114 protein-coding genes (2 of these 114 cut by a window edge) are annotated in these 113,891 nt (G+C 62.2%); 58 read left to right on the top strand and 56 right to left on the bottom strand.

All coding sequences use genetic code 11. From position 1 onward, the window contains the following. On the bottom strand, nt 1-454 hold the 5' end (the start) of the coding sequence (gene recC, locus ABH939_RS11870) for an exodeoxyribonuclease V subunit gamma (RefSeq protein WP_404649646.1). It extends 2,828 nt beyond the left edge of the window; 454 of the gene's 3,282 nt are visible here — the first part of the coding sequence; the start codon lies at nt 452-454; its stop codon lies beyond the left edge, outside the window. A 97-nt stretch (nt 455-551) separates the two neighbouring features. Here recC and ABH939_RS11875 point away from each other — a divergent pair, with 97 nt between their 5' ends. The 4 genes from ABH939_RS11875 to ABH939_RS11890 all read left to right on the top strand — a co-directional run bounded on the left by ABH939_RS11875 (nt 552) and on the right by ABH939_RS11890 (nt 4,167). Further along, nucleotides 552-1,385, top strand: coding sequence for an ABC transporter ATP-binding protein (locus ABH939_RS11875; protein WP_003945415.1), 834 nt, complete (start codon nt 552-554; stop codon nt 1,383-1,385). Further along, complete coding sequence (locus ABH939_RS11880; protein ID WP_003945560.1) at nt 1,382-2,212, top strand: ABC transporter permease; 831 nt, start codon at nt 1,382-1,384, stop codon at nt 2,210-2,212. The genes ABH939_RS11875 and ABH939_RS11880 overlap by 4 nt, the downstream gene beginning before the upstream one ends. Then, nucleotides 2,209-3,006 carry an ABC transporter permease gene (locus tag ABH939_RS11885; protein WP_042449420.1) on the top strand — a complete coding sequence of 266 codons (798 nt, stop codon included), beginning with the start codon at nt 2,209-2,211 and terminating at the stop codon, nt 3,004-3,006. The genes ABH939_RS11880 and ABH939_RS11885 overlap by 4 nt, the downstream gene beginning before the upstream one ends. A 78-nt stretch (nt 3,007-3,084) precedes the next feature. Further along, a complete protein-coding gene (locus ABH939_RS11890; protein ID WP_042449795.1) occupies nt 3,085-4,167 on the top strand; it encodes an ABC transporter substrate-binding protein in 1,083 nt (360 codons plus the stop codon). A gap of 10 nt (nt 4,168-4,177) precedes the next feature. Here ABH939_RS11890 and ABH939_RS11895 read toward each other — a convergent pair whose 3' ends face one another. After that, nucleotides 4,178-4,777, bottom strand: a complete 600-nt coding sequence (locus ABH939_RS11895) for a TetR/AcrR family transcriptional regulator (protein ID WP_007734129.1) — start codon at nt 4,775-4,777, stop codon at nt 4,178-4,180. A gap of 118 nt (nt 4,778-4,895) precedes the next feature. Here ABH939_RS11895 and ABH939_RS11900 point away from each other — a divergent pair, with 118 nt between their 5' ends. After that, a complete protein-coding gene (locus ABH939_RS11900; protein ID WP_039973382.1) occupies nt 4,896-5,840 on the top strand; it encodes an alpha/beta fold hydrolase in 945 nt (314 codons plus the stop codon). Nucleotides 5,841-5,857: 17 nt separating this feature from the next. Here the strand turns inward: ABH939_RS11900 and ABH939_RS11905 are convergent, their stop codons facing one another. Then, nucleotides 5,858-6,214 carry a hypothetical protein gene (locus ABH939_RS11905; protein WP_039973407.1) on the bottom strand — a complete coding sequence of 119 codons (357 nt, stop codon included), beginning with the start codon at nt 6,212-6,214 and terminating at the stop codon, nt 5,858-5,860. Nucleotides 6,215-6,339: 125 nt separating this feature from the next. On the opposite strand from ABH939_RS11905, the gene ABH939_RS11910 reads away from it, so the two are divergent. Continuing rightward, nucleotides 6,340-6,774: a cupin gene (locus ABH939_RS11910; RefSeq protein ID WP_003945598.1), complete on the top strand. Its 435-nt coding sequence runs from the start codon at nt 6,340-6,342 to the stop codon at nt 6,772-6,774. On the opposite strand, the gene ABH939_RS11915 is transcribed toward ABH939_RS11910, so the two are convergent. Continuing rightward, the gene (locus tag ABH939_RS11915; protein ID WP_404649647.1) at nt 6,763-7,968 is read right to left on the bottom strand and encodes a cytochrome P450; all 1,206 of its coding nucleotides are present in this window, start codon (nt 7,966-7,968) and stop codon (nt 6,763-6,765) included. The two genes, ABH939_RS11910 and ABH939_RS11915, sit on opposite strands and share 12 nt — an antisense overlap. 139 nt (nt 7,969-8,107) lie before the next feature. Here ABH939_RS11915 and ABH939_RS11920 point away from each other — a divergent pair, with 139 nt between their 5' ends. The 3 genes from ABH939_RS11920 (at nt 8,108) to ABH939_RS11930 (ending at nt 11,846) form a co-directional block, all read left to right on the top strand. After that, a complete protein-coding gene (locus tag ABH939_RS11920) occupies nt 8,108-8,968 on the top strand; it encodes an SDR family oxidoreductase (protein ID WP_158170142.1) in 861 nt (286 codons plus the stop codon). Then, nucleotides 8,965-9,693, top strand: coding sequence for an acetoacetate decarboxylase family protein (locus ABH939_RS11925; protein ID WP_007734116.1), 729 nt, complete (start codon nt 8,965-8,967; stop codon nt 9,691-9,693). The genes ABH939_RS11920 and ABH939_RS11925 overlap by 4 nt, the downstream gene beginning before the upstream one ends. 95 nt (nt 9,694-9,788) lie before the next feature. Further along, on the top strand, nt 9,789-11,846 hold the full coding sequence (locus ABH939_RS11930) for a neutral/alkaline ceramidase (RefSeq protein ID WP_158170141.1): 2,058 nt from the start codon (nt 9,789-9,791) through the stop codon (nt 11,844-11,846). A gap of 81 nt (nt 11,847-11,927) precedes the next feature. On the opposite strand, the gene ABH939_RS11935 is transcribed toward ABH939_RS11930, so the two are convergent. Next, nucleotides 11,928-13,124, bottom strand: a complete 1,197-nt coding sequence (locus ABH939_RS11935) for an MFS transporter (protein ID WP_064075146.1) — start codon at nt 13,122-13,124, stop codon at nt 11,928-11,930. Nucleotides 13,125-13,267: 143 nt separating this feature from the next. Between ABH939_RS11935 and ABH939_RS11940 the strand changes: the two genes are divergently transcribed. Continuing rightward, complete coding sequence (locus ABH939_RS11940) at nt 13,268-13,714, top strand: MarR family winged helix-turn-helix transcriptional regulator (protein ID WP_003945852.1); 447 nt, start codon at nt 13,268-13,270, stop codon at nt 13,712-13,714. On the opposite strand, the gene thrS is transcribed toward ABH939_RS11940, so the two are convergent. After that, nucleotides 13,711-14,931 (bottom strand): threonine--tRNA ligase, encoded by a 1,221-nt coding sequence (gene thrS, locus ABH939_RS11945; protein ID WP_073512031.1) that lies wholly within the window; start codon nt 14,929-14,931, stop codon nt 13,711-13,713. The genes ABH939_RS11940 and thrS overlap by 4 nt on opposite strands. A gap of 330 nt (nt 14,932-15,261) precedes the next feature. On the opposite strand from thrS, the gene ABH939_RS11950 reads away from it, so the two are divergent. Beyond that, nucleotides 15,262-16,536 carry a DUF445 domain-containing protein gene (locus ABH939_RS11950; protein WP_007734105.1) on the top strand — a complete coding sequence of 425 codons (1,275 nt, stop codon included), beginning with the start codon at nt 15,262-15,264 and terminating at the stop codon, nt 16,534-16,536. Nucleotides 16,537-16,538: 2 nt separating this feature from the next. Further along, nucleotides 16,539-17,363 carry an Abi-alpha family protein gene (locus tag ABH939_RS11955; RefSeq protein ID WP_054188052.1) on the top strand — a complete coding sequence of 275 codons (825 nt, stop codon included), beginning with the start codon at nt 16,539-16,541 and terminating at the stop codon, nt 17,361-17,363. 67 nt (nt 17,364-17,430) lie between these two features. Here ABH939_RS11955 and hsaB read toward each other — a convergent pair whose 3' ends face one another. From hsaB to hsaA, 4 genes are read right to left on the bottom strand one after another with little or no spacing between them, the layout of a single operon-like run. Next, the gene (gene hsaB / locus ABH939_RS11960; RefSeq protein ID WP_003945677.1) at nt 17,431-18,015 is read right to left on the bottom strand and encodes a 3-hydroxy-9,10-secoandrosta-1,3,5(10)-triene-9,17-dione monooxygenase reductase subunit; all 585 of its coding nucleotides are present in this window, start codon (nt 18,013-18,015) and stop codon (nt 17,431-17,433) included. Further along, nucleotides 18,012-18,914, bottom strand: coding sequence for an iron-dependent extradiol dioxygenase HsaC (gene hsaC / locus ABH939_RS11965; protein WP_003945585.1), 903 nt, complete (start codon nt 18,912-18,914; stop codon nt 18,012-18,014). Before hsaC ends, hsaB begins: the two co-directional genes overlap by 4 nt. Further along, the gene (hsaD, locus tag ABH939_RS11970) at nt 18,914-19,792 is read right to left on the bottom strand and encodes a 4,5:9,10-diseco-3-hydroxy-5,9,17-trioxoandrosta-1(10),2-diene-4-oate hydrolase (RefSeq protein WP_003945808.1); all 879 of its coding nucleotides are present in this window, start codon (nt 19,790-19,792) and stop codon (nt 18,914-18,916) included. The genes hsaC and hsaD overlap by 1 nt, the downstream gene beginning before the upstream one ends. 10 nt (nt 19,793-19,802) lie before the next feature. Further along, nucleotides 19,803-20,978, bottom strand: a complete 1,176-nt coding sequence (gene hsaA, locus ABH939_RS11975; RefSeq protein ID WP_039973406.1) for a 3-hydroxy-9,10-secoandrosta-1,3,5(10)-triene-9,17-dione monooxygenase oxygenase subunit — start codon at nt 20,976-20,978, stop codon at nt 19,803-19,805. Nucleotides 20,979-21,173: 195 nt separating this feature from the next. Between hsaA and ABH939_RS11980 the strand changes: the two genes are divergently transcribed. Next, on the top strand, nt 21,174-22,334 hold the full coding sequence (locus tag ABH939_RS11980) for a Rieske 2Fe-2S domain-containing protein (protein ID WP_404649648.1): 1,161 nt from the start codon (nt 21,174-21,176) through the stop codon (nt 22,332-22,334). 2 nt (nt 22,335-22,336) lie between these two features. Continuing rightward, nucleotides 22,337-22,708, top strand: a complete 372-nt coding sequence (locus ABH939_RS11985; RefSeq protein WP_003945499.1) for a hypothetical protein — start codon at nt 22,337-22,339, stop codon at nt 22,706-22,708. Nucleotides 22,709-22,778: 70 nt separating this feature from the next. Here the strand turns inward: ABH939_RS11985 and ABH939_RS11990 are convergent, their stop codons facing one another. From ABH939_RS11990 to ABH939_RS12015, 6 genes are all read right to left on the bottom strand, one after another. Continuing rightward, nucleotides 22,779-23,612, bottom strand: a complete 834-nt coding sequence (locus ABH939_RS11990; protein ID WP_003945441.1) for a hypothetical protein — start codon at nt 23,610-23,612, stop codon at nt 22,779-22,781. 197 nt (nt 23,613-23,809) lie between these two features. Continuing rightward, entirely contained in the window at nt 23,810-24,436 is a 627-nt protein-coding gene (locus ABH939_RS11995; protein ID WP_007734097.1) for a TetR/AcrR family transcriptional regulator, read from the bottom strand. 74 nt (nt 24,437-24,510) lie between these two features. Further along, a complete protein-coding gene (locus ABH939_RS12000) occupies nt 24,511-25,767 on the bottom strand; it encodes an NAD(P)/FAD-dependent oxidoreductase (RefSeq protein ID WP_073512033.1) in 1,257 nt (418 codons plus the stop codon). Continuing rightward, a complete protein-coding gene (locus ABH939_RS12005; protein ID WP_007734094.1) occupies nt 25,767-25,958 on the bottom strand; it encodes a rubredoxin in 192 nt (63 codons plus the stop codon). Before ABH939_RS12005 ends, ABH939_RS12000 begins: the two co-directional genes overlap by 1 nt. 30 nt (nt 25,959-25,988) lie before the next feature. Further along, on the bottom strand, nt 25,989-26,159 hold the full coding sequence (locus ABH939_RS12010; protein ID WP_073512034.1) for a rubredoxin: 171 nt from the start codon (nt 26,157-26,159) through the stop codon (nt 25,989-25,991). Beyond that, complete coding sequence (locus ABH939_RS12015; RefSeq protein ID WP_042449407.1) at nt 26,156-27,331, bottom strand: alkane 1-monooxygenase; 1,176 nt, start codon at nt 27,329-27,331, stop codon at nt 26,156-26,158. The genes ABH939_RS12010 and ABH939_RS12015 overlap by 4 nt, the downstream gene beginning before the upstream one ends. A 392-nt stretch (nt 27,332-27,723) precedes the next feature. On the opposite strand from ABH939_RS12015, the gene ABH939_RS12020 reads away from it, so the two are divergent. Both ABH939_RS12020 and ABH939_RS12025 read left to right on the top strand, forming a co-directional pair. Further along, nucleotides 27,724-28,005, top strand: a complete 282-nt coding sequence (locus tag ABH939_RS12020; RefSeq protein WP_197523640.1) for a hypothetical protein — start codon at nt 27,724-27,726, stop codon at nt 28,003-28,005. Between the two features lie 139 nt (nt 28,006-28,144). Continuing rightward, on the top strand, nt 28,145-29,752 hold the full coding sequence (locus ABH939_RS12025; protein WP_218749242.1) for an FAD-dependent monooxygenase: 1,608 nt from the start codon (nt 28,145-28,147) through the stop codon (nt 29,750-29,752). On the opposite strand, the gene ABH939_RS12030 is transcribed toward ABH939_RS12025, so the two are convergent. Genes ABH939_RS12030 through ABH939_RS12055 form a run of 6 tightly spaced genes read right to left on the bottom strand, consistent with a single transcriptional unit; the run spans nt 29,739 to nt 35,318 of the window. Continuing rightward, a complete protein-coding gene (locus ABH939_RS12030) occupies nt 29,739-30,227 on the bottom strand; it encodes a VOC family protein (RefSeq protein ID WP_064688613.1) in 489 nt (162 codons plus the stop codon). The two genes, ABH939_RS12025 and ABH939_RS12030, sit on opposite strands and share 14 nt — an antisense overlap. Next, nucleotides 30,224-30,976 carry an SDR family NAD(P)-dependent oxidoreductase gene (locus ABH939_RS12035; RefSeq protein WP_064443103.1) on the bottom strand — a complete coding sequence of 251 codons (753 nt, stop codon included), beginning with the start codon at nt 30,974-30,976 and terminating at the stop codon, nt 30,224-30,226. Before ABH939_RS12035 ends, ABH939_RS12030 begins: the two co-directional genes overlap by 4 nt. 3 nt (nt 30,977-30,979) lie before the next feature. After that, nucleotides 30,980-32,023 carry a 4-hydroxy-2-oxovalerate aldolase gene (gene dmpG, locus ABH939_RS12040; RefSeq protein ID WP_007734084.1) on the bottom strand — a complete coding sequence of 348 codons (1,044 nt, stop codon included), beginning with the start codon at nt 32,021-32,023 and terminating at the stop codon, nt 30,980-30,982. Next, nucleotides 32,020-32,922, bottom strand: coding sequence for an acetaldehyde dehydrogenase (acetylating) (locus ABH939_RS12045; protein ID WP_003945771.1), 903 nt, complete (start codon nt 32,920-32,922; stop codon nt 32,020-32,022). Before ABH939_RS12045 ends, dmpG begins: the two co-directional genes overlap by 4 nt. A gap of 8 nt (nt 32,923-32,930) precedes the next feature. Next, complete coding sequence (locus ABH939_RS12050; protein WP_003945480.1) at nt 32,931-33,716, bottom strand: 2-keto-4-pentenoate hydratase; 786 nt, start codon at nt 33,714-33,716, stop codon at nt 32,931-32,933. A 3-nt stretch (nt 33,717-33,719) separates the two neighbouring features. Next, entirely contained in the window at nt 33,720-35,318 is a 1,599-nt protein-coding gene (locus tag ABH939_RS12055; protein ID WP_064443102.1) for an FAD-binding protein, read from the bottom strand. 115 nt (nt 35,319-35,433) lie between these two features. On the opposite strand from ABH939_RS12055, the gene kstD reads away from it, so the two are divergent. The 3 genes from kstD (at nt 35,434) to ABH939_RS12070 (ending at nt 39,838) form a co-directional block, all read left to right on the top strand. Further along, entirely contained in the window at nt 35,434-37,158 is a 1,725-nt protein-coding gene (gene kstD / locus ABH939_RS12060; RefSeq protein WP_007734077.1) for a 3-oxosteroid 1-dehydrogenase, read from the top strand. Then, nucleotides 37,148-38,005 (top strand): MaoC/PaaZ C-terminal domain-containing protein, encoded by an 858-nt coding sequence (locus ABH939_RS12065; RefSeq protein ID WP_003945880.1) that lies wholly within the window; start codon nt 37,148-37,150, stop codon nt 38,003-38,005. The genes kstD and ABH939_RS12065 overlap by 11 nt, the downstream gene beginning before the upstream one ends. 69 nt (nt 38,006-38,074) lie before the next feature. Continuing rightward, nucleotides 38,075-39,838, top strand: coding sequence for a cholesterol oxidase substrate-binding domain-containing protein (locus ABH939_RS12070; protein ID WP_007734073.1), 1,764 nt, complete (start codon nt 38,075-38,077; stop codon nt 39,836-39,838). Nucleotides 39,839-39,974: 136 nt separating this feature from the next. On the opposite strand, the gene ABH939_RS12075 is transcribed toward ABH939_RS12070, so the two are convergent. Then, nucleotides 39,975-40,211 carry a hypothetical protein gene (locus tag ABH939_RS12075; RefSeq protein ID WP_007734072.1) on the bottom strand — a complete coding sequence of 79 codons (237 nt, stop codon included), beginning with the start codon at nt 40,209-40,211 and terminating at the stop codon, nt 39,975-39,977. A gap of 484 nt (nt 40,212-40,695) precedes the next feature. On the opposite strand from ABH939_RS12075, the gene ABH939_RS12080 reads away from it, so the two are divergent. From ABH939_RS12080 to ABH939_RS12095, 4 genes are all read left to right on the top strand, one after another. After that, complete coding sequence (locus ABH939_RS12080; RefSeq protein ID WP_003945791.1) at nt 40,696-40,983, top strand: MerR family transcriptional regulator; 288 nt, start codon at nt 40,696-40,698, stop codon at nt 40,981-40,983. A 133-nt stretch (nt 40,984-41,116) separates the two neighbouring features. Next, nucleotides 41,117-42,304, top strand: coding sequence for a serine hydrolase (locus ABH939_RS12085; protein WP_064688701.1), 1,188 nt, complete (start codon nt 41,117-41,119; stop codon nt 42,302-42,304). A gap of 188 nt (nt 42,305-42,492) precedes the next feature. Then, nucleotides 42,493-43,302, top strand: a complete 810-nt coding sequence (locus ABH939_RS12090) for a PE-PPE domain-containing protein (RefSeq protein WP_003945630.1) — start codon at nt 42,493-42,495, stop codon at nt 43,300-43,302. 82 nt (nt 43,303-43,384) lie between these two features. Further along, a complete protein-coding gene (locus ABH939_RS12095) occupies nt 43,385-44,233 on the top strand; it encodes a sterol desaturase family protein (RefSeq protein WP_275231358.1) in 849 nt (282 codons plus the stop codon). A gap of 18 nt (nt 44,234-44,251) precedes the next feature. Here the strand turns inward: ABH939_RS12095 and ABH939_RS12100 are convergent, their stop codons facing one another. After that, complete coding sequence (locus tag ABH939_RS12100; protein ID WP_020906135.1) at nt 44,252-45,559, bottom strand: FtsX-like permease family protein; 1,308 nt, start codon at nt 45,557-45,559, stop codon at nt 44,252-44,254. Further along, complete coding sequence (locus ABH939_RS12105) at nt 45,556-46,401, bottom strand: ABC transporter ATP-binding protein (protein WP_275231356.1); 846 nt, start codon at nt 46,399-46,401, stop codon at nt 45,556-45,558. Before ABH939_RS12105 ends, ABH939_RS12100 begins: the two co-directional genes overlap by 4 nt. Here ABH939_RS12105 and ABH939_RS12110 point away from each other — a divergent pair. Next, complete coding sequence (locus tag ABH939_RS12110) at nt 46,376-47,125, top strand: AraC family transcriptional regulator (protein WP_275231355.1); 750 nt, start codon at nt 46,376-46,378, stop codon at nt 47,123-47,125. The genes ABH939_RS12105 and ABH939_RS12110 overlap by 26 nt on opposite strands. A 9-nt stretch (nt 47,126-47,134) precedes the next feature. Here the strand turns inward: ABH939_RS12110 and zapE are convergent, their stop codons facing one another. Beyond that, nucleotides 47,135-48,082: a cell division protein ZapE gene (zapE, locus tag ABH939_RS12115; RefSeq protein ID WP_054781070.1), complete on the bottom strand. Its 948-nt coding sequence runs from the start codon at nt 48,080-48,082 to the stop codon at nt 47,135-47,137. Nucleotides 48,083-48,225: 143 nt separating this feature from the next. Between zapE and ABH939_RS12120 the strand changes: the two genes are divergently transcribed. Continuing rightward, nucleotides 48,226-48,792, top strand: a complete 567-nt coding sequence (locus ABH939_RS12120) for a TetR/AcrR family transcriptional regulator (protein ID WP_404649649.1) — start codon at nt 48,226-48,228, stop codon at nt 48,790-48,792. A 10-nt stretch (nt 48,793-48,802) separates the two neighbouring features. Here the strand turns inward: ABH939_RS12120 and ABH939_RS12125 are convergent, their stop codons facing one another. Then, a complete protein-coding gene (locus ABH939_RS12125) occupies nt 48,803-49,963 on the bottom strand; it encodes a lipase family protein (RefSeq protein WP_047269627.1) in 1,161 nt (386 codons plus the stop codon). 207 nt (nt 49,964-50,170) lie between these two features. Here ABH939_RS12125 and ABH939_RS12130 point away from each other — a divergent pair, with 207 nt between their 5' ends. Beyond that, nucleotides 50,171-50,965 carry a putative protein N(5)-glutamine methyltransferase gene (locus ABH939_RS12130; RefSeq protein WP_007734053.1) on the top strand — a complete coding sequence of 265 codons (795 nt, stop codon included), beginning with the start codon at nt 50,171-50,173 and terminating at the stop codon, nt 50,963-50,965. Here ABH939_RS12130 and ABH939_RS12135 read toward each other — a convergent pair. The 3 genes from ABH939_RS12135 to ABH939_RS12145 are packed head-to-tail and all read right to left on the bottom strand — an operon-like array spanning nt 50,956 to nt 53,369. After that, complete coding sequence (locus ABH939_RS12135; RefSeq protein WP_007734052.1) at nt 50,956-51,585, bottom strand: TetR/AcrR family transcriptional regulator; 630 nt, start codon at nt 51,583-51,585, stop codon at nt 50,956-50,958. The two genes, ABH939_RS12130 and ABH939_RS12135, sit on opposite strands and share 10 nt — an antisense overlap. A gap of 30 nt (nt 51,586-51,615) precedes the next feature. Further along, nucleotides 51,616-52,416 (bottom strand): ABC transporter permease, encoded by an 801-nt coding sequence (locus ABH939_RS12140; protein WP_003945537.1) that lies wholly within the window; start codon nt 52,414-52,416, stop codon nt 51,616-51,618. Next, nucleotides 52,413-53,369, bottom strand: coding sequence for a daunorubicin resistance protein DrrA family ABC transporter ATP-binding protein (locus ABH939_RS12145; RefSeq protein WP_003945489.1), 957 nt, complete (start codon nt 53,367-53,369; stop codon nt 52,413-52,415). The genes ABH939_RS12140 and ABH939_RS12145 overlap by 4 nt, the downstream gene beginning before the upstream one ends. 440 nt (nt 53,370-53,809) lie before the next feature. Here ABH939_RS12145 and ABH939_RS12150 point away from each other — a divergent pair, with 440 nt between their 5' ends. Both ABH939_RS12150 and ABH939_RS12155 read left to right on the top strand, forming a co-directional pair. Beyond that, entirely contained in the window at nt 53,810-54,346 is a 537-nt protein-coding gene (locus tag ABH939_RS12150) for a hypothetical protein (RefSeq protein ID WP_404649650.1), read from the top strand. Beyond that, entirely contained in the window at nt 54,331-55,371 is a 1,041-nt protein-coding gene (locus tag ABH939_RS12155) for a glycoside hydrolase family 71 protein (protein ID WP_404649651.1), read from the top strand. Before ABH939_RS12150 ends, ABH939_RS12155 begins: the two co-directional genes overlap by 16 nt. A 30-nt stretch (nt 55,372-55,401) precedes the next feature. Here ABH939_RS12155 and ABH939_RS12160 read toward each other — a convergent pair whose 3' ends face one another. The 6 genes from ABH939_RS12160 to ABH939_RS12185 all read right to left on the bottom strand — a co-directional run bounded on the left by ABH939_RS12160 (nt 55,402) and on the right by ABH939_RS12185 (nt 61,275). Then, nucleotides 55,402-56,862: an MFS transporter gene (locus ABH939_RS12160; protein WP_047269629.1), complete on the bottom strand. Its 1,461-nt coding sequence runs from the start codon at nt 56,860-56,862 to the stop codon at nt 55,402-55,404. Beyond that, nucleotides 56,859-57,707 carry a mycofactocin-coupled SDR family oxidoreductase gene (locus ABH939_RS12165; protein WP_003945658.1) on the bottom strand — a complete coding sequence of 283 codons (849 nt, stop codon included), beginning with the start codon at nt 57,705-57,707 and terminating at the stop codon, nt 56,859-56,861. Before ABH939_RS12165 ends, ABH939_RS12160 begins: the two co-directional genes overlap by 4 nt. A 103-nt stretch (nt 57,708-57,810) precedes the next feature. Continuing rightward, nucleotides 57,811-58,950 carry a serine hydrolase domain-containing protein gene (locus ABH939_RS12170; protein WP_312638277.1) on the bottom strand — a complete coding sequence of 380 codons (1,140 nt, stop codon included), beginning with the start codon at nt 58,948-58,950 and terminating at the stop codon, nt 57,811-57,813. 180 nt (nt 58,951-59,130) lie between these two features. Beyond that, a complete protein-coding gene (locus ABH939_RS12175) occupies nt 59,131-59,541 on the bottom strand; it encodes a VOC family protein (protein WP_312638269.1) in 411 nt (136 codons plus the stop codon). A gap of 134 nt (nt 59,542-59,675) precedes the next feature. Further along, a complete protein-coding gene (locus ABH939_RS12180) occupies nt 59,676-60,677 on the bottom strand; it encodes an AraC family transcriptional regulator (RefSeq protein WP_007734026.1) in 1,002 nt (333 codons plus the stop codon). Nucleotides 60,678-60,708: 31 nt separating this feature from the next. Further along, entirely contained in the window at nt 60,709-61,275 is a 567-nt protein-coding gene (locus ABH939_RS12185) for a GNAT family N-acetyltransferase (protein WP_050655865.1), read from the bottom strand. An 85-nt stretch (nt 61,276-61,360) separates the two neighbouring features. Here ABH939_RS12185 and ABH939_RS12190 point away from each other — a divergent pair, with 85 nt between their 5' ends. After that, a complete protein-coding gene (locus ABH939_RS12190; protein ID WP_404649652.1) occupies nt 61,361-62,665 on the top strand; it encodes a DUF222 domain-containing protein in 1,305 nt (434 codons plus the stop codon). A gap of 111 nt (nt 62,666-62,776) precedes the next feature. Here ABH939_RS12190 and ABH939_RS12195 read toward each other — a convergent pair whose 3' ends face one another. The 6 genes from ABH939_RS12195 to ABH939_RS12220 form a co-directional block, all read right to left on the bottom strand. Next, nucleotides 62,777-63,946, bottom strand: coding sequence for a lipid-transfer protein (locus tag ABH939_RS12195; protein WP_404649653.1), 1,170 nt, complete (start codon nt 63,944-63,946; stop codon nt 62,777-62,779). Continuing rightward, on the bottom strand, nt 63,943-64,383 hold the full coding sequence (locus ABH939_RS12200) for a MaoC family dehydratase (RefSeq protein ID WP_007734018.1): 441 nt from the start codon (nt 64,381-64,383) through the stop codon (nt 63,943-63,945). Before ABH939_RS12200 ends, ABH939_RS12195 begins: the two co-directional genes overlap by 4 nt. Nucleotides 64,384-64,385: 2 nt before the next feature. Then, the gene (locus tag ABH939_RS12205; RefSeq protein ID WP_058227267.1) at nt 64,386-65,387 is read right to left on the bottom strand and encodes a bifunctional MaoC family dehydratase N-terminal/OB-fold nucleic acid binding domain-containing protein; all 1,002 of its coding nucleotides are present in this window, start codon (nt 65,385-65,387) and stop codon (nt 64,386-64,388) included. 7 nt (nt 65,388-65,394) lie between these two features. Next, the gene (locus tag ABH939_RS12210; RefSeq protein ID WP_007734012.1) at nt 65,395-66,546 is read right to left on the bottom strand and encodes an acyl-CoA dehydrogenase family protein; all 1,152 of its coding nucleotides are present in this window, start codon (nt 66,544-66,546) and stop codon (nt 65,395-65,397) included. Continuing rightward, entirely contained in the window at nt 66,531-67,571 is a 1,041-nt protein-coding gene (locus tag ABH939_RS12215) for an acyl-CoA dehydrogenase family protein (protein WP_328599856.1), read from the bottom strand. Before ABH939_RS12215 ends, ABH939_RS12210 begins: the two co-directional genes overlap by 16 nt. Nucleotides 67,572-67,654: 83 nt before the next feature. Continuing rightward, complete coding sequence (locus tag ABH939_RS12220; RefSeq protein ID WP_404649654.1) at nt 67,655-69,817, bottom strand: acyl-CoA dehydrogenase; 2,163 nt, start codon at nt 69,815-69,817, stop codon at nt 67,655-67,657. 94 nt (nt 69,818-69,911) lie between these two features. On the opposite strand from ABH939_RS12220, the gene kstR reads away from it, so the two are divergent. Together kstR and otsB are read left to right on the top strand one after the other, a co-directional pair. After that, nucleotides 69,912-70,550 carry a cholesterol catabolism transcriptional regulator KstR gene (gene kstR / locus ABH939_RS12225; protein ID WP_003945752.1) on the top strand — a complete coding sequence of 213 codons (639 nt, stop codon included), beginning with the start codon at nt 69,912-69,914 and terminating at the stop codon, nt 70,548-70,550. A gap of 87 nt (nt 70,551-70,637) precedes the next feature. After that, nucleotides 70,638-73,178 (top strand): trehalose-phosphatase, encoded by a 2,541-nt coding sequence (gene otsB, locus ABH939_RS12230; protein ID WP_003945932.1) that lies wholly within the window; start codon nt 70,638-70,640, stop codon nt 73,176-73,178. A gap of 3 nt (nt 73,179-73,181) precedes the next feature. On the opposite strand, the gene ABH939_RS12235 is transcribed toward otsB, so the two are convergent. Continuing rightward, complete coding sequence (locus ABH939_RS12235) at nt 73,182-74,270, bottom strand: LacI family DNA-binding transcriptional regulator (RefSeq protein WP_007733995.1); 1,089 nt, start codon at nt 74,268-74,270, stop codon at nt 73,182-73,184. Nucleotides 74,271-74,409: 139 nt separating this feature from the next. Here ABH939_RS12235 and ABH939_RS12240 point away from each other — a divergent pair, with 139 nt between their 5' ends. From ABH939_RS12240 to ABH939_RS12270, 7 genes are all read left to right on the top strand, one after another. Beyond that, entirely contained in the window at nt 74,410-75,360 is a 951-nt protein-coding gene (locus tag ABH939_RS12240; RefSeq protein WP_333829648.1) for a metal ABC transporter solute-binding protein, Zn/Mn family, read from the top strand. An 84-nt stretch (nt 75,361-75,444) separates the two neighbouring features. Further along, nucleotides 75,445-76,323 carry a metal ABC transporter ATP-binding protein gene (locus ABH939_RS12245; protein ID WP_047269722.1) on the top strand — a complete coding sequence of 293 codons (879 nt, stop codon included), beginning with the start codon at nt 75,445-75,447 and terminating at the stop codon, nt 76,321-76,323. Further along, on the top strand, nt 76,320-77,201 hold the full coding sequence (locus ABH939_RS12250; protein ID WP_003945811.1) for a metal ABC transporter permease: 882 nt from the start codon (nt 76,320-76,322) through the stop codon (nt 77,199-77,201). Before ABH939_RS12245 ends, ABH939_RS12250 begins: the two co-directional genes overlap by 4 nt. A 34-nt stretch (nt 77,202-77,235) precedes the next feature. Then, complete coding sequence (locus ABH939_RS12255) at nt 77,236-77,997, top strand: LamB/YcsF family protein (RefSeq protein WP_083056017.1); 762 nt, start codon at nt 77,236-77,238, stop codon at nt 77,995-77,997. Continuing rightward, nucleotides 77,994-78,611: a 5-oxoprolinase subunit PxpB gene (pxpB, locus tag ABH939_RS12260; RefSeq protein WP_333829642.1), complete on the top strand. Its 618-nt coding sequence runs from the start codon at nt 77,994-77,996 to the stop codon at nt 78,609-78,611. The genes ABH939_RS12255 and pxpB overlap by 4 nt, the downstream gene beginning before the upstream one ends. Nucleotides 78,612-78,668: 57 nt before the next feature. Further along, entirely contained in the window at nt 78,669-79,541 is an 873-nt protein-coding gene (locus ABH939_RS12265) for a biotin-dependent carboxyltransferase family protein (RefSeq protein ID WP_054826809.1), read from the top strand. A gap of 77 nt (nt 79,542-79,618) precedes the next feature. Next, nucleotides 79,619-80,311: an LpqN/LpqT family lipoprotein gene (locus ABH939_RS12270; protein ID WP_039973380.1), complete on the top strand. Its 693-nt coding sequence runs from the start codon at nt 79,619-79,621 to the stop codon at nt 80,309-80,311. Between the two features lie 88 nt (nt 80,312-80,399). Here the strand turns inward: ABH939_RS12270 and ABH939_RS12275 are convergent, their stop codons facing one another. Continuing rightward, nucleotides 80,400-81,041 carry a hypothetical protein gene (locus ABH939_RS12275; RefSeq protein WP_047269642.1) on the bottom strand — a complete coding sequence of 214 codons (642 nt, stop codon included), beginning with the start codon at nt 81,039-81,041 and terminating at the stop codon, nt 80,400-80,402. 365 nt (nt 81,042-81,406) lie between these two features. Between ABH939_RS12275 and ABH939_RS12280 the strand changes: the two genes are divergently transcribed. Both ABH939_RS12280 and ABH939_RS12285 read left to right on the top strand, forming a co-directional pair. Next, nucleotides 81,407-82,126 carry a hypothetical protein gene (locus tag ABH939_RS12280; protein ID WP_238588034.1) on the top strand — a complete coding sequence of 240 codons (720 nt, stop codon included), beginning with the start codon at nt 81,407-81,409 and terminating at the stop codon, nt 82,124-82,126. Between the two features lie 180 nt (nt 82,127-82,306). Next, entirely contained in the window at nt 82,307-83,104 is a 798-nt protein-coding gene (locus ABH939_RS12285; protein WP_031332820.1) for an AraC family transcriptional regulator, read from the top strand. Between the two features lie 4 nt (nt 83,105-83,108). Here ABH939_RS12285 and ABH939_RS12290 read toward each other — a convergent pair whose 3' ends face one another. Then, on the bottom strand, nt 83,109-84,098 hold the full coding sequence (locus ABH939_RS12290; RefSeq protein WP_234550914.1) for an iron-siderophore ABC transporter substrate-binding protein: 990 nt from the start codon (nt 84,096-84,098) through the stop codon (nt 83,109-83,111). 200 nt (nt 84,099-84,298) lie between these two features. Here ABH939_RS12290 and ABH939_RS12295 point away from each other — a divergent pair, with 200 nt between their 5' ends. After that, nucleotides 84,299-85,927 carry an ABC transporter ATP-binding protein gene (locus tag ABH939_RS12295; protein WP_007726874.1) on the top strand — a complete coding sequence of 543 codons (1,629 nt, stop codon included), beginning with the start codon at nt 84,299-84,301 and terminating at the stop codon, nt 85,925-85,927. Beyond that, nucleotides 85,924-87,705: an ABC transporter ATP-binding protein gene (locus ABH939_RS12300; protein ID WP_404649655.1), complete on the top strand. Its 1,782-nt coding sequence runs from the start codon at nt 85,924-85,926 to the stop codon at nt 87,703-87,705. Before ABH939_RS12295 ends, ABH939_RS12300 begins: the two co-directional genes overlap by 4 nt. 34 nt (nt 87,706-87,739) lie before the next feature. Here the strand turns inward: ABH939_RS12300 and rlmB are convergent, their stop codons facing one another. The 5 genes from rlmB to carD are packed head-to-tail and all read right to left on the bottom strand — an operon-like array spanning nt 87,740 to nt 91,806. Further along, nucleotides 87,740-88,711 carry a 23S rRNA (guanosine(2251)-2'-O)-methyltransferase RlmB gene (gene rlmB, locus ABH939_RS12305; protein ID WP_003945749.1) on the bottom strand — a complete coding sequence of 324 codons (972 nt, stop codon included), beginning with the start codon at nt 88,709-88,711 and terminating at the stop codon, nt 87,740-87,742. A 2-nt stretch (nt 88,712-88,713) separates the two neighbouring features. Beyond that, nucleotides 88,714-90,108: a cysteine--tRNA ligase gene (gene cysS / locus ABH939_RS12310; RefSeq protein ID WP_003945830.1), complete on the bottom strand. Its 1,395-nt coding sequence runs from the start codon at nt 90,106-90,108 to the stop codon at nt 88,714-88,716. An 11-nt stretch (nt 90,109-90,119) separates the two neighbouring features. After that, on the bottom strand, nt 90,120-90,596 hold the full coding sequence (gene ispF, locus ABH939_RS12315; protein ID WP_003945901.1) for a 2-C-methyl-D-erythritol 2,4-cyclodiphosphate synthase: 477 nt from the start codon (nt 90,594-90,596) through the stop codon (nt 90,120-90,122). Beyond that, nucleotides 90,597-91,295: a 2-C-methyl-D-erythritol 4-phosphate cytidylyltransferase gene (ispD, locus tag ABH939_RS12320; protein WP_039972758.1), complete on the bottom strand. Its 699-nt coding sequence runs from the start codon at nt 91,293-91,295 to the stop codon at nt 90,597-90,599. A 22-nt stretch (nt 91,296-91,317) separates the two neighbouring features. Then, nucleotides 91,318-91,806, bottom strand: coding sequence for an RNA polymerase-binding transcription factor CarD (gene carD / locus ABH939_RS12325; protein WP_003945666.1), 489 nt, complete (start codon nt 91,804-91,806; stop codon nt 91,318-91,320). Between the two features lie 265 nt (nt 91,807-92,071). On the opposite strand from carD, the gene ABH939_RS12330 reads away from it, so the two are divergent. Then, nucleotides 92,072-92,707, top strand: a complete 636-nt coding sequence (locus ABH939_RS12330; protein WP_007726888.1) for a lipoprotein — start codon at nt 92,072-92,074, stop codon at nt 92,705-92,707. 98 nt (nt 92,708-92,805) lie between these two features. Next, a complete protein-coding gene (gene radA / locus ABH939_RS12335) occupies nt 92,806-94,239 on the top strand; it encodes a DNA repair protein RadA (RefSeq protein ID WP_003945739.1) in 1,434 nt (477 codons plus the stop codon). Nucleotides 94,240-94,262: 23 nt separating this feature from the next. On the opposite strand, the gene ABH939_RS12340 is transcribed toward radA, so the two are convergent. Beyond that, complete coding sequence (locus ABH939_RS12340; RefSeq protein ID WP_003945494.1) at nt 94,263-94,823, bottom strand: PaaI family thioesterase; 561 nt, start codon at nt 94,821-94,823, stop codon at nt 94,263-94,265. 96 nt (nt 94,824-94,919) lie between these two features. Here ABH939_RS12340 and disA point away from each other — a divergent pair, with 96 nt between their 5' ends. Next, complete coding sequence (gene disA / locus ABH939_RS12345) at nt 94,920-96,005, top strand: DNA integrity scanning diadenylate cyclase DisA (RefSeq protein ID WP_024487741.1); 1,086 nt, start codon at nt 94,920-94,922, stop codon at nt 96,003-96,005. Between the two features lie 25 nt (nt 96,006-96,030). On the opposite strand, the gene ABH939_RS12350 is transcribed toward disA, so the two are convergent. Both ABH939_RS12350 and ABH939_RS12355 read right to left on the bottom strand, forming a co-directional pair. Next, complete coding sequence (locus ABH939_RS12350; RefSeq protein ID WP_209448336.1) at nt 96,031-96,780, bottom strand: DUF4232 domain-containing protein; 750 nt, start codon at nt 96,778-96,780, stop codon at nt 96,031-96,033. Between the two features lie 97 nt (nt 96,781-96,877). Next, entirely contained in the window at nt 96,878-97,516 is a 639-nt protein-coding gene (locus tag ABH939_RS12355) for a carbonic anhydrase (RefSeq protein WP_003945421.1), read from the bottom strand. Nucleotides 97,517-97,744: 228 nt separating this feature from the next. Here ABH939_RS12355 and ABH939_RS12360 point away from each other — a divergent pair, with 228 nt between their 5' ends. The 10 genes from ABH939_RS12360 to ABH939_RS12405 all read left to right on the top strand — a co-directional run bounded on the left by ABH939_RS12360 (nt 97,745) and on the right by ABH939_RS12405 (nt 107,524). Further along, a complete protein-coding gene (locus tag ABH939_RS12360) occupies nt 97,745-98,599 on the top strand; it encodes an ABC transporter permease (RefSeq protein WP_003945667.1) in 855 nt (284 codons plus the stop codon). Beyond that, entirely contained in the window at nt 98,599-99,444 is an 846-nt protein-coding gene (locus ABH939_RS12365) for an ABC transporter permease (protein ID WP_003945610.1), read from the top strand. Before ABH939_RS12360 ends, ABH939_RS12365 begins: the two co-directional genes overlap by 1 nt. Beyond that, a complete protein-coding gene (locus tag ABH939_RS12370; RefSeq protein WP_404649656.1) occupies nt 99,405-100,625 on the top strand; it encodes an MCE family protein in 1,221 nt (406 codons plus the stop codon). The genes ABH939_RS12365 and ABH939_RS12370 overlap by 40 nt, the downstream gene beginning before the upstream one ends. Further along, on the top strand, nt 100,622-101,632 hold the full coding sequence (locus ABH939_RS12375; RefSeq protein WP_404649657.1) for an MCE family protein: 1,011 nt from the start codon (nt 100,622-100,624) through the stop codon (nt 101,630-101,632). The genes ABH939_RS12370 and ABH939_RS12375 overlap by 4 nt, the downstream gene beginning before the upstream one ends. Further along, the gene (locus ABH939_RS12380) at nt 101,629-102,621 is read left to right on the top strand and encodes an MCE family protein (protein ID WP_235867817.1); all 993 of its coding nucleotides are present in this window, start codon (nt 101,629-101,631) and stop codon (nt 102,619-102,621) included. The genes ABH939_RS12375 and ABH939_RS12380 overlap by 4 nt, the downstream gene beginning before the upstream one ends. Continuing rightward, a complete protein-coding gene (locus ABH939_RS12385) occupies nt 102,618-103,697 on the top strand; it encodes an MCE family protein (protein ID WP_064688634.1) in 1,080 nt (359 codons plus the stop codon). Before ABH939_RS12380 ends, ABH939_RS12385 begins: the two co-directional genes overlap by 4 nt. Then, on the top strand, nt 103,697-104,770 hold the full coding sequence (locus ABH939_RS12390; protein WP_042451872.1) for an MCE family protein: 1,074 nt from the start codon (nt 103,697-103,699) through the stop codon (nt 104,768-104,770). Before ABH939_RS12385 ends, ABH939_RS12390 begins: the two co-directional genes overlap by 1 nt. Then, the gene (locus ABH939_RS12395) at nt 104,767-106,005 is read left to right on the top strand and encodes an MlaD family protein (RefSeq protein WP_218695556.1); all 1,239 of its coding nucleotides are present in this window, start codon (nt 104,767-104,769) and stop codon (nt 106,003-106,005) included. Before ABH939_RS12390 ends, ABH939_RS12395 begins: the two co-directional genes overlap by 4 nt. After that, a complete protein-coding gene (locus ABH939_RS12400; protein ID WP_003945512.1) occupies nt 106,002-106,526 on the top strand; it encodes a hypothetical protein in 525 nt (174 codons plus the stop codon). Before ABH939_RS12395 ends, ABH939_RS12400 begins: the two co-directional genes overlap by 4 nt. Nucleotides 106,527-106,642: 116 nt before the next feature. Then, nucleotides 106,643-107,524: an A/G-specific adenine glycosylase gene (locus ABH939_RS12405; RefSeq protein WP_404649658.1), complete on the top strand. Its 882-nt coding sequence runs from the start codon at nt 106,643-106,645 to the stop codon at nt 107,522-107,524. Here ABH939_RS12405 and ABH939_RS12410 read toward each other — a convergent pair. Both ABH939_RS12410 and ABH939_RS12415 read right to left on the bottom strand, forming a co-directional pair. After that, entirely contained in the window at nt 107,521-108,546 is a 1,026-nt protein-coding gene (locus ABH939_RS12410) for a hypothetical protein (protein ID WP_372026251.1), read from the bottom strand. The genes ABH939_RS12405 and ABH939_RS12410 overlap by 4 nt on opposite strands. 59 nt (nt 108,547-108,605) lie before the next feature. Further along, the gene (locus ABH939_RS12415) at nt 108,606-109,517 is read right to left on the bottom strand and encodes a hypothetical protein (protein WP_404649659.1); all 912 of its coding nucleotides are present in this window, start codon (nt 109,515-109,517) and stop codon (nt 108,606-108,608) included. A 224-nt stretch (nt 109,518-109,741) separates the two neighbouring features. On the opposite strand from ABH939_RS12415, the gene ABH939_RS12420 reads away from it, so the two are divergent. Further along, nucleotides 109,742-112,429: a LuxR C-terminal-related transcriptional regulator gene (locus ABH939_RS12420; protein WP_404649660.1), complete on the top strand. Its 2,688-nt coding sequence runs from the start codon at nt 109,742-109,744 to the stop codon at nt 112,427-112,429. A 39-nt stretch (nt 112,430-112,468) separates the two neighbouring features. Then, complete coding sequence (locus ABH939_RS12425) at nt 112,469-112,894, top strand: HIT family protein (RefSeq protein WP_003945905.1); 426 nt, start codon at nt 112,469-112,471, stop codon at nt 112,892-112,894. Here the strand turns inward: ABH939_RS12425 and ABH939_RS12430 are convergent. Further along, complete coding sequence (locus ABH939_RS12430; protein ID WP_081558744.1) at nt 112,879-113,616, bottom strand: alpha/beta fold hydrolase; 738 nt, start codon at nt 113,614-113,616, stop codon at nt 112,879-112,881. The two genes, ABH939_RS12425 and ABH939_RS12430, sit on opposite strands and share 16 nt — an antisense overlap. Nucleotides 113,617-113,661: 45 nt before the next feature. Here ABH939_RS12430 and mhuD point away from each other — a divergent pair, with 45 nt between their 5' ends. Then, nucleotides 113,662-113,891 carry the 5' portion of a mycobilin-forming heme oxygenase MhuD gene (gene mhuD / locus ABH939_RS12435; protein WP_007726927.1) on the top strand. The gene runs 79 nt beyond the window's last position, so 230 of the gene's 309 nt are visible here — the first part of the coding sequence; it begins with the start codon at nt 113,662-113,664; the stop codon falls past the right edge of the window.

Raw genomic sequence — 113,891 nt, forward strand, 5'->3', positions numbered from 1 at the left:
TCTGCGGGCGTTGCGCGGCATAACTGCGGAAGAGTTCGGTGACATGTGTGGCGGAGGCAAACCGTCGACCTTCACGATGGCCTTCGAGATGTTTCGCCAGGACTCCGCACCAGGGCTCGCCGAGGGACTCGTCGATCACATCGAGAACCGTCCACACCAATCGCGTCGGCGACCATGGGTCGTCGTCAGCCGTGATTCCACTGACCGCGGCCACGGACTCCGCGACCAGGCGCGCGGGTGAAGGAAACGCGATGTTCGCAGAAATTCCGTCCACTGCTGACGGTCCGGACGTGCCTAGCTGGGAGGACAGCCGCTGATTGAGCCAACGCTCGACGCCCTTGGCCGGCACCGCAACAGTTTCCCTGGCGAATGGATCCGACAGCGGGGTACGGAGGAGCGTGGCCAACGCCGAGACTAAGGTGTCCGAACGCTCGGCCCGGTACAACTTCAGCAATCTTCGCTCCCCTCACTCCGTCCAGACGTCCATCTCACCACGGCGCTGTGACAGGAGACGCCGAACCAGCCTCACGCAGCGGTGACGCGCAGGCAACATGACCGCAACCGGACGTTCGTACTGTGCGGGAATGACCAGTCCCGTCACCACACCTCGCCCCGCTGGAACCGGTCTCGACATCTCCGGCCTCGGCAAGACCTTCGAGATGGGTCGTCGGTCGGTGACCGCGCTGACCGACGTGTCCCTTCAAACCAGCGAAGGCTCTTTCCTGTCTCTGCTCGGGCCGTCCGGATGCGGGAAGTCCACCGTTCTCCGTATCCTTGCGGGCCTCGATAGTCCGACGTCGGGAACGGCCCTTGTCAACGGGCAGTCGCCCGCCGAGTTACGCAAGCGCCGCGAACTCGGAATCGCCTTCCAGGATTCGGCTTTGCTGCCGTGGCGAACAGTGGCCTCCAACATCAAACTGCCCCTTCAGGTTGCCGGCATCGATCCCGACCCCGACCTGATAGCCGACCTGATCGCGCTCGTCGGCCTCGAAGGATTCGAGAAGGCCAAGCCCGCCCAATTGTCCGGCGGTATGCGTCAGCGTGTGTCGATCGCACGATCGCTCGTGGTCAAGCCGAGTGTCCTCCTACTCGACGAACCCTTCGGCGCGCTGGACGACATGACCCGTCAACGGCTCAACATCGAATTGCTCAGGATCTGGACCGAGAAACCGGCGACCACGTTGATGGTGACTCACGGAATCGCCGAAGCCGTGTTCCTCTCCGACGTCGTCGCCGTCATGACGCCGCGGCCCGGACGCGTCCTCGAAGTCGTGCCGATCGACCTGCCGCGCCCGCGTACACCCGAGATGATGCGTACACCCGAGTTCCACGAGATCCACGACTACCTCTCCGGACTGCTCTTCGGAAAAGCAGGCGTCGCATGACAATTACCGATATCGAGAACGTCGCGACCGCGGCGGCGCAGCCATCTGTGCCGCGCCGGATCCGATTGAAGCGTCCAACGTGGTTCGGCGGTGCAGTCGGCATCTGCGGACTGATCGCTCTCTGGTGGATTCTGGCGGCGGCCGGTGTTGCGGGAGGCACGATTCCGACGCCGTGGGTGGTTGTCTCGACGATGTTCGACGACGGTTGGTCGCTGTACGGACCCAATTTCACCGTCACGGCTTCCGGTGCGCTGCAGGGCTTTCTCTGGGGAAACCTGCTGGCGATCACGCTTGCCGTGCTTGTCGTTCTCATTCCGCCCATCGAGGGATTGGCCACACAACTGGCGATCCTGAGCTACTGCACACCGCTGTTGGCGCTTGGCCCAATCATCCTGGTCGTCTTCGGCGGCCGGACCCCCACAATCTTTCTCGCCGCAATGTACTGCTTCTTCACCACGATGGTCGGCACACTCGCCGGCCTGAGATCGGCCGACAAGACGAGCCTCGATCTCGTCGCCGCCTACGGCGGTGGGCGTTGGCAGAAGTTCACCAAAGTTCAACTTGTGAGCGCACTTCCGAGCACCTTTGCTGCCCTCAAGATTGCTGCACCTTCGGCCGTACTGGGTGCAATTCTCGGTGAGTATCTCGGCGGGGTGGACAGCGGGATCGGCGTCGCACTCACAGCCGCTCAGACGTCGTACAACGTCCCGCGAACGTGGGGAATGGCTATCGCCGCCGCCTTGCTCGCCGGTCTGGGGTACGCCGTCGTCGCAGCGATCGCCCGGCTCGTCACGCCGTGGACCAGCGCTCCGGGAGCACAGAAATGACCTCGGTACGAGGAACATTGAGATTCCTCGCCCCGATTGCCATCGCCTCGGCGCTGTTGCTTGTCATCTGGGTGGTCTTCCTCAACGCCTTCCCCCAGGTCGGCCCGCGTGTGGGAAAGACGCCGGCCGACGTCTGGGAGTACCTGTTCTCCGGCCCAAAATCCGCCGACGCTCGTTCGGGCATCATCGACAACCTGTTCATCACTCTGCGCGACGCCGGTGTCGGCTTTGCCGTCGGAATGACTGCCGCGCTCGTGGTGGCATCGATCTTCGTCGTTTCCCGCACTGTCGAACAGACTTTCATGCCCGTTGCAATGCTTCTACGATCTGTTCCTCTCGTTGCGATGACCCCGATCATCGTCCTGATATTCGGCCGCGGAATCGTGGGTGTGACAGTCATGGTTGCGATAGTGGTGTTCTTCCCAGCCCTCGTCATGATCATGGTCGGTCTACGTGCCGCTCCGGCTCAGGCACAAGACCTCATCGCTGCCTACGGCGGGAGTCGTTGGACCGCATTGCGAATGGTGTCCGTGCCGTCCGCACTTCCGGCTGTGTTCGCCGCTGCACGAGTATCCGTACCCGGCGCCTTGATCGGAGCACTGATCGGCGAATGGCTCGGTAGCGGCCAAGGCTTGGGTTCGAGCATGATCAAAGCCATTCCGCGCTACCAGTACAACGAATTGTGGGCATCTATCGTGGTGATCACCGTGGTGTCGATCGTCCTCTACGCCGTGGTCGGGATCTTCGAAAGCATCGCTCTGTCTCGTTTCGGTCCTTCGGCGGGCAAGTCGTGACATCTGTTAACACGACCTCAACAAACTCTCTCTCCCAAGCAAACTGAACGAAACCGACTGGCCCTAGTGTTCCGATTCATGACGCCATTCAAGCCCGTCCGCCAGCTGGACCGCAGGGCCTTCTTCCGCTACTCCGCGCTGACCGGCATCGCAGTCGCCGGTAGTGCGTCATTGCTCGCGTGTAGCAGTGACTCCAGCAGTTCGAGTGGCGGAACCACGGACGACGGTTCCGAATTCGGAACAGTTGCAGTGCAGTTGTCCTGGATCAAGAACATCGAGTTCGCCGGTGAGTACTTCGCTCTCGACAAGGGGTACTACAAGGATGCAGGGTTCGGGAGTGTAGACCTGGTGGCAGGTGGCGCAGCCGGCACCGGCGTCGAAGCCGGCCTGGACACCGGCAAGGTGTGGATCGGAATGTCCGCACCGCAGCTCACAGCCCCCGCCGTACTCGACGGACTGGAGGCAAAGATCGTCGGTGCGACATTCCAGAAGAATCCGTTTGCGATTGTCAGTTCCGCTGCGGCACCGATCAACTCACCACAGGACATGATCGGCAAGAAGATCGGCGTCCAGGATTCCAATCAGCTCGTCTTCGGAGCTCTCCTGGCAGCAAACGGCCTGACCGAAAGCCAGATGACGATCGTGCCCGCGCAGTTCGATCCGAGCCCCTTGGCGAACGGCGAGGTGGACGGCTGGGTCTCCTACGTGACCAACGAGCCGATCACACTGGCCGCCAAAGGTTTCCCCAACGCCCACTTCCTCTTCGCGGACTACAACCTGCCGTTGGTCGCCGAATCGTTCACGGTTCTCCAGTCCACCATCGACAACGAGAGGGACAAACTCAAGGCATTCCTGAAGGCCGAGATCCAAGGATGGAAGGATGCGGTCGCCGATCCGGCAGAGTCGGCACGGCTTGCCGTCGAGGTCTACGGCAAGGACCAGAACCTCGAACTCGAAGAGCAGATCAAGGAAGCCACCGCACAGAACGATCTGGTGGTGTCGGCAGATACCAAAGCCAACGGGTTGTTCACGATGACACCACAACTGATCGAACAGAACATCGCGGCACTGTCGAAAGCTGGGCTGGAGATTACAGCGGACCAACTGTTCGACATGTCGATCCTCGAAGAGGTGTACGCGGAGAATCCGGAGCTGATCTGACTGCCGAGCGTCAGCGAACCTCCCGCGCGAGTACGCCCGAGATGAATAGCTGTACAAGGACCTCGGCCTTGTACCGGTCATCGGACCCAGCACCGATACAAAGGTTCCCGATGCCTTTGAGCACGTTGTACGCATCGACCCGCGAAGCAGTGCCAACGGACTCGAGCGCTGCCGCGAGGAGGGAGTCACATACCGGAACGAGGCGGTCGACGAAGTAGATATGCAGAGCGTCGGACCCGGCGCTGTCTCCTTGCAGTGCACCGGCGAGCCCATGCTTGGTTACCAGGAACTCCACGAACAAAGCCACCCATGCCCGCAAAGCCGCCTCGGGCGTTGCACTCTCCGCGAGCATCTGTGGGCCCGCGTCCGCACACGCCTCGACTTGGTGTCGGTATACGGCGACCACCAACTCGGGACGCGTCGGGAAGTGGCGGTAGATCGTCCCCATGCCGACGCCGGCCTTCGCCGCAATCTCCCGCACCGGAGCGTCGACTCCGGACTCCACGAACACTGCTGCCGCCGCGTCGAGCAGCGCCTGCTCGCTTCGACGTGGGCGACCGACTTGCTTGGGAGAGGCGACGCGCGACTGCTCGTCCTGGGCATCAGCCATGTGCACTCCTCGCTGACTCACAACATATGTTTGCATTACGGAACAACGCTCCGTAATGTTGCGGAGCGACGCTCCGATAAACAGTATCGCAGGGTGCAGCCTCAGCAAGGAACTTGCCATGACCTCATCAATGATCGACACTCTGAACGGCATCATCGGCGCCGGCGCCCCGGTCGTCTCCGTTGCCCCCGTCGAGTTGTTCGCCCCCGATCGACCTGTCCCGCTGGAAGTACGTGTGTCTGCTCCGGCAGCAGGCACGAACCTCCCCGTTGTGGTGTTCTCCCACGGCAACGGCTGGAACCTCGATGGATACTCGCCACTCACGGCATTCTGGGCATCCCACGGATTCGTGGTGATCCAGCCGACACATCTGGACTCGCGCCGGAACGGTTTCGGGTTCGACCACCCGGTTTTCCCGACGATCTGGACCGAGAGGATCGCGGATCTCACACGCATCCTTGATCAGCTCGACACCATCGAATTTGCCGTGCCCGGGCTTGCCGGCCGCATCGACCGCAGTCGAGTTGCCGCCACTGGTCACTCCTGGGGCGGGCAAACCGCTCAGTCGCTCCTCGGAGCAAGGATCTTCGACGAGGCCGGCCAGGTCGGCCAGGACATGTCCGACAGTCGCGTCACCGCGGGAATCCTGTTCGCGGCAACCGGTCTCGGCGGCGAGAACCTGCATCCGTTCGCGCAGGCGAACTTCCCGTTCATGCGCCCCTCGTTCCAGGAACTGACGACGCCGACACTCGTCGTCGCGGGCGACCACGACCAGTCCAAGATGTCCAGCCGCGGACCCGACTGGTTCACCGACGCCTACACGCACAGCCCCGGAGCCACCGACCTCCTGACCTTCTACGGTGCCGAGCACGCACTCGGTGGAATCGTCGGATACGAAGTCGCCGAGACCACTGACGAGAACCCAGAGCGGGTCGCCGCCATCCAACGGATGAGTACTGCCTACCTTCGGACCGCGTTGCGCATCGATGAGACCAGCTGGCCAGCGGCCCGGGCCGCATTCAGCGACAACGCCGACCCGATCGGCCGAGTCGACACCAAGTAATGCGGCAGTGATCCAACTTATTGGCCGAAGTTGAACCTGAGATTCGCATTTATCAAGGTGTTGAGCCGCTTTCGCATGCTGACAACCTCTGCCTCGGGCGGTATCGGATCGTCCAAGAAGAGCGTCCAACGCAGCATCGTGCTGTTTCCGACCGCCTCGATGTCGAATCGGATGACGGCGTCGGGTCGGTCCGGCCAGATCGACGACCAGATCACCAACTCCGGTTCTTCAGCCCTGACGATCTCCGGTGCGATCTCGCTCTCGAGAAGTTCCAGCCAGTGCCGGGCGGGCTGGCGGTACGGATCGATCAATGCCTCGAACATGAAGCGCGCAGGCGGCGGCTGGCTCCGGCGCCTCGTCGCGACTTGCTGCATGACACGAGCGTAACCGCCTCTCAAGGGCATACCTCTGCCGTCACCCTGCAAGATCCACGAAAACCGGGATAAATCGGACACTGTCGGAGGACACTCAGGAGTACATCCGTCTGGGAGGGCCGCTCATGCGTAAACGCCATCAGGTTCTGCTTGCAGTGTCCGCAGCGATCGGACTGTCGCTGACGCCGATCAATGCGTCGGCAACACCGAGCACGGGAGTACACGGAGAAATCCTCGGGCAGGTGACTTTCGACGGCAAGGACTACATCCTGCGCCAGATCACCATCGACCCCGGCGGTTCCACCGGTTGGCACTTCCACGACGGGACGCTCTACGCGCTGATCGCGCAGGGCACGTTGAGCCACTACCGATCCGATTGCTCCGTCGACGGGATCTACAGCGCCGGAAATACTTTGATCGAACCGAGCGGTTCAGATCATGTGCACATCGGAAACAACTCGCAGACAACACCATTGGTGCTCGAGGTCGTCTACGTCAATCCGGCGGGCAGCCCCCTCTCCGAAGATGCTGCGCCTCCTAACTGCCAACTACCCGGCTGACGGGGCAGAAGAGTTAAACCGCACCGGCATCGATTCGAGCCCGGACACGAAGTTGGCCGCACGCCGCTGCAACGGCGCGTCGGTGGCAAGTTCCATGTCCGGCAGCCTGGCGAAGAGTTGCTCGAACATGATCCGTCCCTCCAACCTGGCCAGCTGATTGCCCAGACAGAAATGAGTTCCGAAGCCGAAGGCCACGTGCGGATTCGGTGTGCGGCCGACATCGAACCGTTCGGCGTTCAGGAACACGGACTCGTCGAAATTTGCCGATTCGAAGAGCAGCAGCATCTTCTCACCTGCCTTCAGCTGCGCGCCGAAGAAATCGGTGTCACGGGTCAGGGTTCGAGCCATGTTCTTGATCGGCGAGGACCACCGCAGCATCTCCTCCATTGCCAAGGGAATGGCATCGGGATCGTCGACTAGCTCCCGGCGCTGGTCCGGATGGCGCAGTAGCTGTTCCATGCCGCCGCTGAGCACGTGCCGTGTGGTCTCGTCACCGCCGATCAGGATCAGCAGGGATTCGTTGACGATTTCCTGATCGGAGAGGGATTCGCCGTCGACCGCACTGTGAATCAACGTGCTCACCAAATCGTCGGCCGGGTCGCTCCTCCGCTCGGCGATGGTTCGCATCATGTACGCGGTGAAATCGACGTACGCAACCATCATGGCCTGCAGTTGATCCTGGGAAGCGTTGCTTCCCAATGCCTTCACCAGATCATCCGACCACCGCAGAAACAACGCGCGTTCCTCGGGACGGACACCCAACATGTCGCCGATGACGGCCATGGGAAGTGGTGCCGCCAGGTCTGCGACGAAGTCGGCTTCTCCTTTCTCACAGACGGCGTCGATCAGTTGATCGCAGATCTCCCGGATACGGCCGGCCTTGGCTTCGACCTTCTTACGTGTGAAACCCGCGTTGACCAAGCGTCGACGCGTGAGGTGCTGCGGGTCGTCCATGTCGATCATCTGCGGCAATGGACCCGTTTCGGGACGGATGCCGCCGGCGTTGGAGAACAGTTCGGGATCCCGCTCGGCTGCGACGACGGCGTCGTAGCTCGCGGCCGCGGTGATTCCGTTGGCGTCGTCTCGGTACACGGGCTCGTGATCACGCATCCAGGCGTACGCGTCGCGCACATTCCCGAGGTCTCCGCTGTAGAAGCGTCCGTCGATCAAATCGAAGGTCGGTCTGGTAGCCATCACTCCACCTCTCGCACAACCCTTGCCTCAATAAGTAGAACCTGTTCCTATATAGCGTGGGGCGTTTTCACCGAAGCCGAACCGGAAAACCTCCAGAATCAGCACGCGAGCCCGCCGGAGCAACGACCAGGAGACACGCATGGACGACGACACCGCCTCAGCGGGCATACCCACTTTCGCCGGCACATCGATACTGGTGACCGGCGGCGGTAGTGGCATCGGCCTGGGCATCGCTCGTTCGCTGGTTGGGTCCGGCGCTCACGTCACGATCTGCGGACGCAACAAGGAGAAACTCGATGCTGCCGCCGAATCGATCCGGCAGTCGAGTCCGGAAGGATCGGTCAGCGCCTCTCCTGCCGACGTCACGATCGAGGCAGACGTCGTCGCTGCTGTCGCCGCGGCGGTCTCCGTCACCGGAAAGCTCGACGGAGTGGTGGCCTGCGCGGGCGGGAACGAAACCATCGCCCCGGTCACGCAACTCGACGTCGACGCGTGGCGCCGCACCGTCGACCTCAACGTCACGGGGACCATGCTGACGATCAAGCACGGCGCGCGGGCACTGGTGGCAGGAGGCGGTGGATCCATCGTCGCGATCTCGTCGATCGCCAGCAGCAACACACATCGCTGGTTCGGCGCGTACGGAGTCTCGAAGTCCGGCGTCGACCACCTGGTGCGGTTGACGGCAGACGAACTGGGCGCCAGCAACATTCGTGTCAACGCGATTCGGCCGGGGTTGACCCGAACGGATCTGGTCGCGCTCATCACCGACGGTGGCCCCATCCTCGACGACTACCTGGCCAACACTCCACTCGAACGCGTCGGTGAAGTCGAGGACGTCGCCGGCCTCGCTTCCTTCCTCCTCGGACCGCAATCCACCTGGATCACCGGGCAGATCATCAACGTCGACGGAGGCCAAATGCTGCGCCGCGGACCGGATTTCCGCTCGATGCTCGAACCCGTCTACGGCTCCGACGGACTCCGCGGGGTGGTCGCGCCATGAGCTACACGATTCTGGGCAAGAAGGTCGAGATGCCGGTCGAGGTTCGCACCGCGTCGGCCTTCATGGCGCTGTATTCGGTACCCAGCGCAACCGCGCAGTCGATCATCGACTACACCGGCTTGACGGTGCTCCAGTACCGTCCCGGTCGGGCGCTGTGCGGCCTGGTTTTTGTCGACTACATCGACGGGGATCTGGGGCCGTACAACGAATTCGGAGTGACGTACATGGTGCGCAGCCACACTGCGCCTCCCGAAACCTCGGTGCTGGGAGATCTACGTTCGCTCGCTGCCGGAACTGCAGGGGCACTCATTCACGAGTTGCCGGTGGACGGCGAGTTCACCAAGGCCGCCGGCCGGGAAATCTGGGGATTCCCGAAGGTGCTCGCCGAGTTCGACACCGAGCACGTCGGCTCGGTCAAGCGCGGATCGGTCTCTCGCGACGGCAAACTCATCACACAGTTGAGTGTGAAATCCGGCGTCAGCGTGCCGGGCGGCGGAGCCAACATGTCGTTGGCCGCGTACTCACATCTCGACGGCGCCACCAGGTGCACGTCGTGGGACATGGCACCGACCGGCGTCAAATCGCGCCCTGGTGGAGCCGAGGTTCAACTGGGCAGTCACCCGATGGCGGCGGAGCTTCGGAAACTGGGACTCCCCCGCCGGGCCCTGATGACCACGACCATCAAGAACCTGGCGATGACGTTCGGGGAGGCCACAACAATCTGAGTGTCGGCCGACGGCACCCCTTTCGGTCACGTGTGACTCGGGCTACACTCCTGGACGGTTGACCAACTCGCGTCAGACCGCCCGAAAGGACACTCGTGCAGATCACCCGACGCACCGTACTGGCAGGCGCTGCCGCCGCACCTGCGCTCGCCGCTCTGTCGACGAACCAGGCCGTCGCAGCTTCGCCGGCACGCACCGTTTCACCCGCACGCACCGACAAGTCGTCGGCGTCACTGCAGGTGGGCGTCGGAATTTCCGACGTGACCGGACCGGTCGCCGAAGTCGGCATGATGGGCTACTCGAGCTTCGATCAACGCGCCGAAGGCCTGCACCAGCGAATGCGCGCACGCGCCTTCATCTTCGAGTCCGGCGGGTCGCGGGTCGCCTACGTGTGCGTCGACAACTGCATGATCTTCCAGTCCGTTCATGACGAGGTCCTGCGCCGACTGGCCGGGAGGTTCGGTGACATCTACACCGAACGCAACGTCATGTTGACGGCCATCCATTCACACGCGGCATGTGGTGGGGCCTCGCACAACTACGCGTACAACCTCGCAGTTCTCGGCTTCGAACTGCAGGTGTTCGAAGCCGAGGTCAACGGCATGGTCGAGGCGATCAGCGCTGCGCACGAGAACCTGGCGCCAGGCACGGTCCGTTTCGGGCGGTCCGATCTCACCGATGCCAGCGTCAACCGATCGCGAGTGGCGTTCGACCTCAATCCCGAAGAGGACAAGGCCTACTACCCCGGTGGCAACGACCACCACATGCGTGTCATGCGGATCAGTCGGGGCAGCAAGGACATCGGAGCGATCAACTGGTTCGCCACCCACTGCGCCTCGCTCACGAACGAGAACCATCTCATCTCCGGGGACAACAAGGGCGCCGCGGCGTACTTCTGGGAGCACGACGACCAGGGCGTGCGCTACCTCGACGGCGACACCAGCTTCATTGCTGCGTTTCCGCAGACCAACAGCGGCGACATGTCACCCAACCTCTTCCTCGAGCCCGGACGCGGACCGACCGAAGACGAATTCGAGAACGCACGCATCATCGGGCTGCGCCAGGTTGCGGCGGCTCGAACTGCCTTCGACGCGGCGTCCGACACCGTCACCGGTGGCGTCGACAGTCGGATCATGTACCTGGACATGGCAAATCAGGTGGTGAGCGGAAGATTCACCCCCGACGGACGCGAGCACCGCACCGCTCCGGCCGCGATCGGCGCGGCAATGAGCGCCGGAAGCGTCGAGGACGGACCGGCAATCCCGATCTTCCCCGAGGGCACCCGAAACCCCATGATCGACGCCCTGGGCGGTATGGATGCTCCTGTGCCTCAATGGCTTCAGGACGCACAGGCGCCCAAACTCGTAGTCGTTCCGGTCGGCCTGCTGCCACCGGGAGGATGGGTGCCGAACGTACTCAAGATCCAGATCCTGCGGATCGGTCAGTTCTACATCGTCGGTGGCCCTGCGGAATTCACCATCGTCTCCGGATTACGAGTGCGTCGAACCGTCGCCGAGGAGCTTGGGGTTCCCCTCGAGAACGTCATCTTCCAGGGATACGCGAACTCGTACTCGAGCTACTGCACCACACCACAGGAATACGATTCGCAGCAGTACGAGGGCGGTTCGACGATGTTCGGTCGTTACACACTGCCGGCCTATCAGCAGGGGTATGCCGCCCTTGCAGCCGCGATGCGCGACGGCACCGAACCTCCTCGCGGCCCCGCTCCGGCCGACCTGTCCGGGTTCCAACCCAGCTTCGGACCTGGCGTCGACTTCGACGAGCCCTTGCCGGGAACACAATTTGGCGACGCAACCGTCCAACCCGGCGACACCTCACCGGGTGGGCAGGTTGCCGTCGAGTTCGTCACCGGCCACCCCAAGAACGACACTCACCGAAACGGGACCTTCTACGAGATCCAGCGCAATACCGGCGGATCCTGGACACGGGTCGCCGACGACAACGACTGGTCCACCAAACTGCACTGGCGCCGGGTCGGGAGCAACGGTTCCGTCGTGCGCATCACGTGGGATGTTCCGGCCGATACTCCGGCGGGTACGTATCGAGTCCAACACTTCGGTGCGTCGAAGGCTCGGGGTAGCGGCGCGATTTCGCCGTTCTCCGGGGTGACCGCCGAATTCCGCCTCACCTGACCCGCGTGAACGTATCGCTCCCCTTGTTGGACAAGGGGAGCGATACGTTCACGCGATGGGGTCAGAGCGCAGTGGACAGGTTCAGGCGGCGGTCGGGTGCAGCGAGGTGCTCGGCGTCGACGGCTCTGACGCTGCCGGGCGGTCGATTTTCGCCGCGACGAGCAAGACCAGCAGACCGGCGACAGTGACTGCCGCTCCCATCCAGATCGGGGAGGTGAAGCCGAGTCCCGCGGCGATGGTGATTCCGCCCAGCCATGCCCCGAGTGCGTTGCCGACGTTGAAGGCGGCGATGTTGGCACCCGATGCCATGGTCGGTGCTGCCGACGCGTAGTTCATGATCCGCATCTGCAACCCGGGTACCGTCGCAAAACCGAAGGCGCCCATGAAGAACAGTGAGATCACTGTCATGACCTTGCTCTCCGCGGTGGCGGCGAACACGATCAGAACGACGGTCAGGATCGCGAGAATCCAGACCAGCGCCTTCGTGAGCGAACGGTCGGCCGCCTTGGCGCCGAGGAAGTTACCGACGAACAGGCCCGAGCCGAAGAGGATGAGCAGCCACGGAACGCTGGACGTCGCGAAGCCGGTGACCTCGGTGAGGGTGAAGGCGATGTAGGTGAAGGCTCCGAACATTCCGCCGTAGCCGAGGATGGTGATGGCGATCGAGAGCCATACCTGCTTGTTGCGGAATGCCCCCAACTCTCCGCGCAATCCGCCACCGGTCGTGCTGGCGGGCGTCGTCGGGACGAGTGCTGCAATTCCGATCAGGGCGATGACGCCGATGACGGTGATGGCCCAGAACGTCGAGCGCCATCCGAGTTGCTGGCCCAGCAGCGTGCCGAACGGAACGCCGAGAACGTTGGCGATGGTCAGGCCCGCGAACATCATCGCGATGGCGCCGGCGCGCTTGTTGGGCGCGACCATGTCGGCGGCAACCACCGAGCCGATTCCGAAGAACGCACCGTGGCACAGCGCCGCGACGATGCGTCCGCCCATCATGACCTCGTAGGAGGGAGCGAGCGCGGACATCAGGTTGCCGATGATGAACAGCACCATGAGCGAGAGAAGGACCTTCTTGCGCTCGAAGCGGGTGACGGCAGCGGTCAGGAGGATCGCGCCGATCGCCACCGACAGTGCGTAGCCCGAGATCAGGTAGCCCGCGACGGACTCGGTGACCTCGAAATCAGCCGAGACCTCGGGCAGGAGGCCCATGATGACAAATTCGGTGAGGCCGATCCCGAACCCGCCCATAGCGAGGGCAATGAGACCCAATGGCATCTCGATGTTCCTTTCACAGATTTACGCGTAAGCCGTTAGCGGGCGTGTGCATTAGTTGCAGGCGCGCTATAAATAGTTGCACGCGCGCGCTACATGCGCAAGCTGGTAACCTGGAGTCGCAGGAAACGGACAAGGAGAATCACATGGGGATCGCCGACGACGCCGTCGAAATCCGTTCGCAAGGGTGGCGCACGCTCGCAGCACTGCACGGCGCCCTCGACACCGAACTGGAACGCGCGCTCCAGCGTGAGCACAAACTGTCCGTCGTCGAATACACCGTGCTCGACGCACTGAGCCGCCAGGATGGCTGGCACATGCGGATGGCTCAGTTGGCTCGCGCTGCCGCACTGAGCAGCAGCGCCACGACGCGCTTGGTCAATCGACTCGAAGATCGAGGACTATTGACGCGCATCCTGTGCGCCGACGACCGTCGAGGCATCTACACCGAGCTGACGCCGGCCGGCCGCGAGCTTCTCGAAAGCGCACGGCCGACGCACGACGCCACCCTCGAAGCCGCACTCGACGAGGCATGCAAGACACCCGAACTCGCGCCACTGGTGCGCGCCCTCCACGAGCTTCCCGTCGGCTAGAAGTCTGCCGGAAGCAGGGCACGCTCTTTGATGCCCGAGACCACCTGAGCGACAAACACACTCGCATCGACGACCACCCGCCCACCACGCGCGGGGACCAGAACGTCGACGGTGCCGCCGTGCACCTCGTTGTCTCCGATCACCGCGATGTACGGGTCACGGTGAGTGCGTGCCTCGCGGATGCGACGTCCCAACGATCCGTCAGGCGCGATCGCCACTCGAACATCGCGAGCCTCGAGATCGGCCCGCAAACGCTCGGCCTCAACCTGGTGCCGGTCGCCGACGGGCAGAATCGAGACTTGGTTGGGTGCCAGCCACGGCGGCATCCGCCCTTCGAACCTTTCGATCAAAAGCGCAGTCATGCGTTCCATCGATCCGAGCAAGCCCCGATGGATCATGACGGGGCGAGCCTTGGATCCGTCCTCAGCGGTGTACTCGAGGTCGAACCGCTCCGGTTGATTGAAGTCGAGTTGCACGGTCGAGAGTGTTTCCTCGCGGCCGTGCGCGTCTCGCACCTGGACGTCGATCTTGGGACCGTAGAACGCTGCCTCCCCCTTCGCTTCCACGTACTCGATCGAGCGTGCATTCAGCGCCCCGCGAAGGTGATCCTCGGCGTCCGCCCACTGCTCGTCGGTGCCGAGGTACTGCCCCTCTCCCCCTCTGATCGAGAGGCGGTACTTCCGTTCGGCAATCCCCAGAGTCGAGTAGCAGCGCTCGATCGCGTCGAGCGCGACGATCACTTCCGCTTGCACTTGTTCGCGACTACAGAAGACATGTGCGTCGTCGAGATTGATCTGTCTGACTCGACTCAATCCGCTGAGAACTCCGGAGAGTTCGCTACGGAACATCGAGCCGAGTTCACGAACCCGGAAAGGTAGCTCGCGATAACTACGACCGCGAGCGGCGAATACCTGAGCGTGATGGGGACAGTTAGCCGGACGAAGGAGAAATGACTCTCCGCCTATCTTCATTTCGGGAAACATGTCGTCCGAGAACTTGGACCAATGCCCAGATCTCTCGTACAACTCTTTCTTCGCCATAACGGGGGTATAGACACCCCGGCATCCGGATCGCGCTGCTTGTTCGGCGGCGAACTTTTCGAGTTCGTTCCTGATGATCGCGCCGTCCGGTAACCAGAGTGGGAGGCCCGCCCCGACGATGGGGGTGGTGGCGAAAAACTCCAGGTCGCGCCCGAGTTCGCGGTGGTCAACGCTCATGAGAGGTCTCCAAATCGTTCAAGGGGAGACGCACACGGAGCGACGAAACAGGAAAGCCCCGGGGCGATAACTCCCGGGGCTGAAAGGGTTCGGTCAGCAGTTGCTAAACGATGCGCCGGAAGAGAACCGGCGTCGTCGTGTTGTGCGCAATACTGACCATGTACGTGAGGTTACATCAACTTCCTACCCACCTACAGCCCGAATTGTCGGGCCTCTATGCTGACGCAACTGGGAAGGCGCAGCAGTAGCCAACGAAACACCCACGAAGAGCGAAGTTTCGGCAATCATGTCCGAACGTGAGGTTCTCGGATATGAGGAGGATGTGCGACGGTGCCGGACCACTTGCTCGAACAGTTGATCACCATTCCTTTGTTCACGGGAATCATCGGGTACATCACCAATTGGTCGGGCGTCCTGATGCTTTTTGCGCCGATCAACTTCCACGGGATCAAAGTGCCCGGACTCAAACTGCTCTTCCCGTTCCTCCCCCGGCGCGTTCAGGTGATCCCCGCGATCACCAGCGACGGCAGATTCGGTTGGCAAGGCATCGTCCCCTCGCGGGCGGAGAAGATGGCGTCGATCGCCGTCGACAAATCCCTCGCGAAAGTCGGCAGCATCGCCGATTTCTATCGCGTCCTGGACCCGGACAGCATCGCCGAGCACTTGGTGAACATTTCTCGCAGTGAAGTGCGCGGCGTGGTCACCAGAATCATGACGGCCGAGAATCCTCAGCTCTGGCACAACCTTCCGACGTCGGTGAAGGAGGCCGTCTTCCGCAAGGTGGAGGACGATCTGCCGGCCAGCGTGCGCATGATCACCGACCGCATCGAAGAGGACATCGACGAGTTCATCGACGCGAAGCTGATGGTGATCCGCTACCTCTCTTCGCACCCCAAACTGCTCAACGACATCTTCCGCACGATGGGCAACAAAGAGCTCAGGTTCATGCAGAACTTCGGCTTCTACTTCGGGTTCCCGATGGGCTTCGTGCTCGTCGGAATCCTCCATCTGGTTCCGCAGTGGTGGGTGCTTCCCATCGGTGGCGTGATCATCGGGTACATCGTGAACTACCTCGGAATCACGATGATCTTCGAACCGATCACCCCCAGCCGTTGGGTGCCGTGGCGGCAGGGACTGTTCCTGAAACGCCGCACCGAGATCATCGCCGGGTACGCAAAAACCCTCGCCGATCACGTCGTGACGCTCGAGAACATCGGCACCGAACTCCTCGAAGGTCCCCGCTCGGACCGAACGCGGCGGATGCTCGATCAGGTACTGCGCGAATCCGTCGACGACGCAGCCGGCTGGGCAAAGTCGGTGGTCAAGATGACCGTTGGTTCGCAGAGTTACAAGCGTCTGCCCGGCCTGGCCACCACCGAAGTGCTCGACCTGTACCCAAGGGTCTTCGAGGACGCGGAGTTCGCCGAGAACCAGTCGGAGAAGATTCGTGTCTTCGTCACCGAACGCATGAGCATCCTTTCACCGGAAGATTTCAGCGAACTACTACGCTCAGCCGTCAAGCAGGACGAGTGGCTGTTGTTCGTACACGGGGCCGTGCTGGGCTCGTTTGCCGGTTTCCTACACCTCGCAATATTCGGAGTATGAGCATGAGTGAGCACGACCATCGCATGATCGTCGAAGCGGAATCGTACGACTGGGCTGCGGACATCACGCCGGTCGAATCCGTCGAAAAGCGTCTGATCCGTAGCCTTGTCGGGCTGACCGCCACGACGACGCTCACGTCGATCAAGCTGACGGGTTGGGCCTTCGGAACGGCGAAGGAGGCGACACGGCAAATCGTTCAGGCTGCCGCCGAAGCCGCGGCAGAGGCCGCTGAATCGGCCAATGTTCAATCCGAACGTCGGGCCGAGAACACCAACGGAGACGGCTCGCGGACCGAGAACCTGCGGGCGGCAATGGCTACTCGTACCAATCGCAAGCAGAGCGTCGAGGCTACTCTCGCGGCGCTGCGGGCACGCGGCGACAGGTTGCTGGACCGTTCCGCGGACGTGACCGATCGCGACGATCTGCACCCGGCCTACGACCGAATCCTCGACGAGATCGCACCCGACGAAGCCCGAATTCTTCGGCTGTTGGCCACCTCCGGTGCGCAACCGAGCGTGGACGTACGCACGGCGCGGCCGTTCGGTGTCGGCTCGGAGATGATCGACGAGGGTCTGTCGATGATCGGAGAACTGGCAGGCTGTCGTCATCTGGACCGCATCAGCGCGTACCTGAACAACCTGCATCGGCTCGGTTTGGTGGCGTTCTCACGCGAGCCCGTCGAGGCCGACCGGTACCAGGTGGTCGAGGTACAGCCGTCGGTGATCGAGGCGGTCAAGCGAGCCGGACGATCCAACAAGATAGTGCGTCGTAGCATCCTGCTGACGCCGTTCGGTGACGACTTCTGTCATACCTGTTTTTCTCTGTAGGGCCTCCGGCCCTGTGCGCCTTTTTGGTAGTTACCACTACCAAAAAGGCGCACAGGGGGCTTGCCCCCTACAGCCAGGTATCTTCTGTCGTGGTCGTCAGGAACGCTTCCAGATCGTCACGCCAGGTAGCCGGAACAGTCTTGTCCGGCTCGATGCCCGTGTACTGCCCGCGATAGAAGAGCAGCGGGCGTTCGGTCTTGATCTCACTCATCGACGAAACCCGACCGAAGACGACGTAGTGATCGCCGCCGTCGTGGACGGTTTCCACCGTGCAGTCGATGTGTGCAAGGGACTTGTCGATGATCGGCGAGCCCAGAGGCGATGGCGTCCAATCGATGCCGGCGAACTTGTCCGGCTCACGTGACCCGAAACGAGCACACACCGCCTGCTGTTCCTCCGCCAACACGTTGACGGCGAACTTACCGGTCCGCTCGATTGCCGCCCACGACCGAGAACCCTTGGTGGGGCAGAACAACACCAAAGGCGGGTCGAGTGACAGGGCCGCGAAAGACTGACATGCGAACCCGACAGGCTCACCGTCGTCGACTGTCGTGATGATGGTGATACCCGTGCAGAATTGCCCGAGAACCGTGCGGAACTGGCGTGGATCGATCGCCTGCTCCGCACTCACCGACGCGTCGGGCGAACTCACGGCTTCATTCCCACCGTGAAGTCGTGACCCCACAGGCTCACGGCCGTGCTTTCCCTCGCGATCCAGTTTTCGTCCTCGACCTCTAGCCCCTCACAACCGAATTCGATGTCGAACCCGCCTGGAGTCTTCATGTAGAACGAGAGCATCTCGTCGTTGACGTGGCGACCGAGAGTCGCCGACATCTTGACCTTCTTGCGCAGTGCCCGGTCGAGGCACAGTCCGACGTCGTCGGAGTTCTCCACTTCGAGCATCAGGTGCACGATGCCCGTCGGGTTGGGCAACGGCAGGAACGCCAAGCTGTGGTGACGCGGGTTGCAGCCGAGGAACCTCAGCCACGCCGGGTCGCCGTCCGCGGGCCGGCCGACCATCTGCGGAGGCAGACGCATCGAGTCGCGAAGCTTGAATCCGAGTACGTCGCGGTAGAACCGCAGCGAAGCATCGTCGTCATCGGTGGTGAGCACGACGTGGCCGAGGCCCTGCTCACCCGTCACGAACCTGTGCCCGTACGGGCTCACGATCCGGCGGTGTTCGAGAGCAGCTCCGTGGAACACCTCGAGGGAGTTGCCCGAGGTGTCCTCGAACGCGATCATCTCGACGACGCGACGGTCCTTGAGCTGCTCCGCCGTGCCTTCCTTGAACGGAACACCGGCTGCCGACAACCTGTCACGGATATCCTGCAGCTCAGCGGCATTCGCGGTTTCCCAACCCGAGACGAGCAGACGGTCCGTGTCGTTCGGAACGATGACAAGACGCGCCGGGAAGTCGTCCATACGCAGATACAGCGATTCCGCGTCGACGCCCTTGCCCTCGATCATTCCGAGGATCTTGAGTCCGTATTCGCGCCACGCAGCCATGTCGGTGGCCCCGATGCGCATGTACGCCAGAGATCGAATACCCATCATTTACCTCCGTCGAGCAGGAAGTCGGTTGCGAGCCGGTTGAATTCGTCGAACTTCTCGAGCTGCGCCCAGTGACCGCAACCGCCGAAGACGTGGAGCTGCGCGCGCGGGATCATCTTGAGCGCGACCAGTGCGCCGTCGAGAGGGTTGACCCGATCCTCACGGCCCCAGATCAGCAACACACGCTGACGAAGCTTGTACGCCTCGCGCCAGAGCATGCCGAGCTCGAAGTCACCGCTGGAGAAGGACTTACCCATCGCCTTGGCCGCAGCCAGCGACTCGGGAGTGCTGGCGGCAGCAAAACGTTCGTCGACGAGTTCCGGCGTGATCAGCTTCTGATCGAAGACCATGATCCGCAGGAATGCTTCGAGGTTTTCTCGGGTGGGCTGGTAGCTGAACTTTCCGAGGTTCTTGACGCCCTCGGTGGGGTCCGGCGCAAACAGGTTGACACTCAGACCGCCGGGGCCCATCAGAACGAGGCGACCCGCACGGTCCGGGTAGTCGAGCGCAAAGCGAACAGCAGCGCCACCACCGAGCGAATTGCCCAGCAGATCAACGCGACCGGTGATCTCGAGCGTGTCCAGGAGATCATTGAGCGCCGACGCACTGTGCACGAAGTACTGCGGATGCTCCGTCGGCTTGTCGGACTGCCCGTAACCGGGCTGATCGACCGCGATGACGTGAAAGCTCTTCGCCAACACCGGAATGTTGCGGGCGAAGTTAGACCACGACGACGCGCCTGGGCCACCGCCGTGCAGCAGCACGATGGTCTTGTCGTTTCCGACGCCCGCCTCGTGGAAGTGCAGTTTCAGATCGGGGCGCACTTGCGCGAACCGTGAAGTGGACTCGTAGGTGAGGGCTTCTTCGGTGGTTGTCACTGAGCCTCCTCTAGACCATCGTGTCGGTGATCGGCAGACCGAATTCGCCGGTTCCGAACATGACGTAGGCGCGTTCGGGATCGTTGGCGGCGTGGACGCGACCAGCGTGAGCATCGCGCCAGAAACGCTGAATAGGAGTGCCGTTCTGCAGCGCCGTGGCGCCGGAGTTCTCGAAGAGCTTGTCGATCGAGGCGATCGCGCGGCCCGTGGCGCGCACCTGGTCACGTCGAGCGCGCAGCCGCAGTTCCATCGGAACCTCTTCGCCCGCAAGGATCAACGCGTACTCGTCGGCGACGTTGCCGGAGAGCTGACGCCACGCGGCGTCGATGTCGCTGGACGCCTCGGCGATGCGCACCTTGGCAAACGGATCGTCCTTCGACTTCTCGCCGGCGAACGCAGCGCGCACACGCTTGCCCTGGTGCTCGACGTGCGCTTCGTAAGCTCCGTAAGCCATTCCGACGATCGGTGCCGAGATCGTCGTGGGGTGAATGGTTCCCCACGGCATCTTGTAGACCGGCGCGGTGTTGTTCTCGAGGCCCGGGGCGGTCAGTTCGCTCATCGCCCGGAAGCTCAGAACGCGATGCTTGGGAACAAAAACATCCTTGACCACAACGGTATTGGAGCCGGTTCCACGCAGACCGACCACATTCCACACGTCGTCGATCTGGTAGTCCTCGCGAGGAATCAGGTAGCTCACGAAATCGACTGCGCGGCCGTCCTTGAACACCGGACCACCGAGAACGGCCCAGCTGGCGTGGTCACAACCCGAAGACCACGCCCACGCACCGTTGACCTTGTATCCGCCCTCGACTACTTCACCCATACCCATCGGGGCGTAAGAGGACGAGATGCGAACGTCAGTGTCGTTGCCCCACACGTCTTCCTGCGCCTGCTGAGAGAAGAGGGCGAGGTGCCAGTTGTGTACCCCGATGATCGAGGAGACCCACCCTGTGGAACCACACGCGCTGGCGATCTTCTTGACCGCGGAGTAGAACAGCACCGGATCGGCTTCGTATCCGCCCCACTGCTTTGGCTGCAGCAAGCGGAAGAAGCCTGTTTCCTGAAGAGCCTTGATGGACTCGTCGGGGATACGACGCAGATCCTCGGTCTCCTGTGCGCGCTCGCGCAGTGCCGGCAGTAGTGCGTCGAGCCTCTGCATCACCTCGTGGCTGTCATGGTTACCCACTTCGACGCTCCCGTCTTCCTCGATCGGTTGGTTCACTTACACTTGAGACTAGAACACGTTCTCTTTTCTGTCGAGACGCTGACAAAGGTCCCGTTTGTGGCCGCAATGCTGTAACAAGTGCCCCCAAAATCTGGCGGAACCGGATCGAGTTCTATAACGTGTTCTACTAACAGCTAGAAGGGATGTGAGGTCACAATGGCGCAGATTCGCGAGATCGACGTCGGAACGGTGCAAACTCGTTTCGCCCGCGGTTGGCACTGCCTGGGTCTACTGAAGACCTTCAAGGACGGCAAACCGCACGCGATCGAGGCTTTCGGTACGAAGCTCGTGGTGTTCGCCGACAGCAAGGGCGACATCAAAGTTCTCGACGGATACTGCCGTCATATGGGTGGTGACCTCACACAAGGCGAGGTCAAGGGCGATTCCATCGCCTGCCCCTTCCACGACTGGCGCTGGGGCGGCAACGGCAAGTGCACCGGCATTCCTTATGCCCACCGCGTGCCTCCGCTCGCACGCACCCGCGCGTGGACGACCCTCGAGCAGAACGGTCAGCTCTTCGTCTGGAACGACCCCGAGGGCAATCCGCCGCCCGAAGAGATCGTGATTCCTCGTATCGAGGGCGCGTACAGCGACGAATGGACCGACTGGACCTGGAACTCCATGGTCATCGAGGGGTCCAACTGCCGCGAGATCATCGACAACGTGGTCGACATGGCGCACTTCTACTACATCCACTACGCCTTCCCGACGTACTTCAAGAACGTCTTCGAAGGTGAGATCGCCACTCAGTACCTCAACACCACGGGCCGTCCCGACATCGGAATGGCCTCCCAGTACGGCGGCGACACGCTGCTTCGCTCCGAAGCTGCGTATTACGGACCGTCGTACATGGTCAATCCCCTGTGGAACAGCTACAGCGGATACGAGGTCGAGAGTGTTCTGATCAACTGCCACTACCCGATCAGCCCGGACTCGTTCGTGCTGCAGTGGGGCGTGACGGTGAAGAAGCCGACGGGTGTCTCCGACGAGATGGCCGACAAGTTGGCCGGCAAGTTCACCGAGGGCATCAGCGAGGGATTCCTGCAGGACGTCGCGATCTGGAAGAACAAGACCAAGATCGAGAATCCCCTTCTCTGCGAAGAAGACGGCCCCGTCTACCAGCTACGACGCTGGTACGAGCAGTTCTACGTGGACAAGGCCGACGTCACCGAGAAGATGACGCAGCGCTTCGAGTTCGAGGTGGACACCACCAAGGCAAACGAAGCCTGGCACGCCGAGGTCGAGGAAAACCTCGCACGCCAGAAGGCCGAGAAGGAAGCTGCAGCAGAAGCGGCAAAGAAGGAAGCAGAGGTCTAGTCGTGAGCGCCTCGATCGGAACCGACGCACGGTGGGCTCGTTGGGCCAAGGCACCGGACTTTGCCGGGCAAACGGAACGGCTCGAGGCGATCGCGGCCCAGACGATCGAGGACAAGCACGAATACCTCGACTCGGGTCTGCAGGAAGTCGACTGCAAGGCATGCGGCGCGTGCGTACTGGTTCGCAAGAACACGTACAAACACACCAGCGTTCAGTGGACTTCCGACCCGGCGCTGCGTTGCCACACCTTCAAAGAGGCAATTGCTTCCGGGCAGTCGTCGGCATTGAAAGACGGATGCCCGAAACTGCACGACAGCATCGCCGACGCGGTTAGGGACGGCACCATCACGGTGCGTGATCCCGAGGTCAGCTGACCTGATTGTGTAGAACGAGGGCCGACCCACGGGTCGGCCCTCGTTTTACGTTCCAGCGCCCGCGTGTCCGTCAGGCAGGCGGTCGTACCTTTCGTGCAGCCACCGCGTAGACGTCGCTCGACGTGGTGAGAGAGTTCTTTCCGCTGGCCGCCGGCACTCCCCCGCGTAGATTCACGGCCCAGTTGAGCGCACCCAGCGGTCCACACCCGCTGGCTCCCGGCGCCGCAAACACCGCATCCGAATGTGGGACTGCCGGGAACACTGCACCGGGGAACTCACCGATAGGTTCCGACGGAGGGTTTCCGGTTGTGGTCAGGTGAAGGTTGATCGGATTCGAAACCGAACCGATGTAGCAATCGTCACCGAGCAAGGGATTAGACAGCTTCAATCGAACAGGCATGGTGAGTTCCTGCTCGAGAACCTTCAGATCCGGGACTCCCACCGATTCCACCGTCGCGCTGATCTGAGTCAGTCCCAGCGGAGTATCGATCCCGAGAGCACCTCCGGGTACCGAAATCGGATTGGAATAGACCCCGTTGGACCCGTCCTGCTTGGCGACGAACGTCTCGATGAAACTGTTGTCCGGCTGGGTCGCGTATTTCACTCCGCCCGCAACCTTGAGGCTTCCGTCCGGGATCGGCACCGAAAGTGCGCCCAATTTCATGGTCCCTCCGCGAACTACGACGCTGGCGCACGTCGTCACCTCGAGATCCTCGATCGGGCACGTGCCCCAACCGTCGAAGGTCAACGGATCAACCGCTGCCGCACCGGAGGAACCGAGCGATCCGCTGCCGGAAGACCCTGACGATGATTCGTCGGCAATTGCCACACCTGCACCGGCCATGACAAATGTTGCAACTAGCGCGACTGTCGACATCACTCGAGATTTGTTGCGGCTCTTCATCTTCGAATTCCTCCACCGTTGACGGAAATTCACGAGAGCCACCCCCTGCGGATCGCACCTCGATCTACGCCCGGCACGCTACCGAGAAGTGAGACGCGGATTCACACATAACGACGATATTTCCCACCAAAGAACTACGGCGATCACGCTCGATCGAACTTCCGTCCTAGCCCGGAAACCGTATCGATCCTGTCGGCTCAGTTCGGTTCGACTGTGCCCGAACCGATGACCTGATCGAGGAACGGCCCGAACATCTCCCCCAGGTTCTCGGCGATCTGATCGGGGGTACCGAAAGACAACGTCACGTGACTGATCGCCAGACGCACTATCGTGCTGCCGAACATCTCGGCATGGATGCGGTCGACGTTCGCCCAACTGGTCATGAAGATCTCGGCCAACCTCGCGCTCGCATGTTCGAGCAGCGGAGTCCCGTCAGTGGTGACCAAGCTCAGCAGGTCGTGCTGCGGCCGGGGACCGACAATGCTGACCACCATCGGATCCCGGGCACCGGCGTCGAAGAAGGCACGGAAGGCTGCCGAGACCGCGCCCCGCGGATCCGAATGATGGAGCGTTACTTCGCGTTCCACCTCTTCGAGGAACTCGTCAACGAAACGGATGAGGTATCCGGACGCCAATCCCTGGCGGGACGTGAACTCCTTGTACAACGTCTGCCGGCTCATGCCCGCAGCTTCCGCGATATGCGCCATCGTGATGTCGTTCCACGATTTCTCGGTCAAGAGTTCGCGTGTGGCGTCGAGCGCTGACGCACGGAGGAGTTGACGAGCTGCCTCGTGGTACGGGACACGGGCACGAGCGGTGGACATATCGGGAAGATTTCCATCGCCCGTGCTCGGTGTCAAAACGGTGGACACGCAAGCCACAGAAGTCACGAGTGCACTCAGAGCACCGGTGAGGCGACAAGACCCGCCGCAAGTTCGGTCAGATCCCTGTTTGTATCGGCGAGTACGTCGGCGCTGATGTCCGGGGAGCGTTCGATAAGGGTTCGCACGGCACGAATGTCCTTCGGCCGGCCCACGCTCACAGCACCGACGATATTTCCGTCGCGCATGCAGATCGCAGTGAAGTCATAGGAGTCCAAGTCTCCTCGAACTATTACGGTGTCGTCCGCGCCTGGCCAACCAGCTACTTGAATGTTGCGGCCGAATTGGTTCGACCAACTCCAAGGGACGGATTCGAAGGGTTCTTCCTTCCCGACGATGGTCTTGGCAACTGCAACTGCGTGGTCCTGCGCAGTGTTCCAGTGCTCACCACGGTGCATGCCGCCGAGAAAACCGTTGGGCACGTTGGCCACATCGCCGATCGCGTACACATTATCGACAGACGTCCTGAGGTATCCGTCTACCGAAATCCCGTTGTCCACCGCAATACCCGCAGCAGCAGCCACATCGGTATCGGGCAAGGATCCGATTGCGACGACGGCCAACTCCGCTGTCCACTCGCGTCCGTCACGCGCACGTGCGGTGACGCCGTCGGCACCCGTCGTGAGCGTCTCGAGGTCGACTCCCGTCTGCAAGGCGACGTCCGCCGAGGCGTGCAGCGCGGCGATCTTCTCCGCTATCGACGGTGGAAGCAGCCTGGACAGGGGCACCGGTTGCGCTTCGAGAACCTGCACACTGCAACCCAAGTCGCGTGCCGTTGACGCCACCTCCGATCCGATCAAGCCACCGCCGACCACCAGTAGCGAGGATCCTTCGATCAGCTGGGATTGCAAGCGTCGCATGTCTGCGATATCCCGAAGATAGTGAACGCGCTCGGAATCTTCGTTCTCCAACCGTCGGGACCGTCCACCCGTGGCAAGAATCAGAACGTCGTAGTCGATGCTGTCACCGTCGGCTAAAAGTACTGTGCGGGAATCTGTGTCGATACTCGTGACAGTTGCGCCGATCCGAAGATCGATACTCTGCTCGGTCCAGAAAGTCGACGGCCGCAACCGAGCCCGATCGATCGACGCTTTCCCGGACAGTAGCTCCTTCGACAGCGCTGGGCGGCGGTACGGCTCCTCAGGTTCGCTGCCGATCAGGATGATGCTGCCGCCGAACCCTTCCTTGCGCAGGGCCTGCGCCGCACCGGCACCGGCGATGCCCGTGCCCACGATCACCACGGTGCGTGTGTCGGACTCGCGGACCGCTGTCATCAGCGGTCCACCTCCACCATTTCGAAATCGACTTTGGCAGCACCACAATCAGGGCAAGACCAGTCTTCGGGAATCTCGTCCCAGCGAGTACCCGGCTCGATACCGTCGTCGGGCCAGCCGATCGCTTCGTCGTACTCGAACCCGCACTGGAGGCAGCGGAACAATTTGTAAGCAGTGGCAGTCTCGGACATCGGTTTTCCTTTCGCCTGTGAATAGTTCGATCAGGATTGCGCGACGAGCGTGAAGTCGACCTTCTCGCGGACGCCGCAGTCGGGGCAGCACCAGTCGTCCGGGATACTCGACCACGGCGTACCTGGCGGAAAGCCCTCTCGCGCAGCGCCTGTCGATTCGGTGTACGTGTAGTCGCAGATCGGGCAGATGTAGGAGTTCATGCATTCACCCCGTAGGACGCGAGGATCTTGGCGCGCTTCTTCGGCGCGATGTTGACCTGGGTGATGTCACCTCGGTAGTGCTCGAGGACGCGGTGGTCCATCACCTTGCGCCACAGGGGTGGAACGGTGGCGAGCATGATCATGCTGGCGTAGCCGCTCGGGAGCTGAGGGGCCTCTTCCATACTGCGAAGCGCCTGGTAACGACGTGTCGGATTCGCATGGTGATCGCTGTGCCGCTGCAGGTGATAGAGAAAGACGTTGGTGCAGATGCGATCACTGTTCCAGCTGTGTGCCGGCGTGCATCGCTCGTACCGTCCGCTTGCGGTTTTCTGACGTAGGAGTCCGTAGTGCTCGAGGTAGTTGATCGCTTCGAGCAGCGAAAACCCGATGAACGCCTGGATCACGAGGTACGGCGCGATGCCGATCCCGAACACTGCAAGCGCGACACCGAACAGAACAACCGACATGAGCCAGGCGTTGAGCACGTCGTTCTTGATGCTCCAGTGCGTGGTGCCCAAACGCTCGAAGCGGGTCTTCTCGAGATGCCACGCCGACTTCAATCCCCCGCCGACGCTGCGCGGCCAGAAACCGTAGAGGGTCTCACCGAAGCGCGAGGTCGCCGGATCTTCCGGAGTCGACACTCGCACATGGTGGCCACGGTTGTGCTCGAGGTAGAAGTGACCGTAAGCACTCTGTGCGAGAACGATTTTGGACAACCAGCGCTCGACGCTCTCCTTCTTGTGCCCGAGTTCATGGGCTGTGTTGATGCCGATTCCGGCCGTCACACCGATCGTCACTGCGAGTCCGATATTGGAGAGAACGCTCAAATCCCAACGCGCCCAGATGTAGCAGGACAGGAAGAAGGCCGTGTACTGCAGCGGCAGATAGGCGTAGGTGCACCACCGGTAGAAGCGGTCGTTCTCGAGTTCGTCGATCACCTCGTCGGGCGGATTCTTCCCGTCCTCACCCGCCAGGATGTCGATGACGGGAATGAGAGCAAACGCGATCAGTGGGCCGGTCCACCAGAAGACATTCCATCCGGTGGCGGTAACAAGCCCCACGGCGATGAAAGTTGCCGATGACGGAATCAGCGCCAACAGCCACAAGTAGCGTTTCCGGTCTCTCCAAGTTGCGAGCCGACCATCTGGCTCGGTGTACACCAACGCCGCCATCGAATTCTCCAGTTCTCGTTCGGATCAGTGAGTGCGTCCTGCGCGGTAATCCGCGACACGAACAACATCTATGTATAGAGAGTGGACAAATGATGGCGTTTTGTCAACGATTTTCAAGGTAAAACTTTTACAAACATGTCAATTTGTACATCTAGATGAACCCTCCGTTCGGGCTGATCGCAAATCTTCCGCCACCGCGCCACCCTCGCTACAAAAGTGGAATGGGGACGTCAACGTGCGCAATATGCGCCAAACACCGAGGAACAGGCCCGCTCGTCAGCCCTCGAATATTCGAGGACGACTTCGTCGTTGTCTCCCATCGGCCCCCTCCACCACACGGACGTTCGGTTCCTGGATATGTGTTCGTCGAGACCCGTCGACACGTGTCCGGGTTGCCTTCACTATCCGAACCTGAAGCACTCGCCATCGCACACGCGGTCTGGTGCGTCTCACGTGCCCTCGACTCGGAATTGACTCCGGAATTCGTGTTCTCCGCGATCGCTGGGCTAAGCGTCCCCCACTTTCATCAGCACGTTTTCGTCAGGCCTTTCGGCGCTCCGAGTTCAGTGAGTTGGAACGACGTCGATTCATGGGACGACGCGCCACGCGTCGACGAGGTCGAGCTCACGCTTCTGTGCAGGAGAATCGCGCTCGGCTTCGAAGACGAGCAATAGCGCAAAACAGTCGGTGCGCGGACGGACAGTCGGCGCGAGACACAACCTCTCGATGTCCGATTTGCGCGAATTTCCCCAAAACGAAAGTTCGCTTACCCATACTGAAATGACCGACTGTCCCCGACGTGAGTGGGTCCTCATGGATACCGACGTATTGGTAGCGGGCGCCGGCCCGATCGGCTTGACCACCGCGATCGAGCTGCGCAGACGCGGTATCTCCTGTCGAATAGTCGACCCCCTCGACGAACCGCGGCAATACGCGAAAGCCGTCGGGATTCAGCCACGCACTCTCGAACTCTTCGAGAACATGGGGGTGCTCCGCCAGGCACTCGACGCCTCGACATTGATGCGCGGTCAGATCATGTACACGAACGGCGTCGAGGTCGGCCGCGTCGACCTCACCCTCCCCGAGGACGTTCCTTACTGGTTTCTCTGCCTGCCTCAGTACTCGACGGAGCGCATCCTCACCGAGCGCCTCACCGAGTTGGGAACAACCGTCGAACGCGGAGTCGGCCTCACTGCATTCGAACAATCCGACGACGCCGTCACCTGCACCCTCAGCGACGGCAGCACCGTGAACGTCCAGTATCTGGTGGGTTCCGACGGCGCTCACAGCGTGGTCCGCAAAGGGCTTGGCCTGAGCTTCGAGGGCGGCGCGTTTGCGGAAAGCTACATGCTCGGTGACGTCGAAGTCGACTGGTCGATCCCCAGCGGCTACTCCGTCCGCGCCAACCACACCACCGACGACGGAACCACCGACGACCTACTCGTCTGCATCCCACTTCCCGGACACAAGCGGTACCGCATGTCGATGCTCGTTCCGGACGATTTGATGCCGGACGAATCGTCGAACAAAGCCTCTGTACAACACGGTTTTTCAACCGGCAAGACACCGGAACTCCATCACATCCAGGCCGTGCTCGACAGACTGTCCCCAGAACCGACAACCGCCTCGATGCTGCGATGGTCCTCGGTCTTCCGCATCAGCCACCGCATCGTCGACGCTTACGGTCGCGGACGGGTTTTTGTCGCCGGCGACGCCGCGCACATCCATCCCCCGACTGGCGCGCAGGGCATGAACACCGGGATCCAGGACGCCCACAATCTTGCGTGGAAGATAGCGCTCGCCGTCAAAGGCGTTGCAACAGCAGATCTTCTCGAGACCTACGATGCCGAAAGACGGCCGGTCGGTGAAGAAGTCGTCGGGATGACCGTCCGAAATGCTCGAGAAGGAATCGGTTCGGGAGAGTCTTCCATCGACACGGCAATGCGGCGCCAGGCTCAATTGTTGATCGACTACTCGGAGAGTCCGCTGAACACCGGGCGTAATTCTTCGAGTCCACACGTTCAACCGGGCGAGCGTGCACCCGATGCACGCGGAATGCGCCGAGACGGTGTGCAGTATCCAATTCGGTTGTTCGACTTGCTGTCAGGAGTCGACCACACGTTACTGCTGACTTCGGACGGATCCGCGGAGAGCATCAACAGCTTGGAGAAGGTCGCCGACGCCGCAATTCGATCAGCGCACGGCTTGCTGGACGTCTACGCGATAGTGCCACCGGGAACCGTGACCGTCGACTCGCTGGTGCCGATCATCGAGGACAACGCCTCGCAACTGTGCGCCGCGTATGGGGTCGAAGGTACGGCGGCGCTGGTCATTCGCCCCGACGGCTACCTCGGATTCCGTGGTCACCCGGAGAACGTTTCCGATTACTTCACGAAAGTGTTTGCCGTCAATCAGGAATGAGCGAAGCGAACATCAACCGAATCTCGGGCGAGAGCTTCATCAACTCGACGTATCCACCCAACGGCCCGGCATCGAGGTAGGAGAACTCCATGCCGGCGCCCTCTACCCGACCTTGTTGCACCACCGACATTCCGCGACGCTCGGCCTCGAGCAACGTCGCCTCGTAATCGCCTGGAACCCAGGCCATGTGATGAACTCCGACGCCGTGAGTCTCCAGGAACTCCGTGTACAGGTTGCGTCCGGACACTGGTTGGATCAACTCGAGCTGTTGGCTGCCCGCATATCCGATCGACACGTGAACGACATAGTCCGCGGGCTCACCTCGATACGTTGTGGTCTCGGGACCAAAGGCGATGTCTGGCATACGTAGCCATCGCTCCACTCCCCACTGCCGAGTGAACTCCTGTTCGGCGGCCTCGATCTCCTCGACCACCCAGCAGATCTGGAAGATCGGTCCCGAGACCAACGGGGTCATGCCATTTTTCCGTTGTCCACCGAGTAGACGGCCCCGTGTATCGCCGAGGCGTCGTCGGAGGCAACGAAAGCCACCATCTTCGCAACGTCCTCGGCTTCCATCAAGCCACGCGGCGAGGCAACCTTCATGACGAGGTCGAAGTCGACTCCGTCGGGGAAGGTGAATCCGGTAACTTGAGGAGTCATCATGCCGCCGGGGCAGATTGCGTTGACACGCAGAGACTTTCCGGTGAACTCCATCGCCATCGCTCGGGTCAGTCCGATGAGTCCGTGCTTGGCAGCGCAGTATCCAGCCGAGTACGCCTGCCCTTCCAGCCCCGCGATCGAGGAGACGTTGACTATGTTGCCGCCCCGCTCCAGCAAGTGCGGCAGTGCTGCTCGGGAAACGAAGAACGGTCCGTTCAGATTGACCGCAAGGTCATGTGCCCATTCGGAATCCGCAATATCCGCCGTATGACGAAGCGAGTGCGATCCCGCCACGTTGACGAGGATGTCGATACCACCGAGTTCGTCGACACACGCTTGCACGGCCGCATCACACTGAGCGGAATCCGAGACGTCCGTCGCCGCGAAACGACGCTCTCCATCCGCGCCAACCACCTCGACCATCGACTGTCGCAGCTTTTCCTTGTCGCGGGCGATACCGAAAACCTGTGCGCCCCTGCGGTGGAGAATCTCGGTGACGGCGCGCCCCAACCCTGAGGACGCGCCGGTCACCAAGGCCACTTTTCCGGCCAGTACGTCTGCCATGACCTAGGAAGCCGCTGCTTCGCGCTGGAGTTCCAGCGCGATGTCGATCAACTGATCTTCCTGTCCGCCGACCAACTTGCGCTTACCTGCGCGCACCAACAGCTCCGCGGACGACACTCCGTACCGCTCGGCCTGACGCTCGGCATGCTTGAGGAAGCTCGAGTACACGCCGGCGTAGCCCATCATCAGTGCTTGACGATCGAGCAGGCATTCCTGCGGCATTGCCGGGCGCACAACATCTTCGGCTGCATCGGCGATGGCGAAGAAGTCGATACCGGTCTTGACGCCGATCTTGTCGCAAACACCGACGAAGGCCTCGACCGGGGCGTTGCCGGCGCCGGCACCGAACCGACGGGTACTACCGTCGATCTGCTTGGCTCCCGCACGAACTGCCGCAATGGAATTGGCGACGCCCAGGCCCAGGTTCTCGTGGCCGTGGAAGCCGACCTGAGCGTCGTTGCCGAGTTCCTGAACCAGCGCCTCGACGCGATCGGATACCTGCTCGAGTACCAGCGCGCCGGCCGAGTCGACCACGTACACACACTGGCAACCCGCGTCGGCCATGATGCGAGCCTGCTTGGCCAGCTTCTCCGGCGGAATCGAGTGAGCCATCATGAGGAATCCGACTGTTTCGAGTCCACGCTCACGCGCGAGGCCGAAGTGCTGGATGGATACGTCGGCCTCGGTGCAGTGAGTTGCGATGCGGCAGATGGACGCACCGTTGTCCTGTGCGATGACGATGTCGTCCTTGATGCCCAATCCGGGCAGCATCAGGAAGGCGATCTTCGCGTTGGTCGCCGTCTCGACTGCAGCTTTGATCAGTTCCTGCTCGGGAGTCTTCGAGAAGCCGTAATTGAAGGAGGACCCGCCGAGGCCGTCGCCGTGAGTGACCTCGATGACCGGCACTCCGGCTCCGTCGAGGGCACCGACGATGGCTCGTACTTCGTCGACGGTGAACTGATGACGCTTGTGGTGGGAGCCGTCGCGCAGCGACGTGTCGGTGACGCGGATGTCCCAGCTCGAATCGAAATGAATCATGTCGCTCATGCCTTCACACTCAGAAGCTTCTGGGCGATTTCCTCGCCCACCTTGGTGGCTGCTGCCGTCATGATGTCGAGGTTGCCCGCGTACGGCGGTAGGAAATCGCCTGCGCCTTCGACCTCGACGAACGTGGTGACCGTTGCATAGCCACCGGAAACGACGCTCGGTTTGTCGAACTGCGGTTCGTTGAGCAACCGGTAGCCGGGCACGTACTGCTGGATGTCCTTGACGACGCGGTGAATGGAGTCGGTGATCGCGGCCTGGTCGGCGTCTTCGGGGATAGCGCAGAAGATTGTGTCGCGCATGATCATCGGCGGGTCCGCGGGGTTGAGGATGATGATCGCCTTGCCGCGCTGTGCGCCGCCGATGGTCTCGATACCGCGGCTGGTGGTCTTGGTGAACTCATCGATGTTCGCGCGAGTTCCCGGGCCGGCGGACAATGATGCAACGGAGGCGACGATCTCGGCGTACGCCACGTCGACGACACGCGACACCGCGTAGACGATCGGAATGGTTGCCTGCCCACCGCAAGTGATCATGTTGACGTTGGGTGCGTCCAGGTGCTCACGCAGGTTCGCGGGCGGAACCACAGCCGGGCCGACCGCGGCCGGAGTCAGGTCGACGGCACGGATACCGGCGGCCTCGTAGCGTGGTGCTGCCTCGCGGTGCACGTATGCCGACGTCGCCTCGAAGACCAGGTCCGGTTTCTCCGCCTGGTTCAGCAACCAGTCGACGCCCTCGGCGGAGGTCTCGAGTCCCATCTTGCGGGCGCGCGCCAATCCTTCACTCTCGGGATCGATTCCGATCATCCATCGCGGTTCGAGCCACTCGGAACGCTGCAGTTTGTACAACAGATCGGTACTGATGTTTCCCGATCCGACGATCGCCACACTTGCCTTGGTCATGACTACTCCTACGTGAACTGAAGAGAGACGGAACCGAGGCCGCTGAACTCGGCTCGGAAGTTGTCGCCTGGATGAGCGTCGATCGCTCGCGTGCACGAACCCGGCAGAACGATGTCGCCGGCCTTGAGCCGAACTCCGAACGTGTCGACCTTCTGCGCCAACCACGCGACGGCGGTGACCGGGTTACCGAGAACCGCATCGCTGCGCCCCTCCGCAATGCGCTCGCCGTTGCAGGTCAGCACCGCGTCGATCGCCTTGATGTCGATGTCCGACGGGCGAACTCGTTCCTTGCCGAGAATGAACCCGGCGGAGGACGCGTTGTCCGCGATGGTGTCCGAGAGGCCGATCTTCCAGTCCTTGATCCGGCTGTCGATCAACTCGATGGACGGCGCATAGGCGACAGTGGCGTCGATGACGTCTTGTTCGGTGCACCCGGCGCCCGGCAGATCTGCTCCCAGAATGAAGGCGACCTCCACCTCGACGCGTGGGAAGCAGAAGCGCGACGTGTCGACCGGACGGTCCTCGAACTCTTCCATCTCGGCGAGCAGGTGACCGTAATCTGGCTCGTCGACGCCCATCATCTGCTGCATCGCCAGTGACGAGAGCCCGACCTTGTGCCCGACCACCTTTGCGCCACCGGCAACACGACGCCGGATGTTGATGAGCTGGATCTCGTAGGCGTCGACGACGTCGATGTCCGGATACGTGGCGATCAGCGGGCTGATCGGAGCGCGATCCCGTTCCGCCGAATCAAGATGGTCGGCAAGTTCGCCGCGGATCTGCGTCGAGAGCATCGTTCAGGCCTTTCCGACTGTGGAGAATGCGGCTGCGTGCTGACCGGCTCGTCGTCCGGAGAATACGCAGTCGGCGAGCGACAAGCCGCTCACATACGAGTTGGAACAGATACCGACCGCGGTACGGCCGGCGGCGTACAGACCAGGGATACCCTCCCCGGCCTCGTTTTTCACCATGCCGGACGATTCGTCGACCACCAATCCACCGAGCGTGAGCATCGGGCACGGATTCATCATGTTGGGCTTGATCGAGACGTCGTACATCGTGAACGGCGCAGACAGTATCGGCCTGACGAAGTCCGACGGTTTACCCATCGGATCAGGTTGTCCGGCAGCGGCAGCGGAGTTGTGCGCGTCGACGGTGGCTTGAAGGCCGGCGACGTCTATCCCCGCTTTGCGGGCGACCTCGGCAATGGTGTTGCCACGCAATGCAGTACGCATCATTCCGGTGGTCTGTACCCGCTGGAACCACATCGACTGGTCACTTATCTGCGATTTCGCTTCGCGAACGAGTTCGGAATCTGCCAGCAGCCAACCGATTCCGCTGCTCTTCTCCGCCATCGCCTGACCGAGAGCGGCACCGTAACGGGACTCGTCGACGATTCGCGCACCGGATTCACCCACCAAAATGGAACCGAGAAAAGCACTCGGCGGGACGATGAATCGCCAGGCGGACACATTGCCGAGCTTGTCGGTGGCTCCCCCGGCTTCGACACCGAGGTTGATGCCTTTGCCATCGTCCCCGGAGGTGCCGAGCGGGATACCGCCCTTGTAGGCGGGAGCATGGGTACGCATCATCTCGCGATTGGACACGAAGCCGCCGGCGCTGAGGATCACGCCGCCGCGTGCCTGGATACGAATCCGCTTGGCGTGCTTCTTCTCGATCTTCGCGATCAGTGCGTCGAGAATCGTGCGCAACTGCGGTGCGTAGACGCCGGGCTTGGAGGACAAGGACCCGAGCGTCGCGTGACGGCGACGAACTCCGGCCGGTGCGTCACGCAGCGTCAGTGCTTCGACGCCGATCACCCGGCCGTCCTCGATGATCAGCCGGTCCGCTCGCGTCTGGCCGAGCAACTGGACGCCCTTCGCCTCCGCGGACTTCGCGAGCGGGCCGTACAGCATCTTTCCCGACGTGCCACGCCCCTTGGCGCGATGACCACGCGGAGCAGGTTTTGCGATGTCACGGAACCCGCCGGCCGATTCGCTACCCGAGAAGTAGAGGTAGTGCTTGTTGCTCGGGTACGACGTCTTGTACGGACAGAGTGAGGCCTCGAACGGCACGCCGTGACTGCGCAGCCAGTCGATCGACGCCGGGCTCTCGTCGACGAACCGGCGCAGAGTCTGCGGCGTCACAGCGTCACCGACCTCGCGGTTCAGGTAGGCGAGCATGGCTTCGGGACTGTCCTCGACACCGGCTTCCTTTTGAATCACGGTGCCGCCGCCGGCGTAGTAGATTCCTCCGGAAATCGTGCTGGCCCCACCGCCGAGCGCTCGGTCGATCGCCAAAACCGACGAACCGGCCGCTACAGCTTCGAGCGCCGCACTGGCGCCCGCCACACCGAACCCGACCACAAGGACGTCAACCGAAGTATCCCAGGTCACACCGCACCATCCTCAATCTCACTGCAACGTGTTTCGTTATCAATGACAACGTCCGGAAATACTTCCTGGCAGAAAGCATGGACTGACACCCCCATCATTCTATAACGTGTTCTACATGAGCAAGCAGGAATACGACATCGTCGTCGTCGGCAGTGGTGCCGCAGGTATGACAGCGGCCTTGACCGCAGCCCACCAGGGCTTGAGTGTGGTCATCGTGGAGAAAGCCGCCCACTACGGCGGATCGACCGCCCGTTCCGGTGGTGGGGTCTGGATCCCCAACAACGAGGCACTTCAAGCGGACGGTGTCACCGATACACCGGAGGCCGCACGTTCCTACCTGCACAGCATCATCGGCGACGTTGTCGCTCCCGAACGCATCGACACCTATCTCGAGCGCGGTCCCGAGATGCTCTCGTTCGTGTTGAAGAACAGCCCGCTCGAGCTGCAGTGGGTTCCCGGCTACTCCGACTACTACCCGGAAGCACCCGGCGGACGCCTCGGTGGCCGCAGTGTCGAGCCCACCCCGTTCGACGGCAACAAGTTGGGCGCCGACCGCAAGAACCTCGAGCCCGACTACGTCAAGGCCCCCAAGAACTTCGTCATCACCCAGGCCGACTACAAGTGGCTCAACCTGCTGATGCGCAATCCTCGCGGACCCCTGCGCGCCATGAAGGTCGGCATGCGATTCCTCGCAGCGAAGGCCACCAAGAAGGATCTACTGGTTCGCGGCCAGGCACTGGTCGCCGGTATTCGACTCGGACTTCAGTCCGCCGGAGTACCCATCCTGCTGAACACCCCGCTGACCTCCCTGTACACCGAAGACGGCGCTGTTCGCGGCGTCAACGTCATCGTCGACGGCGAGGAGCAGGTCATCCGCGCTCGCCACGGAGTCGTGTTGGGATCCGGCGGATTCGAGCACAACAAGGAAATGCGTGAGAAGTACCAGCGCGCACCTATCGGCACCGAATGGACCGTCGGCGCGAAGGCAAACACCGGCGACGGTATCCGCGCAGGCCAAGAAGTGGGCGCTGCAGTCGATTTCATGGACGACGCCTGGTGGGGCCCGTCCATTCCGCTGACCGGCGGACCGTGGTTCGCTCTCTCCGAGCGCACCCTCCCGGGCTGCATGATGGTCAACATGTCGGGCAAGCGCTTCGGCAACGAGGCTGCTCCGTACGTCGAGGCGACCCATGCGATGTACGGCGGTGAGTACGGTCAGGGCGAGGGCCCCGGCGAGAACATCCCGACGTGGATGATTCTCGATCAGCGCTACCGCAACCGCTACACGTTTGCCGGTATCACTCCCCGCTCCCCCTTTCCCGGCCGCTGGCTCAAGGCCGGCATCGTGGTCAAGGCGGGAACCATCGCCGAATTGGCAGAGAAGACAGGGCTTCCCGTCGCATCGCTGACCGAAACCGTCGATCGGTTCAACGGCTTCGCGCGCAACGGCAAGGACGAGGACTTCGGACGCGGTGACAGTGGTTACGACGCGTACTACGGCGATCCCCGACTGAAGAACCCCAGCCTCGCCGAAATCAGCAAGGCTCCGTTCTACGCCATCAAGATGGTTCCGGGTGACCTCGGCACCAAGGGTGGTATCTGCACCGACGTCAACGGCCGAGCACTACGCGAAGACGGAAGCGTCATCGACGGCCTCTACGCGGCTGGCAACGCGAGCGCTCCGGTCATGGGCCACACCTACGCCGGACCAGGCGCGACCATCGGTCCCGCAATGACTTTCGGTTACTTGGCCGTACTCGACATCGTCGAGCGTGCGAAGAAGGCCGAGACAACCGAAGCACCTGCAGCTGAAAAGACGGCGGTCGACCATGCCAATTGATCCGAAGATCGCACTCGGCGCCGAGCTTGCGCCACAAGAGTTCTCGTGGACCCCGTCGGACGTGCAGCACTACCACTTGGCCCTGGGGGCAGGTGCTCGTCCGCTTGATCCGAACGAGCTTCGATACCTCGACGACGAAAAGCCTCAGGTACTACCCACCTTTGCCACCGTCGCCGCCAACTTCCACGCCACCGAAGCACCGAAGGTGTCGTTCCCCGGCGTCGAAATCGATCTGGCGAAGGTAGTCCACGGGAGCCAGGAAGTCACTGTCCATCAGCCGATCCCGGCAAGTGGAAGTGGCCGCACCACAACTCGAATCGCCGAGGTCTGGGACAAGGGCAAGGCCGCGGTGATCGTGCAGGAATCCGTCACGGTCGACGCCGAGGGCAACCCGCTGTGGACAGCTCGCTCGTCCATTTTCGCCCGCGGCGAGGGTGGTTTCGGGGGTGAACGTGGTCCGTCGGAGTCGATTACGCTTCCGGATCGCGAAGCAGATGAGACAGTGGTGACGCCTGTGCTTCCACAGCAGGCTTTGCTGTACCGGATGTGTGGTGATCGGAATCCGTTGCACTCGGATCCGCAATTCGCCTCCGCGGCAGGCTTTCCAGCGCCTATCCTGCATGGACTGTGTACTTACGGAATGGTCTGCAAGACCGCAGTGGATACCATGCTCGACGGCGACAGCAGTCGGGTAGCCGGATTTCGGGCCCGCTTTGCCGGGGTCGTATTTCCCGGCGAGAACTTGAGTATCCAGATCTGGAAAGACAATGGGCGACTCCTGATCTCAGCTTCTGTACTGGAGCGCGAAGCTCCTGCCCTGGCTGACGTAGTTCTCACTCTTGTCTGATACCAACCTGTCTGATACCCACCTGTTAGAACTCACCGTAGTTCTCGAACCCGATGGAGTAGCCCGAAGATGACGGCACAAGACGAAAAGTTCCGACTGTCCCGACGAGGTTTCATGGCCGCTGGAGCCGGCGCCGTGGCAGCGACCGCATTCGCCGGCTGGACGCCGGCCTACGCCGTCCCCGCCGGCTCTTCCGGCTCCGCGGGTGGTCCCGTGTCCACCCTCACGCCGCCGCCTGCCTTCCCCGAAGGCATCGCGCTGTACCAGCAGGCATATCAGAACTGGTCCAAGGAGATCATGCTCGACGCGATCTGGACCTGTTCGCCCAAGACGCCCGAAGACGTAGTCCGCCTCGCTAACTGGGGTCATGCCAACGGCTACACCATTCGTCCCCGCGGCGCCATGCACGGCTGGACGCCGCTGACCATCGTCAACGGTGCGCCGGTCGACAAGGTCATCCTCGCCGACACCACGGTCCACCTCACCGGAGTCTCCGTCAACGCCGGTGGCAGCCCAGCCACCGTCACCGCAGGACCCGGCGCGACCCTCGACGCCATCACGACCGCACTGCAGGCACAGGGCCTCGGGTTCGCGAACCTGCCGGCGCCGGGTGTGTTGACCATTGCCGGCTGCCTCGCCGTCGACGCTCACGGCGCAGCTCTTCCCGCCGAAGGCGAAGCACACGTTCCCGGACAGACTTTCGGCTCACTCTCCAACCTCGTCACGTCCCTGACCGCAGTGGTCTGGAACGGCAGCGAGTACGCGCTGAAGACGTATGCACGTAGCGACGCGGCGATCAAGCCGCTGCTGACTCACCTCGGACGCACCTTCCTCACCTCCGTCACCTTGCAGGCCGCCCCCAATTACCGCATGCGCTGCGTCAGCCACACCGACATCGGTTGGCAGGAACTCTTCGGCGCCCGCGGAGCGTCCGGACGCACCTTCGAGAAGTTCGTCCGCGAAAACGGTCGCGCAGAAGCAATCTGGTACCCCTTCACCGAACGCCCGTGGATGAAGGTGTGGTCACTTGCCCCCACCAAGCCGCCGTTCTCGCGTGAGGTGACCGGACCGTACAACTACATCTTCTCCGACAACCTCCCGGAGCCGGTCACCGACATGATCGGCCAGATCAACTCCGGAAACCCGGGCATCGCACCGGCATTCGGGCAGATCATGTACGCCACCACCGTTGCCGGACTCGCCGCGACGTTCTCCAACGACCTGTGGGGATGGTCCAAGGACGTCCAGTTCTACATCCGGGCCACCACCCTTCGTCTGACCGAGGGCGGCGGAGCCGTCATCACCTCGCGCGCCAACATCGGCCAGGTCATCCACGACTTCACCCAGTGGTTCAACGGTCGCATGGAGTACTACCGCTCTATCGGACAGTTCCCCCTCAACGGCCCCGTCGAAATCCGTTGCTGCGGCCTCGATCAACCGTCGGATGTCGAGGTCGACTCGGCAGGCGCCCCCACCATCTCGGCCATGCGCCCGCGCCCCGACCATCCGGAATGGGACACCGCCATCTGGCTCAACGTCCTCGGCGTCCCCGGAACCCCCGGCATGTTCGCGTTCTACCGCGAAATGGAACAGTGGATGCGTAATCACTACAACAACAACGACGCCACCTTCCGCCCCGAGTGGTCCAAGGGCTGGGCGTTCGGCCCCGACAAGCCGTACACCGACACCCCGATCATCACCCAGGGCCTCCCCCAGACCTACCGCGACGGCGTCCCATCGAGCGACAACTGGGACACCGCCAACGCCGCATTCAACGCGTTGGATCCGCACAAGGTCTTCAGCAACACCTTCCTGGACCAGTTGCTGCCTTGAGGTTCAAGTACTGAGCGCACACTCTGACAACTCGACGGTCGTCGCCACTCCCCTTACTTTCGGGAGTGCGGCGGCCGTCGCGCGTTGCAGTGAGCGGGATGAAGGAGTCCCCCCGCATCCCGACGAGGCAGCTGCCTCAATCGCGATCAGGATGGATCGCCTCGTGCATACTTTCCACTGCCCTGGCGTGAGTTGAGAGCTCGGACCGAGCCGACCGAATCGTGGCGCTGTCGCTGCGTGCCCCCGGCTCGGACGACGACGAGTCCTCTCCGGGGTTCGGCGCGCCACCAGCTGGATGCTCGGAGGAGCCGGTGCGCTCTTCCCTCTCCGCGCGGGCGCGCAACAACGACTCGGACTTCGGGGTATTTCGCATCGGAGCATTGTCCCAGATCCATCTCCTATGACTCACATTGAGCGCTCTCACCCCCGGCGACCAGGCTGTTCCTGAATATCAACACCTAGAATGTTCGCAACAAAATATCTACAGCGGTCAGGGTAGACATTCTCGCGAGGCTGTTGTATCTTTTTTCTCGTAGCAAGGAACGAGTCAAGAGATGCGGGAGAGATGAACTACCCGCAAGCAGTACCGCAGGGCAGGGACGTGCCGGGGCCGAATTCGTGTGTGAGTGTGTAGTCGGACCCGGCACCCCCCTTCAAAGCGGCTACCGGATGTCTTGTGCGAGTCCGGAAGTTCGAAAGAATGCAGTTATGTAAGTAAGTTCAACCCCATCCGGCCCCCGGCGCTCCTCGCGCCGGGGGCCCCGTCCGTTCAGCGAAAGAAGCGAGCCATTCCGGCAGATACACCACCGGGGGACCCCTCCGGCAGATTCGACGACGAGAACTATCCTGCGTACAGCATGGGACATGCGGCCGAGATCCTCGGTGTCAGGCAAGCTTTCCTTCGTAGCCTCGATGCCGCGAAACTGCTTACCCCACAACGCTCTGAGGGCGGACATCGCCGCTACTCCCGCTACCAGCTGCGCATCGCAGCCCGCGCGCACGAACTCGTAGCCAACGGCACGGCGCTCGACGCGGCTTGCCGCATCATCATCCTCGAAGACCAACTCACCGAAGCCCGTCGCATCAACGCCGAGCTTCAGCAAGCGCAGGACCTGCGAGAGGAACCGGACGCGGCACCCGAATGAGGACTGCACTGGAACAGCAGTTGCGCCTATACGGTCGATCTGACCCCTCCTCCTTCCAACTGCGGTAAATTCGGCCAATTGGGACATTGCTCGGCGTCGGTTGCTCGATTTCCACATCGAAGGGATCGCAGGCATGACTTCCTCCCACCACCGCGCTCGGGTGCGGCTGTCTGCTCTGTCGATCGCCTTGACCGTTGCCATTGCAACCGCTGCGTGCAGTTCCGACGATGACTCCGCAACAAACACGGGCAGCGCCTCTCCCAGCACCTCGAGCAGTCGGGAATCCACCGAGATCACGGACATCGTCCGCCGCCAAGTGGCCGACTTGGGCCTCAGTGCCGCTGTGTTCGGGGTGTGGCGAGGCGACGACGAAGTTGCTCTCGGCGCCGTCGGAGAGTCCCCTGTCGGAGTTCCGGCGACAACCGACATGCAGTTGCGCGTCGGCCAACCGATGGAACCGATGCTCTCGACAGTCCTGCTGCAACTCGACGAAGAGGGAACGCTTCCCCTCGATCAACCGATCGCGAAGTGGGAACCGAACTTTCCACGCGCAGACACCATCACTCCGCGAATGCTGGCCAACAGCACGTCGGGCATCTCCGACTACGTGACCGATCCACAGTTCCTCAAACTCTTCACGGACAACCCGATGAAGGGCTGGACTTCTCGAGAGATCCTGGATCTTGCCAACTCCCGCCCGCCGTTGTTCGAACCCGGCACCGGTTGGGCGTACGCGCACAGCGACCTGACGCTGCTCGGCGACGTCATGGAGAAAGCGACTGGAAAACCGCTGGGCGAACTACTTCAGCAGCGCGTCTTCGATCCACTCGGGATGGATCACAGCAGCGTTGTACTCACGTCGCAGATGGACGAACCGATCCTGCACGGTTACACCAATGAACGTGGAGTATTCGAAGACTCCACTTTCTGGAATCCGACGGCGTTCCTGCACAGCGGAAACATGAACGCGCCTGTCGCCGACGTCGGAAAGTGGGTGCGCGCGCTGGGAACGGGAGAGTTACTCTCCGACAAGGCTTTCGAGCAGCAGATGGCGCCGACGACTGCGGGCTTGGGAAGTATGACGGCGGACAAGTTCTTTTCCTTCGGGACCGGGCACCTCGACGGCTGGCTGGTGATGAACCCGTCGTACGGCGGTTACAACGGTCTCGCGCTCTACTATCCCGACTCGAAGACGACGATCGTCGTCTACGCCACACTCGGGCCGACAACCAACGCGGACCTCAACAACGCCGTGTCGATGGGGAAGGAGATCGGAACCCTCCTCGAGCCGGATCACCCGCCGCAGGTACCGACGCCGTGACGCCCCACACACGCTGGTAGTAAACAGCGCCGGTCGGCAACTTCCTGTTTACGCACGGATTACCTCCAGGACTTATCGCCCCATCACCATTCTCTTCAGTACCGAACGAAACGCGTCGGACCGCGGGTTGTCTCGCCAGTGAACGAGAACGTAGATAGATGGGGACAGGCCCGATGAGGAAATACGCGATGTCAGTGGCATGCACGGTTGCAGTCACAGCGGGGGTGACTCTTGTGATGTCGGTACCTGCCGGAGCGGACCCGAATGACGGTGGGTCGTGCCCGGCCGGTGCGGTATTCGCGGTCGGCGGAACGTGGGATCCGACGGGACAAACGACGCAACCCGTCACCGACCGCTACGTCGCCCAGGGTTACGCCTCCAAGCCGGTGACCTACCCCGCCAGCTTCTGGCCGCTCGGCGAACAGACGTACGACCAGAGCGTTGCCGCCGGCGCCCAGACGCTTCGCACTGAAGTCAACGCTTTCCACGCTCAGTGCCCGGGCAGCGAGATCGTCGTCACCGGATACTCACAGGGAGCACGGATTGCCGGCGACGTTCTCGGTGACATCGCACGTGACGGATCCATTCCCCAATCGCAAGTCGAAGGCGTCCTCTACGCCGACCCTCGCAACTCGGCCGGGGGCATCGAAACCGTAGTGCCCAATGTCGTTCCGGGAGCGACGATGTCCGGAGCACGCGGCGGATTCGGAGACATCGCAGTGCAGGAAGTCTGCATCGAGGGTGACGGCATCTGCAACATGCCCAAGCCGCGTGATGCGCCCGAGGTGTTCGTGGATTCGGTCTTCGGCTACTTCACGAAGCACAACACCTACACGCCGATGATGTCCGAGCCCGCTCCGCCTGCTCCCCCGGCGCTGCCGCAGACACCGTCGGTGCCACTGCAACCGGCTGACGTCGCCACTGCGATCGTGACACGGGTCGTCGAGAACATCACTCCGTATCTGAGCGCTGCACTCGCCACCGTGCTGACGAAGTAACGCGACACCGCTTGTTCGGCTGACTGAAAGTCGACCGATTCGTACAAGTCGAGGACCACCCGCGCCGTGCACCATCGAATACATGCTCACCCTCATCGTCAGATACGGGTACGTCCCGTTCATGCTCTTGGGAATCAACGGAGCCGCAATCGCGCTGGCGGCATCCGGCGCGCCGAAATGGTCACTGGTGGCATTGATTCTCTTCGCAGTGGTCTGCTCTTTCGCGGCCGAACGGACGCTTCCCTACGAATCTTCGTGGAATGCCCCGGGACCGGACAGGTTTCGCGACGCTGTCCATGCGTTTGTCAACGAATCCCTCATCTTGGTCAGCGTCGCGGTCATCCCGTTGATGGCAGCGGTGATTCCGTTCGACGGGCTGTGGCCGATCGGTCTTCCGTTTGTCGTTCAGGTCGTCTTCGCAGTGTTGGTTGCCGATTTCGGCATCACCGTCGTGCATTTGATCAGCCACAAGGTTGGATGGTTGTGGCGTTTCCACGCGGTTCATCACAGCCTCGAACGGTTCTACGGTATGAACGGACTGATGAAGCACCCCGTGCATCAGACTTTCGAAACCGCCGGTGGCGTCCTGCCACTGATCCTCCTCGGGATGCCCGTTCCAGTTGCCTCGGCGCTCGCGGTTTGTGTCGCTGTCCAACTCCTGCTTCAGCATTCGAATTCCGACTACCGCATCGGCCCCCTGCGCCCGATACTCGCCCTCAACGCCGGCCACCGATTCCATCACCTGAAGTGGGCGGGAATCGGTGACGTCAATTTCGGTTTGTTCACTCTGATCTGGGATCACCTGTTCCGCACTTATTCTTTCGATCCGGAAAAGCGATTCAGCAGTGACGATCTCGGAATGGCGGCCAAGCCCGACTACCCGGACGACTACCTCGGCCAGTTGGCCGAACCGTTCCGGAGACAGAACTGACGGACGATCGGTGGAGATTCAGCCCGCGAGTACCCGTCGCATGACGGGCTTGGCTGCAAACGCACTGGCCAACACCAACGCGATCCCCACAGCCAGGGTGACGCCCAACTGAACCAGCGCCATCGGAGTGGTCAATACGGCTGCCCCTGCCAGCGGGAAGAGGAACAGCAGTGCAGCGCCGGCGCCGGCCAGTGCCATCACCACCACGGGAGTGCGAACGTGCCGCATGCGGGCGCTGTCCATCACCTCGACAGGTGTACCGGCCAGAGTCAGACTCCGATACAGCTCACGGTTGTCGAGGATCCCGGATACCTGGGTGAGCGCAGACGAGATTGCCGCCAAAGTGAATGTTGCTCCGAGAGTGAACAACACCCCGGTTCTCATGTCCGCGAACAGGAACTCCTGCCCTGGCTGCAAATCCTGCCCTTCCCCGTTGCCGATCGCGGCGAGGAGAGATGTGCCTGCGGCAACAAAGCTGGCCATCGTCACACCGCTGACCGTGCGCCACACAGCCTTCGGATTATCCAAGACCCGACGCGCCGCAATCAGCGAAGCACCGTCTTTGGCGCATTTGAGCATGATCCGTCCAAGCAGCGAAATGACGAACGGACCGACCAACGCAACAACGCCGAAGCAGAGACCAAGGCCCACCAGGATTGCCGCGATGCTTGCCGCGGAGCCCCCGAATGCACTCCATCCCACAAGAACCCCCACCCCAGCCACCGCGAAGATCATCTTCGGTGCGGCGCTGGGATTGCCCGCCGTGACGCCCAACGGGCTCACGAACACCTGGCGCATCCCGAGCATCGACGTCAAAGCAGCCAGGATGGTCATTCCGAATACGATGCCCACCAGCGGAAGTGCGCCTACCCAAAGCTCACTCCACTCGAATGTCCGACCTTGAAATCTCAAGAGAGCTACGAGCGGCAACGCGAGGAGGTATCCCACCACACCGATCAACGCACCGGCCAAGCCCTGGATACCCGATTCCGCAGCGCACAGCGCAACGATCTGGCGAGGGGTGGATCCGATGAGTCGCAGCGAGGCAAGTCGTTCGTCGCGACGGCGCGCGCCCAAGCGGGCCGCCGCCAGACCGAGAGTGACGGCTGGAACGATCATCAACACCGAAGCAACCCCTGCGAGCGCTAGGTACGCCTCGGCTTCGGGTTCGCTCGATCTGCCCGCAAATGCACCGTAGCCGCCGAGCACCGTCAGCAACAACGTCGTCGAGGCGGCAAATGCGGACACTGGGAGCGCGAAGGTACTCAAGGCCTTTCGGCCTTCACCTCGCACCGTCATCAATGCAACGCGCGCTGTGGCCTTCATGCCGCCACCTGTGTCCCGACGAGCGAACCGGCCTGCATCATCATCGTGCGATCACACCACCGAGCGACTTCGACATCGTGAGTGACGACGACCAACGCAGAACCGATCTGTTGAGCCGAATCACGCAACACCCTCATCACTTCCCAACTCGTCTGCGCGTCGAGGGCACCGGTCGGCTCGTCCGCGAAGAGAACGGCGGGTTTGGTCACCAACGCTCGCGCAATCGCCACACGTTGCGACTGCCCACCCGACATCTGACCCGGGCGACGGTCCTGCAGCCCGTCCAGTCCCAATGGCGCGAAGAAGCCGTGCGCCGTCCGCTTGGCTTCGGCGATGGACAACCCGTTGAGCACCAAGGGCAAAGCGACGTTCTCGATCGCCGGAAGCTCCGGCAACAGTTGGCCCGATTGAAAAACGAATCCGTACGACTCGCGTCGGAGGCGGCTGCGGTCGTTCTCACCGAGGTTCTCGATATGCCTGCCGCTCAGGAGGATTGCTCCCGAGTCGGGCTTGACGATTCCTGACATGCAATGCAGCAGAGTCGACTTGCCCGACCCTGAAGGACCCATGATGGCCGTAGCAGTACCGGCGCGCACTTCCAGCGATACACCTCGGAGCACTGGAACGTCGCCGTACGACTTACCCAGCGCGTGGACCGACAGGACTGCGGGTGCTTGTGCGTTGTTCATGATTCCACCTTCTCGTGAACCCCTCGCCAGCACATCGGCCCAGCGCACGATCTTCGAACCGAGTGCGGTCCTACCGGAGGATGACCGGACCCCGAGCTCTGTCAGGGTCGTCACTATGATTTCCGACATGACCTGGTCCGGCGCCGTCCACATGGAGCCCGGAATTCTCATGTTCACCGGCGCAGTGGGATCCGCGCACATGCATTCGCATGCCGCTGTTCAGATCATGATCGTCGACGACGGGGACGTCGCGGTCACCGACGGAAACGGCAACAGTGAAGTCGTAGCTGCCGTGGTCATCCCGTCCGGGGCGGTCCACGCGTTGTCCGCCTCCGAGGGCGCGCGGGGACGAGCGATTTACGTGGACTCCACCACGGGAATGGGCCGGCGCATCAGGCCGCCTGTATCCGAGCACGGTGGTGTGGCCGACTGGTCGGACCGTGGTCGGACCGCAGTAGCGATGACGGACCGTGGCGCTGATTCGGATCTGGAATACGCAGCGAGGCTGATCGATTCACTGTCCGAAAGCAAGCAGCCGTCGAGCGTACGCGCTCTTCACCCTGCACTCGAGCATGCTCTGACGATACTGCCCGAGCGACTTTCGGGGCCGATAACGGTGACGGACACCGCCGCGCTGGTCTCCATCTCGCCCGGCCGATTGGGAAGAATCTTCAACGATCAACTGCAGATGAGTTTTTCGACCTACATTCGTTGGTTGCGGCTACGACGCGCCATGGAAGTGATGAGCGGTGGCGCAACCCTGACAACCAGTGCACACGAGGCCGGTTTCACCGACAGCGCCCATCTCAACCGTATCTGCCACAGTATGTTCGGGCTCACGCCCAGCGCCGCGACCGGCGGCCTCACCTGGAATTGACGCTACTCCTCAACTGATGCTGCCCGCCGCCGACCTCGCCAGTAGCGACAGACGACTGTAGAGGCGCGCCAACCCCGGCACGTCCCGGAGGCTGCCTGCCACTTCTTCGACGTAAGCGTCGGCGTAGATCGTCAGCCGCGCATCGACGTCATAGAGAACATCGACGACATTCGCGAAACGGCGAAGGGCAAATTCCGACGCCTGGGCGAGCACCGGCACTCCGAAGATCACCCAGTCGTCGAAGCGTGCGGCGAGCGCGAGATAATCGGCAGCCGCGGTCGAACCAGCACACAGCACCTCGAAATCGAACCAGACGACACCGTCTCGAATCGCCGAGCACTCCAATGTGCGTGTGCCTATCGTCAATTCGACACTTTCGCCCGAAGGCCGCGTAATTCCCGAGCCGACGAGGAATTCCCCTGTCGCAAATCGGTAGTCCCCGGCACCTGGCTGTCCTGCCGTCCGATAGTCGACGGAGCCACCCAACTCGATCACCTCGAGAGTCCGCTCCATCAACTCGATCGACGGAACGAACTGCTCGTGAAAAAGCGGATTGGGAAGAAGATCGGTCGGCGGAACATTGGACGTGACGACAACAGTCACGCCTTTCGCGACGATTGTGTCGAGAACCCTTGCCATGAACATGGCGTCGGCGACGTCGTCGAGGTGGAACTCGTCGAAACAGAGCACACGGATTCCATCGACGACGTGATCCAGTGCCACGCCCATCGAGCCGAGTTCATGCGCCCGAGAGTGCAGATCTGCAAAGAACCGATGAAAGTGAATGCGCCGCTTGCCGACCGGGAGCCCGTCGTAGAACTCGTCCATGAGCATCGTCTTCCCGCGGCCGACGCTACCCCAGAGATAGATCCCACCCCCGACCTCACCGCCCGAGATCCGGGCCTGCAGTGCGTCGAGGGCTTCGCGTGCCGCCAACTGCTCTTCGTCCAGTAGCATAAGACTCCTCTACGTCTGTAGAGTCGAGGCTAGTGATCGAAGGCAAATCGAGTCAATGTGACCCTCACGACGCACCATCTGCAACATTCAACTCCGGCAACATTCAACTCCGGCAGCATGCAACATCGACAGCAAGGAACGGCATGAAGCCTGATCGCAGAGCCCTCATCGCGGCATCCGCCGTCACGATCATCGCCGAGCAGAGCCCGCGTGCACTCACCCATCGGGCGGTTGATCAGTCCCTGGAACTTCCTGCCGGTTCGACGTCGTACTATTTCCGCACTCGCGAGGCACTACTCGAAGCAACCGCATTGCACATCGTGCACCGGTCACGTTCGATATTCGACGAACTCCGCGAGAGGCCCAGCGATCCTGCTGCCCTGACGGCCGAGTATCTCGATGATCTTCTCTCGCACCGCAGACACGAATTGATCGCGAGATATGCACTGCTCTTGGAAACTCCCCGAGATTCGGCATTGCACCAACTCCTCGAAGACAGCCTGTTTTCACGGGAGAAGGCAAGGCCTGTCTTCGACATCATTGGCGTTGACGATCCTGACGTCGCCGCCGAAAATTTTCTGAGCCTTCTGGAGGGCTTGATCTTCGACTACTGCCTCGGAGCGCGTAGCCGAGATCCCCGCTCCTCCGAAACCGTTCGGCAACTTCGGATCCCGATCGACATCTATCTGCGCGGAGTTGGTGCCGCCTGAAAGATGTTGGTCAGCAGAGGCTTCCGGTGCATGGCCGTTGACCAGAGAACAGTGCCGCGACAAACGGGGTGCTGTCTGGAACCGAAGCCGGAACGGTTCCCAGATGATCAGTGGGATAGGTATGGAATGCAAAGTCGACACCGTTGGCAGTAAGGTCGGCCGCGAACTTCAGTGTCAGCGGTGCCGGAACATCGATGTCCGACAACCCCTGACCGATGAAGAACGGGCGGTCGTATCCTGCGGTCGGCACAGTGAGCAGGTCACGCGCAGCCTCCATGAATACTGGATTGTCCAGCGACTTCGTCAGCACCTGCCCGAGTGTGACGGTTCCGTACTTCGTGCGCGCCTCGGTGTAGCACATGTTGTTCTCGACGTCGTCGAGGATGGTCTTGCCGAGCGGGGTCAGATACGAGTCGATGTCGATATCCGGCCGCGAAGCACGCAGTCCGTCAAGAACGTTCGCGATGTAGACCGTCGTACCCTTGAGCGGAAGCGCCGGGAAAGCCGGACCACCGAGCGGTAGAAGATTCTCGATGTTCGAGGGGACACCAGTGGCGACAGCGCCGCGGTAGTCCAACTCCGGCGCGTAAGCAGTGGCAAGCGAAGCGGTGAACATAGTCGCCTGCCCGCCCTGCGACTGCCCCATCGCAACCCATGCGCTCGACAGGTCGTCGTCGACCGCACGAGCGGCACGCACCATGTCCACAACGCTGTGTGCAGCGGAACGACCGTCGAGATACGGGTGAACACCGGGTGTTCCGAGCCCCACGTAGTCGGTGGTCACGACCGCGTATCCCTGCTCCAGCCAGTGACCCAGATGCGTCGCGGTCCGTTCGAGTGGAACACTGCTGCTCGGCGCACACTGATCCGCGACACCCACCGTCCCGTGCGCGTAGGAGATGACCGGCCAACCACCCTCGGGCGGAGCTCCCTCTGGGCGATACACCACACCGGTACTCGTCATGGGCGCATCCTTCGGGCCCGTCGACCAGTACGTCACCTTCGTTGCGCTCACGGCACCCGGGATCACCCGGTCGGGACCGAGCAACTCCTGACTCACGACAGCACCCGGAGCATCGTTCGGTTCCGCTCCGGCCGGCGCCGCAACTGTCAACGCCACCAACGCACTCGCACTCAGTCCGACGAGCGTCCTACACAGTCGCTTACTCACGTACTTCTCCTACCGATTGCGGTGACGGTGCATATGTGGTGATCGGCCCCACATCAGCTGATCGAGTTCAGACCATAGAACAGCCTTACCATTTGGTCAACCTAAATTTCCGCTCCGCATCGACCGTCGTGACACGCCTGCTCGGGTAGGGTGGCGGTGTTCGATACGTGCAGGTCCCCCGCGAGATCAGGAGGCCGAAAGGCTCTCATGTCAGCACCTGATCTCCCGACCTTCCCTGCTTCGCAGCAGAAGTCGGTGGCCGCGATCCTCCGAGCAGCAGGTTGCGTCTTCGCCGAAGACGAGGCTCGCCTACTTCTTGACACCGCACGCTCTCGCGATGAACTCGACGCGATGATCGACCGACGAGTTGCCGGCGAACCACTCGAGCCCGTCCTCGGATGGGCCGAGTTCTGCGGCTTGCGCATTCACATCGACTCCGGAGTCTTCGTCCCACGCCGGCGCACCGAGTTCCTCGCCCGGCAGGCCTGCTCACTTGTCACCCCAGGAAGCGTCGTCGTCGACATGTGTTGCGGCTCAGGAGCTGTCGGTGTTGTCCTGCAGTCGACGCTCGACCCCGTCGATTTGTACGCGGTAGACGTGGAACCGGCCGCAGTGCGGTGCGCTCGCCGAAACATCACACCGCCCGAGCGCGTACTCGAAGGCGATTTATTCGAACCACTGCCGACGAAATTACTCGGTCGCGTGGATGTCGTCGTCGCCAATGCACCTTACGTCCCCACCGAATCGATCAGGCTGATGCCGCCCGAAGCCCGTCTTCACGAACCGCTGGTCTCGTTGGACGGCGGTACCGACGGACTGGACCTGCAGCGTCGCATCATCGCGGACGCCGCGCCGTGGCTACGACCGGGTGGCTGTCTTCTCGTCGAGACGAGTACGGAGCAGGTCGAAATGACTGTTGAAACATTCACTCGGGGAGGGTTTCTCACTCGGGTGGCAACCTACAGCGAGACCGCGTCGACCGTGGTAATCGGTCAGCGTTGAAGGCGATCGGATCCTGGCGTGGACCACTCCCGAGCGCGGGCGGCAAAGCCGTCGACAAAAAGCCCGAACGCGCGATCGACGCGGGCCCGGTCCCCGGTGGCCAGAAGATCCATCGACAGACCCCGCATTTGCGAGAGCAACAGAGTAGCGACAGAGGCAACATCGTCCTCGGGGCAACCCGCTTGTCGTAGACCGGCTTCCAGTGCCTCGATCCAATCGCCCACAAAACGGTCCAGGAACCGTCCGTAGCGGTCGCGGTCGCCGAGCGCGAGGGCGTAGATCTCGACCATCACCCGGAACCGCGGCAGGACCTCCGGCGTCGTACGTTCGGTCCACCACGCAGTCAGCACTGTCGCCGGATCGACCCCCGGTTTCATCGGCACCGCAATCGGAATGGACTCACCACGCATATTCTCGATGACCTCGGAGAGCAGATTCTCCTTGCTCTCGAAATGGTTGAGCAACGACGCATGCGACACACCCACGGCCTTGGCGAGCTGCCTCACCGTCAACTCCCCGACACCGTTGTCGATGACGTAGCGGGTCAGCGCGTCGAGCAACTCCTCACGTCGCCCGGCGTATCTCAGGCTGCGTTTGTCGATGCGTTCGGGCTCCGGCACACATCCACCCTACCGGCCGGAATCACCAGGTCAGCGGCTGACTGCCTTCTGATACCGACGAATAGCGAACGGCACGAAGACGATCAGCAAACCGAAAGTCCACAACAACGACGCGATGACCGGATTCTGCAGCGGCCACGCATCCGGAACCGTCATCGCAGGATTGGTATTGCCGAACAATTCACGCACCGCCTGAGTAACCGCCGACACCGGATTCCATTCGGCGATCACTTTGAGCGGGCCGGGAAGATTGGTGGTCTCGACAAAAGTGTTCGCGATGAACGACAGCGGAAAGATGACGATGAAGCTCGCGTTGTTGAATACCTCCGGTGTCCGGATCCAAAGCCCGACAACAGCCATGACCCACGACAACGCGTACGCGAAGAACAGAAGCAGCGCATAACCCGCCACCGCTTCGAGGAAACTGGAGTGAATCCGCCACCCGACCAGAAGACCGGTCAACGACATGACCACCAAACTGATGACGTTGATCAACACGTCACTCGACGTTCTGCCGGTCAGCACGGCAGACGGAGCCATGGGCAGCGATCGAAATCTGTCGATGATTCCTTTCTGAATGTCTTCGACCATCCCCAAACCAGTCCAGGTAGCACCGAATATGACCGTCTGCGTGAAGATTCCGGCGATCAGGAATTCTCGATACGACGTGCCCGGGACGGAGATCGCACTGCCGAACACATACGCGAACAAGAGCACGAACATGATCGGCGACAAAGTGGTGAACACCAGCAGATCCGGAACGCGCTTGATCTTGATCAAGTTTCGCCTGGCGATGGTCAAACCGTCTTCGAGCGCCATCTGCACGGTCATTTCTGATCCTCCAGTTCAGCCTGGTGCCCGGTCAGTGTGAGGAAGACATCGTCGAGAGTGGGTCTGCGCAGGCCGACGTCGAATACGCGGATACCTCGTGCCGACAGAAGATTCAGCGCCGCGACCAACGCGTCGGTGCCGTCGTCGACAGGAACAGTGACGCGACGGACATTCTCTTGAACCTGAATGTCCCCCACGGCAAGCGAGCGCAATTCCTCGCGGACGATGTCGAGATGTTCGACCTCGTGCACGCTCAATTCGATGCGCTCACCCCCGACCCGCGCCTTCAACTGGTCTGCAGTACCGCGCGCGATGACCGAGCCGCGGTCGATGACGGCGATCTGGTCGGCCAACCTCTCGGCTTCCTCCATGTATTGCGTCGTGAGCAACAGCGTGGTCCCCTGAGCCACCAACCCTTCGATGACGTCCCAGAGACCGAGTCGCGCCCGAGGATCGAGGCCCGTGGTCGGCTCGTCGAGAAACAACACCTGTGGCCGAGCAACCAATGCGCCGGCGAGATCGAGACGTCGCCGCATTCCGCCGGAATAGCCCTTGACCGGCCGATCTCCAGCCTCGACGAGATCGAACTGCTCGAGCAATTCACGCGCTCGGGCCTTACTGCTTCGGGCGCCGAGATGATACAGCCGCCCGACCATGTCCAGATTCTCGTAGCCCGTCAGGTACTCGTCGACCGCGGCGTACTGACCCGAAGCACCGATCTTGGATCGCAACGCCCGCGCATCCTCGACCACGTCCAGCCCGGCAACCTTGGCGCGTCCACCGTCGGGAATGAGCAGCGTCGTGAATATCCTTACCGCAGTGGTTTTTCCGGCGCCGTTGGGGCCCAACAGAGCCATCACCGAACCCTCGCGCACTTCCAGGTCGATGCCGTCCAATGCCGTGACGTCGCCGTACTTCTTGACCAGCCCCTCGGCCACAATCGCTTCGGTCATGAGCCCTCCCGCATCGGTAATCCGTCGGTAGTCCGTTCCCCAGTGTGACCCAGGAGGCCGACACATTCCAGGAAATTTCGTCAGTTGCCCGGCTGCAATCACCTCCCTGGTTTCGCCGGTGCCTTTCGGCCACGAGGTACGGAACAGACCACACGTCCCAGTCCTGTCCAATACAGCCGATAAATTTCACCGACCTTTCGACGGATATATATCGGAAAGAAAAACCCGAAATTCTTGAACAAAGACCGCTTTCAGGTATTCATGATGAACGCGGCAGCGTTACACTCGTTCAGCAAGTGACACTCGGGCCGGTGACGGTTGACTTATGGTGTCGAATCTCGAATTACAAATCAGACAGAGGCCGAAAAGAATTGAATCACCGATTCAGTGCACGCGGGGAAGACTCACACTTCGGGGGATCGAGAAAGGCTGACTGTGCCATGGGTATCAGAACTCGATACATCCGAACTCCGTGGATCCGAAAAACGGCGAAATATTCCTTCGAGACCATCTGCTTCACCCTGGCCGTGATTGTCGCGGCCGCACTGATCGCCGCGTACAACACACAACCACGCTCCGCGTCGACGTACACGCCGGCCTCGTTCTCGGCGAATCCTGAATCTGCAGCGCTGCCCTTCGACATTCCACCCAAGTCAGCACTGAACGGAAAGTTGGTTTTCGCTCACTACTTCCCGCCCTATCCGGTTTCGATCGACAATGCGAATCCGTCTGGCGATTACTATGCGACACAATATCTTACGTTCAACGGCGAGAACAACAAACACGTTCGCTACGGAGGATTCCTCCGCGATCGGCCGACACCGCGGCAACCCATCGCCGATACGCAGTGGCGCCAACGCGACCTCGAAAACGAAGTTCGTTCGGCAATCGCCGCGGGCATCGACGGATTCTCCGTCGACATCATCGCCAAGGCAACCGACACCAGTTGGTGGGTTCCACCGTGCCCACCGCCCTGATCAAAGCGGCCGCAGCAGTCGATCCGAATTTCAAGATCATGCTCATGCCTGATATGAACGGCGCGTTCAAAAACATGACCGCAGCTCAAATGGCAGCAGAGATGAAACCGTATTCGACCATGGCATCATCGTTCAAATTGAACGACGGACGGCTCGTGATATCTCCATTCCTTGCCGAAAACAAGACTGCGGGCTGGTGGTCGGAGTTCATCACTCTGATGAAGAATTCTTACGGCATAAATGTGGCATTTGTTCCGGTTTTCCTCGACGCTGCAGCCAACCGGAATTCTTTTGCATCGATCAGCTACGGGATGTCGAATTGGGGTAATCGAAATCCGGCAGGAAATCCGCTCTCGGGATCGAACCCGAACTCTCCGATGGGACTTGCCGCTGCCGCTCACTCCTTGGGAAAGATATGGATGCAACCAGTCGCCTTCCAAGATGTTCGTCCAAGTCAGTCGATCTACGACGAGGCACAGAATTCACAGAATCTGCAGAACATGTGGCAGATTGCGATTGCGTCCAACAGTGAATGGGTACAGCTCGTCACCTGGAACGACTACAGCGAGGGAACGTCGTTCGCACCCAGCGCCGGTCATGGGCGCGCGTTACTCGACATGAGTTCCTACGGGCTGTACAGCTTCCGCTCCGGCGCCTCACCCGCGATTGTTCGCGACACCGCGTATCTCGTCTATCGCAATCAGTCGGTCTCCGCGGTCCCCGTCAATCGCTCTGCTGCCCCTATGACACTGCGCCAATGGTCATCCCCCGCTCGCGATACCGTCGAGGTTCTCACCTTCTTGACCGCTCCCGCAGTCGTCAAAGTGACGGTGGGAACCACGATTACCACCTGCAATGCCCCGGCCGGGATGAGCAGCTGCATCGCCCCGTTGAAAGTAGGTTCCATCAAGGCCTCTGTCGTTCGCGGCACTACCGAGGTATCTCGGGTGAGTTCACACGCGGCGGTGACGGCCACACCGTACAACCAGAATCTCGAGTACCTGGTCGATTCCAGTCGGAGATAACGGTGACGAAGATCGGGTGAGTCCGTCGACTCACCCGATCTTCGTTGCGCCATCGGTTTCGGCTGCAATTGGTAACTCGGGCCGCGATACCGCCCCCGTCCGCTCCACCCTCACTGCCAAGGTCACCGCGGCCGCCAGTGCCGATACGCCCGCTCCGATCCAGTACAAAACCGCGAACGAATGCAGGGTCGGCACAGTGCTCGCACCGATCACCACCGTCGAACCGGCCAATACCGCTGCCGCAACGGCGCTTCCGGTGGAGGTACCGACCGAACGGAGCAGGCTGTTGAATCCGTTGGCCGAGGCAGTCTGATGGATCGGCGCAGATTCGGTGATCAGAGTCGGCATGGCTGCCAGGGAAAATGCCACACCGGCCGATACCACGGCAGCGCCGATCACGATATTGACCAGCGTCGGCGTCAACAGCACACGCAAGACGTATCCGATTGCGATGACGATCGCTCCTGAGGCCAACGTGGCCTTCGCTCCCCATCGCCTCGTCACCTTCGACGACACCGGCGCCAATCCGATCATCAGGACTCCGCCCGGCATCATCGCCAGTCCGGCTTCGGCAGCCGAGAGTCCGAGACCGTCCGCCGACGCCAGGGGCAACTGAAGTTCCTGCGTTGCCGCCAACGCGCTGATGAACATGGCAAAACCGAGTAATACTGCGCAGACGTTCGAAACCAGAATCGGAGCGCGAAGTGAAGTCCGCAGATCGACCAGCGGTGCCGGCGTGTGCAGTTCCCACGGAATCCATCCACAGAGCAAGACCACGCCGGACGCGATCAGAACCAGAACCTCGGGGCTTGCCCAGCCCCATTCGGTTCCTTTCGAAACGGCCAGCAGCAGTGCAGTCATAGCGAGTGTGAGGACCGTGGCCCCCAGAAAGTCGAAGCGTCCGCGACTCTTCACAGCCGATTCCGGCACCACCAGCGGCAAGACGACTATCAGTACTACCCCGAATCCACCGGTGACCCAGAAAAGCGCGGGTAGTCCCCAGTGCGCCGAGATCACCCCAGCCATCGGCATACCGAACATGCCACCGATCCCCAACGTCGCACTCATGAGAGCTACTGCACCACTGAGCTTTTCCGGAGGAAGGACATCGCGCATGATGCTGATTCCGACGGGCAGAAGTGCCGTCGCGAACCCCTGCAACGAGCGCCCGAGGATCAGTAACCAGAAACTCTGGCTGAGCGCCGCAACCATGCAGCCGACGATCATCACGGCAAGACAGACGAGCATCATCGCGCGCTTACCGAACATGTCGGCGAGTCTGCCGATGAGAGGGGTTGCGACGGCACCGGTCAGCAACGTCGAGGTCACCAGCCAGGAAGCGGTGGAGGACGATACTCCCGATGCCGTCGCGAACGCAGGCAGGACCGGCACCACCAAGGTCTGTTGCAGCGCGACCACCACACCGCTCAGACTCAGGACGCCGACGACCCACCCGGTCCGCGCTTTCGCGCGAACAGTCTTGTCCGTCAAGCGTTCGAGCGAGCGGCTACTCCGGCGTCGACAGGAACCACGATGCCACTCATGTGGGCACTCGCGTCGGCGGCGAGGAACAGGACTACTCGCGTGATCTCGAAGGGATCCAGCCAACCGACCGGCTGCGCATGCAGAGTCGCGTACACGGGTTCGACGTCGTCTGCCGTCGGCGATTCGAGGTCAGGCCGCATCATCGCGTACATCATGTCGTTGTGAATCATCGGCGTCGAGATATTCCCCGGTGCAATAGCATTCACGGTCACACCCGAGTTTGCCAGTTCGAGCGACACACTCTTCGTCAAACCGATGACGCCCCACTTGGAGGCGCCGTACGCAGCCATCTGGGTGCCACCGGAGCGACCCATCATCGAGGAAATCGTGATGATGCGACCGTAACCACGTTCCGCCATTCCACCTGACACGGCCGCAACGGTGTTGAACACACCGGTCAGGTTCGACGAGATGACTTCGTTCCACTGCGCCGACGTCATCGACGTGATCGGAGCGGGCACGGACACACCGGCATTCGCGACGGCGATATCGACACGGCCGAACTCGGCTTCAGCGCGGGCAACGAGCGCGTCCATTGCGTCGCGATCAGCAGTGTCTGCCTTGACGGCAATGCACCGACGACCGGTGGCTTCCACCAAACGAACGGTTTCCTTCAGATCCTCCTCGTTTGCGAGGGGGTAGGCGACGACATCACTGTTCTCGCACCGGTCGCAGATCACGATGTCCGCGCCACGCTCCGCGAATGCGACAGCGTGGGCGCGCCCCTGACCGCGTGCGGCGCCGGTGATCAGTGCAACTTTTCCTTCGAAGCTGCCTTCGAGGCTGTTCATGCCGTCTCCTAGTTCGTCGTATGCCAGCATGCGCTGTACTGCATGCGTACTCCGAACCCGCCCGAAAGAAACAGTCGATCCCGGACAGCGGGAATCCAGCCGGTTACTGGTAAACGGCGGTCTCGAATTCCAGGTATCCGTTGATGGATCCAGCGTCCGCGAACGGCAGAATCTGCGTTGCCCAGAACCCGCCGACGCCGGTCTGCCGGTCGATCCAGTAATAGAGGTTGGCCAGACCCGCCCAAGCCAGCGATCCGGCCGGCCTACCAGTGGGCGCCACCTCTTCATTCGTCATGAAGGAGTACGCCCATCCTTTGGGGACGCCGGGGAAGAATTCCGCATCGTTGGACAGCGTCGGGAGAACTCCGGGCAACAACCCCACGTGCTGGCCTTCGAGCCCGTTCTGAACGGCTGCAGCTACCGTCTCCGACGACAACACGCGACCCGAAGTGCCCGCGCCGTCGTTGAGCCACATACGAATGAACTTCATGTAGTCGCCGACAGTGCCGTGCAAACCGTGACCACCCATGTGCACCTCGGGTTCGGCCGGAAGCTCGAATCCGATGAGCGGAGTGAGGCTTCCGTCGCTCTCGCGCTGATGGATCGGTGCAAGTCGATCCTTCATCGACGGGCTCATCGTGAATGCCGTATCCGTCATCTCGAGAGGTTCGAAGATGCGCTCGCGCATGACATCGCCGAGTCGCTGACCTCGAATCGACTCGACGACCTGTCCGGCCCAGTCGATGTTGGTGCCGTACTCCCACTTCTCACCCGGGTCGAAGAGCAGCGGTGTCGTGAGCGCCGCTTTGCTACACGTGATCACGCTGGGCTGCCCATGTTCCTGTGAGAGCCGGTTGTACGACTCGTTGAAGAAGTCGTAGCCGAACCCTGCAGTGTGAAGGAGCAGCATGCGAGTGGTGATGTCACGCTTGGGTTCCCGAAGAACGGGGTTTCCGCCGGCGTCGAAACCGTCCAGGACCTTCAGCTCACCGATGTCGGGAACATAGGTCGCTGCAGGTGCATCGAGATCGAGCAATCCCTCCTCCACACATTGCAGGACAGCGGTACCGGTGATCGCCTTGGTGGTGGAGAAGAGCGCAAAGGTTGTATCGAGGGTCATCGGAACGCCGGAACCGAGAGTCCGCTCGCCCGCAGCACCCTCGTAGATGTTGCCTTCTCGATCCGTAATCATCGCGACCACACCCGGGACGCGATCAGCCCCCTGAGTTGCTCGCGCCAGCACGTCGTCGAGGCGCTGCTTCGAAAGGGGCTTCCGCGCAATATCTTCGATCGTCACTGCATTTCTCCATCCGACTTGCAACTTGTCTTGTCGAACAGAATGTAACGGCGATCACATACCCGGTTCTGCCTCGAAACGGCAGGAAAACTGTCTCGTTTCGGCAGAACCGGGCAGAGTCTGGAGTCAGCTCTGGGGCGCTCCGATATTCACCAGCCAGGAAATGCCGAATTTGTCTGTACAGGCGCCGAATTCGTCGCCCCACATCTGCTTCTCGAGTGGAACGCTCACCGTTCCCGTTCCCGACAACTGCTCCCAGTACCCGCGCAGCACATCGCCGTCGTCGCCGCTGAGGCTGACCGTGATGTTGTCGCCGGGGTTGTACGGCATGCCGGGCGGAGTGTCGGCACCCATCAGGGTGTATCCCCGATCGGTTTCGAGCATTCCGTGCATGATCTTGTCGCCGCCTTCACCGGGATTGCCGAACTCACCGAACGTGCTCAGCGCCAGCGTGCCACCAAAGATTTCTTTGTAGAACTCCAACGCCTCACGGGCATTGCCGTTGAAGCTGATGTACGGATTGAGTCGAGTTGCCATGACGTACTCCTAGCTCGTGGGATTGCTGTCACGTTCGATTTCAATCCTTGCAGAACGCTCCGACACGAAACAACGGATCACGGCAGTTCATCGAGTGCGTAAAACGATCGTCATGACCGTTCAAACAACTGTCCTCAGAGTCGATTCCGGGTCTCGGAAGGCAACTCTCCGAACCGTTTCCGGTATGTGGCCGCAAACATGCCCAGATTGACGTAGCCCCAGGCGTTGGCGATTTCGGAGACGGTTCTCCCGTCGGAACGCAACAGTTCGCCGCGTACACCCTCCAACCGACGCGCGCGCAATCGTTGCCCCGGCGTGGTGTCTCGGTACCGTCGAAATCCCGCAGTGAGCGCCCGGACACTGACACCCACCGCAGCCGCGATCTCCGATGCCGTCGGCACCGAGCGAGCAAACGTATCGATGTACTCCTCTGCCGATCGCACGTAGGCCGGTTCGGCGGAGGCGACGTCGACGCCGAGTTGCAGCCCGGCCTGCGTCGCCCACTCGTCGAGAAGCTGAGCCGCGATGAGTTCTTGAACCCTGGCACCCAGCCTTTCGCTCGACATCGCCTCAGGCGACTCTGCAATTGCACGAACGACGTAGTCCATCAATGCCAGCCAACTCGAGCCCCGCCCGCCAATGGTGCACTTGTGCCGCCACAGACGGTCGTCGGGAACCGACCCGAACCATTGCATGGCGTGATCGGCGACAAGCTGATGCGGCACAGTGAGATTCAGCTGCAGATGATCTTCGTCGAATTCGACGAAGTAGTCGGTCCGGCTACAGTCGGCGACAAAGGTCTCCCCCACGGCAGTATTCACCGCAGTTCCTCCGCCGAGGGCATGTCGACCGTTGCCTCTGATAGTCGTCAGAACCAGAATGTTTCCGGCCTCAGGCGAACATTCACCGACGGAGACCGGAATCCCGTAACAGAATCTGGTGACGTCGATCTTGCCGACTGCCGCGGAGTACATGTCCGAAGCCGGCTTCAACCGACTTCCGATCGGCGTGACCGTATACGGCATGTAGATGTTGTCGGACCACTCCTTGATGCGGTCCCAGTCCCGAGAAAAGGCCTGGTGATGCTGCATAGTGGGCCGGCCGGCCGCGTCGATGAGCAAGGCATCCTCGAACATGGTTCGAGTATCGCACCAGGGCCCGGGAAGGTCACGCGAAGTGAGCTGACGTGATCTCTGGCTGTACGGCGGCGGGTCGTGTTGCAGCAAAAAGCAGCGAATCCACCGCGGTCCCCCGGATCACCATGTGTGCCCTCATTCGCCCCTCCTCCTCCATTCCGATTTTGGTGAGCACCGACGCCGACGCCGAATTCTCCGGACGACACGTTGCCTGCACTCGCTGCGCTCCGAAGCGAGCAAAGGCGAATTCCAGAACCGCGCGCCCCGCCTCCGACGCATAGCCTCGCCCTTGGAACTTCGGGTTCACGACAAAACCGAGTTCCGCCCGCCGGTGCGCGGCGGATACTTCCCACACAGCTACCGAACCGATGACCGTTCCATCGGCCTTCGACGTGATGGCCAGGGTGAACGTGCGACGTTCGACGAGCGCAGCTTCGAGTGCCGCGTCAGCCAGGAATGCCCTGGTAACCGCAGGGGTGTTCGGCCCCCAATCAACATATCTACAGACGGCAGGGTCGGACGCGTACTGATGGACGGCACCTTCATCCGCGGCAGTGAAATCTCGAAGAACAAGGCGTTCCGTAGTCAACGTGAACATCCAGCGATCCTAGAGCGAGCCCAAAAGCACCTCTTGACTCGAACACCTGTTCGAGTATGATTTGGGGAGGGGATCGGGGGATTCAATGAGTGTCTTGTTGTCGGACGTGGTGTCGGGTTCTGCGGTGGGGTTACGTGGACGTCTGTGGCAGTTGTCGGCTGCTGAGTTACGTGCGGCTGCGGTGTCGGCGAGCGCGGAGATTCTGCGCCTGGAAGCCGTTCGAGTGGCCGTGGTCGACGAACTCTCGTTGCGTTCCGATGATCAGGTGATCGCCAGCCGCGGTGTCGGTTCGTGGTTGGCGGCGAACACCATGCTGCAGGTTCGGGACGGGAAGAAGATCGCCGCGTTGGGTGCAGCGTTGCGGCCGTTTCCGGCGGTGGCGGCTCGGTTCGATGGCGGGGATTGTTCGTTCGATCATGCTGTGTTGATCGTGGCGTTCTGTGAGTCACCGCCGAAGGGCATGCCGGAGGAGGCGCTCCCTCGTTGTATCGATTTGTTGCTCGCTGCTGCGTCGGGTGTGGAGGCGACGACGACGAAGGTGCGGAACGTGATCGCGACCTTGGAGCGGTTGTTCGAATCGGATGAGATCCCGCCCGCCGAGGATGTCGATCTCAATGAGTTGCGGATTGCTTCGACGCTCAACGGTCGGGTGGTGGTGCGTGGGGATTTCGATGCCCTGACCGGTGAAATGCTGTTGTCGGCGTTGTCGAATCTGACGATGCCGACCCCGGCACCGGACGGGACTCCCGATGCCCGGTCGGCGGCGAAACGCACGGCGGACGGGTTCACCGAACTGATCCGGCGTTATCTCGATTGCGCCAAGACTGGTACCGATGGTGGTCAGCGTCCGCATGTGAACGTGCACATCAACGCCCGTGATTTGGCGGAGTATCGAGACTGCGCCGCCACACCCTCGCCCGATGGTGGTGGAGTGGCTGTGTCGGATCTTGATGTCGGGCACATGCCGTGGCTGGGGCCGCTCTCGGTGTCGCAGACCAGACTCCTTGGGTGCGATTGTTTCCTGTCCACGGTGCTGCTCGATGATCACGGCGCGCCCTTGGATGCGCAACCAGGTAAACGATTGGTCACCGCCGAACAGCGAGTGGCGTTGATCGCCCGGGACAAAGGCTGCGCCTTCCCCGGCTGCACGTGTGTACCGCCGTGGACCGATGCGCACCACATTAAGCACTGGGCCAACGGTGGCCCGACGGTGATGAACAACCTGGTCCTGCTGTGCCGTTCACATCATCGGCTGATGCACCGCAAAGCCGCGTTCGTCGGGAAATGGGCGATTCGGATCGGTGTCGACAACAAACCGTGGTTCATTCCGCCGCCCTCGATCGACCCGCAGCAGCACCCGCGACCGGCGAACACCACCTTCAAAACCTGAGAGGTCAAACCTCTTTGGCGACAACAGAACACGGACCGAGCACCGCATCGAAGGAGACCTCGATGCGGTGCCAACCGGCCGTGACGCTTGATGAAGCTGTGCCCACGATAATCAGCGAGTCAGCACAAGCCCCGATGTCGGAACGCCCGTTCCCGCAGTCACCAGTACATTCTCGACGGAGTCGACCTGGTTGACCGAAGTACCGCGGATCTGCCGAACACCCTCGGCGATACCGTTCATCCCGTGAATGTATGCCTCGCCGAGCTGTCCACCATGGGTGTTGATCGGAAGCTTGCCGCCGAGTTCGATTGCGCCACCGGCGATGAAGTCCTTTGCCTCTCCCCTGCCACAGAAACCGAGTTCCTCGAGCTGCATCAGAACATAGGGCGTGAAGTGGTCGTAGAAGATCGCCGTCTGCATGTCCGACGGGCGCAGCCCACTTTGTGACCAGAGCTGATCGCCGACAAGGCCCATCTCCGGTAAGCCGGTCAAACCGTCGCGGTAATAGCTGGTCATGATGTATTGATCTGCCCCGCTGCCCTGTGCGGCCGCTGCGATAACGGCTGGGGTGTTCTTCAGATCTTTGGCTCGTTCTGCCGAGGTGACGACGATCGCGATGCCGCCGTCGGACTCCTGGCAGCAATCGAGAAGATGCAAAGGTTCGGCGATGAATCGCGAATTCTGATGGTCCTCGAGGGTAATCGGTTTTCCGTAGAAGAACGCCTTCGGATTGGTGGCTGCATGCTTACGGTCCGCGACGGCGATTCGACCGAAGTCCTCGCTGGACGCTCCGTATACGTGCATGTATCGCTGCGCGACCATCGCGACAAAGGATGCGGGAGTACCCAATCCGTGAGGATAGGAAAAAGCGTTATCCGTGCCCGACGAATTGACCTGCGCCACAAGGCCGGAGTTCACCTGCCCGAAACGGGCACCCGATCGCTCGTTGAACGCGCGGTAAGCGACGACGACGTCTGCGACGCCGGTGGCAACAGCCATGGCGGCCTGCTGAATCGTCGCCGCAGCGGCACCACCACCGTAGTGAATGCGGCTGAAGAACTTGAGGTTCGGGATACCCACCGAACGAGCCACTGCCACCTCGGTGTTGGTGTCCATGGTGAACGAGGTAAGACCGTCGACGTCGGCGGGTGTCAGACCGGCGTCGTCCAACGCGGCTTGAACAGCCTCGGCGGCCAGTCGCAGTTCACTGCGACCGGAGTCCTTCGAGAAATCCGTGGCTCCGATTCCGACGATCGTTGCCTTGCCGGACAATGCGCTCATTCAATGTCTCCGTTTTCAATGTCTCCATTCGAGCCCGACGCCGGAAATGCCAGTGTGACCTGTGCGGTGATGTGATCTCCCAGGCTGTTCTTGCCGACCACCGCGAGCGACACGAGATCCTCGTCGTAGGAGGTCACCGTTCCGGAGAGCGTCAAGGTGTCGTAGGCGTACCAGGGGACTCCGAGGCGGAGTTTGATCGACGTGAGTACAGCCCGCGGTCCGGCCCAATCGGTCACGAATCGCTGCACCAAGCCGGTGTCGGTGAGGATGTTGACGAAAATGTCTTTCGAGCCGCGTTTCTGTGCGAGATCGCGGTCGTGGTGAACATCTTGAAAATCGCGGGTAGCGAGCGCCGCCGAGACCACAAACGTCGGGTCGCCGTAAATCGAAAGCTGCGGAAGAACCTCTCCCACAGTGATATCCGTCGTCGAAGTCATCGTCACTCCTTCACCGCAGAAACCGCAGACACCGCAGACACAGAAACCGGCTGCCAGGCGTACAGGGTCCAGGGAGTTCCCCCGGTCTCGTCGTCTCCGGGGAAGTCGAGGTAGATCGCCTCCACCTCCATTCCGATCGACACACTCGACGGATCGATACCGCGCAATTCGCCGAGCATCCGCACACCCTCGGGCAGTTCGACCAGGGCCACGACGAACGGCAACGACCGACCAGGAACCTTGGGGGCGTGGTGAACGACAAAGCTGAAGACCGTTCCCCGACCTGACGCGACCACGTAGTCGGTCTGCTCCGACTTGTCTTTCCAGATCGCGGGCACCGGCGGGTGCTGTACCGAACCGTCCGCACGCAGTTGAATACGCAACTCGTGTGCGGCGACACCGTCCCAGAAGAACTGCGTGTCGAGGGATGCTGTCGGACGCAGCATTCGAGATGCGTCCAGGTCCGCAGGCAAGTCAGTGGAGGAACTCTCGCTGACTGGCGGCGCGAACTTCAAGATCCGGAACATCATCTCCGAGACCAGTTCTTCGCCGACCCGCCAGAAGCTGCGAGTAGTGAAGAACCATCCTTCACCAAGACCTGTCTTCTTGGGTCCCACAACGTCTTCCAACACCGAGGAGATGGTGACTTCTTCACCCGGCTTCAAGTAGCGGTGGTAGATCTGATCGCAGTTGGTCGCGACGACGGAGGTGAATCCGGCCTCGTCGAGGATGTCCGTCATCCGGCCCAACGGATCGTCGGCTTCTCGAATTGCCCCCAGACCGCGCATCGTCCATACCTGCGCCATCGCCGGCGGTGCGACTATTCCGTCGTGTCCGGCGGCGCGGGCGGCCGATTCGTCGACATAGATCGGGTTCTCGTCACCGATCGCCTCGACCCAGTTGCGGATCATCGGCAGGTTCACGGGGTCCCGGCCGGCGCGAGGAGCGCTTGGCCCGTCCTCTCGAACCCGCTCGGCAGCAGTGAGAATGGGATCTGACACGATTTGTTTCCTATCTCGGAACGCGAGGAAGCTTCAGGCCGGCGGTCGCAATCAGTTCGCGCATCACCTCGTTGACTCCACCGCCGAAGGTGATCACCAGGTTGCGCTTGATCTGCATGTCCAACCACTCCATGAGATCAGCAGTTTCGGGATCGATCGGATTTCCGTACCGCCCGACGATCTCTTCCGCCAGTCGACCGACCCGCTGGATACGCTCGGTCGCAAACACTTTGGTTGCCGAAGCGTCGGCGATATCCACCGAATCCGAATCACTCGACGCCACTTGCCAGTTGAGCAGCTCATTGAGGCGGTACGTCGCATGAATTTCGCCGAGCGCGCGCCGTACGTCAACGTGATCAAGCAGGTTTTCACGCTTGGCCCAATCGAAGACGTGGTCGTAAATCCCTGCGACACGACCTGCCGGACCGAGCATGACGCGTTCGTGGTTGAGCTGCGTCGTGATCAAGCGCCAGCCCTGATTCTCCTCACCCACAAGCATGTTCGCCGGAACGCGAACGTCCTCGTAGTAGGTGGCGTTGACATGATGCGCACCGTCGCAGGTGATGATCGGGGTCCAGGTGTAGCCGGGATCTTTGGTGTCCATGATCAGGATGGAGATGCCGCGGTGCCTTGAATCGGCAGACCCTGTCCGCACGGCGAGCCACACGTAATCGGCGTCATGCCCGCCGGTGGTGAAAATCTTCTGGCCGTTGACGACGTACTCGTCACCATTTCGTGCCGCCGAAGTGCGCAGTGCTGCAAGGTCGGTGCCGGCTTCCGGTTCGGTGTAGCCGATCGCGAAGTGCACTTCACCGGCGAGGATCGCGGGCAGGAATTTCTGCTTCTGCTCCTCGCTGCCGTACTTCTGCAGAGTCGGGCCGACGGTCTGCAACGTCACCGAAGGCAGTGGGACATCCGCCCGCACAGCCTCGTTGACAAAAATCTGCTGCTCGACTTCACCGAACCCACGTCCGCCGAACTCCACCGGCCAGCCGACGCCGAGCCAGCCGTCCTTGCCCATACGACGGATGACCTCGCGATAGGTAGGACCATGCCGCTCCACGCGCATGATCTTGGCCTCTTCGGGCGAGATCAGCGTCGAGAAGTAGCGTCGAAGTTCAGCTTGCAATGCGCGCTGACTGTCGGTCAGATCGATGAACACCGGGCCCCCACGAGGTCGAGTCGCTGCGAAGCACCGCCGAGCAGGCGTGCCAGGTCTTTTGCAGTCGAGTAGTAGCGATGAAGTGGATACGTGACGTCGACGCCCAGACCGCCGTGCAGGTGGTGAAGCACCTGCATCGTGGCAGGCACTTCTTGGGCGATCCAGTACGCCATGACGTCGAGGTCAGACTGGGCGTCCAGGCCCTCCGACACGCGCCAGGACGCCGACAACGCCGCGACATGAAGGGTCCGGGAGGTGACGTACGCGTCGGCTATCTGTTGTGAGACTGCCTGGAACGTGGCGAGCGGCTTACCGAATTGCTCACGCGAGCCGACATGTGCCGCAGTGAGATCGACGGCGCCGGACACCAAACCGTCTGCAACGGCTCCGATGCTTGCCGTGGCGATCCGGTACAGCGTCTGGACGGCTTCCTCGCCGGCACCGAGAAGTTCACCGACTGCCTCGTCCATGGTGACTGCGAACTCCGGACTGCCGGACGCACTGGGAGTCGGCGTCAATGCGACGCCGGCGGCGGTCGGATCGACGAGAACGACTCCGGCGTCGGTGGGCACAAGAATTCTGTGTGCGCTCGCCGCGAAGGGAACGGCAAGCACCGCCCCGCTGACGCGATACCAGTCGCCCGACTGATGCGCGGTGGTCGACGGCTGTGCCGGGAACTGCTGACCCGGCTCACCGAGCGCCGCGGTGAACACCCGTCCGGCGCCGACTCCGGTGAGCAATTCGTCCTGTTGAGCGTCGGTCCCCAGAGCGACTATGGGGAGTACACCGAAGCCGAGGGTTGCGAGAGCCGGAATTGGAGCGGCGGCCCGGCCGACCTCGACGAGGAGGGAACCGACGTCGGCGACGGAGAGTCCCTCGCCGCCCAGACGCTCGGGCAGGGCCAACGTGAGCAGGTCGGCATCGGCGAATGCCGCCCAGAGCGCGTCCGGCTCCAGTTCGCGGGCAAGGAGCGCGGTAGCCACCTCGGCTACCGCTTCCTGGGTTTCATCGGGAGTGAAGTCCACGCTGGCAATCCTGTCTCTGATGTAGAACGTGTTCTAGTTGTATCACCAACGTGGACATTTCTAAAGGCCTCTACTCACGCCGTCTAATCACGGGGCAGGCCCAGAATTCTCTCCGCGGCGACGGTCAACAGAATCTGCGTTGTTCCGCCGGCAATCGACAGGCATCGCGTGTTGAGGAACTCACGCGAGAGCAGACCCTCCACCCATCCGGCCGTACCACCCAATTCCATGGCGAACTCCGCGACATTCTGACGCTGGCGCACGCCCACCAGCTTGCGGACGCTCGACGCCGGACCCGGATCCTGACCGTCCAATTGCCGCAGTGTCGTGCGCAATTCCAGCAGTGAGCCCACCATGGCGGTTCCGATCAGCCCACCGAGCTTGTCTGCCACCACAGGATCGGGGTCGCCGGCCAGCTCGAGCAATTCCTCCATCGCACCGCCGAGCGAAGAGCCACCGCTCATTGCGACCCGCTCGTTGGCGAGGGTCGTTCGGGCCAGTTTCCAGCCTCCACCGAGCTGGCCGACGACGCACTCGTCCGGGACGAAGACGTCGTCGAGGAAGACTTCGTTGAACAGGGCATCTCCGGTGATCTCGCGCAGCGGCGAGATCCGAATCCCAGCCGTCTTCATGTCGAGAAGGAAGTACGTGATGCCCTTGTGTTTGGGAACCTCGCGATCGGTCCTGGCGAGGCAGATGGCCCAGTCAGCTTCACGCGCAAGCGAAGTCCAGACTTTCTGGCCGTTCAGCTTCCAACCGCCGTCGACCTTTTCCGCGGTCGTGCGCAGTGCCGCAAGATCCGAACCTGCGCCGGGTTCGCTGAAGAGCTGGCACCAGGTGATCTCGCCCTTGAGCGTCGGAGTCGCAAATCTTTCGATCTGCTCCGCACTGCCGTGCTCGAGGATGGTCGGCACTGCCCACCAGCCGATCACCAGATCGGGTCGGCCGATACCGACGGCCGCCAATTCCTCTTCGATCAGAATCTGTTGCGCGGCCTTGGCGCCCCGGCCGTACGGCTTGGGCCAGTGCGGCGCAAGGTAGCCCGATTCGGCCAATGCGTTGCGCTGCTCGGATTCGGGCAGCGCCACCAATTGCGCTACCTCTTCGCGAATTTCGGACCGGTCGGATTCGAGCTCACTCAAGTCGATCTGAAGGTGACGCCGTGCGCCGCCGATCGTCAATTCCGCGACGCGTGCGCGCCAATGAGACGATCCGCCCAGAATCTGCCGGAGCGACAGTGCTCGACGAAGGTAGAAGTGCGCCTCGTGCTCCCAGGTGAATCCGATGCCGCCGAGCACTTGAATGCAGTCCTTTGCCGTGTCGACAGCGGCATCCAGCGACACCGCGGCGGCCACTGCTGCGGCGATCGGAAGTTCGTCTCCCGACTCGGCAGCGACCGCACCATCCCAGGCGACGGCTCCGGCATTCTCTACGCGACACAGCATTTCGGCGCAGATATGTTTGATCGCCTGGAACGAGCCGATGGGCTTTCCGAATTGTTCGCGAATCTTCGCGTACTCCACCGCAGTACGCAGGCTCCACGCCGCGATTCCGGCAGCTTCGGCTGCCCCCAGTACCGCCGCTAGGTCGGAAACCGATCCTGGCGCAATGTCATCGAGGATTCGGTCGGCGTCGACCGTCACTCGATCGAAGGAGACTCGCGCCAGTGGTCGCGACTTGTCGATCGTGTCGACCGCTTCGTAGGTCACGCCTTCGCTGTCTCCGTCGACGAGGGCCCAGACGACACGCGAGCCTTCGTCTTCGGACACGACGCCCGCCGACACGAGTACCGATACGCCTGAATCGCCGCCCCAGGCGTAACCTCCTTCGCCATGAAGCTCGATGCCGCCGGACGCATTCGCCGTTGCCGCAACTGGACTTTCGTCCAATACGACGGCACACGGCAGCGCACCGTCGGCGAGCGTTTCGGACCATCGCTTGGCAGCGGGCGACGAACTACGCCCCACCACCAGAGCTGCGAGTGCAGTCGTGAGAACAGGACCCGGCACGAGTTCGATTGCCGCCTGCTCGAGCATTGCTGCGAGATCGACGATTTCGGCCCCGGCTCCGCCTACCGCTTCGGGAACGGCGACCGAAAATATCCCGAGAGACGCGAACTCGGACCATTTCTCCCGCCACGAAACTGCTGGTCCACGGCGTACCATGTCCATCGGCGTGGCCGAGCGAGCCCAGGCCTCTATCGATTCCTGGACCGCCCGCTGTTCATCGGTCGTGGCGATTGTCACAACTGGTTCCCGCCTCTCGATAAGTGACACAATTGTTTAGAACGTGTTCTAATATGACACCTGGCCAAGAGTCAAGGCGCGAAGGAATTTGTCGATGACCACAACATCCCGATCCCGCTCCAACGCGGTTGCTTCTGCAACGCTCGGGGACGACGATCTCAGCTCCAACGCGCAACGTGAACGCCGCAAGCGGATTCTCGACGCAACACTCGCCTTGGCGTCCAAGGGGGGCTACGAGGCTGTTCAGATGCGCGCCGTGGCCGAGCGTGCCGACGTCGCAGTCGGAACGCTCTATCGCTACTTCCCGTCCAAGGTTCACCTACTGGTGTCCGCCCTGGCACGCGAATTCGAGAAGATCGATTCCAAGGGCAAGATCCCGCCTGGAACCAGTCCGCTCGAGCGGATGCAGCTGATCCTCAGCCTCATCACCCGCGCGATGCAGCGCGATCCGCTCCTCACCGAAGCGATGACTCGCGCGTTCATGTTCGCCGACGCCTCCGCAGCGGCCGAGGTCGATCAGGTGGGCCAGTTGATGGACCGCCTCTTCGCACGAGCGATGACCGAAGAGGAGCCAACCGAAGAGCAGTTGGCGATCGCGCGCGTGATCTCCGATGTGTGGCTGTCCAATTTGGTGGCATGGCTCACGCGACGCTCTTCGGCTACCGATGTCGCCAATCGACTGGAATTGACGGTTGAACTGCTGCTCGGTGACGGAACTCGGAAACCCGAATAGACATCCTTTGTCGCATCTGTCATTTTTGCACTGATCGGCCGGAAACGTATCGAGCCAGGAGTCGCTGCATCACCTAGATTTGAAGAGGTGAGCGCACAAGATCTGTCCATTGAACTCCGCCGAGCGCTGTCAGGCGTGGCACGCACGCCGCGTCTGCTCGTAGCCTCCGACTACGACGGGACGATGGCACCCATCGTCGCCAACCCGGACAAGGCGTATCCCCGGGCGGAAACGGTGCGTGCGCTTCGCTCTCTCGCCAGCCTCGCGTCGACGACGGCTGCCGTGATCTCGGGCCGCGCCCTCAAGGATCTGGCTGCGCTGTCCCGACTTCCCGCCGAAGTGCAATTGGTCGGCAGCCACGGCTCCGAGTTCGACATCGGATTCGTTCACGCGATCGACGCCGACGCCAGGAAACTGCTCGACGAGATCGTCACCGAGTTGGGCCGAATCGCCGCCGACACCCCTGGGGCAACGGTGGAGAAGAAGCCCGCCAGCGTTGCACTGCACGTACGCAACACCAGTGCCGACGACGCCGAGAAGGCGCTCATCGCCGTCCGCACCGAATCGGCACTCTGGCCAGGCGTTCAGGTCACCGAGGGCAAATCGGTGGTCGAGTTGGCTGTCATCGCCACCGACAAGGGGCACGCACTCGACTTGATTCGCCATCAGGACGGCGCAACCGCTGCCGTCTTCATCGGCGACGACGTGACCGACGAAAAGGCGTTCAGCAGGCTTCAGGGGCCGGACATCGGAATCAAGGTCGGCAGCGGGGACACCGTCGCCGACTATCGCGTCGACAGCACCGAGGACGTCGCTGCTGCTCTGGCGTTCCTGCTCGACGAGCGTCGTACGTGGCTTTCCGGCGCCGACGCTCCGCCCATCGAGCGGCTCTCGATGCTCGCCAGTCCGCGCACCGTCGCTTTGGTGACCCCGGATGCGACGCTGACCTGGTTGTGTCACCCGGAACCGGATTCAGCGGCCGTCTTCGCACACCTTCTCGGCGGAACCGGGGCCGGCCACTTCTCGGTCGGGCCTCGACGCACAGCCTTACCGCTGAGCCAGAAGTACATCGACAGTACGATGACAGTTCAGACCCGCTGGGCGAGCCTGTCCGTCACCGACTACCTCCCCCACGACGTCCCACAGGGACGAACCGACCTGACCCGCATCATTTCCGGTCAGGCCGACGCGATCGTCTCGTTTGCACCCCGTCCCGAGTTCGGCCAGGGTCAGGTCACGCTCGAGGTCGTCGACGAGGGCATTCGGGTCCTCGGCACCAACGAGCCGTACGTACTCCGCTCCCCCGGTGTGCTGTGGAACATCGCCACCGACGGAAACCAGCAGACCGCCCACGCCATCGTCGAGCCGTCCAAGGGTGACGTCGTCCTCGAATTGCGCTGCGGAACAGAAGAAATCGGCCCTTCCGACGTTCCGGAGCTCGAGCGTCGAGCGACCTCGGAGGCCTACTGGTCCGATTGGGCCAAGACGCTCGAACTCCCGAAGCTGAAGCCGGACTTGATGAAACGCTCTGCACTGACCTTGCGCGGGCTGGTCCACGCCGATTCCGGTTCCATCATGGCTGCCGCGACGACGTCCCTGCCGGAAGAGATCGGCGGAGTCCGCAACTGGGACTACCGCTATTGCTGGTTGCGCGACGCCGCCCTCACCGCAACAGCTCTCGTGAGCGTCGGATCCACCGACGAGGCCGAGAACTACCTGGACTGGGTCCACCGCGTGCTCGAAACACTGCCGGGACCCGAGCGCCTGCACCCCCTCTACACGCTCTACGGGACTTCGCTACCGCCAGAGGCCGTCATCGATTCACTCCCCGGATACGCCGGCTCCCGGCCGGTCCGCGTCGGAAACGCCGCGAATCAGCAGGTTCAACTGGACGTGTTCGGCCCGATCGTCGAGCTCATCGTCGAACTGGCGAATGCACGCGAAAAGGCCGGTGATCCCGATCCTTTGAGCGACCGCGACTGGGAACTGGTGTGCGCCATGGTCGAAGCAGTACAGCGGCGCTGGTTCGAACCCGATCACGGCATCTGGGAAATTCGCGACAACCCGCGCCACCACGTCTATTCCAAGGTTATGGGCTGGGTCACCGTCGACCGCGCCGTCGATCTTGCGACCCGCTTTTCTCGCGAGGCCCTGCCCGAGTGGGCGGAACTGCGTGACCAGATCGCCGACGAAGTACGACACAAAGGCTGGAAGGACGACGTCCAGTCGTACACCGCGGCCTACGACGGTACCGATCTCGACGCGGCGACTCTGCACATCGGACTGTCGGGGCTGATCGATCCGACGGATCCGCGCTTTGCTGCAACCGTCGTAGCCACCGAGGCCGAACTACGCAGCGGCTCAACGGTATACCGCTACCATCACGACGACGGCCTGCCCGGCATAGAAGGTGGATTCCATCTCTGTGCCGCCTGGCTCGTCGAGGCATACCTACTGATCGGGCAACGCCTGCAAGCAGAGGCGCTGTTCGACCAGTTGGTCGCGGCAGCGGGTCCCACCGGACTGCTCGCGGAGGAGTACGACCCCATCGCGGAACGCTCACTGGGCAACCACCCCCAGGCGTACAGCCATCTGGGATTGTTGCGCTGCGCCCAACTCCTGGCGTGAGCGCTACCCCTTGATCCGACCTGATGTTCGCCCGGCCAGTAGTTCGGTGTCGAGCATCTCGACTATCGGAACGCCGGATCCGGACGGCGACATCAGGAGCGCACCGGCGCGCCGGCCCTTCTCTTCCTGGGGCTGGCGCACCGTTGTCAGTGATTCGCGCAGCGCCTCGTCGACGCCGTCGAATCCGGTGATCGACAGTTGGCCAGGTACATCTATGCCCTGCCAGCGCGCCCAGTCCAAGGCGCCGAGAGCCAGCACGTCGGTGGTGCAGACCAGTGCGGTGATCTCGGGGTTGGTCGCGAGAGCTTCCGCCGCCGCCGAGTGCCCGGACTGCGATGTGTGGACGTACCGCTCGATCACGGTGAGTGAGAGTGGGTCCATGTCGGACGCCACCATCGCGTCGCGCACTCCTTCGATCCGCTCACGCTGGACGTGGAAGTGCGGGGACTTGAGTCGTTCCTGGCTGACCACGCCGTCCATCCGGTCGCGCCCCAGCCTCATGCAGAGCACGCCGATGTCGCGGTGGCCGAGCCCGATGAGGTAATCGGCGACCTTGCGCATGGCAGCGCGGTCGTCGATGCCCACGAGGGATGCACCGGGAATCTCGCGGGGCTGGTCGCAGACGACGATCGGAATGTGACGCTCGAGCACGGCGGCAAGATACGGGTCGTCGTCGGCCACGGAGTAGACGACAAAGCCGTCGACGCCCGCCTGCTGGACCACGGCCGCAGCATCCACCTCGTCGCGCCCGGGCCCGGCCGGGATGAGCAGCAAGCCCTGGCCCGCGTCCTCACACGATTCCGAGAGACCGGCCAGGAAGCTCATGGCGGCCGGGTCACGGAACGAATAACTGAGTGCTTCGGTGAGCAGGAGACCGACGGCGCCGGCTTTGCGAGTTCGCAAAGAGCGGGCGACCGGATCAGGTCCGGGGTATCCGCGTCGCTTGGCCGCTTGGAGCACTCGATCCCGCAGCTCGACGGAGAGCTGATCGGGTCGGTTGTACGCGTTCGAGACTGTAGTTCTCGACACATTGAGCTCGGCGGCAAGCGACGCCAAAGTGGCTTGACGGCGTGGCTGACGGGACCGGGGCATAAACGGACGTTAGCCGTAGTGCCCGCAGACGGCGCGTTGGGGCTGAACCGAAGGTGAACTACCAGCGACTATGCGCTAATGTGTAACGGTAACGGTTTCCAATAGCATTTAGCCCAGCCTTTGTTCAGGAGAAAAGCACGTGCGTTCGTCGTCGAAATTCCGCACCGCCACCGCCCTCGCGGCCGTCTCGGTCGCCGCAGCATTCGCGCTCACCGCGTGCAGCTCAACCTCCTCGAAGGACGACGGCATCACCGTCGTCGCATCGACGAACGTGTGGGGCGACGTCGCGCAGGCCGTCGCCGGCGACAAGCTGACCGTGACGTCGATCATCAACGAGCCGTCCGCGGACCCGCACTCGTTCGAGGCGACTCCCGCCGATGCCGCCAAGATCACCGACGCATCGCTCGTCGTCTACAACGGTGGCGGCTACGACCAGTTCATCACCGACGTCCTCGACGCAGGCAAGGGCGAGCAGAAGACGGTCAACGCCTACAACCTGCTCGACGGCGGCATCCACGCCGGCGAAACCGCGGGCGAATCGCATGACGGTCACACCCACGGCGCAGTCAACGAACACGTCTGGTTCGACATCCCGACCGTCGACGCCGTCGCACATTCGGTGGCCGATCAGCTGAGCGCTCTCGATCCGGACAACGGGGCGACCTACGAGGACAACGCGAAGGCATACAGCCAGAAGCTCGCCGGCGTCACAGCGATCACCGATTCCATCGCCGCTGCCCACGCAGGCGCACCGGTGGCGCAGACCGAGCCGATCGCGCACTACCTCCTGGTCGCAGCTGAACTGAAGGACGCAACTCCCGAAGAGTTCACCAGTGCCATCGAAGACGGCAACGATCCTTCACCGGCCGCAATCGCCGCAACGCGCCAACTCCTCTCGGAGAAGCAGGCCCGCGCATTGGTCTACAACATCCAGACACAGGACAAAGTGACCCAGGATATGCGCACCACCGCCGAAACCGCCGGAGTGCCCGTCGTCGAGGTTACGGAGACTCTCCCCGAGGGCCTGGACTACATTCAGTGGCAGACGCAGACCGCGGAGTCGCTCGCAAACGCCCTCTCTGCCCAGTAATTATTTGCCCCACCATTTCCGAGAAGAACCGATCGGCTTGTGACAGAAACTTCCGCGAATACTCCTGTGCCCCCTGGTAACACCGTGCCTTCTGGTAACACCGCGCCTTCAGCGGCCTCCGTGCCCGCTGTGACGCTGAAGGACGCTCGATTGTCCTTCGGCGCCCGCACATTGTGGGACGGGCTCGATCTCGAGGTACAGCCAGGTGAGTTCATCGCCGTACTCGGGCCGAACGGGTCGGGCAAGACCTCGCTCCTGAAGATTCTGCTGGGCCAACTACAACTCAGCGGCGGCAGTGCACAGATCGTCGGCACGCCGGCACGGGCCGGGAACTCACACGTCGGGTACATCCCGCAGCAGAAATCCATCGACGACGGCCTCCCGCTCCGCGGCCGCGACCTGGTCGGCCTCGGCGTCGACGGTCACCAGTGGGGTACGGGGTTACTGCGTCGGGGTCGTCGCCGCAAGATCGTCGACGACGCCATCGCACAGGTCAGCGCCCAGTCGTTCGCCGACGCTCCCATCGGTTCCATGTCCGGCGGTGAGCAGCAGCGACTGCGGATCGCACAGGCTTTGGTCGGCGACCCGCGGATCCTGCTGTGCGATGAGCCGCTGCTCAGCCTCGACCTCGCCAACCAGCACCTGGTCTCGACGCTGATCGACAAGCGTCGGCGCAGCCATGACACCGCGGTGCTGTTCGTGACGCACGAGATCAATCCGATCCTGCCGTTGGTCGATCGAGTGCTCTATCTGGTGGACGGCAAATTCCGGATCGGTACGCCGGCCGAAGTGATGACGTCCGAGGTTCTCTCGGATCTGTACAACACCGACGTCGAAGTGTTGCAGGTTCGTGGCCGCCTCGTCGTGATCGGCACCGGCGACGCCATCGACGCGCTCGGCAGCGCCGGCGGACTACGCCCGGGAGAAGGCGTTCACCATTCTGATGAGGATCACCACCAGTGAGTAACAAGTTCACCGACGCGATGTCGCGGATGTTCGACGTGTCCGCCACCGTCGACCTACTGCAGTACGACTTCGTCCAACAGGCGTTGATTGCCGGTGCCATCCTCGGATTGTTGGCCGGCATCATCGGGCCGCTGATCGTGAGCCGTCAGATGTCGTTCTCGGTGCACGGAACGAGTGAGCTGTCACTGACGGGCGCATCCGCCGCACTTCTCGTCGGTGTGGGCGTCGGCTTCGGTGCCATCGTCGGATCCGTGGTCGCGGCAGTGCTGTTCGGACTGCTCGGAGCCAAAGCGCGCGACCGAGATTCGGTGATCGGCGTGATCATGGCTTTCGGTCTCGGCCTGTCGGTGTTGTTCCTCTGGGCGTACGACGGTCGCACGGGAACCAGCTTCTCGTTGTTGGTCGGACAGATCGTGGCGCCGGGAAACAGTGGTCTCGAACTTCTGCTGCTGTGCGCGGTCATCGTGATCGGCACACTCGGATTCATCTACCGCCCTTTGCTGTTCGCAAGCACCGACCCCGAAGTTGCTGCAGCTCGCGGTGTTCCGGTTCGGGCACTGTCGATCGTGTTCGCAGTGTTGGTCGGCATCACCGCAGCACTCGGCGTACAGATCGTCGGTGCTCTGCTGGTGATGTCGCTGCTGATCACCCCCGCAGCGGCCGCCGCGTACGTCACGGCAAGCCCACTCAAGGCCACGATCCTCTCCGTCGTGTTCGCCGAACTGGCAGCCGTCGGCGGCATCCTTCTCTCGCTGGCCCCCGGCGTTCCCGTCTCGAGTTTCGTCACCTCGGTCTCGTTCGTGATCTACCTGATATGCCGACTCTTCGGATCCGCACGTCGCAAGAATGCCGGACGGATTCCGGCGCACGCCTGAACACCGAGAGCCCATACCTACCTAGAATCGAGGTATGGGCTACAGCGTTGATCTGAACAGCGACCTCGGCGAGGGCTTCGGAGCCTGGACCCTGGGCGACGACGACGCCATGCTCGAACTTGTCACCAGCGCGAACATCGCCTGCGGATTCCATGCCGGCGACCCGACAACGCTGTTGGCGACTTGCGAATCCGCCGCCGCCCGCGGCGTCCGGATCGGCGCGCAGGTGGGGTACCGAGACCTCGCCGGTTTCGGCAGACGCTTCATCGACGTCTCCCCGAAGGACCTCACCGCCGACGTCATTTATCAAATAGGGGCACTCGACGGTTTGGCTCGTGTCGCCGGATCGCGGGTCACGTACGTCAAACCCCACGGCGCGCTCTACAACGCAATAGTCCATCACCGACGGCAGGCGCGGGCCGTGGTCGCCGCCGTCGTTGCCTATGACAGTTCGCTACCTGTTCTCGGACTACCGGGTTCGGTGTTTCTGGAAGAGGCGCGCGAGGCCGGTCTCGACGTGGTCGCCGAGGCTTTTGCCGATCGTGCGTACACGGCGGAAGGCACCCTGGTCCCCCGCACCGAGTCGGGCGCCGTTCTGCAGGACCCGACACTTGTTGCAGAGCGGGTTCGGCGAATGGTCGTCGACGGCGAGTTGGACGCAGTCGACGGGAGCACGTTGAAAGTCGCTGCCGCATCGGTGTGCGTGCACGGTGACAGTCCGGCAGCCGTCGACATGGCCGTGGCAATCCGCACTCTCCTCGAATCTTCCGACGTCGAGATCACGCCGTTCACATGATCACGATCCTGCCCGCCGGTGAATCCGCAGTCCTCGTCGAGTACGACGAACTGCCGAGTGTGCTGGGCAACTTCAGGGCTCTCGACGCCAGTCGGATCCCCGGCGTGATCGACCTGATTCCCGCGGCGCGAACCATCTTGATCGAGTACGACAACACGATCACCGCGCACCAACTGGTGGAGAAATGGGTACGTGGGGCCGTACCGATCGAACTCACAGCTGACGAGAGTGGGCGGCCTGCCGTCGAGATTCCGGTCCGCTACGACGGCACCGATCTCGTAGAGGTGGGCAAGCTGACCGGCCTCGGGGTCGACGGTGTGATCGACGCTCACACGTCTGCGTCGTGGACCGTCGCGTTCATCGGTTTCGCCCCCGGCTTCGCGTATCTGACCAGCAACGAGAGAAAGCTCGAAGTTCCACGTCGATCGGACCCGCGCAGGCAGGTCCCGGCCGGTGCAGTCGGGTTGGCCGGACCGTTCTCGGGCGTCTACCCGCGTAGCTCCCCGGGCGGCTGGCAGTTGATCGGAACGACGGAACTGTCGGTGTGGGATGCCGAGCGCCGCCCGCCGGCGCTGCTTCTACCCGGCACCACAGTCACCTTTGTCCGTGCATGATTTTGGTGCAAGCATGATTTTGGTGTCTTCACCGCGCTGTTGCGGGACAATGGATTCATGGCCTGGCTCGAGGTTGTGCGTACCGGCCCGCTCGCCACAGTTCAGGACCGCGGGCGGAGAGGCTACGGCGCCCTCGGGGTCGGAAGATCCGGCGCCGTCGACATGATCTCGCATGACAGCGCCAACAGACTCGTAGGCAACACTTTTCGAGCAGCAACCATCGAAGTCACCGCTGGGGGTTTCGCTATGCGGGCCGTCGGTTCGATGACGGTGGCAGCGACAGGCGCGCGGGTGCCGCTGGCCGTCGACGGACGGCCGGCACCTGACTACGCGAGCATCCATCTGGGTAGTGGCAGCATTCTCGAATTGGGTTACAGCACAACCGGGTTGAGAACGTATATCTCTGCACGCGGTGGCGTCGACGTCCCGCAGGTACTCGGAAGCAGATCCACCGACACGCTCTCCGGACTCGGGCCGCCGCCGCTCGCCGCCGGCGATCTAGTCCTCCTCGGGGCCGAGGAAGGGACGTGGCCCACCGAAGAGTTGATTCCACCGCCGGCACCTGCACTCGGCGCGGTTCCGATCGAGATCACGCTCGGCCCCCGAAATTCCTGGTTCACCGCCGCATCCGTTCACGCGCTCCTTCGCACCACGTGGAAAGTCACCGAACACACCAACCGAGTCGGGGTCCGGCTACAGGGCCAAGGGCCTTTGCATCGCTCACGCACCGGGGAATTGCCGAGCGAAGGCGTCGTGACGGGATCCATCCAGGTGCCGCCAGGCGGCCAGCCCGTCGTGTTCCTCGCCGACCATCCCGTGACCGGCGGATACCCGGTCATCGCCGTCGTTTCCGACGCCGGGATTGCGTCGCTGGCACAGCTGCGGCCCGGCAGCACCATTACCTTCAAGGCCACTACTCGGCCGTCGTAGCGCTGATAGTCTCAGCCGCGCCAGCAATGCTGCCGGCGGCGCTCGGCCGTCGCCAAAACCTGAAGGACTGTCACACTATGAGCCCTAAGAGCAGCACACTTGCTCTCGGAATAGCGTCACTGATCACTGCTGCACTCGTCTTGTCCGGATGCAGCAGTTCGGAAAGCGGCGACGCCGTCTCCAGTGATACCAACACCAGTGAGACCACTGCTTCCGAAAGTTCTGCATCCTCGCCGTCTGCCGCTGCCGCGACGCCGACTTTGCGGGACGGAACACCGTTCATCGGTGAGCGGACGACGATCGAAACCGGCGACGACCCCGAAGCGCCGAGCATCAGCGTCAGCCTCCCGCCGAGCTGGACTCACGGCGAGAACATCCCTGCCGGCGTTACGGACGCGTTGTCCAGCAACAGCCAGGAACCCAGCGGTTTCATGCCGAACACCACGGTGACGGTCGAAAACCAGGGCACCGCAACAAAAGACGAGGTTCTTGCCGCTGCGCGTGAAACGATCGCCACTCTCGACGGGTGGACCGAGGTGAAGTACACCGAGATCGACGTCGACGGACAGCAGGGTTTCCGCCTCTCCGGAACCTGGACCGCCCCAAACCTGGACGTTCCGCTCTACGCCGTCATGACGGTCGTCGCTTACCAAGCCGACGACAACTCGCCGGTCTACCTGGTCAGCTTTGCAAACCAGTTCACCGACACGACGAACATGCAGACCTCCAACCAGGTGGAAGAAATCAACACCTCGATCGAATTCGGCTGAGCACCTGATGGTTTGAATACCCGATCTCCGAACAACCGCGGCGGGCCGAGACTACGACAGTCTCGGCCCGCCGTTTCACAACTCTCGCCTAGCTCGAACCGAACAGGCCGCTGAGGGAACCGAGGCCACCACTCAACGAGCCGAGCGATCCGATTCCGCCACCGGTTCCGGGGCCAGTGGGATCAACCGGATCAACGGGATCGACCGGGTCAACCGGATCGACCACATCCGCGGCGCGGACAGTGATGGACGGGCCCAAGTTGGCGAAATTCGCACTCGACTGGAATCCGTTGCCCATCACCGTGGCACCTACCGCCAATCCACTTCCGTACACGGTTCCCGGCGCACACGAAGCAGTAACCGTGTAGCTGGTCTTCATGGTCACCGGTTTGCTGCCGTTGTTGATCCAGCCGGCACTGGTCACCTCGAGCGTCGTGGCTGTCAGTTCCGGCGTTTCAGTGGTTTCGGTCATCGTCCCGCCAACGTGAAACTTCGTGACCTTCGCCGAGCCCGGGACAAAGGTCAAGCATGCGGCATGCGTCTCGGTGAACCTGCTGATATACCCGTCGATTCCGCTCTTCTTCGACACTGTCGTGTAGGTGATCGTGTCACCGATCTTCGGCGACGCATTGTCCACGGTGCGAGTAAATGTGTAGGCACCGGAAGTTGCTGTCTCGGCAGTCGCGACTCCCGCACCCAGCGCGCTTGCGCCCACAGCAAGAGCAATCACCCCCAAACCAGCTCCAACGGTGGACAGACTACGATTCCTGGATCCAAACTTTGCCACGAACAATCTCCACTCTGTGTGGTTCCAGGACAACCGAATTCATTGATTACTGGAACTTGTTGCAACCCGACTCTCGAAGTACGATACAGTCGACCTGGACATTCGCCCAGCTTTTCGTCGAAATAGTCGACAATCAGTTAACGGCAGGCAATCGACACCGAAAAAGTCCTCTCAATTCGGACTTTTCCGTAAATTCTGCCGAACTGACACATAGGCAAGCGTCCGATAGGTTTCAATGGTTACCGCGGCGCAACCTTTGAAGAGTCATCCCATCGCCGTCAGCGTGAACCCCTCGAACGGAGAATTTCATGTCACGTTTTTCAATGCGCAAAACACTTACCGGAATCGCAATCGCGGCACTTGCAACCAGCGGACTCGTGATGACCGCAGGCACCGCGAGCGCCGATGCCACCCACCCGTCCGCGGCAACGGTCAACTCCTCCAACGTCCGGATCACCAAGAGCATCGTGGGCGACGGCGAAGTTGCACCCGGCGGCAAAGTCACCGTGCGCACGGTCATTTCCACAACAGGCCACCCCGAGCGTTACGTCGACCAGTTCGTCGACCGCTACCCCGCCACGTTCAAGTACATCCAGGGCACGGTGACGGTCAACGCGTGGCACTTGATCGGCGGTCAGAAGACCGAATCCGTCACGCCTTCGGTTGACACCGCCGCCCGAACCGTGAATGTACCCAGCACCGGCTGGCTGATCTCACCCACCGGAAGCAAGACCGTGACGATCGAGGCGCAGTACCTCGTCGCCGACGATGCACCGATCGGTTCGTACCAGGAAATGTCGAGCTCGATCGGTATCTCGACGTTCAATACCGAGCAGAACATCAGCGGCGTCTACGCCAAGATCCGCGCCAAGAACCCCGGCGAGGCGGCCGCATCGGGCTCGGCAGATCTGGGCTTCGGCTCTTCTGACGGCGAGGGCGGAACCGGTTCGGCCGGATCCTCCATCCTCGACAACCCGGCCGGCTTCATCTCCGACATCATCAGCGGTGTCCTGGCCAACGGCAGCTGATTCACTCGCTCCGCCTGCTCCACCTGTAAACACTCCGTCGGGGAATGTGTTCGAGGGTGGCATCGAGTCTTCGGACTCGGTGCCACCCTCGATCTTTTGTGGCGATCACACTCCGTCGCGCCTGCATCAAAGAACCAAATAGGAAAGCATTACCTAAGTCATTCGCGGTATGATCCACCGATGAGTTCCACAGGATTTCCGTACTGGGCTGTGCCGGCAGGCCGGTACGTTCCGCTCCCCTTCTCGATGACGACGTCCACCATCGGGCGTGATCAGAAGCGCGCGTGGCGTGAGATCCGCCATCCCGAACACGAACTCCTCTGGGGCGCTTCCGGCGAGATGAGCGCGTACATCGACGACGTTCGTTGGCAGATACCACCGACGGTCGGCATGTGGATTCCAGCTGGAACTCCACGGCGCATCACGCTCGGCGCATCCACCGAGGCTCGTTTCACCTATTTCCGGCCCGAGTCGTTCCCCCACCCGTGGACAAAACCCGCGATCATCGGCATCGACGACGTCGTCAAGACGATGCTCATCCATCTGCACCAGCGAAATATGCCTACCGAGGCTCGCTTGCGCGCCGAATCCGTAGTCTTCGACACGCTCGCGCCCATCGAGGCGGCTGATGTCGCAGTACCGATGCCCGCCGATCCCCGGGCCCTCGCCGTCGCACGCCGCCTGATCGCCGACCCCGCCGATCAACGCGGGCTTGCCGATTGGGCCTACGTGGTAGGCGGAAGCCCCCGCACCCTGAGCCGCGTGTTCTCTCAAGGCACGGGGATGTCCTTCACCGAGTGGCGAATTCAAGTTCGCGTCCGCGCTGCGATGTCCTATCTCGCTGCGGGCGTTCCTGTTTCGACGGTAAGCCGTCGCGTCGGATACGAAACCCCCAGCGCCTTCACCAGCGTGTTCCGCAAGGTCACCGGACGCACACCGAAGAACTACTACTCGGACGCGTGCGAGTTGTCAGCCTAACTGGTCAGAACCCGTTCATCTTCGAGACCAGTTCCGCGAAAGCATATTTGACGCTCAGCGACGTGGGTGACGCCAAGGCCATGACTCGCGCCAGACCGAGCTGCTGAATCAGCCTGCCGTCCTTGACTGCCGGCAGGTCGGCAAACAACTTGTCCCCCATCAATCCGGGTAGCCCCTGACCACTCGCGTCGTTGAGCACGATCACGTCCGCGTCCAGTTCGTTGTACTGTTCGCGCGATGCAGTCACCGACCCCTGGGTGTCGCCGCACAGCTCTGCGCTTCCGGCCGACTGCTTAAGTCCGAGCTGGGACATCAGGATGACTCGGCCGTCGTCAGCGCAGTAATTGGTGAGGCCGTCGATGTTTCCCGAGAGGAAGGTCAAGGTTTTCCCGTTCAGATTGGGGGATCCGGCAGCCAGGTCGGCTATGGAATCGTCAGTTTCCTCGATCAGCTCGGCAGCCCGCTTCGGTTGGCCGAGTACTGATCCGATGGTCGACAACTGTTCCTGCCACGTGGTCGCCCATGCGGTCTCCTTGAACGGAATGGTGGGTGCGATCTGGGAAAGACGTGCATAGTCGTCTTCGGTGATTCCCGAGACCACTGCGATGATCACGTCCGGCTCCAACGCCAGGATCTGCTCGAACGGCACACCGGACGTGCTGTCGAGCAACGTGGGTTCGACATCGCCCAACAATTCTTCGTCCCACGGCAGGATGCCGTTCTCCAAGCCTGCCCCACTGAACGACTCCATGGCGACGGGTGTCTTGCCCAGTGCGAGGACCGAATCCTGGCTGTTCCAGCCGATCGTCACGATCCGCTGAGGTTCGGTCTCGATGGTGGTCGACCCGTACGCGTGATCAACGGTGACCGGCAGCGCGCCGGCCTCGGCCAACTGCGTCGTGCCCTCCGCCGCTGTTGACTCGGTGCTGCTCTGGCAGCCTGCGAGCAGGGCAATCGCGGCCAACGCAGCCACTATTCGGGTAGTGCTCTTCATCTTCTGTCAGCTCTCTTCGCAAACGTACTTTGTTTCGACCAGCCAGGTATATCGAGACCCGATCCCGGTAATGGGGTGTCGATACTCCATCTGTCCGCTGCCGCGTAGCCCTTGGCATCTGCGAGCACTTTCCGCACTCGCACCGGCTCTACCGTAGAACTGCACAACGAGTGTTCAGATCTGGGCGAGGAGTTTCACGAGTGTCAGCGCTGCCCGAAACTCGTTCCGGTCCGATGGAGATGATCCGAGTCGGATCATTCTCCTCCGGACGCGGCCCGCGACTGGTTGCAGCCGTCACCGGGCAGGCGTCGTATCAGGTAGCTCAAGCCCTCATCCCGGTGCTGATCGGCACCGTCGTCGACCGGGCAATCGGAAAGTCCGACAGCACAGCACTTCTCGTGTGGCTTGCGGTGCTGTGTGCTCTGTTCGTGGGACTCGCTCTGTCGTGGCGCATCGCAGTTCGCCTGAACACGCAGGTCTTCGTCTACGGCGAACACGACCTACGACTGAATGCTGCCAGACGAGTACTCGATGCCAGGGGGATGAAAGCTCAGCGTTCGACCGGTGAAGTTCTCACCATCTCTACCTCGGATGCCTCACACGTCTCAGGCTTCTCCTGGGTTGTCGCCGAACAGGGCTCGGCATTTGCGGGGCTCGCCGCGGCAGTGATTTCGCTTGCCTTCGTCTCGTGGCCGCTCGCACTGATCGTCGTACTCATCACCGCTGCGCAGCTCATATTCATCCACAAGATCAGCGGTCCGTTGGACGAGCGCGTGTATGCAGAGCAGAAGAAGGCAGCCGAGGCAGGCATGCTTGCAACGGATTTCACGCTGGGACTGCGGGTACTGAAGGGTTTCGGGGCTGAACCCACCGCCCTGTCGCGATACGTCAACGCGAGCCGGGAGTCGATGAAGGCAGCGATCCGGACGGTCAGAGCAATGTCCAGCCTGACCGCGCTCAATTCCGGGGTCTCCGCGTTGGTGCTGGCTTCGGTTGCGCTTGGAGCCGCGTGGATGGCGCATCAAGGCACGATCACCGTGGGCAACTTCGTCACCGTTGTCGGCTTGAGCAGAGTGATTGCCGGTCCGATGGAAACGCTGGGGTTCTTCGGTGCCGAACTCGCTGCCAAGCGAGGTTCCGCGCGCAGACTGTCCGAACTGTTGGCCGAGCCACACCTGATCGAATCGCTGGCCCCCACGGCCGCGACCGAACCTGCCAGAACTGAAGACGCCCTATTGATTTCGGCGGACAACGGAACCGTCGTCTCAGCTCGCCGCGGAGAAGTGGTGGGTGTGCGCGCTGACGATTCCGCCGACCGACTGGCACGACAACTCGCCTATCAGACCCCGCTCGCCCCCGACTCTTACTTCGTATTCGGCACCGATGCAACCGACCTCGGCCCGGACGGAGTTCGTGATCAGGTGTTCGTCTCCGCCCATGAAGGAACCGTGTTCACCGGCACCGTCTTCGACAATCTGGCTGCACCGAACGTCGACTCGTCGGCAATGACGTCATCTGCGCTCGACGACGTGTTGACGCATCTGCCCGACGGCCACCTCTCCGAGGTAGGCGAGCAAGGAAAGAAACTCTCCGGAGGTCAACGCCAACGCCTTCTCCTCGCCCGCGCTCTCCATCAACCCCAGCCGATCCTGGTCCTCCACGAACCCACCACTTCCGTGGACTCTGTCACCGAGCATCGAATTGCACACTCGCTGAGAAACTTCCCCGACAAGGCCATTCTGGTGATCACCTCGAGCCCGACCCTGCTCCATTCGTGTGACCGTGTCGTCACGATCGACCACGGCGTTCGGGAGGGAGAGTCGCTGTGACCGATACCCTTCCGGATGCATCTGCTGTTCCGGTTGTATCTGCCCTGCCGATCGCGTCGACCAAGCAGACCGTCCGCGCATTGATCGCACTGCTTCGGCCACGCAAGCGAGCGCTCGCACTCACGACCGTCGTACTTCTCTCTGCTACGACCTGCGGCCTGTCCACCCCGGCACTGCTCGGACTCATGGTCGATGCGGTCACGGAGGGCAAACCGTTTGCCTCACTCCTGCGTATCACCGCGTTCATGCTCGGCGCAGCGGCAGCAGGGGTTGCGCTGACCTGGTGGAGCACACAGCTTCTGGCGAACGTCGCGCAGAACGTGCTGGCCGATCTTCGTGAGGACGTGTTCGCCGCCACCCTCGCGCAGCCGTCGTCACTGGTCGAGGATGCCGGAACCGGTGATCTGATTTCCCGGGTCTCGGGCGACGTCGAAGCGGTAAACACCGTCATCGCGCGAGTACTACCCGCCACCGTGTCTGCCCTGTTCATGATTTCACTGACGCTTGTCGGTGTGGGAGTGATCGATTGGCGCTTCACCGTGGCAATCGTTGCCGTTGCGCCGATTCACTATTTCGCTCTTCGTCATTTCCTCCGACGCTCCGGACCCGTCTACCGACGCTCTCGCGCTGCGCAGGCCAGGCGGGGACAACAGCTCATCGAAACTCTCGGAGGCGCAGGCACTGTCACTGCCCTGCGGCGAACAGACGAGCACATCGGCCGAATCGCCGAGACCTCCGAGCATGCCATCAGCTTCGACATGCAGGCAGTTCGCCTGCGCACCAACTTCTTCGCCCAACTCAACGGCGCCGAACTGCTCGGACTGGCCGCCGTCCTGAGCGTCGGCTACTGGCTCGTGACCACAGGCTCGGTGTCCATCGGGGCCGCTACCGCCGCCGCCCTCTACTTCCACAGTCTGTTCAGCCCCATCGCGGTATTTCTCTCGAACATCGACGAATTGCAGGATGCGGGTGCCAGCCTGGCTCGCCTGATCGGAGTCACCGCGATGCCCGGGCGGCCCACGAGCATTCCTGCCTCGGCTCGGTCCGAACCCATCGGCGTCGAGGTGGACCGGGTTTCCTACTCGTACGACAACTCCACCCCGGTGATCGATTCGATCTCGATCTCGATCGCACCGGGGGAACGAATCGCCGTCGTCGGAAGCAGCGGCGCCGGAAAGACCACGCTCGCCAAACTGATTGCCGGCATTATTCCCGTCGGGGACGGGCGAATCACCGTCGACGGCACACTGATTGACGACCTGAGTGATGCCGAACTTCGGCACGAAGTCGTCCTCGTCAGCCAGGAAGTTCACGTGTTCGTCGGGACGATCGCCGACGATCTCCGGTTGTGTGCACCAGATTCGGACGATGCGAAGATCGCCGAAGCCGTCGACACGATGAAAGCTCAATGGATTCATGAACTTCCGGACGGACTCGAGACCAGGGTCGGGGCCGGTGGGTACCAGTTGACGGCGGCGCAGGCACAGCACATAGCCCTCGTCCGACTGGCTCTGCTCGATCCTCCCGTCGTCATCCTCGACGAGGCGACTGCCGAAGCCGGAACCACCGCAGCCGGTCTACTCGATCAGGCAGCCGAGCTCGCAGTCACCGGCCGGACCGCCGTGGTGATCGCACACCGGCTGAGCCAAGCAGTCCGCGCCGATCGCATACTCGTCATGAGCGGTGGCCGCGTAGTCGAGAGCGGGACACATGACGAACTGATCGGCGCGGACGGTTCCTACGCTGCACTGTGGGAAGCCTGGTCGGTACGGAGCTAGAACCCCGCCAGACTCACCCGAAAGCCGTTACAACTCAGCTGCTACGACGCCTGCGGGCGATGTCCGCCAGGACGACTCCGGCGGCAACCGAGGCGTTGAGCGACTCGACCGGACCGGCCATCGGAATCGACAGGATCGCGTCGCAGTTCTCGCGGACGAGGCGCGAAAGGCCCTTGCCCTCGGAACCGACCACGATCACAACGGGACCGCTGCCGTCGAAATCGTCGAGAGTGGTGTCGCCCTCGGCGTCGAGACCGACGACCTGAACACCCTTCGATGCCCAGTCCTTGAGCGTGCGGGTGAGGTTGGTTGCCCGAGCAATCGGCAAACGAGCGGCAGCGCCGGCGCTGGTGCGCCAAGCGACAGCACTCACGCTCGCGCTACGACGCTCCGGAATCACGACGCCGTGTCCACCGAAAGCTGCGACCGAGCGCACGACGGCACCCAGGTTGCGGGGATCGGTGATGTTGTCCAGCGCGACGAGCAGCGGCGGCTCGGCATGCTTGCGTGCCTCCGAGAGAAGATCGTCCGGGTGCGCGTAGCGGTACGGCGGAACCTGCAGGGCGATGCCCTGGTGAAGACCGTTGGCGCTGAGGCGATCCAGATCGGTGCGGGGGACCTCGAGGATCGAGATGCCGGCATCCGCAGCGAGCTGAACGGATTCCTTCAGTCGATCGTCGCTCTCGGTGCCGACGGCGACCCACAGTGCAGTCGCCGGAACGCCGGCGCGTAGGCACTCGACCACCGGGTTGCGTCCGAGCACTGTCTCGGGACCGTCGAGAACTTTGCGGCCCGGACCCGGACGGCCACCGCGGCCCTGCTTCTCGTCGGCACGTGCGGCGCGCGCTGCACGCTTTGCCGCGGGATGCTTGGTGCGTGCCTCGGCGGGCGGCGTAGCGCCACGCCCTTCGAGACCGCGACGGTGCTTACCGCCGGAACCGGCAACCTGGCCCTTCTTGGTGCCGCCCTTACGGACTGCGCCGCGCCTGCTCGAGTTTCCAGCCATTGTTACTGCCCTGCCTTAAGGGACCATTCGGGTCCGTCGGGAGTATCGGTTACTTCGATACCCGCCTTGATGAGGCGATCGCGGACCTCGTCCGCCACCGCCCAGTTCTTTTCCGTACGTGCCTGCTGCCGACGATCGAGATCGGCCCGCACCAACACGTCCAAAGCTTCCATTGCCGTCTCGGTGTCGCCACCGGACTGCGTCCAATGCTCGTCGAGTGGGTCGACGCCCAGGATCGCGAGCATGGCCCGCACCTGGCCGGCAGCCACCCGAGCCGCGTCGAGATCACCGGCAGCGAGCGCGGAATTACCCTCGCTCGCCTTGCCGTGAATCTCGGCCAACGCGATCGGCACCGACAAGTCGTTGTCGAGAGCCGCCGCGAAACCTTCGGTCCACGTACCGAGTTCGACGCCGCCCGCACGCTTGTGTGTGCGCAGGACGAACGACTCGAGCCCCTGGTAGGACTTCGCACTTTCGTCCAACGCCTCGTCCGAGTACTCGAGATTGGAACGGTAGTGCGCACTACCGAGGTAGTACCGAAGTTCTTGCGGACGAACCTTCTTGAGCACGTTCGGCACCGAGAGAACGTTGCCCAACGACTTGGACATCTTCTCGCCACTCATCGTGACCCAGCCGTTGTGCAACCAGTACTGAGCGAAATCGTCACCGGCGCACTTGGCCTGCGCAATTTCGTTCTCGTGGTGCGGAAAGACGAGATCGCGTCCACCACAATGGATGTCGAATGCCGCTCCGAGATAGAACTCCGCCATGGCCGAGCACTCGAGGTGCCAGCCCGGACGGCCGGGTCCCCACGGTGTCGGCCACGAGGGCTCACCGGGCTTGACGGCCTTCCAGAGGGTGAAGTCGCGAGGATCACGCTTTCCCTCGGCAGCGCTCTCGCCCTGATGAACGTCGTCGAGTTTGTGGCCGGACAGTGCGCCGTACTCGGGGTAGCTCTGCACGTCGAAGTAGACGTCACCGCCCGCCGCGTACGCGTGGCCGTTCTCGATCAGACGTTCCATCATCTCGACCATCTGCGTCACGTGGCCGGTGGCCCGTGGCTCGATGGACGGTGGCAGCACACCCAGTTGGTCGTAGGCCCACGTGAACGACCGCTCGAACGTCGCCGCCCACTCCCACCAAGGTCGACCGGCGCCGGCGGCCTTGTTGAGAATCTTGTCGTCGATGTCCGTCACGTTGCGCACGAAGGCAACGTCGTTGCCGTGCGCCAACAGCCAGCGACGCAGCACGTCGAAAGCGACGCCGCTGCGAACGTGTCCGATGTGAGGATCACCCTGAACTGTCGCCCCACACAGGTACACCGATGCATGTCCGGGGGCCAACGGAACAAAATCCCGAAGGGCCCGCGTACCGGTGTCGTATAGGCGCAGGGTCACGACCAGCGATCTTACCTGTCGTGTTCGGTTGTCATGACCAACGCGGTGGCCATGGCGGCGATCCCCTCGCCTCGACCGGTCAAGCCGAGGCCGTCCGTGGTGGTCGCGGACACAGAAACAGGCGCGCCCAGTATCTCGGAAAGCACCTTCTGCGCCTCGTCGCGACGCGGCCCGATCTTCGGACGGTTGCCGATGACCTGCACCGCGGCGTTGCCGACGGCGAACTGGTTCTCTTCGAGCAGTCGGCGAACCTCGGCAAGCATTCGAGCGCCGCTCACGCCGTCCCATTCGGGCCTGCCGGTGCCGAAAACCGAACCGAGGTCACCGAGGCCCGCCGCAGAGAGCAACGCGTCACACAGCGCGTGGACGGCGACGTCGCCGTCCGAATGGCCCGAGCACCCGTCTGCTTCCTCGAACAGCAACCCGGCCATCCAGCAAGGACGACCGACCTCGATGGGATGAACATCCGTGCCGAGACCGACGCGCATCTAATTTCCGTCCTGTGAATCCGCACTCAACGCTGTCTCCGAGCTCAGGAGCGCCCGTGCAAGGACCAGGTCGAGCGGAGTGGTGATCTTGAAGGCGAGGGCGTCGCCGGGAATCGTCTGCACCGAAACACCGAGACGCTCGACCAGAGCGGCGTCGTCGGTCGCGGCGACGTCACCGGCGTCGTACGCACTGCGCAGGACGTCGGTGGAGAATCCTTGGGGAGTTTGAACCGCACGCAACTCCGAACGCAGAGGCGTACCGGTGACTGCGCCGAGTACGTCGACCGACTTGATCGTGTCGGTAACCGGAAGTACCGGGATGACAGCGGAGCTGCCGGCTCGGAGAGTACCGACGACGCGCGCGATCAACGCCGGCGGTGTCAATGCCCGTGCGGCATCGTGCACGAGTACAAAATCTGCGTCGCCGGCAGCGCTGAGGCCGGCTCGAACCGAATCGGTTCTTTCGGCACCACCGCCGACGACGTCGACGTCCGCTGCACGACCGAGGTCGGCTACGACGGATTCGACCAGTTCAGGCGGCACAATGACAACAACGCGGTCGATCGCTCCGGATTTCCGGAGTCCATCGACCGCGCGTGCAAGCATGGTGCACCCACCGAGTTCGACAAATGCCTTGGGCAATTTCTCGCCCAATCGCACTCCCCGACCTGCGGCAGGTACCAGGGCTACTACTGCCACTGTCAGCTTTGTTGTGTTGCAGTCAGGACGCGGCCGCGAGGACCTCGTCGAGAATGGTCTCTGCCTTCTCGGTGTCAGTGCCCTCGGCGAGCGCGAGCTCTCCGACGAGAATCTGACGAGCCTTGGCGAGCATGCGCTTCTCACCAGCGGAAAGTCCGCGGTCCTGCTCACGACGCCACAGGTCACGAACAACTTCTGCAACCTTGTTCACGTCACCTGAGGCAAGCTTCTCGAGATTTGCCTTGTATCGACGAGACCAGTTGGTGGGCTCTTCGGTGTGCGGTGCTCGCAGAACCTGGAAAACCTTGTCGAGGCCTTCTTGGCCGACCACGTCACGAACTCCGACGTACTCTGCGTTGTCTGCAGGAACCCGTACTGTGAGATCGCCTTGAGCGACCTTCAGAACCAGGTACTCCTTCTGCTCACCCTTGATGGTGCGGGTTTCGATAGCTTCGATCAGCGCCGCACCGTGATGGGGGTATACGACGGTGTCTCCGACCTTGAAAATCATGTGTCCCGTGCCCCTTTCGATTCCACTAGTTTAACACGTGAAAGAACCGACCACTCATCAACTGTGCAGGTCAGGGGCATCCTTGCTCGAGCGTAGGGGTTGACAGGGCTTGTTGTACGTGCATTCAACTGGTCTGGAGCACCCCTGCGTAACGGACTGAAAGCCCACGCAGACAACCGTTGTGGCGACCCGACGGCCAGCCCGCGGGACCTTATCTACTACTCTGCCTAGTGGAGTGCGAACCTGACGCCGTGGAGGACAAATCGTGACTGCTATCCGTAAGCCGACTCGTCGAGTCGCTACCGCCATTGCACTGGCTGCAGGCGCAGCCATCGCGCTGTCCGCTTGCGGTTCCGGACAGGTGAGCCAGACCGCCGTCCAGCAGGCCGCCGTGAACGGCAACAGCGCCGACCTCGGCGAGATCGCACTGCGCAACGTGCACATCGCTTACCCCTCGTCCGAGGAGTACAGCATCGAGCCGGGCGGCAACGCCGTGCTCGCGTTCACCGTCGTGAACGACAGCGCCGAGACCACGGACAAGCTCGTCAGCATCACCACCGATTACGCAGCACGCGTCATCGCAGGTGAAGAGGTAGGTGGCTTGACGATCAAGCCGCAGACGTCGCTGCAGGCCGGTCAGTTGCCCGCAGGCGAAGGCGCCGCGACCGAGGCCGAGACCCAGATCAAGAACAACGAAGAGAACGACGACGCACCCGCTGCGCTCTCTCTCGTCGTTCTGCAGGACATCAAGGCAGGGGTTCGCCCCGGCTTGACCGTCCCGATCACCTTCAAGTTCGAGAAGGCCGGATCGGTCACCGTCGACGTACCTGTCGACGCAGGCCCGCAGCTCGAGCGCAACGAGTCGGACAAGTCGCCCGACGTTGCAGAAGCTGGGCACTGAGCCTCGAATCATCAAGGCGCACAATGCGCCTCGCAGAACAACTTCAGAATCACACTAGAGGCGGGGTCCATGTCGGACCCCGCCTCTAGTCTGTCCCGGTGGCCAAAGTGAAATCGAACTACCGCTGCTCCGAATGCCAGTCGGTAGTGCCCAAGTGGGTCGGTAGATGTCCGGACTGCGATTCGTGGGGCTCGATGACCGAGGTCGCCGTAGTGGCACCCGTCGCCAGTCGCGCCGGCGCCTCACTCGCCAAAGCAGGATCAAGCGCCGTGCTGCCTACGACGCCGGCCACGCCGCTGACACAGATCGACAGCACCTCGACGCAGGCCAAACCCACGGGGATCGGTGAGTTGGACCGCGTCCTCGGCGGTGGCGTCGTACCGGGTTCGGTGGTGCTGCTCGCGGGCGAGCCCGGCGTCGGAAAATCGACGCTACTTCTCGAGGTCGTCTACCGCTGGGCGATGCGCAGCGCGGATGATCGAGCGTTGTACGTCACGGGCGAGGAGTCTGCCGGTCAGGTTCGGCTTCGGGCAGATCGCACCAACTCTGTCCACGAACGGATGTATCTGGCGGCCGAATCCGATCTCGCGACCATCCTCGGCCACATCGAGCAGGTCAAACCGACACTGGTCATCGTCGACTCGGTGCAGACCATGCTTGCTGCCGACGTCGACGGGGTCGTCGGCGGCGTGACTCAGGTCAAGGCCGTCACCAGCGCCCTGACCTCCCTGGCCAAGGCCAGTGGAATCCCGGTGCTTCTGATCGGCCACGTCACCAAGGACGGCGCCGTCGCCGGTCCGCGCTCGCTCGAGCATCTCGTGGACGTGGTTCTGCACTTCGAAGGTGACAAGCACTCCACCCTGCGCATGGTCCGCGGCGTGAAGAACAGATTCGGTGCGGCCGACGAGGTCGGATGCTTCGAGCTGAGCGAGCAGGGCATCAACGAGATCAGCGATCCGTCCGGCCTGTTCCTGCATCACCGTGAAGAAGCTGTGGAAGGCACTGCCGTCACCGTGATGATGGACGGTAAGCGACCTCTACTCGGTGAAGTTCAGGCGCTCGTCGCCGCCACGCCGCTACCGACACCTCGCCGAGCCGTCAGCGGGCTCGACACCGCCCGTGTGGCCATGGTTCTGGCCGTGTTGGAACGCCGCGTCGGAGTGTCGATCTCGAAGGCCGACGTCTACGCCGCGACCGTCGGCGGTATGCGGATGACCGAGCCGGGTGCCGATCTGGCTCTCGCCATTGCGGTCGCTTCCGCCGTGAAAGCCAAACCCGTCCCCAAGGGGCTCGTCATCCTCGGCGAGGTCGGACTCGCCGGGGAGGTTCGACGGGTTGCCGGGGTGAACCGACGGCTGATCGAAGCTGCCCGACTGGGATTCACCAGCGCCATCGTGCCGGTCGATTCCGGCCCGAACATTCCCGGCATGCGCGTCAACGAAGTAGCGAATCTGGCCGAGGCACTGGCCTACGCCGGATTGATGGGCGGCAAACAAGCCCCGTCTCGCCCCAAGCTCACGCCGGTGAAGTGATCGTCCCTCGGCCGACTACCTCGTCAGACCGACGAGGTGCCGAACGGGGACGTCGGTTCGCCGTCCACGAACTCCTTGGTCTTGGCGAAGTGTTCCGAGGTGATGGTCAGGAACAGTCCGCGGGAGGTTCCCACCACCGTGTCCGGATCCGCTGTCGGACCTTCGACGATCACCGCTTCTGCACTGGTGTAGACCTTGCGGCGTACAACGCCGTCGATGCGAGCCCGGAATTCGAGCACCGATCCCAACGGGATCGGCCGGGCGAAGTCGATCTCGAGGTGCCCCGTCACCACCGGCGAGCCGAGAGCCATACATGCCATACCTTGAGCCTCGTCGAATGCCGTCGACAGAATGCCGCCGTGAATGACACCTGGACCGCCCTGATACTTCTTGGCGACCTCCAGACGACCGGTCACTTCCAGTCCGTTACCAGCCCTGAAACTCATCGCCATTCCCGCAGGCTGGTCGTCGCCGCAGCCGAAGCATTTCGACCAGTGCTGAGGCAGCTTCTCGCCGGCGGCCGGAAAGAATTCGACCGGCTCCGGGACAGTCAGGTCATCAGGCAGGGTCCAGGTACTACTCATGGATAGGTAATCTAAACGGGGATCCGTCCGGCGCAGGCATCGGACCCGACCGAAGTGACATCGACCTCAGCAGGGAGTTTCTCAATGATCAGTGCGATGGCGGACACACAGTCGTCGTCGGCATTGCGAGAGACCATCGCCAGGTTGGCGCCGGGTACCGCTTTGCGAGACGGGCTCGAACGAATTCTGCGCGGCCGTACCGGCGCGCTGATCGTCCTCGGATACGACGAGGAAATGGAAGCGCTGTGTGACGGCGGATTCAACCTCGACGTGGAGTTCGCACCGACCCGATTGCGCGAGCTGTCGAAGATGGACGGCGCAGTTGTCCTCTCGACGGACGGCACACGCATCGTGCGTGCCAACGTCCAGCTGGTTCCCGATCACAAGATTCCCACCGTCGAATCCGGCACGAGGCACCGTGCCGCCGAGCGCACGGCAATTCAGACCGGCTATCCCGTGGTCTCGGTCAGTCAGTCGATGTCGATCGTCAGTGTGTACGTCGGCGGCATCCGGCACGTCATCGACGGCTCGGCCACCATACTTTCGCGCGCCAACCAGGCCGTCGCGACGCTCGAACGATACAAAGCGCGACTCGACGAAGTGACACGGCAACTGTCGGTCGTCGAGATCGAGGATTTCGTGACTCTGCGCGACGCGTTGACCGTCGTGCAGCGACTCGAAATGGTTCGCCGCGTGTCGATCGAAATCGAACAGGATGTCCTCGAGCTCGGCACCGACGGTCGCCAGTTGGCACTGCAGCTCGAAGAACTGGTCGGCGACAACGACATTGCACGTCAACTCATCGTTCGGGACTATCTTGCCGGTCCCGAACCCATCGGCACCGCGGCGATGGACAACGTCCTCGTCGCACTCGATCGCGTCACCGACGCCGATCTACTCGATCTCACGACTCTTGCGCGTGTTCTCGGTTATCCGGGCACGATCGAAGCCCTCGACACTCCGATGACTCCTCGCGGATATCGCGTGCTGATGCGTGTACCTCGATTGCAGTTCCATCAGATCCACCGGTTGGTCGGATCCTTCGGCACTCTCCAGTCGCTGCTGGCCGCTACGGCTGCCGATCTGCAGTCGGTCGAGGGCATCGGCGGGCTGTGGGCCCGTCACATCCGTGAGGGACTTTCCCGGCTCGCGGAAACGTCGATCACCGGGTCCTTCAACTAGCGGGCCTGTTCAGGCTTGCCCGCGCTCATGCGATGTTGAACGGCTCCGGGGAGCTTCGCAGTGCACCGAGCTGCCCGACAACCGTGTAAGCGCCTGCGCCCACCGGATTGCGCTCGGGGTTCTGCGCGGTCGCGCACTCGGGGGTCGACGTCGTGGCCGACCAGGCGACCTTGAACGCAGCTTGCTCGCCGGGCGCGAGATTGCGTACGTCGGCTGCGGGCTGTGGGTAGCAGTCGACGTTGGACCACAACCGGGTCTTGCCGTCGATGCTGTAGACGAGCACCTGCTGAAGGCCGCCCGCCAGATCTCGATCACAGGGTGCCGAACCGATGTTGGTGATGACGATCGTGAACGACGGCTCTTCGCCGGGAGCGAAGGTCGCCTTGTCTGCGGTGGCCTTGACTGCCAGCGACGAGTCGGCGCACTGACCGGCCGGGACCGGAGCCCCGGTGGTCGACGAAGAGGAAGAAGACGAAGACGAAGACGATCCCGAAGCCTGCGTGCCCGAGCCACCTGATCCACCGGCAGCGCCGCCACCCGAGCCACCGCCACCCTCCGGCGCGTTGGAACCGGAAGGGTTGGGAGTGAAGGAGACGTCCGTCGTCAGCGAGGAACTCGCAGCGGCCGAATCGGCCTCCGGGGTATCACTTCCACCGCCGAAGAGGGCGGACGCCGCCCAGATGATCAACGCCAGCGCAATGACGGCGGCACCAATGGCCAGCGCCCGGCGACGCCAGTAGATCTCGGGGGGCAGTGGTCCATTAGGTTCCAACACGGACTCAACGGTAGTTGGCGCAGGGTCCACTAACCGTCAGCTGAGGCGGCGTGTCGGTACCCATTGTCTGCTGCCAGGTACCACTGCCCCGGAAGATCTAACCCTCGACGGTCTCGACGCTCTCGCCGATGTCGCCGACCGCGCCCTGAACTCGCATGTGACCGTCGGACAACGTGTACGTGACGCCGACGATCGCGCACGCACCCTTGTCCACCTTGTCGGCGATGATCCGCGACCTCTGCATGATCAGCGAGCCGGTCTCCACGACGTGACGGCCTTCGAGTTCGTCCACGGTGGACAAGCCCTCGTTGCGGCCCATCAGGATGGACGGAGCAACACGCTCGACCACACTGCGGATGAATCCGTCGGGAACTGCGCCCTCGTCCAGGGCGTCGAGCGTTGCCTTCACGGCACCGCAACCGTCGTGCCCGAGGACGACGATGAGCGGCACGTTGAGCACGTGAACCGCGTACTCGATGGAACCGAGCACCGAATCGTCGAGCACGTGACCTGCAGTGCGCACGACGAACATGTCGCCGAGACCCTGGTCGAAGATGATCTCGGCGGCTACGCGCGAATCACCGCAACCGAACAGCACCGCTGTGGGGTGCTGCCCATCGACGAGTTTCGCGCGGTCCGCGATTCCCTGGCTGGGGTGAATGGACGCGTCGTTGACAAATCGCTCGTTGCCTTCGCGAAGGGACTTCCAAGCGGAAATGGGGCTTGATCGTGGCATTCACTCATTGTGCACCCGCCGCATTTCGGGCTCTCGCCGGGAAGGTTGCGTGGACGCAAACGAAAGTTCCGCGTCGACATTCGCGCCCGGTGATGAAGTGGCCGAAATGGAACTTACTTCAGAGTCAGTTTCCTGATACCGTCTCCGAACGTGACCTGGAGCACTTCGAGCTCCCGAGTGTGATCGAAGAAACCCGACCAGAACGATTCGGCCGGAGAGGGGGATGGCGTGAGCACCGAAGCTACGACGACCGGGAATGGAACAACCGGGGAAACAACTGCTGTCTCCCCCGCCAAGACGAACATGTTCTCGAACCTGCTCTCCGAGATCGGACTGCTCTTCACCTTCACCGTTCGCGTGTGCGTTGCGGCGTTCACATCTCTTCGACACAAGCGCCTCGCCTGGCGTGAGGCGCTCGACCAGATGTGGTTTCTCGCCCACGTCACCTCGGTCGCGTCCGCTCTGGTGATGATTCCCCTCGGTGTCGGGGTAGCACTGCAGATCGGTGCGCTCGCAGATCAAATCGGCGCGGGTGCGTACAGCGGTGCCGTCGTCGCGTTCCTCATCATCGGACAGGCCGGCCCCCTGGTGTGCGCCCTGATCATCGCCGGTGTCGGCGGTTCCGCAATCTGCGCAGATTTGGGAGCGCGAACGATACGCGAGGAAATCGATGCACTCGAAGTGCTCGGTCTACCCGTGCTCGAACGCCTGGTCGTACCCCGGATGATCGCCATTGCCGTCGTCTGCCTCCTACTGAACTCGATAGTTCTCGTAATCGGTTTGGGCGCAAGCCTCTTCGTTCACGTCCTGATACTCGACGGCAACGCACAGAGTTTCCTGCGCAATCTCGTTCAATTCAGTCAACCCAGCGACTTCGTCGTCTCCGGCATCAAAGCCGTTGCCTTTGCTCTCATCTCGGGAATCGTGGCCTGCTACAAGGGCCTGACCGTCAAGCGCGGAGCTCAAGGCGTCGGCGACGCAGTCAACGAGACCGTCGTGCTCTCGTTTGTCCTCGTGTTTGTCGCCAACCTCGCAATTACTCAGTTCTACCCACTGTTCGTCTCGGTGAAAGGTGCCTATTGATGCACCTGCCCATCGCAATTCGTGCCAAGAGGGTCAGTTCGCGGACCGTCGACGGCCTGAGTCGGCTCGGCGATCAGTTCACGTTCCACGCGCGTGTCATCACCTCGATTCCGGCAACCCTCAAGCGCTATTGGCGTGAAGTCGCCCGTCTCGTCGCCCAGGTGGCATTCGGTTCGGGCACCCTGCTCGCCGGAGGCGGCAGCGTCGTCGTGATCTTCGCGATCTCGTTCTTCGCCGGTTCCCAGATCGGGCTCGAGGGCTACCGCGGACTCAACCTCGTCGGTCTCGCACCGCTGTCCGGCGTGATGTCCGCCATCGCGAATACTCGCGAGGTGGCACCACTCGTTGCCGCAATCACCCTGGCAGCCAAGGTCGGAACCGGATTCACCGCGCAGCTCGGAGCGATGCGGATCTCCGAGGAAATCGACGCGCTCGAAGTCATGGCGATTCCCTCGCTGCGGTACCTGGTCACCACCCGAATGATCGCGGCGCTCATCGCGGTGGTCCCGCTGTACCTGGTCGGCCTGTTTGCTTCGTACATGGCAACGGCGCTTGCGGTGATCCGGGTCAAAGGCCAGTCGGAGGGAACGTACGGCTACTACTTCAGTCTTTTCCTCTCTCCCAACGACATCTGGTTGTCCTTGATAAAAGTCATGGTGTTCGCGGTCGTCGTGACCCTCGTGCACTGCTACTACGGTTACACCGCGACGGGTGGACCCGAAGGCGTCGGACGAGCCGCCGGACGAGCGTTGCGCACCAGCATCGTCTTCCTTGCGTTCACCGACGTCGCGATGACCATTGCGCTGTGGGGACTCAAACCTCACGTACCCGGGCTGACCGGATGATCGTCACGAATTCCAGCCGAATCACCCTGGCACTGCGGGGTTTACTCGCCGTGGTCATCCTGATCCTCGCCTACGTCTTCTTGTTCAGCAGAGGTACGGACTCCACCGGTTCCACACCGCAGGTCAGTGCTGTCGTCCCCGCCAGTGCCGGTGCGCTGCGAGTCGGATCGTCGGTTCAGTACCGCGGCGTCGTCGTCGGCGCGGTGGCCGAGATCGAGCCGGGCACCACCGCTTCGACCGTCTCACTCGCGATCGACGAGGGAGCGTTCGAGGACATACCGTCGACAAGTCAGGTGCGACTGATGCCCCGCAACATCTTCGGCGACTTCTTCGTAGACCTGATTCAACCTGACGGACTCTCGCGTGGTCCTGCTCTCGTGCCGGGTACCGAATTGGTATCCGATCAGTCCGAAGTCGCGGTCCAGCTCTACCAATCGATCTCACGGATCTACTCGCTCGTTTCTTCCCTCGACCCCGCCGACATCAACGTCGCACTCACGGCAGTCTCGGACGCGTTGAGCGGCAAGGGAAACCAGATCGGCGAATCGCTCGATTCAGTCCACCAAGCGTTGGTCGGTGCGCAGCCCGTCATCGACGGACTCGGTGACGACCTCGACGACATAGCCACCCTCGCCGACAGTCTCTCGACGAGTGCGCCGGACATGCTCGCCGCATTCGAGAACTCCATCACCACATCCAAGACCGTCGTCGAGAAATCCGACGGGTTGGCGGGGCTTCTGCGTGCCGGCACCAGCACGGGAGCTGCTGCCACGAGTCTGGTCGGTGACAATCGCGACCGCATGATCACCTTGGTCGACGACGCCGATTCCCTGACCGGCGCAATCACTTCGCGGCCGGACCACATCACCACCTTCTACAACGGCCTGCGCAATCTCACGATCAAGCTCCCGCCCGCGTTGGCGCATGGTCCGTGGCTCAGCACCGATCTACGGCTGTCCGTCACAGATCTGTATCCGTACGGAAAGACCGACTGCCCACAGTACAACGGAACCCGCGGACCCAACTGTCCTGCCGCCGCGACCGCGTTCGGCGGAACCGTCGGCCCGGTCGGCAGCCCTGCCGAACAGTCCCTGATCTCGGCTCTCACCCAGGGCGGTACAGCTTTGGACACTCTCGTGGCGGGGCCGGTATTTCGCGGCACGACGGTGGTGGGCGGATGAGCGTGAAGAAATCTCTGATCAGGTTCGGACTGTTTGCTGCACTGTCGATTCTCGCCACCGTGGTTGTGGTGAGCACCCTGATCAACCCAGTCTCCGGGTCGAGTTCGCAGTACCGGGCCGTCTTCGTCAATGCCTCCGGCCTGGTCACCGGCAGCGATGTTCAGATCGCCGGGGTGCGAGTAGGGCGCGTCGACACCGTCGAGCTGGTGAACAACCAAGCCGTCGTCGGCTTCGAACTCGAATCTGCACAACGTATTCCGTCCGACGGTCGCGCTGTGGTGAGGTACGCAGACCTGTTGGGAGCGCGAACAATTTCGATCGAACCCGGACAGGCCGAACGCGCAACAGGCAACTACCTCTCCCCCGGGGCCACAATTCCCGTGGAACAGACTCAGCCGGCGATCGACCTCACCGACATCCTCGGCGGATTCCGTCCCCTGTTCGACGCACTTGACCCCGCAGAAGTCAACGAGCTTGCCGCACAGGTCGTCCAGGTATTCCAAGGACAAGGTTCCACCATCGAAAGCCTGCTGGAGCGCACTGTTGCCGTCACCGAGAACTTGACGTCCCGGGACGCGATCTTGGACCAACTACTGAACAACCTCGACCGGGTCCTTACCGTGACCACGACGAATCGACCCAACTTCGTCGAGATGATCAACACGCTCGACGCACTGGTCGGCGGTTTGGCACAGGACCGCCAACAGATCTCGGCCGCAGTGGATTCCGCAGGCGCCCTGACTTCTTCACTTCAGGACTTGGTGACGGGCGTGGAACCGGACTTGGCTGGCGCGCTGACTTCGATCGATCAGTCGGCTCGCGTCGTCGTCGACAATCGTGAGTCGCTGGCGACCGGTATCACCGCTTTCGATCAACTGTTCACCCAGTTGGGGATCGCGATGAGCTACGGAAGCTGGGCGAACATCTACATCTGCAACTTCCGGCTCAGCGCGCTGGACCAATCGGTGACCCTCGGCGGCCCCGAGCGTTCGGCGGTGTGCCGATGAACTGGCTCACCGTCAAGAACCCGGTCCGCAACGGAATCATCTGCATCCTCGTCGGAGTCGGTGTGGTTCTGGCCGCACTCGTTGTCCCTCAACTGATCTTGAAGGTCAAGACCAACGAGTACCACGCCGTCTTTACCAACGCCACCGGGTTGACGCAGGACGATCCGGTCAACGTCGCGGGAGTCCCGAGCGGGGTGGTCACCTCGTTGGCGGTCAGCGGCAACTCGGTTGAAGTCACCTTCCGACTCGACGACGGCGTCACTCTCGGCGAAGACTCCCGTGCGGACATCAAGATCTCGACTCTGCTCGGCCGACGCTCGCTCGACGTCACTCCGAACGGATCGCGCTCGTTACCCACAGGTTCGACCATCCCCATCGAGAACACGAGCGTTCCGTTCACTCTCGACGATCTCGGTCGAGGAGCACAATCCACGTCGGAAAACCTTGATCTGCAACAACTGCGAAATATGCTGACCGTGGTGTCCGACAACTCACCGGACGATCCCGAACTCATTCGCCGCTCACTCGAGGGAATCGACGCACTCTCCGGAGTAGTCAACGACAACGACGTTGCGCTCCGTTCCCTTCTCACCGGAGCGCAGCAGACGACCGCAACACTGATCGAGCAGAAGGACACTCTGGAAACCCTTCTGGGGAATGCGGATCTGGTGATGTCCACGATCGCCGACCGGCGAGATGTGCTGAATGCGCTTGTACAAGACCTGAATCAGTTGAGCACCACACTTGCCCAGTTCCTGGGCGACAACCAGGCTTTGGTCGACTCGGTCATGGGAGACATCCACGTGGTGACGGGAGTTCTGTCCGAGAACGAACAATCACTGACCACACTGCTCGACAACTTCGCCCCCAGCGTCCGCTACGTCACCAACGCGACCGGTAACGGCAACTGGCTCGACCTCAACTCGCCCTCCACCCTCATCCCGGACAATTGGTTGTGCGTCGTCGGGCTCGTTCAGGGGTGTCGATGACCACGACCGTCAAGAAACTCGCCGTGCTGGCAGCGATTGTGATCTGCGCGATCGGTGCCGTCCTGTTCGTCACGCGTGACGAACACAGACTCACTCTCACCGCCGAATTCACCTCGACCGACGCTATTTTCACCGGGAACACGGTGACGATTCTGGGAGTTCCCAGCGGGAGGGTCGAGAGCGTCACGCCGGAAGGGGCCCGGGTACGAGTGGCGCTGAGCCTGCCATCCGGAACACGTATACCTGCCGATGCGCAGGCCTGGGTCCTGTCTCCCTCGGTCATCAGTGACCGCACGATCGAACTCGGCCCCGGCTACGAGGACGGTGAGTTCCTCACCGACGGCGCGGTGATCCCTCTCGAACGCACTCACTCCCCGCTGACGTGGGACCAACTCACCGCATCGGTGAACGAATTGACGGTGGCGCTCGGCCCTGGCGCCGACGGCGGCGGGATCGGTGACCTCATCGGAGAAGGCGCCCACGCGTTGGACGGCAACGGGCAAGCATTCAACGATGCCGTTCGGTCCATCTCACAGGCCAGTTCGGTACTGGCGGGTGCAAGTCCCGACATCTCCGAACTGGTGAAGAACCTGAACACCCTCGTGCAGTTGATCGCGGACAACCAGACCAAGGTCGACTCCCTGTCGAACTCGGTGACAGTCACCGCCCGCACGTTCAGCGCCCAGCGAGAAGACATCAGCGGGGCGCTCGATTCCCTGACCACGTTGCTCGGACAGGTCTCAGCGCTACTCGCCGAACACGGCGAGGCGGTCACCGCCGATCTGGGTACGCTCGCACAGTTGGCCGGTGCAGTCGCGACCAAACAGGATCAACTGCGCGAGATCATCGAAACGGCACCAACGGGATTCGAGAACGTCGCCAACCTCGTCACCGAAGAAGGCCGAGCCAGAGCACGATTGAACGTCGCCACCGATCTCTCACAGTTCGACACGACGAGAGAACTGTGCGAGAAGATGCCGATACCGCTGTGCACAGGGCCGGGAATCGTCAATCCCATCGAATTTCCTTCGGCAGGCAGCTCCGACCTGGCACGCATCCTCGGTGGGGGTAACTGATGGCGTCGAACAAGTCCGTGGTGAGCGTTGTCGTGGCACTTGTCATCGCGGCGCCATTGACCGGCTGCAGTCTCAACTTCCAGCACCTCCCCCTCGGACGCGGTCTGCCAGGAGAGTCGTACCCGCTGAACATGGAATTCGTCGACGCGTCGTTACTTCCCGTCGGCGGCGAGGTGCGGATCGGGCAGGCTGTCGTCGGCAGAGTCACGTCGATGAGCGCGCAAACCTTTGCAGCCGTGGTACATACCGAAATCGCGTCGGACATCGAACTACCTGTCGGCACCCGCGCTCGGATCGAACTGTCGACCCCGATCGGCGATGCGTTCGTCAACCTCGAAGTTCCGGTCGATCCAGCGGGCCCCATTCTCGAACCAGGTTCCACCATCGAGCGATCGGAGACCGTGCGCGGACCCGATGTCGCACAACTGCTCGGCGCCGTCGGAACTCTGTTGAACGGCAGTGGGTTGGCGCAGGTCAAGAACATCGTCAGTGAGGCTGATCAGATTCTCGACGGCAGGGAGGAGACGATCCGCGATCTGCTTGCACGCCTTGACACTTTTCTCGGAACACTTGACGACCGAAAGGAATCGATCAATTCGGCACTGGATTCACTGAACCGGCTCAGCGCTCTGATCGGAGACGAGAGCGCCACCATCGACGAAGGCTTGCGCACACTCACACCCGCATTGGGCGTGATCGCCGACCAACGACAACCGCTCCTCGATCTACTCGACGAAACCGATCGGCTCAGTACCGCAACCAATTCCGTACTCGACCAGTCGGCCGACCAGATTTCCGAGATCACCGGACGACTGTCACCCATCCTCGACCAGTTCTCGGCAATGGGGCCGACACTGGGTGAGACGATGGCCAACCTGGACAACGCAAGAGTGCTCCTCGAGCGTGCCAGCCCAGGCGATTACGTGAACATCGACCTCGACGTCGATGTCGAGGGCACCGTGACCGGAGTGCTCAACGAGATAATCCCGGGCGCCGCACCGCCACTGCCACCTCTGCCCGCCTCCGATCGGGAACTGCCGATCACGACACCCCTGCAAGGAGGAACGCGATGAAGAACCGAACCGTCTATTTCGAGATCGCCGCCTTTCTCCTCATCGCGGTGGTCAGCACGACGTACGTACTCCGGCAAGTCGGTGCCGGAGATCCGTTCACCGGAACCTTCTCGGTCATCGTCGAATTGGAGAACGCGGCCGGAATCGCTCCCGGTTCGGAAGTGGCCTATCGCGGAGTCACCGTCGGCGACGTCGAGTCGGTGGAGGTGGACTCTGCCCAGGACCTCGTCGTGATGACGTTGAGCATCGCCGCCGACGAACAGATCCCCAACGATTCGCATGTGGCCATCAGCCAGGACACCGCCGTTCCGGTATTGAAAGTTCAGTTGTCCTCGCAGACCGACGGCGGCCCGTATCTGGTTGAAGGTTCCGTTGTTCCGACTGAGCGCACTTCGATCCCGGTCGCGTTGGGAACCGTGATTGCGAATTTCAACGCTGCTGCCGACACCGTCGATCCGGCAGACCTGCGAACCCTCTCGCACGAACTCGGCGAGGGATTGAACGGATTGGGTCCGGATCTGCAGGCGCTCGTCGACAACTTCGACGTGCTCGCGCGCACTGTCCAATCCGATCAACCGCGTGTCAACACACTCGTCGAGAACTCGCGCTCACTGTTCACTGCGAACGAGGAAAATGTTGACGCTCTTCCCGAAGTTGCACTCACACTTCGCCAATTGACAGATCAGGTACGAAACTCCGATCCGCAACTGCGCACACTCCTCGATCGAAGCCCGAGTGTTCTCGACAATCAGATACTGCCTCTCATCGAACAGAGTCGTGAGCCGTTCAGTCTGCTGTTGGCCAATTCTCTCGTCTCCACTCAGATCGTCACTGCACGGATGCCCGCCGTCGATGCCTTGTTGGTGGTAGTGCCCAAAGGATTCGAGAAGTTCGGAAGTATCGTCAAAGACGGACGGGCACAGCTTGATCTGATCACAGCACTCGGACCGGTCTGTATCTACGACACGCCCCGGCGATCGGTACAGGACACCTCACCGACCACGCTCGACAAGAACCAACACTGCGCGGACCAGTCGGGCCGGATCCAGAATCGCGGTTCGCAGAACGTCCCCACCGGAGCTGGAACGATCGACGGGGTTGCTGAATACGATCCTGCCCTCGGAACGGTCGCAGCCGGTGACGGAACGCCGATTCGTCTGGGCCTCAACGGTGGTCAGAACACCGTTCTCGGTGACAACTCGTTTGCCGCACTACTAGTACAAGGAACGCAATGACCGAGACAACCGAACCCCAGACGCCCACAATCGTCGACAAGCCCAAGCGGCTTCGCAAGCAGACCGTAGCGATCGTTGCCGGCGCCCTGGTCGTGGTCGCGGCGCTCGGATGGGGCGCATTCGCGACCTGGCAGAAATCGGTCGACGAAAACGCGCGTACCAGCGCCCTGGACAGCGGACGGCAATTCGCCACTGATCTTGCGACGTACAACTTCCAGAACCTCGATCAGAATCTTTCCGTGGTCCGTGACAATTCTGTCGGCGAATTCGCCGGTCAGTACGCCCAGGTGGCAGCCAACCTGCAGAACATGATCGTGCAGTATCAGGCGACCTCGTCCGCTCAGATCATTTCAGCCGGGCTGGCGAGCAGTGATCGCGACAACGCCGAGGTGCTCGTGTTCCTCGATCAGACGATCACGAACACCAACTCCCCCGATCCGAGAATCGACCGCAACCGGATGCAACTTTCGCTGGTCCGCGAGGACGGCGAGTGGAAACTGAGCAACGTGCAGTTGTTGTGACCCGGCGGTCGGGCGTCAAAGACAGCCGTGTCGGCGACTGCCGATAAAGTGGCCCCCACAAGTCGACGTCTCCTTCGTCGACCGGGAGCGCAGGTTCGAGGAGTGTGTCGGTAGCAGTGGCAGTGGAATCTTCGGTGCTGCTGAAGTGGTACTCCGAGACGGCTCGCGACCTGCCGTGGCGACGCGAGGGCGTCAGTGCCTGGCAGATCCTGATGAGCGAGATCATGCTCCAGCAGACGCCGGTGGTGCGCGTTGTGCCAATCTGGGAAGAGTGGGTCGAGCGCTGGCCGGTACCGTCGGCGATGGCAGCGTCGAGCCAGGCAGAGGTGCTTCGCGCGTGGGGCAAACTCGGTTATCCACGACGCGCGCTGCGCTTACACGAATGCGCGGGCGTCCTGGCTGCCGAGCACGGTGACGTGGTCCCGGAAGACGTCGATACTTTGCTCTCGCTACCGGGAATCGGTTCGTACACCGCCCGCGCCGTCGCGTGTTTCGCCTACGGACAGCGAGTGCCTGTGGTGGACACCAACGTACGACGCGTGGTTGCGCGAGCCGTCCACGGCAATGCGGAACCCGGGAACCCGTCCAACACGCGAGACCTCGCCGACGTCGCGGCGCTGCTGCCGAGGACGCGTGCGCGCGCCGCCACCTACAGCGCAGCTCTCATGGAACTCGGTGCACTGATCTGCACGGCGCGGAACCCGAACTGCGAGAACTGCCCTTTGCCGAACTGCGCGTGGGTCGCTTCGGGCAAACCGGCACACACCGGACCACCCAAGAAGGTGCAGAAGTTCGCGGGCACAGATCGCCAGGTTCGTGGAAAATTGATGGCCGTTCTTCGCGAGAGTCACCGTCCGGTCGAGCGCGCGCAACTCGACATCGTCTGGCCGGCCGATCCGGGTCAGCGTGACCGTGCGTTGCATTCACTGCTGGTCGACGGACTGGTCGAGCAGACCGACGACGGCCTGTTTGCGCTGGCCGGAGAGGGTACGGCTTAGCCGACTCGCAGCGGGGTGCATTCTTCGGCTGTGGGTTCGTCGGTCTGGAGCGGTGCGACTTCCGGATCAGAATGCCGAAGTACAGCAGGAACGGCAGGCACCACTGGATCGCAAGGCGCAAGTGTCGGAATCTGTAGGGCAGCGCCGGGCGGGGGCCCGCTGGTGGAGGTCGCCGACTCGGCGCCGATGTTCGGGCTATCCGTGGACACCGCGCGCGACCCGTCTGGGGACAGCGCGATCAGCAACCCCGTCAACATGAGTAGAAGCGGCAGTACTATTGCCGCCGCCCACCGGACCCTGTTGACGGGCCGGACAGCCATGCCGTCACCGGACCGAACTTCGCTTCCGCGATCGGCCGCTACCAGCGCAGCCCCTATCGCCAGTTGGGTCCGCTCGCCGAGAAACAGGAAGCCGAGACCTGCCAGTTCAGCGGCTTCCGCGGACGGCTGCCGAGAGTCTTCCTTCACGAGCATCGCGACGAGCATCTTGGGCACAGGGTCTCGTTCGGCGACGAGGAGGTCCAATGTCGCAGCAAATGTCGAGCTGTCCGCAAGCAACTCGGCCGTGTCGTAACGATGCGCCGAGTCCACGACGCCTGCTCTCGGGTCGACGGCCGCGATCACGGTCTCACTGCCGTCCGGCCAGAACGCGAGAATCGGCGAAACACCAATGAGAGCGTCGACCGTCCGCAGGTAGGCAAGCCGTGCGTCGAGACCGTTGACCAACTCGATGTTCTCGAAAGGACTGGAGGACAACGAATCCGAGACAAGTTCGCGCACGTCCGCACGCTCGCACATCACTCCGACGACGGTGGGGCACAGATTCGAGCGCAGGGCTCGACCGGTGGCGACTTCGGCCGCGGAGGCGAGTGCGCGCGCCGACGCTTGCGGAGAGGGAACAGTCCCGTCTGCACCCCAGGGGTGACGGAACTCGTCGATCGAGCCAAGAAGGGGTGTGTCCGCATCTACGAGAGCTGTTGAAATTGACTGATTTTCGAATACAACGCCCAGGCTTTCACGCACTGGATCCTCCATTGACTGCTACTGACTGTTACGAGTGTTGCCATTCCTGCGAAGCTGTATCAGAACGTCAGGCCACCGACCGCCATCGCACCTGGTTCCAGCACCACATCCACCGGCGCTCGGCCGTCGACCGTGACGCGATACGTCCCCGGTAACAGTCCGACAAACGAGAAGTGACCCTCGAACGGTTTCACCGTCCGCGCTGTCGCGTGCCCGCATTGATCGACGCCGTCGATCACCACCGCCTCCGAGATGCCCGATGTCACCAGACCTGAGATTCGTCCATCTGCCGAGACAGCAGCCCACTGGCTTCTCTGACCACCAACAGAAATCCCGTACGGATCACACACTCCCGGGGTGGTCGCCACCCGCACCGTGACATCGCCCGACCGCACGCGAACCGCCCCCCGATCTGCGGTGACCAGTGCAGCGATCGGTAGACCGTCGGCGTCTTCCCGCTTTCCCGCAGTCATCGTCGCCGTTCGGGTGAAGTACCGGTCCGCTTCCAGATTGCCTATCAGGCAATGTAATCCGACCTCGTCGACACCCGAGCCGTCTCCGCAGAAATCAGGCACGGACGGCAGAACGAAACCTCGAGGCACCGGAAGTTGCACGACCACGTCGGAGAGCGGGTTGCCCCGGACACCGATGTCGATGACATACGTCACCAGATCACCCTCTCGGACAATGCCGTTGGACGGTCCCGAATCGAGCCCTGGACCGTCAGCGGGATCGAAGGGCGGTGCACCGTCAATCGCCGTCAGCTCGACGGTGAAGGGAGGCACGAACTCTCCCTCGGCCGCCAATCGAACATCCGACTGCATCGGCAGCAAGCCGAGCGCAGCAGCGCCGACCACCAGAGCTCCGGTCACGACAACTATGCCGATACCTCGCACTCCTCGGCGCCACGCTCTCGGCCGGAGTCCGACGACAACGGCCTTCGACCGCACCTCTGACAGACGAGTTCTCACGACGCTCCTTCGATGTCTGACTCTCGGGCCTCCGACAGGCGCTCGCGGCCACATTTGGCGAATCCCGAGCTACGTTCAATAGAAGTCGCTCGAGGGACTCGAAAGCCAATGGTGACGGCGTGATTGTGTGGGTGAACTTCTCTCAGCCGGGGTGAATTCCCGGGTGAATTGCCCGGGATGGCACGCTCTGGATTCGCACCAGCTACGCTCCTCCCTGTAGATAGATGGATCGAGACAATCCGCCCAAACTCTTCAATCATTGCGGGGCGCGAAAGCAGAAAGGGTCCGCGTTGATGTTCGGGATGGACGGCCACGACTGGGCAGCTATTCCCGAAAGGCGCACCCTCGCGACGTCGATTCCCCGGCAAGCGCTCTTCGACAAACTTGACCGACGTGCCGCGCTGACCATCGTCCGTGCACCGAACGGCCACGGGAAATCGTCGTTGATCGCATCGTGGCTGCGCGCCCATTTGGCATCCGAACGCATACTCGTCTGGGTCTCGGCCCCACGGCCCTCGTCGACACTCGAAGATTTCTGGGCCGTTGTCCTCGATCGAATCCACGCTGCCGGAATCGCACTGCCCGACGTCGACGATCTCGCCGATCCTTTCACCGCTGTCGCCAAATCCCTGAACGCCCTCAGCCGCCCCGTGCTGCTCGTGCTGATCAGGCCGGATCTGATATCGGAACCAGAGTTGGACGATCAGTTGATCGAACTCCTCGCCCTCTGCCACAACCTGGACCTCGTGGTCACGCTCTCGGGCTTCGGCATGTTCTCCGAGCCGTACCTGCTCGACACCGACCACGAGGTGATAAGCGCGAGTGAGCTGTTGTTCACGAGAGCCGATACCGCCCATTTGCTCGCACAAGCTGACGTACACACGACTGACGGTGATGCAGAACAAATCACATCCCTGACAGGTGGGCTGCCAGCGCTGGTTCGTGTCGCCGTTCCCGCCGTCCAGACATCGGGTAGCCGCAACCGCGAGCAGATGATCAGGAAGAACATCGCGCAGGCGATCGACGACTACGTGAACAAATCCGTTCTCATGACCGCTGATCATGTGAAACAACTCGAGTTCCTGCTCGCGACGGCCTTTGCGCGATCGATCACCGTCGACATCGCCGCCATGCTGTTCGAGTCCCAACACCCTGAGGATGGCGAGACCGTTCATCAGATTCGCGTGCGCCTGGCGATACTGGAGACAGCCGGGTTGTTGTCACGGGTCGAGACCGAAGCCGAAGAAACCTGGGAGCTGCCTCCCGCCATTCGTCGATCGATACTCGCGCACCAAAAGCGCGCTGGAGTCGATCCGGCGCAACGTCTTTCGTTCCTCGCACACAACCGACTCGACCACGGTCATCACGCGTCGGCGCTGGACTACGCGGTCGAGGCACAGAACTGGACCCTGGCAGTAGACATCGTCGAGCAACACTGGGTGACGATGATCGTCCACAATCTGGACTCGGTTCGCTCTGCTCTCCAACGGATTCCGGCGGAAGCTGCGGACAAACACTCTGCCGTGGAGGCGGGGCGCGCACTGTTCACGATGCATCCGAGCGAGCGCTCGACGGTAGTCGACTTGCTACCCGAATCGCCGGCAGAACTGTGGGCTCTCGGCGCTGAAGCCGGCGCGAAGGACGCCTTGAGCATTGCCTGCGTTCAATCGATCATGCTCAGGATGGCAGGCGAGTACGGGCTCGCAGCAGAAACCACCAGGCGCCTGTCTCATCTCAGTCGCAGTGCGCTGGAGAACAACCCGGAAGCGGTCAGCGCACAGCTCCCTCTCATGCGACTTCAATGGGCGATCAATTTTCAATTGAGCGGCAGGTTCACAGAATCCACGATCAAGGCTCGAATGGCGTACCACGGCGCCCTGTCTCATGGAGTCGACTTCATCGCTCGTAACTCTGCGGGAAGTGCCGCCCTGAATTGGGCGCTGGCTGGTGAGCCGCGGCAGGCCACACACTGGTCCGAACTCGAACAGAAGCATCCGGACCCCGGCGGTTGGCTCGAACCTGTGGTCAAGATCGCCGGCCTGACAGCACGGGCGCTCACTGCTCTCGACACACTCGACTTCGACGACGCACGTCTCGCATTGACCGAACTCGGTCTTCCGTCCGACACCGAGGAACTGTGGGCATTCGTCGTCTATGCGCATTGCCAATTCGCCTTGACCTCCGGCGGCCACACTGCGGCACTACTGTTGCTCCACAATGCGATCGAAGCACATTCCAAGCAGTACACGGCTACATCCTTCGCGCTTCCTCTGTTGCAATCCGCAGAGATCGATCTCTTGCTCGCTCTCGGACAGGGGAACAATGCCGTAGCACTGGCCAAGGAGATCATCGATCCTGCCGCCAATCCGTGGACGCTCACGTCGGTGGCACGTTTGCGTCAGCGGATCGGCCAGAACGAGGCCGCGGTGGCGCTGTGTCACCAGTTCGACTGGTCTGGCGTATCCTATCCGCGGGCACAGATGGAATCGCTTCTGGTGCAAGCGGTTGCACACTCCGAGCTGGGTGAGCCACGCCTCGCCTCTCAGGAGTGGTCCAGAGCGTGCAGCATCGCGGATCAGACCGGACTTCTACGTTCGTTCGCGACCATCGCATCGGCGGACGTCGAGAAACTCGAATCGATGGCCGAAACGAAATCGCGTGCACTCGCCGAATTCTCGAAAAGGTCGCCTGCGGAATCATTTCCGGAATTCGTACATATCGTGGAGTTGACCGAACGCGAGCAGAAAGTCCTCTCACTCCTGGCGCTCGGCATGGGGTCGGCTGCGATGGCCGACAAACTGTACGTGTCCGTCAACACCGTCAAGACTCAACTGCGCACTCTCTACAAGAAGCTCGACGTACACAATCGAAACGAAGCGATCACGAGGGCACGCCAACTGCGCTTGCTGTAGTCCGGGGTCGGATCTGATTTCGGACTACATTCTGTAGGCATGAGCACCGATTCCTGCGTCTTCTGCAAGATCGTCGCGCTGACCGAGCCGGCGATTCTCGTTCACGAGAGCGAGACAACTCTCGCATTCCTCGATGCACGGCCGGTGAGTCGCGGACACACCCTGGTGGTCCCCAAGCGTCATGCAGAGAACCTCGATGCTCTCGAAAGTCACGAAGGCGCAGAGATGTTCCGCGTCGGCACGCTCATCGCCGGAGCTCTACGCCGCTGCGACATCGCCGCTGACGGAGTCAACTTTCTCGTCAACGACGGGCGTGCCGCGGGCCAAACCGTGTTCCACTCGCACCTGCACGTCGTCCCCCGCCATCGCGGCGACAAGGCGAAGTTCGCTGCTGGACTCCTCGCCAGGCGAGCCGTCGAGCTGGAGCAGGTGGGCGCGTCGATCCGAAGTCAGCTCACGGTCTGAAGGAATTCCGTCACCACTTCGCGATAGCGCTGCGGTTGATCGTCGTGGACCAGGTGGCCTGCATCGGCAATACATACGTACCGAGTTCCCGGCCTCTCGGCCATCTCGCGCATCTGTCCCTCAGGGGTGATGGTGAACTCTCCCTCGATCAGCAAGGTCGGCACCTCGATCGCCTTCCACTGATCCCAGAAATGCCTCGTGCCCCACTCCTCCGAGATGTCGCGGAAGGTCGACACGTCGCCGTGCAGGTACCACCCGTCGTCGCGGCGGTCGAAAGAGTCGAGAAAGTACTGGCCGGCGACGGGGCCGAAGAATTCCTTCATCGCCTCCTCGGAAGCAAACGGCTGCGGCCACGCCGAGATCATCTGCGCCCAGTCCGCAGCGGTGCGTCCACGAAAGTCCGGGGCCATGTCTTCGAGGACCAGCGCACAAACCTTTTCGGGATGCGCGGCGGCGAAGCACCACGCATGCAGAGCCCCCATCGAATGACCGATCACGATCATCGGCTCCTCGATGGACGCAACGGCCGATGTCAGGTCCTCGACGAATGCCTCGGTAGTCAGTGCCGCTGGCGCCGGCCTGCCGTGACCGGCAGCGTCAAAGGTGTAGACGTGGCCGAACTCGCGGATCCACGGCACCTGGCGTCGCCACGTTCGGGAGCTGCCCATGAGGCCGTGCAACAACAGAATCGGTTGTCCCGTTCCACCTTCGTCATGCAACACGAGTGTCACGGTACGCGGTGAAGGTGCGCGGGTAATGTCGCTTGCATGGCAGTCGTGAAGATCAATGCAATCGAGGTCCCCGAGGGCGCCGGCCCCGAACTGGAGAAGCGCTTCGCAGCACGCGCTCACGCAGTCGAGAACTCCCCGGGCTTTCTCGGATTCCAACTCCTCCGCCCCACCGCCGGTGAGAGCCGCTACTTCGTGGTGACTCAGTGGGAGTCCGAGCAGGCGTTCGCCGATTGGCGTGACGGCCCCGCCCGTGAAGCCCATTCCGG

Source organism: Rhodococcus sp. 27YEA6 (genome assembly GCF_044908235.1).
GTDB classification, from domain to species: domain Bacteria; phylum Actinomycetota; class Actinomycetes; order Mycobacteriales; family Mycobacteriaceae; genus Rhodococcus_F; species Rhodococcus_F qingshengii.

Excerpts from the sequence above, each read along its gene's own strand:
- ABH939_RS11875 (WP_003945415.1), top strand. The coding sequence starts at position 552 with ATGACCGCAACCGGACGTTCGTACTGTGCGGGAATGACCAGTCCCGTC.
- ABH939_RS11880 (WP_003945560.1), top strand. The coding sequence starts at position 1,382 with ATGACAATTACCGATATCGAGAACGTCGCGACCGCGGCGGCGCAGCCA.
- ABH939_RS11885 (WP_042449420.1), top strand. The coding sequence starts at position 2,209 with ATGACCTCGGTACGAGGAACATTGAGATTCCTCGCCCCGATTGCCATC.
- ABH939_RS11890 (WP_042449795.1), top strand. The coding sequence starts at position 3,085 with ATGACGCCATTCAAGCCCGTCCGCCAGCTGGACCGCAGGGCCTTCTTC.
- ABH939_RS11895 (WP_007734129.1), bottom strand. The coding sequence starts at position 4,777 with ATGGCTGATGCCCAGGACGAGCAGTCGCGCGTCGCCTCTCCCAAGCAA.
- ABH939_RS11900 (WP_039973382.1), top strand. The coding sequence starts at position 4,896 with ATGACCTCATCAATGATCGACACTCTGAACGGCATCATCGGCGCCGGC.
- ABH939_RS11905 (WP_039973407.1), bottom strand. The coding sequence starts at position 6,214 with ATGCAGCAAGTCGCGACGAGGCGCCGGAGCCAGCCGCCGCCTGCGCGC.
- ABH939_RS11910 (WP_003945598.1), top strand. The coding sequence starts at position 6,340 with ATGCGTAAACGCCATCAGGTTCTGCTTGCAGTGTCCGCAGCGATCGGA.
- ABH939_RS11915 (WP_404649647.1), bottom strand. The coding sequence starts at position 7,968 with ATGGCTACCAGACCGACCTTCGATTTGATCGACGGACGCTTCTACAGC.
- ABH939_RS11920 (WP_158170142.1), top strand. The coding sequence starts at position 8,108 with ATGGACGACGACACCGCCTCAGCGGGCATACCCACTTTCGCCGGCACA.
- ABH939_RS11925 (WP_007734116.1), top strand. The coding sequence starts at position 8,965 with ATGAGCTACACGATTCTGGGCAAGAAGGTCGAGATGCCGGTCGAGGTT.
- ABH939_RS11935 (WP_064075146.1), bottom strand. The coding sequence starts at position 13,124 with ATGCCATTGGGTCTCATTGCCCTCGCTATGGGCGGGTTCGGGATCGGC.
- ABH939_RS11940 (WP_003945852.1), top strand. The coding sequence starts at position 13,268 with ATGGGGATCGCCGACGACGCCGTCGAAATCCGTTCGCAAGGGTGGCGC.
- thrS (WP_073512031.1), bottom strand. The coding sequence starts at position 14,931 with ATGAGCGTTGACCACCGCGAACTCGGGCGCGACCTGGAGTTTTTCGCC.
- ABH939_RS11955 (WP_054188052.1), top strand. The coding sequence starts at position 16,539 with ATGAGTGAGCACGACCATCGCATGATCGTCGAAGCGGAATCGTACGAC.
- hsaC (WP_003945585.1), bottom strand. The coding sequence starts at position 18,914 with ATGGGTATTCGATCTCTGGCGTACATGCGCATCGGGGCCACCGACATG.
- ABH939_RS11980 (WP_404649648.1), top strand. The coding sequence starts at position 21,174 with ATGGCGCAGATTCGCGAGATCGACGTCGGAACGGTGCAAACTCGTTTC.
- ABH939_RS11990 (WP_003945441.1), bottom strand. The coding sequence starts at position 23,612 with ATGAAGAGCCGCAACAAATCTCGAGTGATGTCGACAGTCGCGCTAGTT.
- ABH939_RS11995 (WP_007734097.1), bottom strand. The coding sequence starts at position 24,436 with ATGTCCACCGCTCGTGCCCGTGTCCCGTACCACGAGGCAGCTCGTCAA.
- ABH939_RS12000 (WP_073512033.1), bottom strand. The coding sequence starts at position 25,767 with ATGACAGCGGTCCGCGAGTCCGACACACGCACCGTGGTGATCGTGGGC.
- ABH939_RS12005 (WP_007734094.1), bottom strand. The coding sequence starts at position 25,958 with ATGTCCGAGACTGCCACTGCTTACAAATTGTTCCGCTGCCTCCAGTGC.
- ABH939_RS12010 (WP_073512034.1), bottom strand. The coding sequence starts at position 26,159 with ATGAACTCCTACATCTGCCCGATCTGCGACTACACGTACACCGAATCG.
- ABH939_RS12015 (WP_042449407.1), bottom strand. The coding sequence starts at position 27,331 with ATGGCGGCGTTGGTGTACACCGAGCCAGATGGTCGGCTCGCAACTTGG.
- ABH939_RS12025 (WP_218749242.1), top strand. The coding sequence starts at position 28,145 with ATGGATACCGACGTATTGGTAGCGGGCGCCGGCCCGATCGGCTTGACC.
- ABH939_RS12030 (WP_064688613.1), bottom strand. The coding sequence starts at position 30,227 with ATGACCCCGTTGGTCTCGGGACCGATCTTCCAGATCTGCTGGGTGGTC.
- ABH939_RS12035 (WP_064443103.1), bottom strand. The coding sequence starts at position 30,976 with ATGGCAGACGTACTGGCCGGAAAAGTGGCCTTGGTGACCGGCGCGTCC.
- dmpG (WP_007734084.1), bottom strand. The coding sequence starts at position 32,023 with ATGAGCGACATGATTCATTTCGATTCGAGCTGGGACATCCGCGTCACC.
- ABH939_RS12045 (WP_003945771.1), bottom strand. The coding sequence starts at position 32,922 with ATGACCAAGGCAAGTGTGGCGATCGTCGGATCGGGAAACATCAGTACC.
- ABH939_RS12050 (WP_003945480.1), bottom strand. The coding sequence starts at position 33,716 with ATGCTCTCGACGCAGATCCGCGGCGAACTTGCCGACCATCTTGATTCG.
- kstD (WP_007734077.1), top strand. The coding sequence starts at position 35,434 with ATGAGCAAGCAGGAATACGACATCGTCGTCGTCGGCAGTGGTGCCGCA.
- ABH939_RS12065 (WP_003945880.1), top strand. The coding sequence starts at position 37,148 with ATGCCAATTGATCCGAAGATCGCACTCGGCGCCGAGCTTGCGCCACAA.
- ABH939_RS12070 (WP_007734073.1), top strand. The coding sequence starts at position 38,075 with ATGACGGCACAAGACGAAAAGTTCCGACTGTCCCGACGAGGTTTCATG.
- ABH939_RS12075 (WP_007734072.1), bottom strand. The coding sequence starts at position 40,211 with ATGCGAAATACCCCGAAGTCCGAGTCGTTGTTGCGCGCCCGCGCGGAG.
- ABH939_RS12080 (WP_003945791.1), top strand. The coding sequence starts at position 40,696 with ATGGGACATGCGGCCGAGATCCTCGGTGTCAGGCAAGCTTTCCTTCGT.
- ABH939_RS12085 (WP_064688701.1), top strand. The coding sequence starts at position 41,117 with ATGACTTCCTCCCACCACCGCGCTCGGGTGCGGCTGTCTGCTCTGTCG.
- ABH939_RS12090 (WP_003945630.1), top strand. The coding sequence starts at position 42,493 with ATGTCAGTGGCATGCACGGTTGCAGTCACAGCGGGGGTGACTCTTGTG.
- ABH939_RS12095 (WP_275231358.1), top strand. The coding sequence starts at position 43,385 with ATGCTCACCCTCATCGTCAGATACGGGTACGTCCCGTTCATGCTCTTG.
- ABH939_RS12100 (WP_020906135.1), bottom strand. The coding sequence starts at position 45,559 with ATGAAGGCCACAGCGCGCGTTGCATTGATGACGGTGCGAGGTGAAGGC.
- ABH939_RS12110 (WP_275231355.1), top strand. The coding sequence starts at position 46,376 with ATGACCTGGTCCGGCGCCGTCCACATGGAGCCCGGAATTCTCATGTTC.
- ABH939_RS12105 (WP_275231356.1), bottom strand. The coding sequence starts at position 46,401 with ATGTGGACGGCGCCGGACCAGGTCATGTCGGAAATCATAGTGACGACC.
- zapE (WP_054781070.1), bottom strand. The coding sequence starts at position 48,082 with ATGCTACTGGACGAAGAGCAGTTGGCGGCACGCGAAGCCCTCGACGCA.
- ABH939_RS12120 (WP_404649649.1), top strand. The coding sequence starts at position 48,226 with ATGAAGCCTGATCGCAGAGCCCTCATCGCGGCATCCGCCGTCACGATC.
- ABH939_RS12130 (WP_007734053.1), top strand. The coding sequence starts at position 50,171 with ATGTCAGCACCTGATCTCCCGACCTTCCCTGCTTCGCAGCAGAAGTCG.
- ABH939_RS12140 (WP_003945537.1), bottom strand. The coding sequence starts at position 52,416 with ATGACCGTGCAGATGGCGCTCGAAGACGGTTTGACCATCGCCAGGCGA.
- ABH939_RS12145 (WP_003945489.1), bottom strand. The coding sequence starts at position 53,369 with ATGACCGAAGCGATTGTGGCCGAGGGGCTGGTCAAGAAGTACGGCGAC.
- ABH939_RS12150 (WP_404649650.1), top strand. The coding sequence starts at position 53,810 with ATGGGTATCAGAACTCGATACATCCGAACTCCGTGGATCCGAAAAACG.
- ABH939_RS12165 (WP_003945658.1), bottom strand. The coding sequence starts at position 57,707 with ATGAACAGCCTCGAAGGCAGCTTCGAAGGAAAAGTTGCACTGATCACC.
- ABH939_RS12175 (WP_312638269.1), bottom strand. The coding sequence starts at position 59,541 with ATGGCAACTCGACTCAATCCGTACATCAGCTTCAACGGCAATGCCCGT.
- ABH939_RS12180 (WP_007734026.1), bottom strand. The coding sequence starts at position 60,677 with ATGTTCGAGGATGCCTTGCTCATCGACGCGGCCGGCCGGCCCACTATG.
- ABH939_RS12185 (WP_050655865.1), bottom strand. The coding sequence starts at position 61,275 with ATGTTCACGTTGACTACGGAACGCCTTGTTCTTCGAGATTTCACTGCC.
- ABH939_RS12190 (WP_404649652.1), top strand. The coding sequence starts at position 61,361 with ATGAGTGTCTTGTTGTCGGACGTGGTGTCGGGTTCTGCGGTGGGGTTA.
- ABH939_RS12195 (WP_404649653.1), bottom strand. The coding sequence starts at position 63,946 with ATGAGCGCATTGTCCGGCAAGGCAACGATCGTCGGAATCGGAGCCACG.
- ABH939_RS12200 (WP_007734018.1), bottom strand. The coding sequence starts at position 64,383 with ATGACTTCGACGACGGATATCACTGTGGGAGAGGTTCTTCCGCAGCTT.
- kstR (WP_003945752.1), top strand. The coding sequence starts at position 69,912 with ATGACCACAACATCCCGATCCCGCTCCAACGCGGTTGCTTCTGCAACG.
- ABH939_RS12235 (WP_007733995.1), bottom strand. The coding sequence starts at position 74,270 with ATGCCCCGGTCCCGTCAGCCACGCCGTCAAGCCACTTTGGCGTCGCTT.
- ABH939_RS12255 (WP_083056017.1), top strand. The coding sequence starts at position 77,236 with ATGGGCTACAGCGTTGATCTGAACAGCGACCTCGGCGAGGGCTTCGGA.
- pxpB (WP_333829642.1), top strand. The coding sequence starts at position 77,994 with ATGATCACGATCCTGCCCGCCGGTGAATCCGCAGTCCTCGTCGAGTAC.
- ABH939_RS12265 (WP_054826809.1), top strand. The coding sequence starts at position 78,669 with ATGGCCTGGCTCGAGGTTGTGCGTACCGGCCCGCTCGCCACAGTTCAG.
- ABH939_RS12270 (WP_039973380.1), top strand. The coding sequence starts at position 79,619 with ATGAGCCCTAAGAGCAGCACACTTGCTCTCGGAATAGCGTCACTGATC.
- ABH939_RS12280 (WP_238588034.1), top strand. The coding sequence starts at position 81,407 with ATGTCACGTTTTTCAATGCGCAAAACACTTACCGGAATCGCAATCGCG.
- ABH939_RS12285 (WP_031332820.1), top strand. The coding sequence starts at position 82,307 with ATGAGTTCCACAGGATTTCCGTACTGGGCTGTGCCGGCAGGCCGGTAC.
- ABH939_RS12290 (WP_234550914.1), bottom strand. The coding sequence starts at position 84,098 with ATGAAGAGCACTACCCGAATAGTGGCTGCGTTGGCCGCGATTGCCCTG.
- rlmB (WP_003945749.1), bottom strand. The coding sequence starts at position 88,711 with ATGGCTGGAAACTCGAGCAGGCGCGGCGCAGTCCGTAAGGGCGGCACC.
- ispF (WP_003945901.1), bottom strand. The coding sequence starts at position 90,596 with ATGCGCGTCGGTCTCGGCACGGATGTTCATCCCATCGAGGTCGGTCGT.
- carD (WP_003945666.1), bottom strand. The coding sequence starts at position 91,806 with ATGATTTTCAAGGTCGGAGACACCGTCGTATACCCCCATCACGGTGCG.
- ABH939_RS12340 (WP_003945494.1), bottom strand. The coding sequence starts at position 94,823 with ATGAGTAGTACCTGGACCCTGCCTGATGACCTGACTGTCCCGGAGCCG.
- disA (WP_024487741.1), top strand. The coding sequence starts at position 94,920 with ATGGCGGACACACAGTCGTCGTCGGCATTGCGAGAGACCATCGCCAGG.
- ABH939_RS12355 (WP_003945421.1), bottom strand. The coding sequence starts at position 97,516 with ATGCCACGATCAAGCCCCATTTCCGCTTGGAAGTCCCTTCGCGAAGGC.
- ABH939_RS12365 (WP_003945610.1), top strand. The coding sequence starts at position 98,599 with ATGCACCTGCCCATCGCAATTCGTGCCAAGAGGGTCAGTTCGCGGACC.
- ABH939_RS12375 (WP_404649657.1), top strand. The coding sequence starts at position 100,622 with ATGAGCGTGAAGAAATCTCTGATCAGGTTCGGACTGTTTGCTGCACTG.
- ABH939_RS12380 (WP_235867817.1), top strand. The coding sequence starts at position 101,629 with ATGAACTGGCTCACCGTCAAGAACCCGGTCCGCAACGGAATCATCTGC.
- ABH939_RS12385 (WP_064688634.1), top strand. The coding sequence starts at position 102,618 with ATGACCACGACCGTCAAGAAACTCGCCGTGCTGGCAGCGATTGTGATC.
- ABH939_RS12390 (WP_042451872.1), top strand. The coding sequence starts at position 103,697 with ATGGCGTCGAACAAGTCCGTGGTGAGCGTTGTCGTGGCACTTGTCATC.
- ABH939_RS12395 (WP_218695556.1), top strand. The coding sequence starts at position 104,767 with ATGAAGAACCGAACCGTCTATTTCGAGATCGCCGCCTTTCTCCTCATC.
- ABH939_RS12400 (WP_003945512.1), top strand. The coding sequence starts at position 106,002 with ATGACCGAGACAACCGAACCCCAGACGCCCACAATCGTCGACAAGCCC.
- ABH939_RS12420 (WP_404649660.1), top strand. The coding sequence starts at position 109,742 with ATGGATCGAGACAATCCGCCCAAACTCTTCAATCATTGCGGGGCGCGA.
- ABH939_RS12425 (WP_003945905.1), top strand. The coding sequence starts at position 112,469 with ATGAGCACCGATTCCTGCGTCTTCTGCAAGATCGTCGCGCTGACCGAG.